The organism is Streptomyces coelicoflavus (assembly GCF_045041415.1).
In the GTDB taxonomy this organism is placed as follows: Bacteria; Actinomycetota; Actinomycetes; order Streptomycetales; family Streptomycetaceae; genus Streptomyces; species Streptomyces coelicoflavus.
Genome location: NZ_CP108218.1, coordinates 1824405 through 1939747, shown reverse-complemented (window position 1 = coordinate 1939747; position 115343 = coordinate 1824405). Strand labels below are relative to the sequence as shown.

72 protein-coding genes and 5 pseudogenes (2 of these 77 cut by a window edge) are annotated in these 115343 nt (G+C 71.6%); 48 read left to right on the top strand and 29 right to left on the bottom strand.

Annotation, left to right across the window (positions count from 1 at the left end; translation table 11 throughout):
* The 3 genes from OHA99_RS08340 to OHA99_RS08330 form a co-directional block, all read left to right on the top strand.
* Positions 1-1486 carry the 3' portion of a S8 family serine peptidase gene (locus OHA99_RS08340; protein ID WP_405695040.1) on the top strand. The gene continues 377 nt to the left of window position 1, outside the view, so only the last 1486 of its 1863 coding nucleotides appear in the window; the start codon falls outside the window, past its left edge; it ends in the stop codon at positions 1484-1486.
* 228 nt (positions 1487-1714) lie between these two features.
* A complete protein-coding gene (locus OHA99_RS08335; RefSeq protein ID WP_405695038.1) occupies positions 1715-3652 on the top strand; it encodes a M14 family zinc carboxypeptidase in 1938 nt (645 codons plus the stop codon).
* Between the two features lie 157 nt (positions 3653-3809).
* Positions 3810-5180 carry a multiprotein-bridging factor 1 family protein gene (locus OHA99_RS08330; RefSeq protein WP_405695036.1) on the top strand — a complete coding sequence of 457 codons (1371 nt, stop codon included), beginning with the start codon at positions 3810-3812 and terminating at the stop codon, positions 5178-5180.
* Positions 5181-5291: 111 nt separating this feature from the next.
* Here the strand turns inward: OHA99_RS08330 and OHA99_RS08325 are convergent, their stop codons facing one another.
* The 5 genes from OHA99_RS08325 to OHA99_RS08305 all read right to left on the bottom strand — a co-directional run bounded on the left by OHA99_RS08325 (position 5292) and on the right by OHA99_RS08305 (position 10308).
* Positions 5292-6089, bottom strand: coding sequence for an SDR family NAD(P)-dependent oxidoreductase (locus tag OHA99_RS08325; RefSeq protein ID WP_405695034.1), 798 nt, complete (start codon positions 6087-6089; stop codon positions 5292-5294).
* A gap of 42 nt (positions 6090-6131) precedes the next feature.
* Positions 6132-7523 carry an MFS transporter gene (locus OHA99_RS08320; protein WP_405698922.1) on the bottom strand — a complete coding sequence of 464 codons (1392 nt, stop codon included), beginning with the start codon at positions 7521-7523 and terminating at the stop codon, positions 6132-6134.
* 138 nt (positions 7524-7661) lie between these two features.
* Positions 7662-8879, bottom strand: a complete 1218-nt coding sequence (locus OHA99_RS08315) for an NAD(P)/FAD-dependent oxidoreductase (protein ID WP_405695032.1) — start codon at positions 8877-8879, stop codon at positions 7662-7664.
* The gene (locus tag OHA99_RS08310) at positions 8876-9073 is read right to left on the bottom strand and encodes a ferredoxin (RefSeq protein WP_405695030.1); all 198 of its coding nucleotides are present in this window, start codon (positions 9071-9073) and stop codon (positions 8876-8878) included. The genes OHA99_RS08315 and OHA99_RS08310 overlap by 4 nt, the downstream gene beginning before the upstream one ends.
* Positions 9074-9084: 11 nt before the next feature.
* Positions 9085-10308: a cytochrome P450 gene (locus OHA99_RS08305; RefSeq protein WP_405695028.1), complete on the bottom strand. Its 1224-nt coding sequence runs from the start codon at positions 10306-10308 to the stop codon at positions 9085-9087.
* Positions 10309-10496: 188 nt separating this feature from the next.
* Between OHA99_RS08305 and OHA99_RS08300 the strand changes: the two genes are divergently transcribed.
* Both OHA99_RS08300 and OHA99_RS08295 read left to right on the top strand, forming a co-directional pair.
* The gene (locus tag OHA99_RS08300; protein WP_397637240.1) at positions 10497-10991 is read left to right on the top strand and encodes a MarR family winged helix-turn-helix transcriptional regulator; all 495 of its coding nucleotides are present in this window, start codon (positions 10497-10499) and stop codon (positions 10989-10991) included.
* Positions 10992-11059: 68 nt separating this feature from the next.
* Entirely contained in the window at positions 11060-11581 is a 522-nt protein-coding gene (locus OHA99_RS08295; RefSeq protein WP_405695026.1) for a hypothetical protein, read from the top strand.
* Between the two features lie 88 nt (positions 11582-11669).
* On the opposite strand, the gene OHA99_RS08290 is transcribed toward OHA99_RS08295, so the two are convergent.
* The gene (locus tag OHA99_RS08290) at positions 11670-13235 is read right to left on the bottom strand and encodes an ABC transporter substrate-binding protein (RefSeq protein ID WP_405698920.1); all 1566 of its coding nucleotides are present in this window, start codon (positions 13233-13235) and stop codon (positions 11670-11672) included.
* Positions 13236-13681: 446 nt separating this feature from the next.
* On the opposite strand from OHA99_RS08290, the gene OHA99_RS08285 reads away from it, so the two are divergent.
* A complete protein-coding gene (locus tag OHA99_RS08285; protein ID WP_164382783.1) occupies positions 13682-16279 on the top strand; it encodes a collagenase in 2598 nt (865 codons plus the stop codon).
* A 165-nt stretch (positions 16280-16444) separates the two neighbouring features.
* Positions 16445-17680, top strand: coding sequence for a protease (locus OHA99_RS08280; protein WP_125628450.1), 1236 nt, complete (start codon positions 16445-16447; stop codon positions 17678-17680).
* 174 nt (positions 17681-17854) lie between these two features.
* On the opposite strand, the gene OHA99_RS08275 is transcribed toward OHA99_RS08280, so the two are convergent.
* Positions 17855-18847, bottom strand: coding sequence for a LysR family transcriptional regulator (locus OHA99_RS08275; RefSeq protein ID WP_405695023.1), 993 nt, complete (start codon positions 18845-18847; stop codon positions 17855-17857).
* 242 nt (positions 18848-19089) lie between these two features.
* Here OHA99_RS08275 and OHA99_RS08270 point away from each other — a divergent pair, with 242 nt between their 5' ends.
* From OHA99_RS08270 to OHA99_RS08260, 3 genes and pseudogenes are all read left to right on the top strand, one after another.
* Positions 19090-19605 carry an ATP-binding protein gene (locus OHA99_RS08270; protein ID WP_405695021.1) on the top strand — a complete coding sequence of 172 codons (516 nt, stop codon included), beginning with the start codon at positions 19090-19092 and terminating at the stop codon, positions 19603-19605.
* A gap of 227 nt (positions 19606-19832) precedes the next feature.
* Positions 19833-20373, top strand: a pseudogene (locus OHA99_RS08265) (transcriptional regulator); the annotation flags it as partial.
* Between the two features lie 180 nt (positions 20374-20553).
* A complete protein-coding gene (locus OHA99_RS08260) occupies positions 20554-21804 on the top strand; it encodes an NAD(P)/FAD-dependent oxidoreductase (RefSeq protein ID WP_405698918.1) in 1251 nt (416 codons plus the stop codon).
* A gap of 100 nt (positions 21805-21904) precedes the next feature.
* Here the strand turns inward: OHA99_RS08260 and OHA99_RS08255 are convergent, their stop codons facing one another.
* Both OHA99_RS08255 and OHA99_RS08250 read right to left on the bottom strand, forming a co-directional pair.
* Positions 21905-22204, bottom strand: a complete 300-nt coding sequence (locus OHA99_RS08255; RefSeq protein ID WP_405695019.1) for a MarR family transcriptional regulator — start codon at positions 22202-22204, stop codon at positions 21905-21907.
* A gap of 162 nt (positions 22205-22366) precedes the next feature.
* Positions 22367-23431: an alpha/beta hydrolase family protein gene (locus OHA99_RS08250; RefSeq protein WP_405695017.1), complete on the bottom strand. Its 1065-nt coding sequence runs from the start codon at positions 23429-23431 to the stop codon at positions 22367-22369.
* Between the two features lie 116 nt (positions 23432-23547).
* Here OHA99_RS08250 and OHA99_RS08245 point away from each other — a divergent pair, with 116 nt between their 5' ends.
* The 7 genes and pseudogenes from OHA99_RS08245 to OHA99_RS08215 all read left to right on the top strand — a co-directional run bounded on the left by OHA99_RS08245 (position 23548) and on the right by OHA99_RS08215 (position 29457).
* Complete coding sequence (locus OHA99_RS08245) at positions 23548-24183, top strand: GNAT family N-acetyltransferase (protein WP_405695015.1); 636 nt, start codon at positions 23548-23550, stop codon at positions 24181-24183.
* A gap of 35 nt (positions 24184-24218) precedes the next feature.
* Positions 24219-25064 carry a PaaX family transcriptional regulator C-terminal domain-containing protein gene (locus tag OHA99_RS08240; protein WP_405698917.1) on the top strand — a complete coding sequence of 282 codons (846 nt, stop codon included), beginning with the start codon at positions 24219-24221 and terminating at the stop codon, positions 25062-25064.
* 156 nt (positions 25065-25220) lie between these two features.
* Positions 25221-25437: pseudogene (locus OHA99_RS08235) on the top strand (transposase); the annotation flags it as partial.
* An 87-nt stretch (positions 25438-25524) separates the two neighbouring features.
* Positions 25525-25914: an SDR family NAD(P)-dependent oxidoreductase gene (locus tag OHA99_RS08230; RefSeq protein WP_405695013.1), complete on the top strand. Its 390-nt coding sequence runs from the start codon at positions 25525-25527 to the stop codon at positions 25912-25914.
* The gene (locus OHA99_RS08225) at positions 25911-27128 is read left to right on the top strand and encodes a lycopene cyclase family protein (RefSeq protein ID WP_405695011.1); all 1218 of its coding nucleotides are present in this window, start codon (positions 25911-25913) and stop codon (positions 27126-27128) included. Before OHA99_RS08230 ends, OHA99_RS08225 begins: the two co-directional genes overlap by 4 nt.
* Entirely contained in the window at positions 27125-27892 is a 768-nt protein-coding gene (locus OHA99_RS08220) for a class I SAM-dependent methyltransferase (RefSeq protein ID WP_405695009.1), read from the top strand. The genes OHA99_RS08225 and OHA99_RS08220 overlap by 4 nt, the downstream gene beginning before the upstream one ends.
* Positions 27889-29457: an FAD-dependent oxidoreductase gene (locus tag OHA99_RS08215; RefSeq protein WP_405695007.1), complete on the top strand. Its 1569-nt coding sequence runs from the start codon at positions 27889-27891 to the stop codon at positions 29455-29457. The genes OHA99_RS08220 and OHA99_RS08215 overlap by 4 nt, the downstream gene beginning before the upstream one ends.
* A gap of 22 nt (positions 29458-29479) precedes the next feature.
* On the opposite strand, the gene OHA99_RS08210 is transcribed toward OHA99_RS08215, so the two are convergent.
* The 7 genes and pseudogenes from OHA99_RS08210 to OHA99_RS08180 all read right to left on the bottom strand — a co-directional run bounded on the left by OHA99_RS08210 (position 29480) and on the right by OHA99_RS08180 (position 38062).
* Complete coding sequence (locus OHA99_RS08210) at positions 29480-30490, bottom strand: DUF5914 domain-containing protein (RefSeq protein ID WP_405695005.1); 1011 nt, start codon at positions 30488-30490, stop codon at positions 29480-29482.
* A complete protein-coding gene (locus OHA99_RS08205) occupies positions 30487-31482 on the bottom strand; it encodes a phytoene/squalene synthase family protein (protein WP_405695003.1) in 996 nt (331 codons plus the stop codon). Before OHA99_RS08205 ends, OHA99_RS08210 begins: the two co-directional genes overlap by 4 nt.
* Positions 31469-33040 carry a phytoene desaturase gene (locus tag OHA99_RS08200; protein WP_405695001.1) on the bottom strand — a complete coding sequence of 524 codons (1572 nt, stop codon included), beginning with the start codon at positions 33038-33040 and terminating at the stop codon, positions 31469-31471. The genes OHA99_RS08205 and OHA99_RS08200 overlap by 14 nt, the downstream gene beginning before the upstream one ends.
* Complete coding sequence (locus OHA99_RS08195) at positions 33037-34179, bottom strand: polyprenyl synthetase family protein (protein ID WP_405694999.1); 1143 nt, start codon at positions 34177-34179, stop codon at positions 33037-33039. The genes OHA99_RS08200 and OHA99_RS08195 overlap by 4 nt, the downstream gene beginning before the upstream one ends.
* 133 nt (positions 34180-34312) lie before the next feature.
* On the bottom strand, positions 34313-35809 hold the full coding sequence (locus OHA99_RS08190) for a cryptochrome/photolyase family protein (RefSeq protein ID WP_405694997.1): 1497 nt from the start codon (positions 35807-35809) through the stop codon (positions 34313-34315).
* A gap of 13 nt (positions 35810-35822) precedes the next feature.
* Positions 35823-37197, bottom strand: a pseudogene (locus OHA99_RS08185) (cryptochrome/photolyase family protein).
* Between the two features lie 601 nt (positions 37198-37798).
* Positions 37799-38062 carry an HU family DNA-binding protein gene (locus OHA99_RS08180; protein WP_405694995.1) on the bottom strand — a complete coding sequence of 88 codons (264 nt, stop codon included), beginning with the start codon at positions 38060-38062 and terminating at the stop codon, positions 37799-37801.
* 202 nt (positions 38063-38264) lie between these two features.
* Between OHA99_RS08180 and OHA99_RS08175 the strand changes: the two genes are divergently transcribed.
* Together OHA99_RS08175 and OHA99_RS08170 are read left to right on the top strand one after the other, a co-directional pair.
* A complete protein-coding gene (locus OHA99_RS08175; protein WP_186780167.1) occupies positions 38265-38480 on the top strand; it encodes a hypothetical protein in 216 nt (71 codons plus the stop codon).
* A 541-nt stretch (positions 38481-39021) separates the two neighbouring features.
* A complete protein-coding gene (locus OHA99_RS08170; protein ID WP_405694993.1) occupies positions 39022-39258 on the top strand; it encodes an oxidoreductase in 237 nt (78 codons plus the stop codon).
* 724 nt (positions 39259-39982) lie between these two features.
* On the opposite strand, the pseudogene OHA99_RS08165 reads toward OHA99_RS08170, so the two are convergent.
* From OHA99_RS08165 to OHA99_RS08140, 6 genes and pseudogenes are all read right to left on the bottom strand, one after another.
* Positions 39983-40282 (bottom strand): annotated as a pseudogene (locus OHA99_RS08165) (transposase family protein); the annotation flags it as partial.
* 593 nt (positions 40283-40875) lie between these two features.
* On the bottom strand, positions 40876-43023 hold the full coding sequence (locus OHA99_RS08160) for a DEAD/DEAH box helicase (RefSeq protein WP_405694991.1): 2148 nt from the start codon (positions 43021-43023) through the stop codon (positions 40876-40878).
* 53 nt (positions 43024-43076) lie between these two features.
* Entirely contained in the window at positions 43077-44438 is a 1362-nt protein-coding gene (brxD, locus tag OHA99_RS08155; protein WP_405694989.1) for a BREX system ATP-binding protein BrxD, read from the bottom strand.
* Positions 44439-44508: 70 nt separating this feature from the next.
* Positions 44509-47457: a BREX-2 system phosphatase PglZ gene (pglZ, locus tag OHA99_RS08150; protein ID WP_405694987.1), complete on the bottom strand. Its 2949-nt coding sequence runs from the start codon at positions 47455-47457 to the stop codon at positions 44509-44511.
* On the bottom strand, positions 47457-51359 hold the full coding sequence (locus OHA99_RS08145) for a phage resistance protein (protein ID WP_405694985.1): 3903 nt from the start codon (positions 51357-51359) through the stop codon (positions 47457-47459). The genes pglZ and OHA99_RS08145 overlap by 1 nt, the downstream gene beginning before the upstream one ends.
* Positions 51347-51940, bottom strand: a complete 594-nt coding sequence (locus OHA99_RS08140) for an ATP-binding protein (RefSeq protein WP_405694983.1) — start codon at positions 51938-51940, stop codon at positions 51347-51349. The genes OHA99_RS08145 and OHA99_RS08140 overlap by 13 nt, the downstream gene beginning before the upstream one ends.
* A 170-nt stretch (positions 51941-52110) precedes the next feature.
* Here OHA99_RS08140 and OHA99_RS08135 point away from each other — a divergent pair, with 170 nt between their 5' ends.
* Positions 52111-52965, top strand: a complete 855-nt coding sequence (locus tag OHA99_RS08135) for a helix-turn-helix domain-containing protein (RefSeq protein WP_405694981.1) — start codon at positions 52111-52113, stop codon at positions 52963-52965.
* Positions 52962-53150, top strand: a complete 189-nt coding sequence (locus OHA99_RS08130) for a DUF397 domain-containing protein (protein WP_405694979.1) — start codon at positions 52962-52964, stop codon at positions 53148-53150. The genes OHA99_RS08135 and OHA99_RS08130 overlap by 4 nt, the downstream gene beginning before the upstream one ends.
* 46 nt (positions 53151-53196) lie before the next feature.
* On the opposite strand, the gene pglX is transcribed toward OHA99_RS08130, so the two are convergent.
* Positions 53197-56874: a BREX-2 system adenine-specific DNA-methyltransferase PglX gene (gene pglX, locus OHA99_RS08125; protein ID WP_405694977.1), complete on the bottom strand. Its 3678-nt coding sequence runs from the start codon at positions 56872-56874 to the stop codon at positions 53197-53199.
* Positions 56875-56970: 96 nt separating this feature from the next.
* Complete coding sequence (pglW, locus tag OHA99_RS08120; protein ID WP_405694974.1) at positions 56971-61644, bottom strand: BREX system serine/threonine kinase PglW; 4674 nt, start codon at positions 61642-61644, stop codon at positions 56971-56973.
* A gap of 568 nt (positions 61645-62212) precedes the next feature.
* Between pglW and OHA99_RS08115 the strand changes: the two genes are divergently transcribed.
* The 8 genes and pseudogenes from OHA99_RS08115 (at position 62213) to OHA99_RS08080 (ending at position 71836) form a co-directional block, all read left to right on the top strand.
* Complete coding sequence (locus tag OHA99_RS08115; RefSeq protein WP_405694972.1) at positions 62213-62833, top strand: restriction endonuclease; 621 nt, start codon at positions 62213-62215, stop codon at positions 62831-62833.
* Positions 62834-62898: 65 nt separating this feature from the next.
* Positions 62899-63297 carry an effector-associated constant component EACC1 gene (locus OHA99_RS08110; RefSeq protein WP_405694969.1) on the top strand — a complete coding sequence of 133 codons (399 nt, stop codon included), beginning with the start codon at positions 62899-62901 and terminating at the stop codon, positions 63295-63297.
* A complete protein-coding gene (locus OHA99_RS08105; RefSeq protein WP_405694967.1) occupies positions 63294-66983 on the top strand; it encodes a caspase, EACC1-associated type in 3690 nt (1229 codons plus the stop codon). The genes OHA99_RS08110 and OHA99_RS08105 overlap by 4 nt, the downstream gene beginning before the upstream one ends.
* A 201-nt stretch (positions 66984-67184) precedes the next feature.
* Complete coding sequence (locus tag OHA99_RS08100; RefSeq protein WP_366473384.1) at positions 67185-68021, top strand: vWA domain-containing protein; 837 nt, start codon at positions 67185-67187, stop codon at positions 68019-68021.
* 17 nt (positions 68022-68038) lie between these two features.
* Positions 68039-68866, top strand: a complete 828-nt coding sequence (locus tag OHA99_RS08095; protein ID WP_405694965.1) for a hypothetical protein — start codon at positions 68039-68041, stop codon at positions 68864-68866.
* Positions 68867-68868: 2 nt separating this feature from the next.
* On the top strand, positions 68869-71049 hold the full coding sequence (locus tag OHA99_RS08090) for a hypothetical protein (protein ID WP_405694963.1): 2181 nt from the start codon (positions 68869-68871) through the stop codon (positions 71047-71049).
* Positions 71050-71143: 94 nt separating this feature from the next.
* Positions 71144-71396 (top strand): annotated as a pseudogene (locus tag OHA99_RS08085) (CopG family transcriptional regulator).
* Positions 71393-71836 (top strand): PIN domain-containing protein, encoded by a 444-nt coding sequence (locus OHA99_RS08080; RefSeq protein ID WP_282880739.1) that lies wholly within the window; start codon positions 71393-71395, stop codon positions 71834-71836. The pseudogene OHA99_RS08085 and the gene OHA99_RS08080 overlap by 4 nt, the downstream one beginning before the upstream one ends.
* 528 nt (positions 71837-72364) lie before the next feature.
* Here the strand turns inward: OHA99_RS08080 and OHA99_RS08075 are convergent.
* Positions 72365-76876 carry a DUF6531 domain-containing protein gene (locus OHA99_RS08075; RefSeq protein WP_405694960.1) on the bottom strand — a complete coding sequence of 1504 codons (4512 nt, stop codon included), beginning with the start codon at positions 76874-76876 and terminating at the stop codon, positions 72365-72367.
* Positions 76877-76957: 81 nt separating this feature from the next.
* On the opposite strand from OHA99_RS08075, the gene OHA99_RS08070 reads away from it, so the two are divergent.
* Positions 76958-78130 (top strand): DUF6183 family protein, encoded by a 1173-nt coding sequence (locus OHA99_RS08070; RefSeq protein WP_366472432.1) that lies wholly within the window; start codon positions 76958-76960, stop codon positions 78128-78130.
* A gap of 110 nt (positions 78131-78240) precedes the next feature.
* Here the strand turns inward: OHA99_RS08070 and OHA99_RS08065 are convergent, their stop codons facing one another.
* From OHA99_RS08065 to aztA, 3 genes are all read right to left on the bottom strand, one after another.
* A complete protein-coding gene (locus tag OHA99_RS08065; protein ID WP_266570079.1) occupies positions 78241-79425 on the bottom strand; it encodes a PP2C family protein-serine/threonine phosphatase in 1185 nt (394 codons plus the stop codon).
* 262 nt (positions 79426-79687) lie between these two features.
* Complete coding sequence (locus tag OHA99_RS08060) at positions 79688-80218, bottom strand: GNAT family N-acetyltransferase (protein ID WP_405694958.1); 531 nt, start codon at positions 80216-80218, stop codon at positions 79688-79690.
* Between the two features lie 85 nt (positions 80219-80303).
* On the bottom strand, positions 80304-81047 hold the full coding sequence (aztA, locus tag OHA99_RS08055; protein WP_366472435.1) for a zinc ABC transporter ATP-binding protein AztA: 744 nt from the start codon (positions 81045-81047) through the stop codon (positions 80304-80306).
* Between the two features lie 14 nt (positions 81048-81061).
* Between aztA and aztB the strand changes: the two genes are divergently transcribed.
* From aztB to OHA99_RS08015, 8 genes are all read left to right on the top strand, one after another.
* On the top strand, positions 81062-81958 hold the full coding sequence (gene aztB / locus OHA99_RS08050; protein WP_164382742.1) for a zinc ABC transporter permease AztB: 897 nt from the start codon (positions 81062-81064) through the stop codon (positions 81956-81958).
* Between the two features lie 10 nt (positions 81959-81968).
* Positions 81969-83216 carry a hypothetical protein gene (locus tag OHA99_RS08045; protein ID WP_153177513.1) on the top strand — a complete coding sequence of 416 codons (1248 nt, stop codon included), beginning with the start codon at positions 81969-81971 and terminating at the stop codon, positions 83214-83216.
* Entirely contained in the window at positions 83213-84172 is a 960-nt protein-coding gene (aztC, locus tag OHA99_RS08040) for a zinc ABC transporter substrate-binding protein AztC (protein ID WP_153177512.1), read from the top strand. The genes OHA99_RS08045 and aztC overlap by 4 nt, the downstream gene beginning before the upstream one ends.
* A 90-nt stretch (positions 84173-84262) precedes the next feature.
* Positions 84263-85465: a zinc metallochaperone AztD gene (gene aztD / locus OHA99_RS08035; protein ID WP_405694955.1), complete on the top strand. Its 1203-nt coding sequence runs from the start codon at positions 84263-84265 to the stop codon at positions 85463-85465.
* Positions 85466-85752: 287 nt separating this feature from the next.
* Entirely contained in the window at positions 85753-87339 is a 1587-nt protein-coding gene (locus OHA99_RS08030; RefSeq protein ID WP_405694953.1) for an ABC transporter substrate-binding protein, read from the top strand.
* Positions 87336-88286, top strand: a complete 951-nt coding sequence (locus OHA99_RS08025) for an ABC transporter permease (protein WP_405694952.1) — start codon at positions 87336-87338, stop codon at positions 88284-88286. Before OHA99_RS08030 ends, OHA99_RS08025 begins: the two co-directional genes overlap by 4 nt.
* Positions 88283-89143 carry an ABC transporter permease gene (locus OHA99_RS08020; protein ID WP_405694950.1) on the top strand — a complete coding sequence of 287 codons (861 nt, stop codon included), beginning with the start codon at positions 88283-88285 and terminating at the stop codon, positions 89141-89143. Before OHA99_RS08025 ends, OHA99_RS08020 begins: the two co-directional genes overlap by 4 nt.
* Positions 89140-90822: an ABC transporter ATP-binding protein gene (locus OHA99_RS08015; RefSeq protein ID WP_405694949.1), complete on the top strand. Its 1683-nt coding sequence runs from the start codon at positions 89140-89142 to the stop codon at positions 90820-90822. The genes OHA99_RS08020 and OHA99_RS08015 overlap by 4 nt, the downstream gene beginning before the upstream one ends.
* 62 nt (positions 90823-90884) lie before the next feature.
* On the opposite strand, the gene OHA99_RS08010 is transcribed toward OHA99_RS08015, so the two are convergent.
* The gene (locus tag OHA99_RS08010) at positions 90885-92549 is read right to left on the bottom strand and encodes a (2,3-dihydroxybenzoyl)adenylate synthase (RefSeq protein WP_405694948.1); all 1665 of its coding nucleotides are present in this window, start codon (positions 92547-92549) and stop codon (positions 90885-90887) included.
* A 184-nt stretch (positions 92550-92733) separates the two neighbouring features.
* Here OHA99_RS08010 and OHA99_RS08005 point away from each other — a divergent pair, with 184 nt between their 5' ends.
* The 10 genes from OHA99_RS08005 to OHA99_RS07960 all read left to right on the top strand — a co-directional run.
* Positions 92734-99531 carry an amino acid adenylation domain-containing protein gene (locus tag OHA99_RS08005; RefSeq protein WP_405694946.1) on the top strand — a complete coding sequence of 2266 codons (6798 nt, stop codon included), beginning with the start codon at positions 92734-92736 and terminating at the stop codon, positions 99529-99531.
* Entirely contained in the window at positions 99528-105101 is a 5574-nt protein-coding gene (locus OHA99_RS08000) for an amino acid adenylation domain-containing protein (RefSeq protein WP_405694943.1), read from the top strand. Before OHA99_RS08005 ends, OHA99_RS08000 begins: the two co-directional genes overlap by 4 nt.
* Complete coding sequence (locus OHA99_RS07995; RefSeq protein WP_405694941.1) at positions 105098-106249, top strand: saccharopine dehydrogenase NADP-binding domain-containing protein; 1152 nt, start codon at positions 105098-105100, stop codon at positions 106247-106249. The genes OHA99_RS08000 and OHA99_RS07995 overlap by 4 nt, the downstream gene beginning before the upstream one ends.
* Positions 106246-108312 carry a Gfo/Idh/MocA family oxidoreductase gene (locus OHA99_RS07990; RefSeq protein ID WP_405694940.1) on the top strand — a complete coding sequence of 689 codons (2067 nt, stop codon included), beginning with the start codon at positions 106246-106248 and terminating at the stop codon, positions 108310-108312. The genes OHA99_RS07995 and OHA99_RS07990 overlap by 4 nt, the downstream gene beginning before the upstream one ends.
* 57 nt (positions 108313-108369) lie before the next feature.
* Positions 108370-109635: a cytochrome P450 gene (locus OHA99_RS07985; RefSeq protein WP_405694938.1), complete on the top strand. Its 1266-nt coding sequence runs from the start codon at positions 108370-108372 to the stop codon at positions 109633-109635.
* Complete coding sequence (locus OHA99_RS07980; RefSeq protein WP_153177500.1) at positions 109632-110471, top strand: thioesterase II family protein; 840 nt, start codon at positions 109632-109634, stop codon at positions 110469-110471. The genes OHA99_RS07985 and OHA99_RS07980 overlap by 4 nt, the downstream gene beginning before the upstream one ends.
* Positions 110472-110556: 85 nt before the next feature.
* Positions 110557-111285, top strand: coding sequence for a trans-aconitate 2-methyltransferase (locus tag OHA99_RS07975; protein WP_153181713.1), 729 nt, complete (start codon positions 110557-110559; stop codon positions 111283-111285).
* Positions 111282-113168 (top strand): ABC transporter ATP-binding protein, encoded by a 1887-nt coding sequence (locus OHA99_RS07970; RefSeq protein WP_405694937.1) that lies wholly within the window; start codon positions 111282-111284, stop codon positions 113166-113168. The genes OHA99_RS07975 and OHA99_RS07970 overlap by 4 nt, the downstream gene beginning before the upstream one ends.
* The gene (locus tag OHA99_RS07965) at positions 113165-114922 is read left to right on the top strand and encodes an ABC transporter ATP-binding protein (protein WP_381499993.1); all 1758 of its coding nucleotides are present in this window, start codon (positions 113165-113167) and stop codon (positions 114920-114922) included. Before OHA99_RS07970 ends, OHA99_RS07965 begins: the two co-directional genes overlap by 4 nt.
* A gap of 112 nt (positions 114923-115034) precedes the next feature.
* Positions 115035-115343 carry the 5' end (the start) of a salicylate synthase gene (locus tag OHA99_RS07960; RefSeq protein WP_405694934.1) on the top strand. 1119 nt of this gene lie beyond the right edge of the window, so the window shows 309 of its 1428 coding nt (coding positions 1-309); the start codon lies at positions 115035-115037; the stop codon falls past the right edge of the window.

Sequence of the window (115343 nt, the reverse complement as noted above, 5' to 3'; positions counted from 1 at the left end):
GACCCAGTCGCCGACGCCGTCGTGGGGCCTGGACCGCGTCGACCAGCGCGCTCTCCCGCTCGACAACTCGTACACGTACCCGAACTCCGGTGACGGGGTGCGCGCCTACATCCTGGACACCGGCGTCCGTGCGAGCCACACCGACTTCGGGGGCAGGGCCGCCGGCGGCCGGGACATCGTCGACGGCGACAACGAGCCCGGCGACTGCAACGGCCACGGCACCCATGTGGCCGGCACGGTCGCGGGAGCGGCCTACGGCATCGCCAAGAACGCCACCGTCGTGCCGGTCCGCATCCTGGGCTGCGGAGGCTCCGGTTCGTGGAGCGACGTCGTCGCGGGCATCGACTGGGTGGCTGCCGACCACGATCCGGGCGAGCCGGCCGTGGCGAACATGAGCATCGGCGGTGAGAAGATCCAGTCGGTCAATGACGCCGTCTCTGCGGCGGTCGCCGACGGCGTGACCTTCGTGGTGGCGGCGGGCAACGAGGACACGGACGCCTGCCGCAAGTCACCGGCCAGTACCCCCGAGGCGATCACGGTGGGCGCCACCGACAAGGCGGACAAGCGGGCCTCCTTCTCCAACTACGGTTCGTGCCTGGACCTGTTCGCGCCGGGCGTCGGAATCACCTCTGCCTGGTGGACCAACGACAACGCCACGAACACCATCAGCGGCACGTCCATGGCCTCGCCCCACGCGGCCGGGGTGGCGGCACTGGTGACTGCCGCCAACCCCTCGCTCACGCCGCAGCAGGTGCGCGACGCCATGGTCGCCGACGCCACGAACGGCGTCGTCACCGACCCCGGCCCCGGCTCGCCGAACAAGCTGCTGCACGTCGGCAACGAGGCCCCGGCCCAGGACGACTTCTCCGTGTCACTCTCGCCGACGGGCGGAACCGTCGACCCGGGCGGTTCCGTGCAGGGCACGCTGAAGACGTCCCTCGTCAAGGGCGACCCGGGAAGCATCGCCCTCAAGGCGACCGGCCTGCCCACCGGAGCCGCCGCGACGTTCAGCCCGGAGACCGTGACCGCGGGTGAGTCCTCCACCCTCACCCTCGCCACCACCGCCGACACGGCCCCCGGCACCTACCCGGTCACCGTCTCCGCCACCGGCGCGGGCGGCGACGTCACCCGCACCGCGGCCTTCACCCTCACGGTGAAGGGTTCGGCTCCGCAGGGTTGCGAGGACGCGGAGACGGTGAAGTCGGGTTCGCTGACCTCAGGTTCGAGTGCGTACCAGCCGGACGGGGGTTACTTCCGTACGACGGTGACGGGTCGGTTCGAGGCGTGTCTGGACGGTCCGGACAACGCGGACTACGACCTGTACCTGCAGAAGTGGAGCGGGGCGGGCTGGACGACGGTGGCGCGGGGGACCACGCCGGCGGCCGACGAGAAGCTGACGTACACGGGCGGTGCGGGCTACTACCGCTACCGGGTCCACGCCTACAGCGGCAACGGCGCCTACACCCTCGGCTACGACACCCCCTGAGTGCCCCGTCCTCAGGTCTGTCCCGAGCCGTCGGGGGCCGACGTGCCATGCGTGTCTCCCCGGGCACGGCACAGCCCCCGGTACGCCGGCCGGCCCAGGTGAGCCGGCCGGCCGGGTGAGTGTGCCCTGACGGGGGCGCTCACCCGAAGCGGGCGGGACCGTCGCGGTTCTGTGGGGGCCACGGTCCCGCCCGCCCTCCTCACCCATCCCACTTCGCAGGAGGAACCGATGCGATGGCGCATCGCACTACTGTCCACCCTGGTCCTGGGGGCGACCGCCCTCGTCGGACCAGTCGGCTCGGCGTCGGCCGGTCCCTCGCCGGACCCCGCGGCGAGCGCACAGGAGCAGTCCGTCCAGTACCGGGTCACGGGCGCCAAGTCCCGTGAGGACCGGTCCAGGATCGCCGCCACCGGCGCGGCCGTCGACCTCGTCGAGCACGGCACGATCTACGTCACCGCGACCACGGCCGAAGTCAGGAGCATCCGCCGGCTCGGATTCACCGCGGACCGCCTGCCGCCCGCCCCGTCGGACAGGGCGGGCGGCGCGGCGGGCTTCCCGCCGGCCGACTCGGGCTACCACGACTACGCCGAGACGGTGGCCGAAATCGACCGCATCGCCGACGCCTATCCGGACCTCGCACAGAAGTCGGTGGTCGGCAAGTCCCACGAGGGCCGTGACATCGTGGCCCTGAAGATCTCCGACAACGTCGGCACCGACGAGGACGAACCCGAGGTCCTCTTCAACGCGAACATCCACGCCCGGGAGCACCTCACCACGGAGCAGGCGCTCTACCTGGCCGACCTGTTCACCTCGCGGCACGGCAGCGACACGCGCGTCACGAACGTGGTCGACTCCCGGGAGATCTGGATCATCCCGATGCTCAACCCGGACGGCAGCGAGTACGACCACGCCAACGGCTCCTACCGATCGTGGCGCAAGAACCGCCAGCCCAACACAGGCACGTCAAGCATGGGCACAGACCTGAACCGCAACTTCGGCTACAAGTGGGGCTGCTGCAACGGCTCCAGCGGTTCCCCCTCCAGCGACACCTACCGGGGCTCCGACCCCTTCTCGGCCACCGAGACCCGGGTGCTGCGCGACTTCGTCCTGTCCCGGCGGATCGGCGGCGAACAGCAGATCAAGACGCACATCGACCTCCACACCTACTCCGAGCTCATCCTCTGGCCGTTCGGCTACACCTACTCCGACACCGACCAAGGGATGACGGCCGACCAGGAGGCGACCTTCCGCACCATCGGGCAGCAGATGGCCGCCACCAACGGGTACACGCCGCAGCAGAGCAGCGACCTGTACATCACCGACGGCGACTCCATCGACTGGATGTGGGGCGACCAGGGCATCTGGTCCTACGTCTTCGAGATGTACCCCGCCTCCGCCTACCCCGGCTTCTACCCCCCGGACGAGGTCATCCCCGAACAGACCGCACGCAACAAGGAGTCGGTCCTCACCCTCGCCGAATACGCCGACTGCCCCTACCGGGCCATCGGCAAGCAGGAGCAGTACTGTGCCGACGCCCCTGCTCAGGACTTCTCGGTGTCGGTGGATCCGTCGGCGGGTTCGACGGATCCGGGTGGGAGTACGACGGCGACGGTCGGGACGGCGACGACGGCGGGTGACGCGCAGCGGGTGACTCTGACCGCGGGCGGGCTGCCGGAGGGTGCCACGGCCTCGTTCGAGCCGGAGTCGTTGACCTCGGGGGAGAGCAGCGTGCTGACGGTCGCGACGACGGCCGGTACGCCGCCGGGTACGTATCCGGTGACGGTGACGGCCACCGGTGAGCACGTGACGCGTTCGACGACGTACACGCTCACGGTGCGGGGGTCGGCTCCGAAGGGTTGTGAGGATGCGGAGACGGTGAAGTCGGGTTCGCTGACGTCGGGTTCGAGTGCGTACCAGCCGGACGGGGGTTACTTCCGTACGACGGTGACGGGTCGGTTCGAGGCGTGTCTGGACGGTCCGGACAACGCGGACTACGACCTGTATCTGCAGAAGTGGAGCGGGGCGGGCTGGACGACGGTGGCGCGGGGGACGACTCCGGCGGCCGACGAGAAGCTGACGTACACGGGCGGTGCGGGCTACTACCGCTACCGGGTCCACGCCTACAGCGGCAACGGCGCCTACACCCTCGGCTACGACACCCCCTGATTCACACAGCCAACCGACCGGCGGTCAAGTCAGCGCCCCGAGGCGCCCGGACGGCTCAATCGCGCCGTCCGGGCGCCTCACATGCGCTCGTTGTGCGGCCGACGATCGTGCGGCACACTCGCGTCCGTCCCCACCCGCCTCACGGCAGGAGTGAACGGTGAACGACACGGCCGCACCGCCGGACCGTCCGACGCACCCCGAGCTGGGATCCACACTGCGGCGGCTGCGCCTCTTGGCGGGCTACTCCCAGGTCAGACTCGCCGCCGAACTGGGTTACCACCACAGCGTGATCAGCCGCTGGGAGACCGGCGACCGCAACCCGCCGCAAGATCAGCTGAGTCGGCTCGACGACCTCCTGCGCACCGGGGGCCGCCTCACCCGTCTGTGCGCGGAAACCGAGGCGGACCGTGACTTCGACCCGTGGCCGCACGACCTGGCCACTCGCGCCCACCCCGCTCAGGGCCACGCGGACCTGACCGTGCGGGACGTCACGACCTGGCCCTCCCGCCTGCCCCATCACGGTGTGCCGTGCCCCCTCCACGCAGCCGCGGGTTGTTCCTTACCTCCGCCCGGGACGGCGAACGACATCTGGCACACCTTCACGGCCGACCCGTTGCGGACCGTCGGCGAGGACGTCGTCCACGTGCTGGCCGCGCACCTCTCCGTGGGCGTGCGCGGCACCGAGGCGACGGACTCCTCCTCCGAGGGCGAGGCGGTGGAGGCGGCCCTCGGCCTGATCGTCCGCCTGCGGCGGGAGCCGGACTGTCCCTTCGGTCCGGCCCTGACCCGGCTCGCCGCGGGATACGCCTCTCTGGCGGGCCAGTTGAGGATGCTGCGTGGTCAGCTCGGTGCCGCGATGTCCTTCTACGACAGGGGACTGCGGTGGGCCGCGCTCTGCGCCGACACCGCGCTCACGCTCACCGTGCTGTGCGACATGAACGCACTGGCCAGACTGGAGAACGACGGAGCGGGGGCGGTCGGCCACGCCCGGGCGATGCTGTCGGCCGCCCGCGGACGGAGCTGGGCCGTGTCCCTCGCCCACCTCCACCTGGCCCGCGGGTTCGCCCTGCTCGGCGAGACCGGGGAGACCCTCGCCAGCGTCACCAGGTGCCGCACCGCGCTCGCGGAGGCGGCCCGGGACGCCTCGGACGGACCGGACTGGATCAAGGGCGCCCAGGGTGCCGTGCTCGTCGAGGCGGGCATCGGCGGCGCGCTGCGGGACGCCGCCGTGGCCACGGGCGACCGGGGACTGGCCCGGGACGCCCTCGACGTCACGCAGCGAGCGATGACGCGCGTGCCCGAACCGCCCAGGCCGGCGGCGGTGCTCCTCGGGCTGCGGCTGGCCGACTGCCACGCCTGCGCCGGCCGGCCGGAGACCGCGGCGTCCGTCGCCTCCCCGCTGCTGGCCGAGGCCCTGGCGGCCACGAGGGTGACCGTGGGGCACGAGCTGCGCGGACTGCTCGGCAGGCTCGCCCCGCGCTGGCCCCACCTGGGGCCGGCTCTCCCGATGACAGCGGCGGTCCGGTGACGACCGCACCGTCTCACTCCCGCGTGCCCGGCGCTCCCGGTGGCGGCCCCGACACGGGACGCCCCTGGTACCGAGTGCCGACTCGGGAACCAGGGGGGGGAGGGACGAGCGCTACGCCGGAAGCATGGCCCGGCGTCCCGGTGCGGCCGAGGACTGCATGGTCATGCCGCCGTCCACGACCAGGAGCTGGCCGGTGAGGTAGCGGGACTCGTCCGAGGCGAGGAAGACCATGGTGTGGGCGATGTCCTCGGGGGATCCGAGGTAGGGGAGGGCGTTGCCCGCCTTAAGGCTGTCGACGACCTCCTGGGGGAGGTTGTTCTCCAGGGACGGGGTCATCACGGCGCCGGGGGCGATCGCGTTGCAGCGGATGTTCTTCGGCCCGTACTGGGTGGCCACCGACTTGGTGATGTTGACGACGGCAGCCTTGACAGCGCCGTAGGAGGTCTGGAGGACGTCTCCGACGAGCGCGGCGACGGAGGCCGTGTTAATGATCGAGCCGCCGCCGGACTCGATCATGTGCGGAATGGCGAGCCGGGAGCCCACGAGCGTGCTGCGCATGTTGAGGCCGACGGCGCGGTCGAACTCGGCCATGTCCATGCGGAGCAGGTCCAGGTCGGTGCGGGGGTTCGTGCCGCCGACGTGGTTGCACAGGACGTGCAGGGCCCCGTACTCCTCGACGGTGCTGTTGATCATGGCGGCGATGGAGTCCTCCTCGAGGACGTTCACCGTCAGCGGCAAGGCGGTGCCGCCGGCCGCGGTGACCAAGTCCGCGGTCTCCCGGGCCGCCCCGGTGTCGTAGTCGGCGACGACGACGCGGGCGCCCTGCCTGCTCATCAGCTCCGCGGCGGCGCGGCCGATGCCGCTTCCGGCTCCGGTGATGACGGCGACCTTGTCCTGCAGTCGGTTCATGGTGGTGCTCCTTGCTGGTGGGCGGTTGCCCGTGGGGGGTGTTCAGTGCTTCCCGGCGGTGGCCGGGACGTCGGCCGGCAGCGACTGCTCGCTGCCGGAGGTGTGGGCGGCGTGCCGTGCCGTCGCGCGGGCTCGGGGGATGGCCAGGGTGAGCAGGAGGCCGGCCACCGTGGCGCCGATGGCGACCAGGTAGGTCATGCGGAACCCGCTCTCGGTGGGGATCTGAGCCGGTCCCAGCTTCATGGTCATGTTGGCCAGGATGGCCGCCATGACCGCGCTGGCGGTGGAGGTGCCGATGGAGCGCATGAGCGCGTTGACCCCGTTGGCGGACGCGGTCTCGGTGACCGGTACGGAGTCCATGATCAGGGCGGGCATGGCGGCGTAGGCGATGCCGACTCCGGCGCTGATGATCATCGAGGTGACGACGATCTGCCAGACCTGGGACATCAGCAGCATCCCCGCCCCGTAGCCGACGCCGATGACCGCGACGCCCGCGAGCAGCGAGGTACGGGGGCCGTACCGGGCGGAGACGCGGGCGGACACGGGGGAGAGGGCCATCATGACCAGGCCGCCCGGAGCGAGCGCGAGGCCCGCGGCGAGGACGGACTGCCCCAGGCCGTAGCCGGTCGCCGTCGGAGACTGCAGGAGCTGGGGGAGCGTCAGCGACATGGCGTACATGGCGAAGCCGACCATGATGGACGCCAGGTTGGTGAAGAGCACCGGGCGGCGCACGGTGACCCGGAGGTCGACCAGCGGCTCGGACACGCGGGTCTCGTACCAGCCCCACAGCGCGAGGACCACGACGCCGGCCGCGAACAGACCCAGGGTCGTCCCGCTCGTCCAGCCCCAGTCGCCGCCCTTCGTGACGGGCAGCAGCAGGAGCACGAGCCCGCCGGCCAGCCCGGCCGCGCCCGGCGCGTCGAACCGGCCGGGGGAGAGGTTGGGCGACTCGGACAGCAGCAGGGTCACCAGCAGCACGCAGACGGCGCCGAGGGCGGCCGCGAGCCAGAACAGCACGTGCCAGTTCGCGTTCTGGACGATGGCGGCCGACACCGGCAGGCCGATCGCGCCGCCGACCCCGAGGGTGGCGCTGACCAGCGACACGGCCCCGCCGACCTTGGCGGCGGGCAGTTCGTCGCGCAGGACGCTGATGCCGACGGGTATGACACCGGTGGCCAGCCCTTGCAGGGCCCGGCCGACGATCACCGGGACCAGGCTGTCGGAGACGGCGCAGACGACGGAGCCCCCGACGAGCAGGAGCAGCGACACGATCAGCACGCGGCGCTTGCCGAACATGTCCCCGAGGCGTCCGGCGATGGGGGTGACCACGGCCGCGGCGAGGAGCGTGGCCGTGATCACCCAGGAGGCGTCGGAGGCGGAGGCGTTCAGCAGGTCCGGCAGCTGGGGGATGATCGGCACGACGAGCGTCTGCATGAGCGACACGACGATGCCGCTCAGGGCGATCACGGCGGTGATCGCGCCCGGCCCCCGGGTGCGGATGGCGGTGGATGGCAAGAGGGTACTCCTTGAGGGGTTCCGCGGTGTGCGGGGGTGGGGGGTCGTGGGCCGCCGTCAGCCGGAGGCCGCGGCCACCTGTCGAACGCCGCCGGGAGCCGGGGCCGTCGGGTCGGTGAGCAGCTCCCGGCGCAGGCGCATGGCTCCGCGCGGGTCGTTCCAGCCGAGGACGGCGCGCACGCGCCCGTCCACGCGGTAGATCCCGGTGAAGCGGTCGTGCTCCGTGTCGGTCTCATGCGTCTCGAACTCCGCATCGGGCGTGACGAGCCCGTGTACGACGATCTTGTTCGGTCCCTGGTCCGTCCAGAAGAACGGCACCTGGTCGAGTTCCCGGTGCCCGCCCATCAGGTCGGCGGCGACGGCACGGGCCTGGTCGCCCGCGTGCATGCGGTGCTCCAGGCGCAGGTGCAGGCCGGTCGTGGGCCGGTACCAGGCGGCGGCGTCACCGCACGCGTGGACGCCGGGTGCGGCCCGCCCGGTGGCGTCGCAGCGGACGCCGTCGGTCAGGTCCAGGCCCGTGCCCAAGAGCCACTCCGTGTCCGGCCGCGAACCGATCGCGACCAGGACGGTCTCGGCCGGCAGCCGGGTCCCGTCGTCCAGCAGCACGTCGATCTCGCCGCCCCGGGGCAGCCCGTCGCCCTTGCGTACGGTGGCCACGGCCGTGTGGGTGAGCACGGTGGCACCCGCCGCGGCCAGCCGCTCCCCGGCGAGCGAGCCGACACGGCGGCCGAGTCCCGGCAGCACGGCAGGCGTCGGCGTCACCAGGGTGACCCGGCACCCCAGTGCCAGCGCGGTCCAGGCCGTCTCGGTACCGAGGAACCCGCCGCCGACCACGACCAGCCGCTGCCCGGGACGCAGCCGTGCGTTCAGGGCCCGCGCGTCGTCGAACGTCTTGAGGGTCAGCGCGCCGGGCAGACCCGCCGTGCCGGGCAGGGTGCGGGGTGTCACGCCGGTGGCCACGACCAGGTCGGAGTACGGCAGTACGGTACCGCCCTCCAGGGTGACGGTGCGTGCCGCGAGGTCCGCCGCTACGGCCCGGCGGCCCCGGTGCACGGTGGCGTCCAGGCGTTCCAGCTCGTCCGGGCCGGCGAGGTGGAGGTGTTCGGCCGTCGCCTCGCCCGCCAGGAACCGCTTGGACAGCGGCGGGCGGTCGTAGGGCGGGTGGTCCTCGCCGCCCACGAGGGTCAGTGCGTCCCCGTAGCCGAGGTGCCGCAGTTCCTGCGCCACGGTCAGGCCGGCGGCCCCTGCGCCGACGACGACGATGTGCCGGCTCACCGGCCGTCCGTCACGATCGCCGCGGCGGGGCAGACCCGGGCGGCCTCCCGGACGCGCCCGTGCTCGAACTCCGGGGTCCAGTCGGAGAGCAGGACGGCGACGCCGTCCTCGTCGCGCTGGTCGAAGACGTTCGGCGCGACCAGGACGCACTGCCCGGCTCCGACGCACTTGCCTTCGTCAATGGTGATCTTCATGGTGGGCGCTCCTACCAGGCGACGGTGAACGAGTTGAGTCCGTGGACGCGGCTGTGCCGCTTGACGTCGTAGGGGCCGGGTTCGTCGGCCGCCCGTAGCGTCGGCACCCGGGTGAACAGGGTGCGGAAGGTCAGCAGCAGTTCCAGGCGGGCGAGTGCCTGGCCGAGGCACTGGTGTGTGCCGTGGCTGAAGGCGAGATGCCCTCGGGCGGAACGCCGCACGTCGAAGACGTCCGGATTCTCGAAGGCCGCGGCGTCCCGGTTCGCGGAGGGCAGGGAGATCAGCACGCCGTCGCCGGGCCGGAGGGTGCAGCCGCCGACCGTCGTTTCCTCGCGCACCGCGAACTGTCGCGGGTGCTGGGCCACGGACAGGTACCGCAGCACCTCCTCGACCGCCTCCGCCTGAGCCGTCTCGTCGGCGGCCAGGAACAGTGCGCGCTGCTCCGGATGGCGCAGGAACAGGGCGGTGCCCAGGCCGATCATGTTGCCGGTGGTCTCGAAACCCGCGACCAGCAGGGTCATCGCGATGGTGACCAGCTCCGCGTGACCGATGGTGCCCGGCACCACCAGATCACGGGCCAGCTGGGACAGCACGTCCTCCCCGTCCCCGCGGCGCGTCTTCTCCGCCACGAGGGAGTCCAGGTACTCGGCCAGCTCGTCCAGCGCCACCCGCACCGCGTCCGGGTCGGTGTCACCGGCCAGGGCACGCGCGGCGGCGCCCTGGAAGAAGGCGTGGTCGGTGTAGGGCACGCCCAGCAGCAAGCAGATGACGCGGGAGGGGACCGGACGGGCCACCAGCTCGACCAGGTCGGCGGGCGAGCCCGCGCCGAGCAGGTCGTCGACGGCCTCGTCGACCGTCCGCTGGATGTCCTCGCGCAGCGCGTTCACGCGCTTGACCGTGAAGTGCCGGGTGAGCCGGCGGCGCTGGGTGAGGTGGTCGGGGTCGTCGGTGCGGATGAGGCTCTCGACCTTGTCGTCGCGCTGCTGGACGTCGCTGGGGCTGAACAGCGGGAACCCCGGACTGTCGAACCGGGCGGAAAGCGCCGGGCTCGACAGGAGGCTCTTGGCGTCGTCGTAACGGGTGACCAGCCGTGGCCGGGCTCCTTCCAGTGCCCGGACCCGCGGCAGCTCGGGCACGGCACGAAGCCGGCCGAACTCGGCGGGTGGGCTGAAGGGGCACGAGCGCGCCGTGGGGTAGGCGATCGCGGGTTCTTCCTCGGACGGGTGTGCGCTCACGCGGTAGTCCATTCCTCGGGTGGGGGGGGGAGCGCAGGGCTCGGCCTACGCTGATGTGCATCATGCACTTAATGTGCAGAGTACATATAATGTGCATGATGCACAACCTGAGTGGGTGGAGCCGTCACGCGGAAGGGAGTGGGCGATGATGGGGGCACGTGTCGGTACGGGGAGGGAAGGGGCAGGGCATGAGCGAGCGGGAGCGCCGGCTGGGTGAGCTGGAGAAGGAGCTGACCCTGTTGTCTCGTCACTTCTTCACGTCTCGCGGACCGCGCATCGGACAGACTCTGGAGCGCTCGGCGTACGTGCTGCTCACCCGGTTGGAGTCCGGCGATCCGCTCAGCCTCAAGGAACTCGCCCACACCTTCCAGGTCGACGTTTCCACCATCAACCGCCAGGTCAGCGCGATGCTGAAGCACGGCCTGGTCGAACGCATCCCCGACCCCGACGGGGGCATCGCCCGCAAGTTCCGGCCCACCGAGCTGGGTCTGGAACGCCTGCACGCCGACCGCGCCGTCGGCATCGAGGGAACCGGGCGGCTCATCGACGCGACCGGCTGGACGCCGGAGACGACGCAGACGTTCCTGACGCTGCTCGTCCAGCTCAACGGCGGCATCGCGCAGCTCGAAGGGCTGTCCTGGCCCGACGCCCGCCGTGCCGGAGACGTGTCCGGCACCTCTTGACCGGCGTGCCGCACCCGGCGTGTGGCACCGTGTCCGCGACGTCGTTCCACAGGGCCGGAGGGAGAAGCGTGGCCGGACATGTCACCGACGGGCAGCCGGACGAGGCGCACGCCGAGGTCCGCAGGGAGCGGCTGAAGGAACGCCTCTACGCCTCGCTGACCCTGCTGGCGGTCCTCGTCGGCCTGGCGCAGAGCGGACACCCGACGCACGTCGGCGCGGCCACCTCGGTCACCGCCACCGCGCTGGGACTGTGGCTGGCCACACTGGTGGCCGACCTCCAGGCCCGTCCCGTCGCGCACGGGCGTCGGCCCACCGGACCCGAGGTCCGCCACGCGCTGCTCACCAGCAGCCCCCTCCTCAGCAGCGCACTGGGGCCGGCGCTGCTGATCGCCCTGTCCGCCCTGGGGGTTCTCGCCCTGGACACGGCGTTGTGGGTCTCGGTGGCCAGTGAGGTGGCGGCGCTGGCCCTGTGGGGCTTCGTGGGCGGGCTGCGTGTCGGCGCCGGGCGTCTGGGGTCCCTGATCACCGGTGTACTCAACGCCGTGATCGGTGTCGGCGTGGTCGCCGTCAAACTCGTCGCTGGCCACTGAGAGAGCCCACCTCGCCGGTGTGCATCGCGGTCCCGGCACCCCGGCGAACAGGCGCACGTCTCCGTCCGGTCGGGTCAGGACCGGGCCGTCAGATCCAGGTCAGTCGCCACAGGCGCAGTAGCCCCGTGCCGTCCACCGCGTACTGGCCGCCGCCCACGTCCTCCCCGGACACCACGAAGTCCTTGGCCTGCCACAGCGGGACGACGGGCACGTCGCGGGCGACGATCCTCTGAAGGGCTTCGAGGTCGGCTTCGGCGTCGCTCCGGTCGGCGAAGCGCTGACTGTTCGTGATCAGCCGGTCGGCGGCCTTGCTGCCGTACCCCGTTGCCATGGTGCCGTCCGTGCCGACGAGAGGACCGCCGAAGGTGTCGGGATCGGGGTAGTCGGCGACCCAGCCGACGGCGTAGGCGTCGAGCTCTCCCTCGGCCCAGCTCTTCTGGAATGCATCCCACTCATATCCCTTGAGGGTCACCTTGAACAGCCCGTCGGCCTCCAGTTGCTTTTTCACCTCCGCAGCCTCCTCGTGGGCTGAGCCGCGTCCCGCCGCGTAACCGTAGGTGAAAGTCAGCGGGATTTCCTCACCGGCCTCGACGAGGAGGCGGCGTGCCTTTTCGGCGTCCTTGTGAGGGTAATTGTCGAAGAAGGAGGTGGTGTGGCCCGTGATGCTCGTCGGGATGAGGGAGTAGAGCGGGTCCACGGTTCCGTCGTAGACGTCGTAGGAAATGCGGTCCCTGTCTATCAGCCAGGCCGCCGCCTGCCGTGTGCGTCTGTCGTGGAACGGCTTGCCGCGGCGGTTGTTGAGATACAGGTTTCGAGTCTCCGCGCTCTGCGCCTCCGTCACGCGAAGCCCCGGATCGCTCGGGTTCAGGTCGGCGAGCATTTCGGGGGGAAGCTGTCTGAGGGCGACGTCGATGCGGTGGGATCTCCAGGCCCGGGCGAGTGAGTCGGGGGTGTCGTAGAAGTGGAGTTCGATCGGCCGGCCGGTGTTCTCGGCGGCGCCCTTGTACCGAGGGTTGGGCGAGAGGGAGAGCTCCTCGCCCTTCGCGTAGGAGACGACGCCGTACGGTCCGGTCCCGTCGATCCGGTCGTCCGAGCGCAGGGAGTCCGCCGGGTACGTGGTTGAGTCGACGATCGAGCCCGCCCCGGTCGTCAGCTTGAAGGGGAACGTGGCGTCCGGTGCGGTCAGTCGGAAAGTGATGGTCCGGTCGCGGGCGTCCATCGACTCGATGGTGTCCAGGAGGGACGACGGCCCCACGTCGGAATCTATCTTCTTGACCCGTTCGAACGAGAACCGGACGTCCTTGGCTGTCATTCTGCGTCCGCTGGAGAAGGTGATGTCATCCCGCAGCCGGCATCGATAGGTGCGTAGGCCGGAATCGGTGAAGGAGCAGCTTTCGGCCGCGTCGGGAACGGGCTCCGCCACTCCGGGCTCCAGGGTCAGCAGTGTTTGGAAGACATTGCTGTACAGAGCCGTCGAGCCGGAGTCGTAGCCGCCGGCCGGGTCGAGTGACGTCGGCGGTTCCGTCGTCCCGACCTTGATGGTGGCGCCCTCCTGGTCGCCCGTCGGGTAAAGCAGCAGACCGGCTGCCAGTGCCGTGGCGATCACCGTGGGTGTGACGACGGACGCACGGATGTGCGCACGAATATGCCTCATGAGGCTCGTCCTCGCAAGATCGAGACGAACAGGAATCCTCATACCCCTGGGGGGAGAGTGTCGGCCAAGTATGCGCAGGCGTCGCTTCCTTCGGAGCCTGACGGCATTTCCGGAACGAAGTCTTATGACTGACACGGTGGAACTGTTATGGCCCGTTCGGCGAGAGGACCGCCAGGGGTCTGCACCCCCTCTCAGCAGCCGTTCCGCATCGTCTCCGGTGGTCCTGCGGACCCGCTGGCGCGGGTCCCGCCCACGGTCTCACTCCTCGATGCCATTCCCTGTGCAATGTCACCTGTGCCATGTTCCCTGTAGCAGGGCGTGGCCATGCCAAGTCGGAGAGGACATCCGTCTTCCGTCAGGTGGCAGCGCGGTACTCCGTTTCCCACGCCCTCTCCCCCCTTCAATCGGCTGTGTTCCGCACGGCCGGATCCCTCATGGGAGGCGCAGTGAGAAAGTCACTGGTACGGCGAGGTCTGGGGGCGGCGCTGCCGCTGGCCCTGACCGTCGCCATGAGCGTGGGCCTGCTGTCACAGCCGGCCGGCGCAGCCGGGAACACCGGGTCTGTCGTGCACGTCGCGGCGGACGACCCGGAGCACGCAGGACCCCCACCCGTCGCGCAGTCCCCCACCGCCGAGACGGAGCACGTCGCGCAGGGACGCACGAAGGCGTCCGAGCTGCCGCCCCTGGCAGCGAGCAAGGACGCGCTCAAGGAGGTGTACGGCAAGACCGCGAAGGCGCCGGTCCGTCCGTCGAAGTCGACGGACAAGGCGGTCGCCGGCAAGGCCGGCAAGTCCCGTGCGCGTGCCGCCGCGTGCAACGTCTCCGACTTCACCAGCCGGAGTGGCGGTGCGCTGGTCCAGCAGATCAAGGCGTCCACGACCGACTGCGTCAACACTCTGTTCAACCTGACCGGGACGGACGCCTACTACGCCTTCCGCGAGTCGCAGATGGCCTCGGTCGCCTATGCCCTGCGTGACGGTTCGACGTCCTACCCGGGCAACGCCTCCACCGGTATGCCGCAGCTCGTGCTCTACCTGCGCGCCGGCTACTACGTGCACTATTACAACGCCGGTACGGTGGGCACCTACGGCAGCAGTCTGCAGACCGCGATACGCGCGGGGCTCGACGCCTTCTTCGCCAGCCCGCACTCGCGCGACGTCAACGACGCCAACGGCGAGACGCTCGCCGAGGCCGTCACCCTCATCGACAGCGCCGAGGAGAACGCCCGCTACATCCCCGTGCTCAAGCGGCTGCTGGCGGACTACGGCTCCACCTGGAACTCGTCGTGGTGGATGCTCAACGCGGTCAACAACGTGTACACGGTGACCTTCCGCGGCCACCAGGTGCCCGCGTTCGTGAGTGCCGTGCAGTCCGACCCGGGTCTGATCGACGCGCTCTACAACTTCGCGAGCGGTCATCTCGCGCTGCTGGGAACGGACCAGTCCTACCTTACGTCGAACGCGGGACGTGAACTCGGCCGTTTCCTGCAGCATTCCGCGCTGCGCTCCAAGGTCAGCCCCCTGGCCGCGGGCCTGCTCAACTCCAGCTCCATCAAGGGCCGGACGGCCCCGCTGTGGGTCGGTGTCGCCGAGATGACCGACTACTACGACAAGGCCAACTGCTCCTACTACGGCACCTGCGACCTCCAGGCTCAACTGGCCCGCTCCGTCCTGACGGTGACCTACCCGTGCAGCTCCAGCATCACCATCAAGGCGCAGCAGATGACCTCGGGGGAGCTGTCCTCCAGCTGCAGCAGCCTGCGCAACCAGGACGCCTACTTCCACAACGTGGTCCGTGACAACGGCCCCGTCGCGAACGACAACAACAGCACCATCGAGGTCGTGGTCTTCGACTCCAGCACCGACTACCAGACCTACGCCGGTGCGATGTACGGGATCGACACCAACAACGGCGGCATGTACCTGGAGGGGAATCCGTCGGCGGCCGGCAACCAGCCGCGGTTCATCGCCTACGAGGCCGAGTGGCTGCGCCCGGACTTCCAGATCTGGAACCTCAACCACGAGTACACCCACTACCTCGACGGCCGCTTCGACATGTACGGCGACTTCAACGCCAACATCACCACCCCGACCATCTGGTGGGTCGAAGGCTTCGCGGAGTACGTCTCCTACTCCTACCGCGGTGTCCCCTACACGGAGGCGACGACCGAGGCGGGGCGACGCACGTACGCGCTGAGCACCCTGTTCGACACCACGTACAGCCACGACACCACCCGCATATACCGCTGGGGCTACCTCGCTGTGCGGTACATGCTCGAGAACCACCGCGCCGACATGGACACCGTCCTCGGCTACTACCGGGCGGGGAACTGGAACGCAGCACGTTCCTACCTGACGAGCACCATCGGCACCCGCTACGACAGCGACTGGTACACCTGGCTGGCGGCCTGCGCGGCCGGCAACTGCGGTGGCGGGGGCACCAACCCGCCCGGCAACCAGGCGCCCACCGCCGCGTTCACCACCGCCGTCCAGGGCCTGGACGTCACCTTCACCGACCAGTCCACGGACGCCGACGGCACCATCGCCTCCCGGTCCTGGAGCTTCGGCGACGGCACCACCTCCACGGCCACCAACCCCGTCAAGACGTACGGGTCGGCCGGGTCCTACACGGTGAAGCTGACCGTCACCGACGACAAGGGAGCCACCGCCACCGCCACGAGGACGGTCACCGTCGGCAGCGGCGGAGGCGGCGGCACCGAGTGCACCGGGACCGACACCCGGGAACTGGGCCAGAACTGCCAACGCGGCAACCAGTCGGCCACCACCGGCAACTACGCCTACCTGTACCTCTACGTCCCGGCCGGCACCACCCAGCTGAAGATCACCACCTCCGGCGGGACGGGCGACGCGGACCTGTACTACAGCGCCGGCGGCTGGCCCGGCACCTCCAGCTACACGCAGCGGGCGACGGGAGCCGGCAACAGCCACACCCTGACCATCACCAACCCGCCGGCCGGCGCCAACTACATCAGCCTGCACGCCGTCAGCAGCTTCAGCGGCGTCACCGTGAGTTCCGCCTACTGACGCACGGCACCGCACCAAGGCACGACCCTCACGACGGCCCGGGGCGGCTCTCCCCGCTCCGGGCGGCGTCCGGGGCGGCGGCAGGAGGGGAGACCTCCGTCGCCCCGGACCGAGAACACATCGCCCGCCCGCACACGGGCATCCCTACCTCCCAGGAGGCAGAACGTGAAGGCATTACCCGCACGCAGGCCAGGCCGCGCCATGTGGTCCCTCATCGCGTCCGTCGGTCTCACCTGCGCACTCGCCACACCCGCCGCCGGCAGCGGCGACCAGGACACCCCACGGCTCAGCGCCTCGCAACAGGCCGCGGCCGGCCAACTCGCCGCGGACCAGCACATCTCCACTCAGGAGGCACAGCGACGCGTACTGCGGCAGGAGCGACTCACCGACGTCGCGACGGCGCTGCGCGAGCGCCTGGGTTCCCGCTTCGCAGGAGCCTGGATCGACCAGAAGCACGGCGGCAGGCTGACCGTCGCCGTCACCCGGTCGACGGCCACGGCGCTCGTCGAGGCCCGGTCCGCGCAGGCTCAGGCGCCCGACACGGCCACCGTCGTCGTCGACCGCAGCCTGCGGCAACTCAACCGCATGTCAGCGGAGTTGGCCCACCGTATCGCCGCAGCGAACAAGGACACCGCCCACGGTCTGCAGTCCGCGGTGGTGGTGCAGGACAACAAGGTTCGTCTGGACCTGCCACGGGGCAAGACCCTCACCCCCGCCCAGCGCGCAGTGGTGGAGTGGGCGAAGCGGACCCTCGGCGAGGGCCTCGAGGTCAGCACCTACGCGCACGCTTCCGAACCCTTCTACTGCGGCGGCCAGTACTCGTGCGACCCTCCGCTGCGCTCGGGCCTCGCCATCTACGGCACGAACGTGCGCTGCTCCAGCGCCTTCATGGCGTACAGCGGCAGCAGCTACTACATGATGACCGCCGGTCACTGTGCGGAAGACAGCTCGTACTGGGAGGTCCCCACCTACAGCTACGGCTACCGGGGGGTCGGTCACGTCGCCGACTACACCTTCGGCTACTACGGCGACTCCGCGATCGTCAGGGTCGACGACCCCGGCTTCTGGCAGCCGCGAGGCTGGGTCTACCCCTCGACCCGCATCACCAACTGGGACTACGACTACGTCGGCCAGTACGTGTGCAAGCAGGGCTCCACGACCGGCTACACCTGCGGGCAGATCACCGAGACCAACGCGACGGTGTCCTACCCGGGCCGCACCCTCACCGGCATGACCTGGTCCACCGCATGCGACGCTCCCGGTGACAGCGGCAGCGGCGTCTACGACGGCTCGACGGCCCACGGGATCCTCAGCGGGGGGCCGAACAGCGGATGTGGCATGATCCACGAACCGATCAGCCGAGCGCTGGCGGACCGCGGGGTCACGCTGCTGGCAGGCTAGGCAACCCCGGGCGGACCGCGAGCGTACCGCCCCGGTGCACATCAGGAGGGCGTCGACCGCCGCAGCCGCGGTCGGCGTCCTCCCTCGTACTCCGCTCCGTCCGCCACCCAGCGGACTGGGGGCGGGGGCGTGGCACACCGTGCATGCCGCAGCGCGGTGGAACGCGTCGGCCGGTCAGACCGTACCGGGGAGCGCCTTTCCGGCTCCGTTCGCGGGACGGGCGGGTGCGTATGCGCGCGTCACCCACTTCTGGAAGTGCGGAGCCTGTGACAGCAGTTGCCAGTGGGTGCGTACGGCGTGGTGGTGTACCACCTCGACGGTCGACGCCTCGACCGAGTCCCGCCGCCAGACGAGCAGATGCCGCTGCCACAGCGGATCCCCCGCGAGGGGTTTGACCAGTACTCCGCCCACCGGGCGCATGGTGGGCTGGACGGCGGCCACCCCCAGACCCTTGGCGATCATCGACTGCAGTTGGTCGAGCATGTGGAACTCGTGAGTGACGGCGGGCCTGAATCCCGCGGCCCCACACGCGTCGTAGAAGGCGCCGGGCCAGCCCACCCCGTCGTCCGCGGAGACGAACCACGCGTCCTCCGCCAGGTCGGCCAAGGACACCTCCAGCCGGTGTGCCAGTGGGTGGTCGGCGGGGGTGGCCACGAAGACAGGGACGGTTCTGATCGCTCGGTGGTCCAGTTTCGGAGAGTGGTGAAGCGGAAGCCCGGGGTAGTCGCATCCCAGGGCGATGTCGAGTTCGCCGGCCTCCAGGAGACCGATGAGTTCTCCGGTGGCGTACACACTGCTGACCGAGACGGTTATGTCGGGGCAGGCTTCGCGGAGGACGTCGAGCAAGGTGGGCACCACCGGTGTGTTGATGGCGCCGAGGCGAAGCCGACGTGTCGTCCCGGAGGAGCGGGGAGGCCGCAGACGCGTGAGATCGTCGGAGAGCGCCAGGATCTCCCGGGCCCGGCCGACGACCTGGGCGCCGTAGGCGGTCAGTTCCACACCCGCGCTGCTGCGCAGGAAGACGCCCTCGCCGAGCAGCCCCTCGATGCGGCGCAGTTGGGTGCTCATCGCCGGCTGGGTGTACCCGAGTGCCGCGGCGGCCCGGCCGACGCCCCCTGCGTCGGCTATCGCACACAGCACGCGCAAGTGGCGCAGCTCAAGTTCCACGGGGGCACCTCGCTCCGGGTGAACAGGGTTCCATTATGCGCCAGGAGGAAGGCGGTGGGGAATCCGAGACGGCCCGACGCCTTCGGTCGTCCAGTAGCCCGAGGGTTATGGGTGAGCCGGAGCCTCTGGTATGGCCTGGCTGGTTGTTCCCGGGTGACCGCCGTGGAAATCTCGGACCTGCGTGTTGGTCCGCAGAGGCGACTGCGGAAGCCTGAAGCGCACCGCCATCGAGGAGCGACATCATGCCTCACACCTGCATCAGTTTCACCGTCGAAGCGACCGGGGCCGCGGTTCACCGCGCCCGCCACCGCGTCTCCACCGCGCTGAGCTGGTGGGGAGGGCCAGTCGAGGAAGAGCTCCGTTTCAGCGTGGAACTCGTGACCTCCGAGCTCCTCACCAACGGGCTGCGGCACGCGGGCGGGCCCATGACCGTCGAGTTGACGCTGGTGCACGGCATGGTCGTCGTCGCGGTCCTCGACGACAGCCGGGAGCTCCCGCGGCCTCGGCAGACGGAGGCGGACGGGGAGTGCGGGAGGGGACTCACCCTGATCGAGGACCTCAGTCTGATACGGGGAGCCGAGACCACTTCCCGCGGCAAGCGCTGCTGGGCGGTGCTCCCGCTGCGGACGCCCCAGGAGCGGGTCGTCGAGTCGGCGTCCGCCGAGGAGGCGGACCGCGGCTTCGGGGCCGGCCGGGAGCGCTGGTCACTGACTCCCCGAGGAAGCGGACTACTGGCGAGTCTGTTTCCGGCGATGTGAGCTCGGATGATGTCGCATGTGGCGTCCGTCGCGATCCTCGAACCGGTCGGCAAGGGGTCCTGACCTGCGCTGACACCTTCGGGGCGGATTGCTCGACCGACCGGACCCGAGCGACGGGGATACCTTCACCGTCGCCGCATGACTCCTTCGTGATCTGCCGCAGACCGGGATCGCACAACCCGGCCTCGGCCTGCGCCGACGTGCGTACCGGCATGCCGAACAGGCGACTGGTCGCCGCCTGGGCCGAGGTGATCGTGCCGACGCTCCAGGCCGTCGGCCGCAAGTGGGAGACCTCGGGGGACAAGTGTGTCGAGGTCGAGCACTTCCTGTTGTGGCACGTCTTCGGTGCCCTGTGGCGAGCAACGCCCCATTCGGTCGCGGACGGTCCGGGCGCCGTCACGGTGCTCGCCTGTGTGCCGGGGAGAATCACACGCTGCCGTTGGAGGTGCTGTCCGCGGCGCTGGCGGAGCGAGGGGTTCCGGTGCGGATGTTCGGCGGTGCCCTGCCCGTCGAGTCGCTCGTCGCGGCGGTACGCAGGACCGGGCCGGCCGCGGTGGGGCTGTGGGCGCAGTCCCGCACCACCGCCAGTCGGCCGCTGGCCCAGCACGTGACCGCGATGGAGTGGGGAGTGGCGGAGCCCGTCGCAGGCCGGTCGTCCTGACCCTGGGACCCGGCTGGGCGGGGCAGGCGGTGGCCGGTCTCGCGCGTCCGTCGGGACTCGCCGAGGCGGTCGCCGCCCTGGAGTCGTCGGCGTCGTCGTCCTCGTGACGTGTTGTCGTCCGCCGGTACTCGGTCGTGGCGTCCGTGGAGCTCTCGCTCCATGCTCGGCACCGGCCTGTGTCCGCCGGTCACGGGTACTGGACGACACGGAGAGGTTGAGCGGACGGGCTCGGCTTCCGGGTGCCACGGGTACGGCGTCGATCGAGGGGACGTATGAGCGACGGACGTGTGAGCGACGAACACCGCCGGGCACCGGACTCGGTCGTCGTCGGTGCGGGCCTGGCCGGCCTGGCGTGCGCCTTGGACCTGTGCGCTGCCGGATGGCGGGTGGCCCTGCTGGAGGCGTCCGACGGCGTGGGCGGCCGGATGCGCACGGACCGGCGGGACGGCTTCCTGCTGGACCGGGGCTTCCAGGTGTTCAACACCTCGTACCCACAGGTGAAGCGACGCCTGGACCTGCGGAGCCTGCGACTGCGGCCGTTCACAGCGGGCTTTGTCGCCCACACACCGCACGGGCCTGTCCGTCTCGCCGATCCGACCAGGGAGCCCGGCGCGGCGGGGACGCTGCTGCCGGGGCGCGTCCTGTCGGCCCGCGACCTCGCCGCGCTGGCGGCACTCACCGCACGGAACGCCGTGCTGCCCGTGTCCACCATCCGACGGCGCCGCGACCGCACCACCTCGGCAGCCCTGTCCGGGGCGGGCCTGTCGGACGTCGTGATCGCCGAAGTCCTGCGGCCGTTCCTGGCGGGTGTGTTCCTGGAGGACCGGCTGGAGACCTCCGCGCGCTTCTTCGACCTGGTCTGGCGGAGCATGGTCCGTGGCTCCCTGTGCCTGCCGGCGGAGGGCATCGGCGCCGTGCCGGCACGGCTCGCCGACGGCCTGCCCGACGGCGTCCTGCGTCTCGGCACGCCCGTCGCGGAGGTCACCGACGCCGGAGTGCTGCTGGGGGACGGGAGCGAGGTACCGGCCCGGGCCGTCGTGGTCGCGACGGACCCGGCGACCGCCGCCGGCCTGCTGCCGGAGCTGACCGTGCCGGACACCCGCACCGTCACCACCTACCACCACGCCACCGACAGCCCGCCGACGGCCGCACCGACCCTGATGGCGGACAGCACCGGCACCCTCCTGAACACCTGCGTGATCAGCGCGGTCGCTCCCACCTACGCTCCCCCCGGCACCGCGCTGATCTCCACCTCCGTCCTGGGAACAGATCCTCCCGGCAGGGGACGGACGGTGCTCCGGCGTCTGGCCGAGCTGTACGGCACGGACACGAGCAACTGGCAGCAGGTCGCCGCCTGCACCGTCGAGGGCGCGCTGCCCGCGATGGTGCCGCCCTGGCCGTTGAGTCGCACCACCCGCCTCGGCCCGGGCAGGTACGTGTGCGGCGACTACCGGGCGACCGGCTCGGTGCAGGGCGCCCTGTCCTCTGGCGCGCGCGCCGCGCGAGAGGTGTCCGCCGACCTCCGGCCGCAGAGGTGACGCCGGCAGTGAGAGGTCGCTTCCAAGCCGGTCGCGACCTGACGAATACGCACTGTAGTCGTGTGCGTCCGGTGCCTTCGTCGTGCGGCGGGCTGCAGCTTCAGCGTTGGCTGTCGTGTGCGGTGAAGAGTTCGAGTAGCTCCCGGACCGGCACGTGTGCTTCTGCTGGACGGCGGAGGGTGCCGCCCCGGTTGAGGATGTAGCGCGTGCGCCGGCCGTCGCGTTCGCGTCGCAGGTAGCCGTCCTGTTCGAGGTCGGTGACGATGCTCAGCGCGGTGCGTTCGGTGATGTGGCAGGCCGCGGCGATGTCACGAAGGCGGCTCGCAGGCTCTTGCGCGATGACCAGCAGCACGCGTGCGTGGTTGGTGAGGAAGCCCCACTTCCCGGCCTGCTCGTCCACCTCTGCTCTGCCCCTTCAACTCGGCCCTGGTGGAGATACCCGGAACAAGTTTCCGGAAACAGGTCTCCCAGGTGTGAGGGTGCTGCGAAGTTTCCGGGGTAGCCGGGTTGGGTTTGCGCTTCGGAACGTGCACCGTGCGCCATGGCGGGGCTCGCGGGAGTGTCATGAAGTGGCGTGACTGCTTCGGCTGAGTTCTTTGAGGAACTGTCTTTGATCGTCCAGGAATCCGTCCGCGAAGAGCGAGCGGGGGTAGAAGAGCGCGGTGAGCGTGATCTTGAGGTCCGACTGCTCGATGGACTGCTTGAGCAGTGAATGGGTCGCGTCCGGGTAACGCCTGACCGTCAGTGCACCCCCTGCGTCCAGCTCCTTGTGGTACGTGCGCTCCGTGTCGGCGGTGTCCACGTTGATGTCATGACCCGCGAGGGTGAGGAGCACCGGTACGCCGAGCAGGGCGCGGAGGTCTCGCGTGGCGTCCGCGGTGTAGTTCCTGGAGACGAAGCCCCAGCGGTCGGCGGTCATGCCGTCCGCGTCGCCGCCCATCGTCCTGACGTACTCCTCGAAGGTCGCGTGGCGTCCCAACAGCCGGCGGGTGGTGTCGCTCTTGGCGACCTCCGCCTCGGTGCGGGCTGCTGATGCGCCATCGGCGCGCAGCTCGGCGAGGAGGTTGTAGCGCCCCTGCCGGAGCCAGTTGATCGCGGGCGAGACGGCGATGACGAAGCTCACGGGCGTCTTGGCGGCGATCTTCGGCAGGACCCAGCCCGCCTGGCTGGCGCCCCAGAGTCCGATCCGGCCGCCGTCGATGTCCGGGCGGGCGCGGGCCCAGGCGATGGCGGCGGCCGCCTCGTCGGCCCGGTCGTCCATGGACTGGTCGAGCCAGTTTCCGGGCGCACCCGCGACGCCGGGCTTGTCCCAGGACAATGAGGCGTACCCGGCTTTGGCGTTCGCCTCCCACATGGGCTTGTAACCGTCGTCGTGGGTGGCGTCGACGGGACCGTCGCCGTGGACGTACACGACCAGACCGTGGCGCCTGTGTCCGTCCCTGGGGACGGCCAGTACGCCGTTGAGGGTGTGGCCGCCGTGGCGGATCGAGACTCGCTGCTCGTCCATGTCGTAGTCGTTCTGCCACAGCACCACACCGACGAGGCCGACGGCCACGACCAGGACCGTGACGAGTGACCACACGGCGATGCGGAGCCCGCTTCGTCGGGGCCGGGTCTTCGGACACATGGGAGGGCCGCCTCTGTTCGGGAGTGAAGCAGACACCGAAACTATCATCACAGGCACGACCGTTTAGCATCTGATAGTTTTAAGTCTCGGTTTCCAGGAAGAGAGGAAGGCACGGCATGGGACTGGACGTGACAGGCCCCGGGGCCGGACCGGTGACGGTGCGGCGGGGCGTTCCGGCTGGAGCCGAGCGGCGGGTGGCCGAGCTGTACTGGGACGCGTTCGGCCGCAAACTCGGTCCCGCCCTGAACCCGGCGGACAAGGCCGTGGCCTTTATCTCCGCCCACCTGAACACCGACCGAGCGGTCTGCGCACTCCTCGACGGGCAGCTCGTCGGCCTCGCCGGCTACCACCACGACGGGCGGGCTCTCACCGGAGGATCGGCCCGCGCCGTGCTGCGCGCTTACGGACACCTGCGAGGACTGCACCGACTCCTGCTCCTCGCCCTGTTCGAACGTCACCCGGCCCCCGGACAACTCGTCATGGACGGCATCGCCGTGGACCCGGACATGCGCGGCCGCGGCGTCGGAAGCCTGCTCATCGAGGAAGTGGCCGCCGTCGCGGCGGAGCAGGGCTGCCGGGAGATCAGACTGGACGTGATCGACACCAACCCGCGGGCCCGGTCCCTGTACGAGCGGCGCGGCTTCACGGCCGTACGGACCGAGCACACGCCCTACCTGCGCGGGCTGCTAGGTTTCGGCGCCGTGACCACCATGCACCGCCCGGTCGGACCAGGAGGGGCGAGGGAACTGTGAGCGCCGACACCGACCACGTCGAGGTCCCCACCCGCATGCTCGTCCACGCGCTGATCCGTGAGGACGGCACCGTCGGCGCGGACGAGCTGTACACCGTCGCCAACACCCTGGGCATGAGCGACCAGCAGATACGGCTGTGCGTCAAACGCCTCGTGGCCGAAGGCCGGTTCACCCACGAAGGCCGGGGTCGCAAGGCGGAACTGCGCGCGACCACCGACACCATGCGTGCCCTTGTCCCCAACGCGGACTTCCTGCGGCACGCATTCCAGCAGGACGCCGGGCTCGCGCCCTGGGACGGTGTCTGGCACCTGGCCGCCTTCGCAGTGCCCGAATCGGCGCGCACCTCCCGGGACGCCCTGCGCGAGACGCTCCTCCACCTCGGCGGCGCTCCGCTCCAGGGCGGACTGTACGTCTGCGCCAACCCATGGGAACCGTACGTCGAAGAAACGGCCCACCGCATCGGCGCCCACACCGCGCTCACCCTCCTCACCACGACGGACCTGCGCAGGGGCGACACCCGGGAGCCTGCCGAGCTCGCCTGCCGACTGTGGCCTCTGCAACAAATCGCCGACCGCTACCACCACCTCAGCCGCATCACCCAGCCCCGTCTCGCCCGGCTCACCGGCCCTGTCGAACTCTCCGCGGCCGCACTTCTCACCATCGCTGTCGAGCTGGCCGCCGAACTCACCCGCGCCATGGAGCCCGACCCGCTGCTGCCGCCGCAGCTGCTGCCCCAGCCCTGGCCCGGCACCCAGGCCCGGAAGCTCGTCGCCCGGTGCTGGGCAGCCCTGCACGAACGCGACCACGGCAAGGCCCACCCGGCCCTCTTCCGCCTCTACGCCGACATCACCCGGGAACCAGCCGACCGGGTCACACGCTGAAGACGCAGCAGACGGCGCAGCTCATGCCGGTCGAGTGACGTCACCGCGAGGGCCGATGGCCCGGGTCCGGATCAGCGGCGGCCATCCTTTTCCGCGGCCAGGGCCCGCAGGGCGGCCGGCCCCCGTCTGACCTGGTGGGGGAGAGGTCGGTGGCCCGTGGATCGCACCGGCGTCAAGTGGCGCCACCTGCCGCATGATTTCCCGCACTGGAACACCGTCCACGGCTACTTCGCCAGTGGGCGGACGAGGGCGTGTTCGCCCGGCTCAACGGTCTGCTTCGGCAGCTGCTGCGGGAAAGCAGTGGCGTGAAGGCGAGCCTTCGGCGTGCGTGATCGACGCCCAGAGCGTGAAGACCTCGACCAGCGTCCCGGCCCAGAACGACCTCTGAGTCGCGTGGGGCGCATCCACACGGCGCCCCGCTGCCGAAGCAGGTACGAGCGGACGTGCTCGTCGGCCGTCCGTGTCCGTGTCAGGGGTGAACGTGGAACTGATTGATGCCCGAGCCCTGGTGGCTGGTGCGACTGGAGCACTCGGTGGTGCGATCATCGCCGAACCGGCCGGCCGAGGTGCGCGCGTGGCCCTTGCCGGACGTGATCCGAGCCGCCTGGCCCACGCCGCACGAGCGTATCCGGGCGCCCCGGCCGTCAGGTTCGACGCGTACGCCCCCGAGTCGTGTGCTCGTGCCGTGCGCGACGCGTCGGCCGCCCTCGGAGGGCTGGACGCTCTCGTCATCGCGTCCGGCGACCCGCGCCGGCCGGCCACCGTCGTCGCGGACGCGGTGGAGACCGGCGCCGAGCTGGTGCGCTCGGGTCCGGACGGAACACCGGTCGTCGAACGGCGGGCCCGGTGACACCGCACGCCACCGAAGTCTCCGACGTGGTGGTCGTCGGTGGCGGCGCGGCGGGTCTCGGCCTCGCGCACCGGCTGACGGAGACCGGCGCCGCCACCGTGACCGTGATCGAGCCGCCCGACGGTCCGCTCCGCCCGGCGGAGCGGACCTGGTGCTACTGGGGCGAGGGTGCCGACGGTCTCGACGAGGTCGTCAGTGCCTCCTGGCCCCTGCTGCGCCTGCACGGCGCCGACGGCCGGCCGGTCACCGTCGACCCGGCACCGTTCACCTACCGCATGGTGCGCTCGACCGACTTCGAGCGGCTGGTCCACGGCCGCCTGGCACGTGCGGACGGCGGACGTCTCCTGCGCGCCACGGTGGAATCCGTGCACGGAGTGCGCGGCGGCGCGGAAGTCCGCTGCACGCTGCCCGGAGGCTGGTACCTGACGCTGCGTGCCCGGCGCGTCTTCGACTCACGGCCGCCGCGCGCGCTGCCGCCGGCCCGGACGCAGCTGCTCCAGCACTTCCGCGGCTGGTTCGTCCGCACGGACACCGCACGGTTCGATCCCACCGTCGCCGATCTGATGGACTTCCGCGTGCCCCAGCCGGCACACGGGCTCGCCTTCGGCTACGTTCTGCCGCTCACGCCGGACCGGGCGCTCGTGGAGTACACCGAGTTCTCCCGCGACGCGCTGACCACCGAGGCGTACGAGTCGGCGCTCGGTCACTACTGCCACGATATCCTCGGGCTCGGCGCGCTCACCGTGGAGCGGCCCGAGCAGGGGGTCATCCCCATGACCGACGCGCGCTTTCCGCGGCGCTCCGGGTCTGCCGTGTTCCGCATCGGTGCCGCGGGCGGCGCCACCCGTCCCGCCACCGGCTACACCTTCGCCGCGACGCAGCGGCAGAGCAGGGCCGTCGCCGCCGCGCTGCGTGACGGGCACGGCACCGTCCTGCCCGCTCCCCACGGACCGCGGGCGCTGGCCATGGACGCGATACTGCTGCGCGCCCTGGACACCGGACGGATCGACGGCCCGGACTTCTTCACCGGGTTGTTCCGCCGCGTCCCGGCCGAGCGCCTGCTGCGCTTCCTCGACGGCGCCACCTCACTCCGCGAGGAGTGGGGTATCGGACCGCGCACCCCGGTCCGGCCGATGCTCCGCACGGCGGCCGAACTGCCCTTCCTGCGCCGCCGCTCCCGGCCCACCGCAAGAAACGGAGACAACCACCGATGAGCCTCCTTCGCGACAACGACCTGGCCCGCGCCTTCGACCACGCCTCCCATACCTACGACCGTCTCACCTCCCTCAACCCCGGCCACCGCACCGGCCTGCTGCGCTCGGCCCGCCGCCTGCGCCTGCCCGACGACGGAGCGGGCCTGCACGTCCTCGACCTCGGATGCGGCACCGGCGCCTCCACCCGGGCCCTGCTCAGGGCCGCGCCCCGGGCCCGGATCACCGCCGTGGACGCCTCCGCGGGCATGCTCCGCCGCGCACTGGCGAAGCCGTGGCCCGCACGCGTGCGCTTCCTGCACCTGACCGCCGAGGAGGTCGCGACGGCCGGCGAAGGCCCCTTCGACGCGGTCTTCGCCGCCTACCTGTTCCGCAACGTCACCGACCCGGACGCGGTTCTCGGCAGCGTCCGGGCCCTGCTGCGGCCGGGCGGGCGGCTCGCCGTCCACGAGTACAGTCTCAGCGGCGCGCGCAGGCACCGGGCCCTGTGGACGGCGGTGTGCCGGGGCGTCGTCGTCCCGGCGGGCACGCTGACCGGCGACCGCGCCCTCTACCGACACCTGCGGCACAGTGTCGCCGTCTTCGACACCGCGCCCTCCTTCGCCGGCCGGCTGACGCGAGCGGGCTTCACCGGGGTGCGCGTCGCGCCGGTCGCCGGATGGCAGACGGGCATCGTGCACACGTTCGTCGCCCGAGGCGACTCGGCCCCGGCGAGTACCGCCTCGGCCCCGGCCTTCTCACCCCTGGGAAGGGAGCACGCGCAGTGACCCGCCGCCGCACCGATCCCGCCCGAAGGGGCCGCGACCGCAAGGCAGAGGTTGTGCTGCCCACACCCGGCAGGAGCCGGTTCCAGCGCGGGGAAGAGCCGTCCGTCGCGGTGATCGGCGGCGGAATCGCCGGACTCGCCGCCGCCACCCTGCTCGCCGAACGCGGCGCCCGCGTGACCCTGTACGAGAAGGAGGCATCGCTCGGCGGACGGCTCGCCGGATGGCACACCCGGCTGGCGGACGGCTCCCCGGTCACCATGACCCGCGGTTTCCACGCCTTCTTCCGCCAGTACTACAACCTCCGCGGCCTGCTCCGTCGCACCGACCCCGCCCTCGCGCGGCTCACCCCGCTGCCCGACTACCCCCTGCGGCACAGCGGCGGCCTGACCGACGGCTTCGCCCGCGTCCCGAGGACCCCACCCCTCAGCGCGCTCGGATTCGTCGCCCTCAGCCCCACCTTCGGCTGGCGGGACCTGGCCGCCATGGACCCCCGGGCCGCCCTCCCGCTGCTCGACGTGCGGGTGCCCGAGGTCTACGAACGCTTCGACGAGGTCAGCGCCACCGGCTTCCTGGAGGGCGTCCGCTTCCCGGAAGCCGCGCACCATCTGGCCTTCGAGGTGTTCTCGCGCAGCTTCTTCGCCGACCCGCGCGAACTGTCCGCCGCCGAACTGCTGCTGATGTTCCACATCTACTTCCTCGGTTCGGCCGAGGGCCTGCTCTTCGACGTGCCGAGCGAACCCTTCCCCCAGGCGCTCTGGGACCCGCTCGCCGGCTACCTCCAGCGCCTCGGGGCGGACATCCGCACCGGTACGCCCGTGCACGGCGTGCTGCCCGCCGGCGACACGGGAGCGGACGTGCTGACCGACACCGGTACGGGACGCCACCAGGCGGTCGTGCTCGCCCTCGACCCTGGAGGACTGCGCCGGGTCGTCGGCGCGTCAACCGGCCTGGGCACCTCCGGCTGGCGCGAGGACATCGCCGCCCTGCGCACCGCACCGCCGTTCCTCGTCTCCCGGCTCTGGCTCGACCGGGCGGTGCGCGCCGACCGCCCGGGGTTTCTCGGCACCAGTGGCTACGGCGGTCTGGACAACATCAGCGTCCTTGAACGGTACGAGGGCGAGGCCGCCCGCTGGGCCGAGCGGACCGGCGGTTCGGTGGTGGAGCTGCACGCCTACGCCGTCGATCCCCCGGCGGAACCCAAAAAGGTGCAGGACCTGCTCGTGGACCGGCTGCACCAGGTGTACCCGGAGACCCGCGAGGCGCGCGTCGTCGACGCCCGGCACGAGTGGCGCTCCGACTGCCCGCTCTTCCCGGTCGGTTCCCACCACCGGCGCCCCACCGTACGCACCCCCCACCCCTGGCTGACCCTGGCCGGCGACGCCATCCGCTGCGACCTGCCCGTCGCCCTCATGGAACGGGCCGCCACCACCGGCTTCCTGGCGGCGAACGCGCTGCTCGCCGACCGGGGCGTACGCGGCCAGGTGCTGTGGACCGTCCCCCGCGCGGGACGTCCCCCCGTCCTCCGGGCGCTCGGAGCCGTCGCCGGTCGCCGCTCCTCCCCTTGACCGGCGACCGCCCGGCCCACGGTCAGCCGGGGAACCGCCCGGTGCTGCGCAGCGCCCACCGGCGCTCGGCGTAGGCCAGGTCGTCGCGCCACAGGCGCCCGGCCGTACGGCGCATCAACGGGCGCAGCACGGGGGCGGCGGCCCGCGCCAGGGCGAAGCCGGGCCGGTCCGAAGCGGCGATCGTCGCCTCCACCACGGCGGTGCGCGGGTGTGCGTGGCCCGCTCCTGTGAGCGGGGTCGCGTGCGTCTCCACCACGGACGTGGCCCCCTCACCGTCGGTGATGCGCATGACGACCGTGCGCGGCCCCGGCGCGGTGAACTCGGCCCGCACCGGGACCACCAGGCGCCCGGCCACCCGGAAGGAGACGTCGACGACGAAGGCGTCGTCCTCCTCGCCCTGCGGCTCCCGTGCCACCGTCAGGTCGACGAACGAGTACGGGTGGAACCACGAGCCGTGCCACGGATCCAGCCGGTTGGCCACCACGTCCTGCGGTTCGCACCGCCCCACCGCCGTGAACACCGCGTCCACCCCGATGCCCGTCGCGGGCCGCACGGGCACCGCAGGCCGGTCGGTCGGCTCCTCGCCGCCCACCTGGTCCAGCCGTACCCAGACCAGCACCCCGTCGTCGTGAACCGGGAACGGGTCCCAGCCCGCGGACGGAGAACCGTCCAGGGCGAGGCCGTGCCAGTGACAGACCAGCGTGCCGCAGGCGACCCGGCTGTCGCGCAGGGGAGCACCCAGGTGCGGGCAGACGCCCGGACCCGCGCGCAGGTCGCCGGTGTCCGAGCGCCACAGCACGATCTCCACGCCGCCGACCGTCCTGCCGTACGGGCGGCCGTCCGCGCGCACGTTCCGGGAGGCGTCGACCACGAACCAGTTCCCGGACGGACGGGAGGACGCCCGCTTGAGCGCGTCGGCGATCAGTGCCGGCCGAGCCTGGCGCCAGGTCGGCGCCTGCGCCGCCCAGTCCGGGCCGGAGCGCCGGAGCCGCAAGGGCGGTGTCCAGCGCCTCCCGCCTGTTCGCTCACTCACCGCGCCGGCTCCTTCCGTTCGACCGCTGGACCACTCGCCGTGGCGACTCGACGCGGGACGTGGGCTTGCCACCGGGCGCCGGCCACGCGCAGCACACCGGCCGCCGCGGTGGCCGCACGACGCCGGCGGGACACGACCGCACGGCGATGCAGCACGGTGTACTCCTGCTCCGCGATCGCGTCGAGAATGCCGCCGTAGAGGGTGAAAGCGGCGCGGATGCAGGGACGCACCCGTGGATCCAGCATGGCGATGCCCGGCTCCGCCGTCCGGTACGCCTCCCGCGTCATGGCCTCCGCGGCGACGAGGGCCGCGCGGATCCGCGGATCGGTGCGTCCGGTGTGCCGGCTCCACTCCAGCAGCGGCCTGTCCACACCGTGCGCGGCGAGCAGTTCGCCGGGCAGATAGACGCGGCCCCGGTCGAGGTCCTCGCCCACGTCGCGCAGGAAGTTGGTGAGCTGGAACGCCACACCGAGCGCCGCCGCGTGCGGTGCCGCCTCCTCCCGGGTCGCGACCGTACCGAGGACCGGCAGCATCTGCAGGCCGATGACCGCCGCCGAACCGTGCACGTACCCCTGCAGATCTGCGTAGGTCGGGTAGTCCGTGACGGTCAGGTCGGCGCGCATCGAGGACATGAAATCGGCGAAGAGGACGGGCTCGATGGCGTACCGGGTGGCGGTGTCGGCCACCGCCCGGACCACCGGCTCGTCGCCGCCGCCGGAGCGCAGCCCGTTCGTGAGGTCGCTCTCCAGACGGCGGAGCAGCCGATCGCGCTCCGCGGGGGCCAGGGTCCGGTCGAGGTCGTCGACGATGTCGTCCGCCCAGCGGGCGAAGCCGTACAGGGCGTGCACGGCGGAACGGCGTTCGAGCGGCAGCAGGCGGGTGGCCAGGAAGTAGGTCCGGCCGTGGCGGGCGTTGAGCCGTCGGCACCGGGTGTAGGCGGCGCGCAGCGCGGGATCGGTGATCCCGGCCGCGTCCAGCTCACGCCGCGTCATCGGCACCTGCCGACGCCGGGACGGAGGGTTCGCCGGCCGCGGCCGGAGGCGTACGCGCTCCCACGGAACGAGGGACGCCGCCGCCGGTTACGCGGGCGGCAGCGAGCTTGCCGCTGATGAGCACGGTCGGCACGCCGACGCCCGGAGTGGTTCCGCATCCCGCCAGTACCACGTTCTCCACCTCCCGTACGAGGTTGCGTGGACGGAACGGCCCGGTCTGGGCGAAGGTGTGGGCCACCGAGAAGGGACTGCCGGACGCATGGCCCTGCGCCGTCCAGTCGAGCGGGGTCACCAGGAGTTCCTCCTCGATGCTCTCCGCGAAGCCGTCCAGGCCCCGGCGTTCCAGTTCGCCGGCCAGACGGTCGCGGTAGCGCGGGCCGAGGTCCCGCCAGGTGGCGGCCGAGGGGCCGACCGTCGTGTTCGGGCAGGGGGCGAGGACGTAGTGGAGGTGGCGTCCCGGCGGTGCCAGGCCGGGATCGTGCGTCGTGGGGCGGGTGATCAGCAGGGACGGGTCGCTCATCAGCTCGCCCCTGCGAGTCAGCTCGTCGAAGGTGCGCTCCCAGGCGGCGCCGAAGGAGATGGTGTGGTGGGCGAGCTGCGGCCAGGTGCGGTCGGTGCCCGCGTGCAGGATCACGGCGGACGGTGAGTGGCGCAGCCGGGCCGGGCGCCGGGGCGTCCGTCCGAGCAGACGGTAGGCGGCGGGCAGTTCGCACGTGAGTACCACCGCGTCGCAGGGGACGCGCTCGCCGGAGGCCAGGCGGACGGCCCGCACGCGGCCCGCCGAACGTTCCAGCGCGTTCACCTCCGCCCCCCAGCGCAGGTCGGCACCGGCGTCCGCCGCCGCGTCGGCCATGGCGCGGGGCAGTGCGTGCATGCCGCCCCTGGGGAACCAGACGCCGGCCACGGTGTCCATGTACGCGATCACCGCGTAGGCCGCGAGGGCGTGGGCCGGAGCGACCCCGGCGTACAGCGCCTGGAAGGAGAAGACGCGGCGCAGGCGCTCGTCGGACAGGAAGCGGCCGATGCGCCCGTCCAGGCGCCCGAAACCGCCCAGCGCCGCCAGCCGCGCCAGGTCCGGGTGCAGCAGCTGGGCGGGCGAGTCGAAGTTCGTGTCGATGAAACGGCGCATCTGCGCCCGGTACAGACGCTCCAGCCACCGCCGCAGATCGCGGTAGCCGGCCGCCTCGGCCGGTCCGGCGAAGCGGCGTACCTCCGCCTCCATCGCCTCGCCGTCGGTGTGCACGTCGAGTGCGGAACCGTCCGCGAAGCAAGCCCGGTAGGCAGGGTGCAGAGCCATCAGCTCGACGCGGCGGTGGAGGCTGTCCCCGACGGCGGCGAACGCCTCGTCCGCCAGGTGCGGCATGGTCAGCACCGTGGGCCCGGTGTCCAGCTCGTATCCGTCCAGCCGCACCCGGCCGGCCCGGCCGCCCGGAGCAGCGTCCCGTTCGACCAGGGTGACCCTGCGGCCCGCGCCCAGCAGGTGCAGTGCGCAGGCGAGTCCGGACAGTCCGGCACCCACCACGACGACATGATCGGTCGGACCCGGCACCCTTCTCACGCGACCTCCTCCGTACGGCGCGGGGCCGCGCCGGTGGCGCGTCGGACGAGTGAAACGAACTCGTGGCGTGCGGCGGGGTCCGCGCCCGTGGCCTCGAAGTGCCCGATGCCCATGTCCGTCAGCTCCGCGATCTTCGTCTCCACCAGGTCCCGGGCGCCGGTGCGCGTCAGTGCCGCCCGCATCTGCTCGACGGCATGCGCGGACCTGGGGTTCGCCCCCGGAGCCAGTCGCGCGGCGGCCAGGTGATCGTCGGCGGCGTCGGCGAGTTGCAGGGCGACGGCCAGGAGATAGGTGAGCTTGCGGGACCGCAGGTCGTCGTCGGCCGGTTTGCCGGTGTGCGACGGGTCGCCGAAGGCGCCGAGGAGGTCGTCGCGGAGCTGGAAGGCGAGTCCGGCGCACCGGCCGGCCGCCCGCAGTGCGCCCAGCACGTGATCGTCGGCTCCCGCCAGGGTCGCGCCCAGGGCCAGGGGCCGGGCGACCGTGTACAGGGCGCTCTTCAGAGTGGCGATGGCCAGGGCCTCGTCGACGGCGGACGAACGCCTGGCCTGGGCGCGCAGATCGAGGTACTGGCCGGCGACCATCTCGGTGCGCATCACCCGCCACTCTTCGTGCAGACGCCGGCCGTGCGGCGTACCGAGTGCCGTCTCCGTCAGCAGGTCGTCCGCCCAGGCCAGCGCCAGATCACCGGCGAGCACGGCGGCCGACGTCCCGAACGACTCCGCGGAGCCGTGCAGGCCCGCCGCCCAGTGTTCGCGGGCGAGTTGCACGTGCACGGCCGGCGCACCCCTGCGCTGCACGGATCCGTCCATCACGTCGTCGTGCACGAGGGCGCACGCCTGCAGCAGCTCCAGGGCGGCTCCCGTGTGCAGGACGGCGCTGGTGTCGCCCGAGCCGCCCGCGGCGCGCCAGCCGCAGCGCGTGAACGCCGTACGCAGCCGTTTGCCGCCCCGCTCGACCAATGCGGTCAGACGGGCGGCCAGCTTCCGGGCGAAGACGGGATCGACGGCGCGGCACTGTCGTAGTCGTTCGTCGAGGACCTGCTTGAGCGCGGTGCCGACGGCGTCCGTGGCGTCGGGCGCGGGGAGCGGGGCGTCGACGAGTTCGGCCGGTGGGGCCACCATCGGCGGCAGTCCAGGCATGCACAACCCCTTATCGCTCGGTCATCCGCACGTCAGTGCTTCGGCCGGGTGCCCTCGTACGGATGCGCTGATTCCTGCCCGGCTACGTGCCGGTGCCGGACGGACTTCACCTGAGTGGCCCACCGGGTGGCGCTCAGGGCGCGGTGTCACCTCGCGCGTCTTCCTGCTCCCGCACGTCCGCGAGGTCGGTGAGCCGGTCGAGTTGCCGCACCGGCCGGGCGATGCGCTGGTTGCCGGCCAGCCGTTTCCGGTGCCGGTCGAGGAAGGCCCAGTAGCCGGCGGTGTAGGGGCAGGCGTGCTCGCCGGTCCGGTCGCCCGGCCGGTGGACGCAGGGACCGCACAGGTCGCTCATGCGGTTGATGTAGGCGCCGCCCGACGTGTAGGGCTTGGTCGTCATCCGGCCGCCGTCGGCGTACTGGGACATGCCGACGACGTTGGGCAGCATCACCCAGTCGTAGCCGTCCACGAAGCAGCGGTGGAACCAGTCCGTGACGGCGGCGGGGTCCCAGCCGCGCTGGAGTGCGTGACTGCCGAGGATCATCAGCCGGGGGATGTGGTGGGTCCACCCGGTGTCGCGCACCTGGGCGAGGACGGTGTGCAGGCAGTTGGCCCGGACGGCGTCCGCGTCCAGGTCGTTCCACCAGTCGGGCAGCGGGGCGGTGTGCCGCAGCTCGTTGGAGCGCCGGTACTCCTCGCCGAAGTACCAGTACAACTGCCAGACGTACTCGCGCCAGCCCGCGACCTGCCGCACGAAGCCCTCCACGCTGTTCAGCGGCGCCCGGCCCTCGCGCCACGCCCGCTCGGCCTGCTCGACGCACTCGGCGGGGTCGAGCAGGCCGAGGTTCAGGGACGAGGAGAGCAGGCTGTGGCTCATGACGGGGTCGGCGGCGAGGATGGCGTCCTCGTAGGGACCGAAGGTGGCGAGCCGGTGTTCGACGAAGCGCCGCAGGGCCCGCCGCGCCTCCGCCCGGCTCGCGGGGAACAGGCGGGGCCCGTCCCGCCCGACGAAGGAGACGTCCCCGTCGCGCTCCCACCGGTCGAGATCGTGGCGGACTTCGTCGTCGATGGCGTCCTCGTGGGGCCGGTAGGGGCGGCCGACCTGGAGCGTTGTGGTGTCGCGGGGCGGGGGTTCGCGGTTGTCGTGGTCCAGGTTCCACTGGTCTCCCGCGGGTTGATCGCCGTCCATGAGCAGGTCGTGTGCGCGACGGACCCAGTGGTAGAAGTCCTCCTGCCGCAGGCGCTTGTCGCCGTGGCCGTCCGCCCACGCGGTGAAGTCGGCCATCGGCACCAGGAAGCCCCGCGCGGGACCCACCGACACCCCGGGGAGGGCGCGCACCAGGCGGAGCGCGGCGTGGGAAGTGGGGTGGTGGACGCCGATCCGGCGCCCGCGTGCCGCCCGGTCGAGGCCCTCGCGGTAGGTGTCGGCCCGTACGTAGGTGACGCGGTCGCCGAGTTCGGCCGCGCGGTGGCGCATCGCGGACACCACGAGATGGGCCTTGGCGCGGTGGAAGCGGCGCCGCCGGAACACGGAGCGCGCCTCGATCATGAGGAGGGGCGTGTTGCTCCCGGGTCCCTCTTCGCCCGGGGTGAGGAAGTGGGGTCCGAGTTGGTCGCCGAAGAGCCAGTGCACGAGGGGTGTCTCCTCAGTCGCGGCCGCGGGCGTGCTTGAAGCGCGCGAGCCCGTCGGCGAGGTCGATGAGCGGATCCGGGTAGTCGAGCTCCTCGCGTTCCGCTGCCGGGAGACGCCAGGGTTCGCGCACCTTCCCGCCGTCCACGCTCGCCAGTTCCGGAACCCAGCGGCGTACGTGGGCGCCGTCCGGGTCGAACCGCTTGCCCTGGACGAGCGGATTGAGGACGCGGTGGGGGCGGGTGTCGGTGCCGGTGCCCGCGACCCACTGCCAATTGAGCTGGTTGTTGACGACGTCGCCGTCCACGAGGAGGTCCACAAAGTGCCGGGCGCCGATCCGCCAGTCCACGTACAGGGGCTTGGTGAGGAAACTGGGGGCCAGCAGTCGCGCCCGGTTGTGCATCCAGCCTTCGTGGCGCAGCTGGCGCATGGCGGCGTCGACGATCGGATATCCGGTCCGTCCGTCCCGCCAGGCGGCGAGGTCCTGGGCGGCGTCGTCCTCCTGACGCCACCGGTCGTGGCGGGTGCGGTAGTCCTTCCGGGATGCCTCGGGCCGAGCGGCCAGCACCTGGTGGTGGAAGTCCCGCCAGCACACCTGGCGTACGAACGCCTCCGCGCCGGGCCCGCCCCGCTCGCGGGAACGGTGGACGAGCTCGCTCGGGGACAGCGCACCGAAGTGGAGGTACGGCGACAGCCTGGACGTGGCGTCGCCCGCGAGGTCGTCGTGCCGGTCCTCGTAAACGGGACAGTCCGGAACGGGCCCAGCGCGAGAAGCGCTCACGTCCGGCGGTTTCCCCACCGGCCGGCAGACCGGGCGAGGTGCCGGCCACGTCCGCACGGTCGGGCAGCGGCTCGCCGCGTACTCCGTCGGGGACGCGCACGGTGCGCGGCGCGGCGAGAGGCTTGCGCAGCGTCTCCTCGGACCAGCGGCGGAAGTAGGGAGTGAACACGGCGAAGTGGTCGCCGCCGGAGGGTGTCACCGTTCCCGGCGCGACGGCGGTGATCACCGCCTCGTGCACATGCAGCGCCACGTCGTTGTCGCCGAGCTCCTCGCGCAGCCGCTCCTCACGGTGCTGGGCGTACGCTGTGACGCCCGCGGCCAGGTGAACTTCGCCCGCCCCGCACTCGGCGGCGACGGCGCGGACCTCCCGGGCGACCGGTCCCGCGCGGACCACGAGCCGGCCACCGCGGCGGCGCAGCGAGGAGTCGAGGTCGTTCAGGCAGTCCGCGAGGAAGGCACGCCGGTTGGGTGCGTCGAAGCCCGCCGCGTGGATCCCGGGATCGAGCACGAACAACGGGACGACCTCGTCCGCCGCCTTCAGCGCGGCGTGCAACGGCGGATGGTCGTGCAGACGCAGGTCCGAGGTGAACAGGACGACCGCGACGGTCATGGCCTCACTCCTGGCGCAGTGGTGCGTGAACGGGTGCCTGGTGCTTCGTGCTTCGTCGGGGACGGCGATGTCGGATGCGTCTGAAGCGCCGAGAACCAGTGTGGGCGGTCAGGCCCTTGGCGGTGGCCTGGGTGATGTTGCGGGCCATGCCGCCGAAGATGACGGGGTGGAAGGGGTGACGGACCACCAGGAGGCGTGACCCGGGACCGCGTGGGTGGAACAACGGCGGCGTTGCCGCCCGCAGCCGCCCGCGCCACCTGACTTGTCAGGGTCTCGCGCGGCTCGTCCTCGCCGACCGGCCGGCCCACACCCGGCACCGCCGACCTTGCGCGCGTGGAAGCCGCCGACCTGCTCCGCAGGAAACAGCCTCCGGACCTCTGTGCCGCCGCCCAGTGGTACGAAAGGCTCGCCCCACGTCGACGGTGAGGAGGCCGCCGGCCGACGTGCAGTCGGAGGGGGCGGAGGACGTCGCGCGCGCCATGAAGTCACGTTCGGACTGCCGACCTCGACGCCCCGTCCGTCTTGCCCGCTGCGGGTCTCGAGCCGCTGGCCGTGGTGCCGATCTGGCCGACTACCACCGGGCCCGGTCCCGGTGTGCCGGTCACCTCGTCGTCTTCCCGAGGTACTCGGCCAGGGCCTTGCCCGGTCGGAACGTGGCGGTGTTTCCCTCGGTGTGAAAGCTGCCGAAGGTGCCCGCGGTGACCGTCTCTCCACGCCGCAGTGCCTCGGCGATCGAGCCCGGATGCTCCACGGTGCCGAAGACCGCGTCGAGGACCGCGCCCACGGCCTCGGAGTCGAGCGTTCGGTCACCGCCGTCGCCGGCCGCCTTGCTAGCGGTGGCCTCGGTCAACTGGGTCTTGTCCATATCTCTTGCCTCCTCCTCGGGCCGACGGAGGGCCGACGCCCGCAACGACACGATCGGTGCACCGGCCGGTCGGCGCATCTCCTGGTGACCGTGTGGGTGGGGAGGGCGGATGCCGACGCCCCGTTCGGCGCGCACCGCTGGCCGAGTGCTCCGGCAGGGCATGTCATGGGTGCAAGGTCCCCGGCAAGAAGGCGAGTAGTCCATGTTGGTCAAGAAGCTGCACGAGTCCGGAATCCGCGCCGAGCACGCCTACGCGGCGGGTTTCGTCTCCATCGGCCTGTCCGTCGTCACCTGGTGCACGTCACTGCGAGTGGAGAAGAAGGGAGAGGAGCGTGCCGACCGCTGGGGAATCTTCGTCGGCGAATGGGCCCCTACCTTCTTCGCCGTCGGCCTGGCCCTGTCGACCTACGAGAAGTAGCCTGCCGCACCCGGGCGAGAGGCCGAGTCAACCACCCGACACGTCCCCAGGTGAGATGGGGAACCGCCTGTCGGCGGCCTCCCCGGGAGGGGGGGGACGTGTCGCGCAGCCGGATCCCCCTCGGTGGTGAGCCCGACGGTACTCCCGGCGCGCTGGTCCGTGAACGGACCTGCCACCGAGCGATCGGACGTGCGGGGGGCCATTGAGCACCACGGCATGCTGATATGGCCGCTGCGGGGCCTGGAGCTCTTCCAGTAGTTGGTCTGCGCCCACCTCGAGTTGAGTCGGCGGCGGGCACGGCACGCGTGACGTCACCACAGAGACCGCACTCGCCGATCAGGCCCGCGACCATCCCTGACCGCGAGCGGAGAACAGCCTGTCACCCGCCGGCCCGCGTCCCCTGCGTGGCACTGGTCGGTCACCGCGGCCGGGTCCCGGCCCCGCCGGAGCGCGGTAACAGCCGAAAGAATCATCAACCGGAGGGTGTGCTGGGGCCACCCGGTGTCGCGTACCTGGTCCAGGACGGACGGTCCGTGCCGGTGTGCAACCGGACGACGACGTCGACCGGGCGGTGCAGCTGATGCGCTCCAAGGCGCTGCGGCGACTTCCAGCCGTCGAGGTGGGCGTGGCCGTCGGTGCCGCGGCCCTGGGTGACCTTGCCGTGGAACGCGACCCCGACTCCGCGTTGGGCAACATCAGCGCCGCCGACCCCAACGCATGGAGACCGAAGAAGACGCACGCCGGGGCCGCACACCGGCCCGGTGGGGTAGGCGAGTGACTCCGGCTGCGACGCCTTGGCACGCCGGAGCCGACGCGGACCGGACCGAGTAGGAACACCCGCTCGGATGGCCGCACAATAGGAGCAGCCGAGCGCCGAGAACGCACAGCTGCATCAGGCCCCGCAGTCTCGGCGACTGATCGACCAAGCGCGCGGCACGATCATGGCGGTCGCTCGCCGCACACCGGGTCTGGAAGCGTCCGTCTCCAGGAGCATCGCTCCGGAGCGACAGACCGACCGGAGACGACGGCGGAGAGCACGGGAGGACAAGGGCACCCCGGTGATGCTGACGGGTTGAGCTCATGGACCCGCGAAGTCTCTTCAGCGGGCTACTCGGCGCCCGTGAGGTCGGGCTGCGGATTCACCGAGCTCGAAGCGGTCGCGGGCGGGCCGGCGACCGCATGCCTGAGGTCGGTGGTTGCAGCCTCCACTCCGAGAAGCAAAAGGCTGGAGTGCCTGCCATGACGCTCGTTTGACGCTCCGGGCGGCCGCAGGAAGGATCAGCGAGCCAAAAGGGCACTCTGACCTGGCCTTTTCCCCGGACCGCTCAGGCCGACATCTTTCCGATGACGTCGCATGTGGAGTGCGTGGCGATATTAGGAGCCTACTGCAAAGGGGCTCTGACCTGCGGCTTTCTTGTGTTTTCCAGGTGTGGTCGGCGGTGCTCGACCTGTTTCCCGAAGTTCACCGCGTGGAGCATGTGGTAGGTAGCCGCCACGTGGCTCACGAAGGCTTGCGCCCGTACGGTCTTCATCGCCTCGGTCAGGGTCGGCGCGACGGCGGCCAGGACGTCGATCACCTCGCGTACATACCGGTACACGGTCGCGACGCCGATGCCGAATCCGGCGGCAAGCCGCGCGTAGGTGTCCCCGCACCGCAGGTGGGCGAGGGCCAGCAGGGCCTGACGGCCGACAGGCAGCCGTCGCCACCGGGTCCCGATCTCTCGCCGCCGGGCACGGAGCCGCGTGGTCAGGTAGCGCAGGGTGTCGCTGGACAGATCGATCGACGAGGGGTAGACAAGCACGCGAAGCTCCTGGCGGACACGGGTGATCTTGGTCGAGAACCCGTCTACCAGGAGCTTCGTCGTTCCGTACAGCTGGCAACCTCCAACACCTCACCACCACGGTCAGGTTGGAAAAGGCTCCTTGTACGACAGCGACGCGCTCCCCACGGACGACCCTCTGGCCTCCGCGCTGCGTGATGCGAAGGTACGAGACTTGGCGATGCGGTCCGCCGGCTTGTCCTCAGTATCTGATGGTCGCCTGCTCCGCGGACGGGTCGTCCAGGAAGTCCTGACGCTGAAACGACGCTCGTCCTGACGGTCTTGCACGTGTGGTTGTACGTGGGCACGGGTGGCTTTCAGCGGGTGTCGGCCTCCCCGTACTGCGGATGGTGAACCCGATGCTCCGTCCGCCTACGACGACGGGGACACATTCGACGACCTGCTGCCCGTCACCGCCCGGGAGGAGCAGCCGGCCCCCATGCTCGAACTCGCCCCTTGCGGAACGGGCCACCCGGACCCCACCGTCCGAAGCCCGGCTGACGTGGCAGCGATGCCTGGAGGAGAGGCGAAGCGAGCTGGAGTGGTAGGGGAACTCACGCTGCCAGGGGCGGAGTTCACATCCCCCATTCGAGTCGTACCGGCTCTCGCGCCGTGGTCAGCGCCCCGTCGAAGTCCGCGAGGCGTTCGGCCAGTGTGGCGGTGGCCACGCGCGGCGGGAGGGCGGCCGAGAACTTCAGGCCGCGGACGGCGCGCGGGTCGACGGTGGGCAGGGTGAGGGCGCTCGGGAGTTCGGCGCGGGCGGACTTCCAGTCGGCGGGGGAGAGGTCCTGGCGCAGTCGGAGGTGGGTGTCGAAGGGCCGCTGGACGGGATCGGCGAGGTTGCCGAGGGAGGCGACGAGGGTCGCATTGGCGCGGTAGCCGGCCCAGGTCCACCAGCGTGTGGCATCGGCGTCGCGGATCACGAGAGTGCCGGCCGGGTGGACCTCGTGGGGGGCGCGATCGGTGCGCAGCTCGGCGAGGGCGGCGGTGGCGCGGCGGGTGAGCCGGACGTCGGGGTCGGTGCCGAGGAGGACGTCGCGCATGGCGCGGGTCAGGGTGAACGACAGACCGCGCGCCTCGCCGCCCTGCCACTTGGCCACACCGCCGTCCTCTACGGGTTCGACGAAGGCACGGCGGCGGGCCCAGTCGATGAACGTGACCTGCCAGCTGCGCCCGGCAAGCAGGAGACGGCGCGGGCCGGGGCGTTCCTCGGTGAGCACGGTGGGGTCGGTGGTGCCGATCTCGGTGCGCCCGGCGAGGACGGTGAACTCGGGCGGCGCGGTGAAGGAGGCGGTGAGTTCCATGAAGTGGCGGCGGCCGAAGTGCTTCTCGGCCTCGGAGCCGATGAAGAGCATGCCGTCGTCGCTGTCCAGGAAGCCCTCGTCGATCAGGTGCTTCAGGAGCGGGGCGGCCGATCGGTCGAAGGGCGCGAGGCCGTTCCACCGGTCCGGCCAGAGCCGGTCGCCGATGCGGTGCTCCTGGAGGGTGAGCGCGAGCAGTTGCTGGGCGACGAGGTGACGGGGCGACGGTGGCGGGGTGACGGGCTCGACCCAGCCCCGGGCCCAGAGGGTGAGCAGCCCGGCGGCCTGCAGCAGCGACTCGGGGCGGGTGGCGAGGAAGAGACAGTTGCGGGAGGTGTCGGCGCGACGGCCGGTGCGGCCGATCCGTTGCAGGAACGAGGCGACGCTGCCGGGGGAGTCGATCTGGATGACGCGGTCGAGGTTGCCGACGTCGATGCCGAGCTCCAGGGTGGAGGTGGACACGATGACGCAGTCGCGCGCCTCGGCGAACGCCTGCTCGGAGCGGGCCCGTTCACCGGTGGAGAGTGAGGCGTGCGAGAGGAACACGGTGACGTCGCGGGCCCGGAGCGCCGCACCGAGTTCCTCGACCTGTTTGCGGGAGTCGCAGAAGACCAGTCGCTTCTCGCCGCGGTGCAGGGCGGAGATCACCTTGGCGGCGTTGGCGAGCGAGCCGACGTAGTCGAGTTCGACGTCTCCCGCGGGCCTCGGCAGCGGGGTGTCCCCGGCGGTGTCCGGCAGGGTGAGGCCGGGCGCGACGACCCGCCCCGGGCGTTCGGCGGGGCGCGCTCCCTGCAGCCACGTGAGCAGTGCGTCCGGGTTGCCGACGGTGGCGGAGAGCCCGATCCGCTGGATCCGGTGACCGGCCAGCCGCTCCAGCCGTTCGAGCACGGCAAGCAGGTGCCAGCCCCGGTCGTCACCCGCGAAAGCGTGCACCTCGTCGATGATCACGGCACGGACCCGGCCGAGCATGTGCGTGTGGTCGGTTTTGACACTGATCAGCATCGCTTCGAGCGACTCGGGTGTGGTGAGCAGGAAGTCGGGCGACTCGGTGCGGATACGGCGGCGTACCGACTCCTGGGTGTCGCCGTGCCAGAGCGCGGCGCGGCGACCGAGCCACTGGGCGTAGGTGTCGACGCGGTGGACGAGGTTGTTGAGGAGGGCTTTGAGTGGGGCCAGGTAGAGGACGGAGGTGCCCGTCCAGTGCTGCTCCCGCATGGCGGACAGGACGGGGAAGGTGGCGGCTTCCGTCTTCCCGCCCGCGGTCGGCGCGAGCAGGATCGCGTCCTCGCCGTCCATCAGTGGTTCCACGGCGGCCTTCTGCAGCGGGCGCAGATCGGGCCATCCGAGAGTGTTGACGATGTGGTGCAGGACGACCGGATCGAGTCGATCGAGCGGGTCGGGACCGGGCGGCTGGTCCTGCACGTGGGTGGCTCCCTGCGCTTGGTCTTCCGGGAAAGGGAGGGGAAGGCGACAGATCAGAGGTCGAGATCGAGGTCGTCGGCCGACGCGGCAGCCGGGGGCGCGGCGAGGTTGCGTTCGGTGGCGGTGAGATCGCCGCTGCCGAGGGTCAATCTGTAGTGCGCACGCGGATCGAAGTCGTCGAACTGATCGATCCGGTCGAGTACGTCCCCGACCAGCTTCTTCAGGTACAGGCGCGGTGCCACTCCGACTTTCCCGCCCAGCGCCCCGCCCACGGCCCTTGCCAGGTCCGCAAGGTACGCGTCGTCGGCGAGTCGCTTGATCCGCTCGGCGGAGCCGGAGGAGGAGGCGCCGTCCGCGTACAGATCCCGGATGGTGGCACCCAGGCCGGTCAAGGACTCCTCGGTGAATCCGGGGAGCCGGATCTGCACCGCACGCGGGTTGTCGAAGCGCGGGTCGGTGGTGAAGTCGGTGGCCAGACGCTGGGCGAGCGGGGCGAGGCGCTGGACGCCCTGCTGCCCGTCGTAGAAGGCGGGTGTGCCGGTGATGACGAGGTAGAGGCCGGGGAAGCGGCCGGAGTGGACCTCGTCGATGAGCTGGCGCAGGGCGTTGAGGGCCTTGTCACGGGCGTCGGAGCGGACCCGCTGCAGTGTCTCCACTTCGTCCAGGACGAGAACGAGCCCGGCGTGCCCCGCATCCTTGAGCATGGTCAGCAGGCCTTGGAGGAAGCCGAAGGCGCCGAAGTGGTCGAGGTCGCCGCGGACGCCCGCGCTGCGCCGGGCGGCAGCGGCGACGTGCGGCTGGCCGCCGAGCCAGGCCATCACCGCGGCGGCGGTCGCCTCGTCGCCGGCGTCCAGGGACTGCTTGTACCCGCGCAGGGCGGTGGCGAAGGCGGGGGCCTGGCGGGACACCTCGGCCAGGCGGGCGGTGAGCAGCCGTTCCACGGCCTGCGGCAGTTCGCTCTCGGCCGCTCCGTCGGCGAGCGCGTCCTCCTCGAGGGCGTAGAACCAGGCGTCGGCGACGGGCCGCAGGGCGCTGGGCGGGAAGCTCGCGGTGGTCAGGCGTTCGGTGAGCCGTCGGTAGACCGTCTCCAGCTTGTGCAGCGGGGTCTCGGTCTCCGACACCTGTACCTCGGCCACGGCGAAGGTGCGCCGCTTGGCGCGCTCGCCGAGCCAGCGGGTGAAGAAGGTCTTGCCGGAGCCGTACTCACCGCGCACCGCCTTGAACACCGAGCCGCCGGCGGCGACGGTGTCCAGTTCCTCGTCGACCGCCTGCTCGAAGCGGCCGAGGCCGGTGGCGAGCAGGTCGAGGCCGCTCTCGGGGACGGCGCCGCGCCGCAACGCGTCCACGACGGCGCGGCGGCGTACGGCGCCGACGGGTGCACCGGCACGAGGGGTCGAGGATCGAGACGAGTTCACCCGGACAGTCTCCCATCAGGGGCGTGGCCGGACGGCCGGAGTGCCGGCAGACGGATCCGGTTCGTCGTGCTCACGGGGTGCGCAGTCCGAACTGTTCGATCAGTTGGGCCCGGTGCAGGCGCAGGGTGCGGTTGTCGGGGAGGATCTCCAGGATCTGGGCGCCGTCGTAGTTGAGGAGCTGGGCCAGGGTCGCGGCGAAGCCGGGGGCGCGGCCGGCGGGCTGGCCCGCGCGTTCGGCCAGGGCGGTCATGGGCAGGGTGCCCGCTTCGACGAGGGCGACCAGCGCCTTGGGCAGGACGGACGGCTCCCGGGGCTTGCGGGCGAGCAGGTCCAGCTGCGCCGCGTACAGCTCGGTGGCGACGAGACGTTCCACGAGCGCGACGGCAGGTGGCCGGGCCTGGGTGGAGGGGGCTTCGGGCTCCGGTGCGGGGTCGGCGGGCTTCTGGGACGCGAGAGGGGTGAGTTCCTCCTCACCGAAGAGACCGATGACGCCCTCCGCCAGGGGCGGGACGGCCTTCTTGGACTGCTTGGCGCCCGGACGCGACGGCGTGGCGGCGGGAGCGGCGGCGCCGGACGAGGTGACGGCCTCGGCGCCGGATTCCGTCTCGATGCCCGTCTCGTCGGACCACCACAGCGGAGTCGGATCGCCCAACTCCCGCCACCCTCTCGGTGGTTCGGCACCGAAGGGCAGCAGGGCGAGCAGCGGGACGGTGAATTCCGCGAGGGTCGCACCGCCGTGGTAACCCGCCCTGAGGGAGGTGTACCGGGCGTCGTGGTCGCGCAGAGCGACGATACGTGAGCCGGGCTCCGGCCAGACCACCCGCGGCCCGGCCAGTGCGATCTCGGCGGGGGTGACCGGATCGCCGGGGTCGCGGTGACGGGCCGAACCGATAACGTCGGCGGGTGCGTCGAGCCTGCTGCTCCGCCGTTCGACGACATGGCCGTGGTCGGAGGTCAGGAGCACGGTCATGCCGTTCGCACGCGCGGCCCGCAACAGTGGTTCGAGACCGCTGACTTCGCCTGCCTGCCAGGCTCCGTCCCCGAGCTTCTGCTCCTTGCCCAGCCGGTCGTCGACGGTGTTGAGGACGACGGCGACATGCATGCGCTCGTCGGCGAGGGCCTCGCCGAGGGCGGTGGAGAAGGGCGAGCCGGTGTCGGGGCCGCGCAGGTCGTCCTTGTGGAAGACGGCCGCCGGGGCGCCCTGCCAGCAGGAGTGCCGAGGGAAGAGCCGCTTCTCGTCGTTCTGGTCGCCCTTCATCAGGGTTCCGGTGAAGAGGGAGGTGCGCGAGACGGCGGTGAGTGTGGGCAGCGCTGCTGCCACGGCACGGCGCACCGGTGCGCCGTGCGCCCCGGGGAGCGGGTCGAACTCGGCCCACTGCCGGCGCAGTTCCTGCCCCAGCTCGGCCGCTATGGCCGCGCTCATCCCGTCCAGGAGCAGCAGCAGGACCCGGCGCCCCGGCTCGGCGACGACCGGCGCCACGACTCGGGTCAGGAGGGACTCGACGGTGAGCAGGGAACCGGGGGAGCTGCCGTCCGCCGTCCACGCCGCGAGCCGTTCGCTGAAGGCGTGGTCGAGCGCGCGGCGGGTCCGCCGCACCTGGTCGCCGATCCGGTTGTACGCGGCGGCGAGTACGGTGTCGGGGTCGCCGCCCGCCTCCAGGTGTTCCAGGGCGCGGTCGGCCCAACCGAGTTCGCGGATCTGGCGGTTTGTCCCGTCGGTCACCGACTCGATTCCTTCCGACGGGTTCCCGGCCAGCCATCGCCGCAGCCGTACGGCCATCCGGACCCGCTCGATCCGGGCCCGGGTCTCGCCGTCGCCGGTGGCGAGGGCGTGCGCGCGGAGCGCGGTGACGGAGTCCGTGACCACCTCGGTGGAGCCGTCGGTCAGTGCGTGACCGGCGGCGGTGAACCGGGCGTCGAGTCCGGCGGGCAGGAGCGGACTGGCGGTGGCGGCTGCCTGCGCCCCGAACTGGGCGACCAGCTGTGCGGCCCGGGTCAGGACCGGGTCGGCGAGACGGTGCTCACCCCGGTCGATGAGATCGCGTACGTACGCCTCACCGCTGCGGGCGAAGGAGGCCAGGAGACGGTCGAGTTCGTCGCCCTGGGCGGGCGGCTGCTCGCCGAGCCACCGTTCGGCCCGGCCGCGTGCGCGGTACAGGTCGTGGTCGGCCTCCGCGTGCCCCCACAGGGCGGCGCAGACCACCGCGTACGCGGCCGCGTCGGGGCCGTGGTCGGCGTCGACCAGAGCGGTGATCACCCTGCCGGTGGAGCCGCCCTGCTCGGGTGCGGCGAGGAAGCGGGCGAGGCCGGCCTTCTCCGGTCCGCGCAGCTCGCGCAGGAGGTCCGGGCCGCCGGGGGTGAGGGTCCACCGGAACAGGGCGACGGGGTCGACCCGGTCCGCTTCACCCGGCAGGCCGCGCACCGCGGGTGTGTCGCCGCTGTCGCCGCTGTCGTCGTCGAGGCGGAGCCGACGACGGGTCAGCCGGGTGAGGGCCTCGTCGCGGGAGAGCACGCCCCTGCCGATCGAGCGCCAGGCCCGGCTGCCCGCCGCGTCCAGGAGCGCCTCGGCCGCCCAGGTCTCGCCGCGCAGGCGGGTGTCGAGGCCGCTCGCGCCGAATGCCTCCTGCACCACCTCCCAGTTGTCGACGGACCTGATGCGGCGACCGTAGACACGGGCGAGCAGACCGGGGTCGAGCTCGGTGTTCTCCCGGTCGGTGAGGACGACGAGGACGCGCGGTTCCGGCGGTACCCGCGCCTCCAGGTGGTCCAGGATCTGCTCGTGCACCGCGAGGACGGACGGCGCGACAGCCACCCGCACCCGCGTCCCGCCCACCGTCGGCTGCTCGGCGGCCCCGTCCCACTGCGGGGCGGCCCGCAGCAGCATGACGCGGACCGCGCCGTCGCAGAGCTTGCTGCGCGCGGCGACGAACTGGCGGACCGTGCTCACCGAAAGGCGGGCGGGACCCGCGGCGGAGGGTCCCGGCCCGGCGGCGGGCGCGCTGGTGATCGGGCCGGACATCAGTCGACGACCTTCCAGGTGACCTCGACGGTGGCGTCGGGGCGTGCCGCGGCGAGTGCCGCGATCTCGGCCTGCAACTCCGCGGCCGCCCGGGCGGCCGTCGTCCGGCCGCCGCCGGAGCGGGCCACCGGGAGGGCCGGATCACGCGGCGCGGGCGGCGGCGGCGGCGTCGGCAGCACCTGCGGATGGGCGGAGCCGCCGTCCAGGGGCACCGTGCCGGCGCTGGGTTCCGGAGCGGCGGGCTGCTGCGGAGGCGGCGGCGGGCTCTGCCTGGACCGCAGCAGCGCCATCACCTCCCGGCTGCCCTTCTTCAGTACGGCCGGCAGGTCGGGGTAGTCGCCGGGGTCGCCGGCCGCGGCGTCGCGCACCCGCTCCAGGATCGCCGCACCGTCCCGGCCGAGCGTGTCGGCCAGCTCCAGCTGCTCACCCCAGCTGGTGTTCTGCAGCGCGTCGGCCACGGTCCGGGCACTGGTCAGCGACATGCCGTACCGGTGCGCGGTGAAGTCGCCGAGGTCGAAGCCCGCGAGCCGGTCCACCACGGCCTTGGCGCCGAGGTTCTCCTCGCGCAGCGCGTCCACCAGCTCCTGGGCCCGCCGGGCGAGCACGAGGCGGGGCGAGGCGTCGTCCAGGTGCAGGAATCCCCGGTGCTTCTCCAGCTCCGTGACGAGTCGTCCCGCATCGGGCGCGAACGCGTTCGCGGCCTTGCGGATCTGCCCGGCGAACTGGTTCACGATCCGCCCGCGCCGCAGCTGCGGCGCGGGCGTGCCGAACACCGTCTCGTACCGCTTGCGTGCCTCGGCCCAGTCCGCCTCGGTGGGCAGCGGCTGCTCCCGCAGCGCGTAGTCACGCTTCAGGTCGCTCGGCAGCGGCGCGGGCTCGACCGCGACTGAGCCGCGCACCCACACGCGGTCGGACATTTCCGCGTACGCGGCGGCGAGCAGCCGACGCAGCGGTTCGGGCAGGCCGCGCGGGTCGGGCTGGTCGGTCCAGTCGGCGAGCCTGACCAGGGTCGGCTCGGCGACCCCGTCCCGGCGGGCCTGCGCGTTGAAGTGGTCGAGCCAGGCGGTGGACTGCCGGTAGTACGCCTCCTGCATCACACCGAGCCCCAGGCCGCCCGCGATCCGCGCCATGACCTTGCGGTCCTTCGCCTCGACCTCCACCTGCCCGTCACGGTCCTCGGCGGCCTTGCGCACGTACTCGAAGACGGTCCTGATCTCGGCGGCCCGCAGCGGCTTCCCGGTGCCCTCCGGGTCCAGGTCGGGGTGGGCGGGGAACTGGTGGGCGAGCAGCTTCCCGGAGAGCTGCCGTGCGGCGTCGTCCAGCTGCGCGCCGATCGGCAGCTGCAGGTCCGCCACCTGCTGCTGGGCCTCCAGGTGGTTGCCGAAGCCGAGGTCGACGACGCCTTCCTGCTTCTGCGCGAGTCCGTACGCCTGCTTCAGCGCGCCCAGGACCCGCTCGGTGAGGACCTCCCGCTGCGACTGCAGCATGCCCTTGGCACGGGCCTTGTCGTCGGCGCCCAGACTGCGCGCGAACTCGGAGTCGAAGCGGGCCTCGTCGGACAGTGCCTTGTCGATGACGACGAGACGCTCGAAGTCGCCGCGGGTCGCGTCGGTGAGATGAGTGGGCAGCCAGGCCAGGGTCCGCGAGTCGCCGCCCGTCCTCTCCCGCAGCGTGCGCAGCCGCTGAAGGTCGTCCATCGGCCCGAACTCGCCCTCATCGTACGGGAAGTCGACGACGAGCCGCCAGGCGTCCTCCTGGCTGGGCCGCAGCGCCGCATCGGACAGCGAGTCGACGTCGGCGACGTTTCCGAAGACCACCTCGACCTGCCGCTCGGTGCCCTTCCACACCAGGTCGAGGGTGTCGTACGGGTCGAACCCGCCGGTCCCGTCGGTGACGCCGAGCGCCTCCTTGAGCAGGGTGCGCATCTTGGTGCGGCGGTTGCCCAGGTTGTTGTGGACCTGGGCGTTGGCGAGCACCGCGTCGAGGTCGACACCGGTCAGTTCGAGGCGGACGACCGCGCCGGGGCCGGTGCCGGCGACCTTGATCTCGGGGAAGGTCGCCGCCCATTCCTTCGCCTTCTGCTCCAGGCGGCCGATCTCGGTCCCGGCGATCCGGGTGGTGATGGACCCGTGGTTGAGCGCGTTGAGCCGGGCCAGGGTCAGGTCGGACAGGGCGGGGACGCTCGGCGCGAGCGCGGACAGGAGCAGCGTCTGGACCAGTCGGCCGTCACCGGTGAAGTCCCGGCAACGGGCCTTCAGCTGCGGGTCGCCGACCGTTTCCGGACGGCGCCGGTACGTCTCCACGTCGTCCTCGGTGACCTGGTTGGCCTTCAGCAGGTACGGGCGCAGCTTCTCGCGGTACAGCTTGTCCGCCGCCTCGAAGTGGACGCTGGTCTCGCCGCTGAACGCCTTGTCGCCGCCGCCGACGATCGCCGGGTACAGATCGCCGAGCGGTACGAGCTGGCCGAGCCGCCAGTCGTCCCGGTGGTCGACCAACAGCTGGCTCATCAGCTTGAGGCCGGTGCGGGAGCGCTGCAGTGCCCCGGAAATGTGCACCAGGGTGTCCATGAACGCCGGCGGGAAGGGGTAGGTGCGCCGGAAGGCGTCCTCGTCCGCGCCGGTGGTGGAGTCCTTGTGGCCGAGCAGGGTCTGCCAGACGTCCGGACCGAGCTTCTTGGCCTCGTCGAAGGCTGCCGCGACTTTGGCCTCGGCCTCGTCGTCGACGGGATCCAGCAGACGGGCCCGCGCGATCGTCGGCAGGTTGCGGTCCTCCAGGACGATCGAGTCGTACCGGCCGCCGTTGAGCTTCAGCGTGTCCTGCACGGCGATTTCGGCGGCGCCGGCCATCTCCTCGCCGACCAGCTCGCGCAGGTCACGCTGACGGGCGATGAACGAGACGACGGGGATGGCGCGGCGCTCGTCGGCGCCCTCCACGAAGTTGGTGACCTTGCCGGCCTCGCGGCCGAGAACCTTCGGGTCGTGGATGAGGGTGGCCAGCCACAGGATCAGCTCGTCCATGAAGAGGACGAGGCCGTCGTAGCCGAGGGACTTGGCGTGCGCGGCGATGATGCCGAGGCCCTTGTCCAGGGAGACGAAACCGTCGGCGTTCTCCGAGGCGCCTCGGGCGAAGGACGGGAAGAGGGTCTTGGTCAGGTCCTGGACCAGCCGGGCCCGCAGCTCCTGCGGGGTGGTGGGGTTGTCCAGGTCGAATCCCTTGGTGTTCTCGTGCTCCTCCTGGGCGGCGACGGCCTCGTCGAGCAGCTCGCTGGTCCAGGCGAACGCCTCGCCCCACGCGTCGCCCTCACCGCTGTCCGCCTCGGCGAGCTGCGCGATCACACGGTCGTCGCCGCTGCCCCGGCGATGGGCGGCGAAGTCCTCGAAGAGGCCGTCGGTCAGATAGACCTGCGGCAGATCGCAGCCGGGGTGCACCTTGCGCACGTGCTCCACGTACTTGCCGAGAATGCGCTGCTCAAGGGACTTGGCGCCGAGCATGTGGTACGGGACGAGGAGGAACTTGCGGTCTCCCTCGTCCAGCCAGGAGTGGTTGCCGCGGACGGGGTCGAGGCCCGTCTTGGAGCGGGCGGCCTGGTGGCCGGAGAGCAGGGCGTAGAGCACCGCCATGAAGTGCGACTTACCGGAACCGAACGAGCCGTGCAGGTAGGCGGCCTTGGAGGAGTGGCTGTCGAGCGCCGACTTGATCAGGTCGAGGGCCTCGTCGAAGTTGCCGCGCAGTCGGTCGGTGACGACGTAGTCCCGCAGGGCCGCCTCGGCGCCTTCGGGCGTGACGGCCTCGCCGAGTTTCAGCACGAAGTCGGACGTCGACACGCGCTCCGGGATGCGGATCAGCTCGCGCAGGAGGGGGCGGTCCTCGGGTCGGGGGGTGTTCCTGCTCATGAACGCCATGGTGTCTGTGATGCTCCTCGCCCGGCCGGTCCTTCAGCTCGATCAGAAACTGAGCTGCCCGAGCAATCGTAAGGGGCGGCCCTGACACCAGAAGGGCCAGATTCCGTCCGGCTCTCCCGTTCCTCCCGCTGCGTCTCGGCCGACCCGGTCTGAGCCCATACGGTCTTGCCGGGGCCGTTGCGGTCCTCGACGCCCCAGTCGTCGGCGACGGCCGCCACGAGGGCGAGTCCCCGTCCGCCGTCGGCGTCCGGGTCGGCCATGGTGACCGTTGTGGGGTCGGGCCGTCGCGGGTGCGTGTCGGACACCTCCACGCGTACGGCCGCGGTCGTACGCGCCTGCTGGTGGAGGAGGCGTAGCTCGAAGTTCCGTCCCGGTACGCGGCCGTGGCGGGCCGCGTTGGCCGCGAGCTCGGCGACGAGGAGAGCGACGGTGTCGGAGAGCGGGCTGCCGGGCGGGACGCCCCAGTCGTCGAGCCGGGCCACGGCCGTCCGGCGGGCGAGGCTCGCGCCGAGGCGGGTGGCGGGGAAGGTGTGCGTGGACTCCTGGACGGCCAGGGGTGGTCCGACCTGCGATGTCGTCATGGGCCCAGCCTTCCGGCCGCGCCCGCCGTGCCTACAGGAACGGCACCCATACAGATCAATCTGTACTTGTTCACACTCTGGACTGGGTTGGTGACTTACCGTGATTATTGGCAAGTTGACCGACGCGGCGTACGGGGCGCAAGGCACAGAGCACGGAAAGCGGGGCGGCGATGACGGCGGACCAGGCCGGCAGCGGTACGGCGGCGTGTGGTGAACCCGAACTGTCGGACAGTCTCAAGACGTTCGGGGCCGTCTTGAAGGCGCTGCGGGAGGCGGGAGGGCTCACGCAGGAGGAGTTCGCGGTCCCGGTGCGGTATTCGGCGGCGTACGTCGCGAAGATCGAGCAGGGCAAGCGGTTCCCGCCGGAGGCGCTGCCCGGGAGGGCGGAGGAGACGCTGGGGCCCGTCGCGGGCAAGGTCCTCGCGGCAGCGGCGAAGAGCCTGCGGAGGAAGGCGGGGCTGGCGTCCTGGTTCCTGCAGTGGGCGGGGATCGAGGAAGAGGCGATCACGCTGTACGCGTATGAGTGCCGGGGGGTGCCGGGGTTGTTGCAGCCGGAGGGGTATATCCGGGCACTGTTCGAGCGGCAGTTGCCGCCGCTCACGGCGGACCAGATCGGACGGCAGGTGGCGGCTCGCACCGAACGGCAGCGTCTGTTGTCTGAACGTCCGAACACTGCCTTCAGTTTCATCATCGAGCAGTGCATCTTTGAGCGCCACGTGGGCGGGACGGCTGTCACCAAGGCCGTCATCGATCACCTGCTTGAGCTTGGGCGACGCACGAACATCGAGATCCAGATCATGCCGACCCGGCAGGAGGACCACACGGGGGTCGACGGTCAGATGTACCTGGCAGAGAGCCCTGGGAACCAGTGGTTCGGCTACGTCGAGGGACACCGGTCGAGCGCCCTGATCGCCGCTTCGAGCGAAGTCAGTATCCTCCTCCAGCGCTATGGCAAGCTGCGTTCCCAGGCCCTGGATTGCCGGGCTACGGTGGGCCTGCTGGAACAGATGCGAGGAGCGCTATGAGCACCACGGAAGACCTGAGCTGGTTCAAGAGCAGCTACAGCGGTGGCGACGGTGACAACTGCATCGAGGTCGCGCTGGACGCCGAAACGGTCCACGTCCGGGATTCCAAGGACCTCGGCCGCGACTCGTTCGCCGTGGTCCCCGGTGCCTGGGCGGCTTTCACCGCGCACGTGTCGGGTTCCTGACTGTCGTCTGTGAGGCGGCGGATCAGCCGCCTCACAGACGCGCTGCTCAGTCGGACTCCGCGGAGGCCGCCGCCTTCTTCTTCGGGGCGGCGGCTTTCTTCGCGCGGGTGGCGGGTGCGGGACGCCAGGCGCGCAAGGCGTCGTCGGTCAGGCCGAGTTCGCCCTGCTTCTGCTGTCGGAAGGCGAGGATCTCGGCGGCGGGGGAGGCACCGAACTCGGCGTCGTACTCGCCGTACCACTGGTCCAGCCAGGGCTGAAGCTCAAGCAGCCCGGCCAGGAACGGCACGATCTCTTCGCTGCCGAGGCCGGCGGTCTGGATGTACGAGGCGAGCGCGAGCGCCTGCTCCAGGTGGTCCCAGCCGGCCCACCCGTACAGCTCGGGCGACTGCGCGTTCACCGTGCCGTACGAGACGAACCGTTCCTTGGGCACGTCGAGCTTGCCCCGGGCACGCCAGTAGCTGGGCTTGAGGAAGTCCGCGGAGGTGTACTTCGGCGGTACGGGCGTCCGCTCCCGGATCTTCCGCTTGGCGGGCTCGTCCGGCGCGGCGTCCTCCTCCCGCTGGAGGTCCCAGACATGCTCCCAGTCGGCCCGCTTCTTGAGCGCGGCGGGCTTGTACCGGAGGGCCGACACGAAGGGGACGTGCTCCTCGGAGAGCAGGTCGCGGACGGTCTTGGCGAAGTCCTGCCGGGGGGCGTAGAGGTCGGCGACGGAGGTGAAGTCCTCGTCGGCGGACAGGGCTTCGGTGAGCCGGGCGAGGGTGGTGACGGTGGGGTTGCCGTTCGCGTCGAACCAGTAGGAGCGGTCCTCGATCCGGTCGAGCAGCCAGGACTTCAGCGCCTTCTGCCGCATGGAGTCCCACCCTTCGGTGGCCCAGCGGCGCTTGTACTCGGGGCGCTCGATCATGCCGATGGCACGGTTCGATTCGATGACGTCAATGCGCTTCTGGACGAGGGCGCGGTAGTCGTCGGGCCAGTGGGCGGGGATCTCGGTGATGGGCGTGGAGCCGTGCCGCTTGAACCACTCGCCGCTGGCCTCGCTAGCGACGACCCGGCGCGCGAGCACGATCTCGAAGGCGCGCTCACCGAGGGCGAGTTCGGGGACGGTGGAGGAGTCGGGCAGGCGGAGGTCCTCGGAGTGCAGGTTGTAGAGGAAGTAGACCTGCCAGTCGAGTTCCTCTTGGAGGGCGATCATGCGGGCACGGGTGGAGGCGTAGTCGGCCTCAGCTTCGCGGAGGGTGGGGGCGGTGGGAGTTGCTGTGGCGGCGAGGGCGGCGGGGGTGGTGGCGGAGAGGCGTCGGGCGAGGGCGTCGAGTTCGGTGGCGAGGAGGGTAGGGAATTCGTTGGGGAGGGGGAACTCCTGGAGCTTGGTACCGGTGAACTCGTAGAAGCGCTCCCAAACCTGGGACTTGTACCCCTCGTTCACGCCTTGGCTTCCCTTGTCGTGACTCACCATCTTGAGCCAGAACCCAGCCGTGGAGCTATTGAGGAGCCCAAGCAGCTGCACGTGTTCCTCTTCCGTCGCCTCCTTCCGCAACTTAATCACAGGTGCTGTGCTGCCGAAGAGAGTTCCGTCACGATCAAAAGCGAAGTGATTGTGAGTTGCCACGAAGGGGAAGGCGATCCCCTTGGGATTCCTGAGCTTCTCTGAGTAGCTCTCTAGATGGGCATGCCAAGCCTTTCCGTGCTCAACGACGGTCTTGCCGAATAGGAGACGCTGACTCAGAACCTGACGGTGCGGCCACAGATAGCGCGCTACGAGATGAGTGTTGTCGGCGACGGATTTTGAATTGGCTGAATCCTCGTAAGGGTTTACCACTGTTACGAGATCCCGAATCCTGTAGTCTCTTACCGCGTTGCCTGTGGCGAGAGGTCGAACGTTCTCCAGGAGTCCCAGTCGAGCGGCTGCAGTGTTATCGGGCAAGAAGTAGACGTCGTCTCCACCCGACTTAGTTGTGCGACCTACTGATTGGATTGCCTGAGTCAGGGCCAGTGCGGCACTTCTTCCCAGCTGCTCAACCATTTCCAGGCCGCCATCGGCCAGGATCCACGGCTGCTTCCCGAAGTACCGCCCCCGCTCCAGGTCGTCCACCGAAATCCACTGCCCGGAGTTTCCTGGCCGGTCGATCTGCTCCTCGATCGCCTGCCAGACCAGCCCCTCTTCCGGGTTGTCCGGTGCCGATGGCTCCCCCTGTACGCTCCGCACGGTTCGGATCGATGGCTGACGCTTCGAGCCCTCCCTGGAGCGGCCCACCAGGATGACCGTCGGTGTCCCATGCCCCGGGATGTAAGCCCCTGACGTGTCGATGACTTCTGTCAGCTCGACCCGGTCCCGAAAGAAGCCCTCGATCAGCTTCGTCCCGAACTCCCGCTTCATGAACGAGTTCGCCGTAATCTGGCCGACCATGCCGTAGCCGTGCCCGTCACCCCCACCCCGCTTGGCCAGCTCGAAGAACCGCTGGGCGAACGGTACGGACAGCGCATACGTCCCCGCGCACGCGTCGTACAGCTCCCGATAAAGCTGGTTGAGCTTCTTGTCCTTGACCGTGATGTAAGGCGGGTTCCCCACCACCACGTGGTACCGCCCCTGCTGCAGAATCCCCGGGTACTCGTGCACGTCCTCCGTCGCGTACGAGAACTCCGCCAGTGGGTCACCCGCGGCCCCCTCCTCCCCGAGCCCCAGCTGAAGCTCCAACTGCCGGTCCTTGATGAGCGAGTCACCCACCGCCAGCTGAATCGGCCACTCGTACTCCCGAGCCGCCCCGAACGTCCGCAGCCCACTCGCCGCCATCGCCGCAACGAGCAGCCGGAACCGCGCCACCGCCACCGCGAACGGATTCAGGTCCACCCCGTGCACCGACTCCAGCGCGGCCCGCACCCGCTCGTACGCCCCGACCTCCGGCCGCTCCTCACCCCACATCCGCGCCAGCCGCCGGAACGCCCCCAGCACGAAGTGCCCCGACCCGCACGTCGGGTCGATCATCTTCAGCTCTTCGAAGCCGAACTCCCGCACCGCAGGCGTCATCGTCCGGTCGAGGATGAACTCCTCCACGAACTCCGGGGTCTGGAGCAACGCGTACGTCTTCCGCGCCGCCTCACTCAGGTCCTGGTACAGGTCGCCCAGGAACCGGGTGTCCCAGCCCTCCGTGCCGTCCTCGCTCAACGGGTCGGTGAAGTCGTGCACCAGCACCGACCCACCGCCGATTTCACCCTCCCCATCCGCCGCCACCGACTTCTGCTGCCGCCAGAACGCCAGCAGCGCTCCCGCCCCGTCGTGCGACAGCGGAATCTGGTACAGCGGATTGTGGTCCCGGTCGAACAGCAGCCGCCCCGCCTGCCCCGCCCCCAGCTCCGCGAACGCCGTCTCCAGCCAGCCGCGATACGTCGGGTCGGCGTCCTTCGCCATGTACTCCTCGTACCGCGCCTGGGCGACCTCGCGCCCCGCCACGTCCGGCGCCGTGATGTACGGCTCCGCGATCAGCCGGTTGTCCTCGCTGAACCGGACGAAGACCGTGCCGAGCACCCAGGCCACCGCGACCTGCGTGACCCGCTCCCCGAGCCAGCTGTTCCAGGTCGCCGCCGTGCGCCCCAGCTTCTTCGCCTGGTCGTACTCGCCGCGCAGCCGTGCCCCTACCTCGGAAACGGCCTTGACCTGTGCGTCCAGGTCGGTCTCTGCCGCCTTGACCTGCTTCTGCAGGTCGCTGAGGAGGCTCTTGCGGTCGATCACGGACTGCTCCCGATGTTGTGACTGAAAAGCGAGACGAGAAGGAGACGAGGACGAGAAGGCGGAGACAGGAGGCGACGATCCGCCGTACGTCAGCCGTCAGACGGCGTCCGGCGCCAGATGTTTCCGCGCCACCCACGCGTCCGGCACGACGATCCACTCGTCGAACCCGGCCTGGTACGGCACGCTCTGCCCGGCCAGCCTCGGCGCGCGCGCCGGGTCGGACTGGGCGACGAGCAGCCACAGCGGGCTGCCGCCCTGCCGGGACTCCTCGGCGAGCCGGCCCAGGAGGTCGAACGCGTCGTAGCGGGCGAGTGCCGCCGTGTCGGTGAGGAGCAGCGGACCGCCGCCCTGCGCCAGACGCTCCCGAAGGAGGGGCTCCACGCGCCCCCACGCCTTGTCCGTACGGACCCGCAACTGCTGGTGGGGCCGCGTGCCCGCCTCGGCGGCGTCGGCCTTGAGGACGGTCTCCCAGGTCGGCTTGGCCGCCTCGGCGATCACGCCGCGCAGCTCGGCCAGGAACAGCCCGGTCAGCGAGACGACCGCCGCCCCGTACGGCTGGCCGGCCAGCCGTCGTACCGCCGTCTCCGCGCCCAGGTGCGGCACGGTCAGGACCCGGAAACCGTCCTGCCCCGCCGAGTGCACGAGCCGCTGCTCGGCCTTCACCGCCGCCGCGACCGCCGCGTCCGCGTCGTACTGCGTCGGCGCGGACCGCCGCGCCGACGAGGCCGCGACACCCCAGCTCGCGGACGTCAGCCCGCTGGTGAACTCCCCGGCGGGCCGGTCCGGGACGAGCCGGAGGGTCTTGTCGTAGCGGGTCGCCAGCTTCAGCTCGAAGCCGGCCTGCTTCAGCAACCGCACCAGCGCGCTGCCGACGGGCAGTTCGCGCGGGACGAGGGGATCGTCGCCCAGGTCGGGGAAGCGGGTCGCGACCCGCTTGTGCAGAGCGTCGACGGTGAGCCCCGGCTGGCGCTCCTCCTCGACACCCGGCTGCACGGCGACCACACCGGCCTGGGTGATCCGCAGTGCGCGTACGAGGTCGAGATCGCGTGGATAGATCTCCAGGCGGGGTGTGAGCGCGGCTCCCGGGGAAGCCGCGACCGCGATCTCGGCCGTCCGCCGCTCGTCCCAGCCGAGCGCCCCCGGCGGCTGCCGGATCGCGGCCAGCTTGGTGAGGACCGTGCTCGCCGTCGGCAGGGACTCCAGGCCCGCCAGCTCGTCCGCCTGCGCGCCCAGCTTGAGCGCGTACTCCCGGAGGGCCGGCAGGGTCGGGGTGTCCGCCCCGTCGGCAGTGTCCTCACTGGCCGCTCCGTCGCGGACGTCGATGACGATCAGTCCGAGCACCGGGTCGGTGCCCTTGGGCAGCCGGGCGTGGAAGTAGCGGAACCGCGGCGGCGTCTCCTCGTACTGCTCCAGGAACTGCTCCCGCTCCACCACCGCACGCAGCAGCGACAGCGCCAGCGCACGCCGGTCGCGCCGCTTCGCCACCTTGCTGCCGCGCTGGGCGAGCAGCGCGTCGGCGAGTTCGAGCACCGGCACGACCCGGCCGCGTTCGGCGACCAGCTCGATCACCTGCTCGCTCAGCAGCTTCAGCGCGGGATCGTTGTACCAGCGCTCGCGCGCCTTCTTCACGATCTGCGGGATGCGGCCCACGGTGAGGCCAAGGGCCTTGGCGACGTCCGCCTGCCGGACCCAGGGCAGCCCCTCGGGCAGGTCACCGTTCTCGTCGGGAAGCCGGAGCAGCAGCCGGACGGCCTCACGCTCCTTCGCGTTGGAACGGGCGTTGCCGCCCGACGGACGCGGTACCAGGCGGGACGCGAGGGCGTCCAGACTCAGCCCGCGCAGCACCTCCAGGCCGGTGTCGCCGCCGTCCGCCGCGACCGATTCGGCGGCTGCCCGCTCCAGCTCGGTGGCCTCCTCACGGGCGGCCTTGAGCGCCTCCTTGCTCATCGGCGCCGGTGTCCTGCCGAGGCGCAGGTTCCACTGCTTCTGCCGGTTCTGGATCTCCGTGCGGGTCCGGGCGCCCATGCCCGGCGCCGTCAGGAACTTCCGCACCGAGTAGTCGAGGACGTCCCCCACGCTGTTCAGGCCCAGGTCGAACAGCTGGGACTGCGCCGCAAGCGTCAGGCCCGCCACCGACAGCGGTGTGGAACGGTCGGCCCGCTCCGCCTGCTCGTCGCGGATCTCCTCGGCCGAACTCTCGTCGTCGCCCTGGCCGATCCGCGGCGCAGCGCTCTCTACCGCCACCGCCTTGTTGCCGTGCCCGGAGCTCGGCGCGGTCGTCCGCTGGGCGTCCAGGAAGATCGCGTTCCAGGCGCGCTCCATCGGCTTCAGGTCCGGGAAGCGGTCCTTCACGTCCCGGGCCAGGGCCTTGCGGAAGAAGGCCACCAGGCCGTCCCGTACGGGGTCGTCGAAGGCGTCGGCAGCCAGCTGCGGGTACGGCCACTGCTTCGGATCGGTCTGCCGGGGCGTGACCGAGCCGTCGCCCCAGCGGGGCAGCTCGCGGGACGCCATCTCGTGCAGCGTGACAGCCAGCGCGTACCGCTCGGCGTGGCCGTCGTACGAACCGCGCGTGATGATTCCGACGAAGGGGTCGAGGTAGCCCTCGGTGCCCGCCTCGATCTCCTTCGCGGGGTATCCGGCCAGCGAGAAGTCGATCATCACGAGCTGGCGGGTGCCGTTGGGACGGATCCGGATCGCGATGTTGTCCGGCTTCAGGTCCCGGTGCCAGATGCCCTCCGCCTCCAGGTGCTCCACCGCGCCGAACAGGTACTTTCCGTACGTCTCCAGCTGGTCCATGCGGAGGCGGCCGTAGTCCCGCAGCTGACGGGCGACGGTGTCCTCGCGTCTGCGTGCGGCCTTGCCCGTACCGTCCGTGTCCAGTGCGCGGCTGTCGCCCACGTACTCCAGGGCGAGCACCCTGCGGCCCGCGAGGGTCAGCGGCTCCCGCTCGTACAGCGCGATGATGCTGGAATCCCGGTGGATCCGGCCGAGGACATCGGCCTCCCGGTCGAGCACCACGTGCTTCGCCTCGCTGAGCGCGACCTTGAGCACCGCTACCGGCAGGCTTCCGCTGCGACGGGGCTCGCCGGCCAGGTCACGGACCAGGAACGCCCGCGACGTCGAGCCCGTGCCGAGACGGCGCACGATCTCCCAGCGCCCGGCGAACACCTCACCGGCCACCGCTTCCAGCGGGTCCTTCTCCGGCTCGGTCTGCTCTCCACCGGCCCCCGGAGCCGGGGAAGCGCCGACAGCCGACTCCCCACCTGCGGCGTCCTTGTCGGCGAACGCCTCCTCGACGCATTCCAGCATCTCCAGGAAGTCGTCGACCGTGGAGAGACGGCGGCTCGGCTCGTACGCGGTGGACGCCTCCACCAGGTCGTCGACGTCGGGATCGAGGCCGTCCACCAGCGCGCTCGGGGCGAGCGTCTCACCCGCCTCCAGGCGGGACAGGACCTCACTCTGGGTCGCACCCGGCGCCTGCCCGGTGACCAGGAGATACGTGAGAACGCCGAGCCCGTACACATCGAGCCGGACCGGGTCCGCCTTCGGGATCCGCAGCTCGGGCGCCAGATACGGGTCGGCCTGCTGGGAGACGTGCAGACCGGACACATGGGAGGTGGCCAGCGTCAGCGGCCTGCCCTGGCTGGCGCTGTGCCCGGAGGCGATCTGCCAGTCCGCGATCTGCAGCCGGGGGCTCAGCCAGCGCTGCTCCTCGCCCAGTTCGCGCCCGCGCGGACCGCGGTTGCGCGGGATCACGTGCACCGCGTGCGCCGACAGCGTGCGGTGATGGAGCCGGTTGGAGTGCGCGGAACGGAGCGTCTCGGCGAGCTGGCGGACCAGCGCGAGACGGCCGCGCAGGCCGAGGAGCTTTCCGTGCTCCACCAGGTAGTCGTCGAGCCTGAGGGTCTCCGGATGGTAGTCGAAGAGGATCGTCGGGCCTGCGGGATGCCCCGACGGCAGGTAGCTCTTCAGCTGGACGACGCCCGGGTGCCGGAACCGGCTGAGTACCGCGGCCTCACGCGCGGCGGCCTTCTCCACCGAGGCGCGCTCGGTGTCCGAAGCGCCCCGCTCGCTGAGGAAGACCCGCACCCGCGCCAGATCGTGCAGCTGGGTGTGACTCCCCCGGTAGTCGGCCCAGGTCGGACCGGAGTCGAACGACTTCGTCTCCAGGAGGTACGACCCCACCTCGCGCCGACGGCGGACGGACGCGATGCCGAGCTGCTTGAGGGCCGCGTCGACCTGGCGCGAGACCCCGGCGGTCACCTGCCCCCGGGCGCCCTCCGGCGGAACGGCGAGCATCTCCACCAGCTGTCTGATCTTGAAGACGCCGTTCAGGTCGGCGCCCGTCAGATTCACCCGGAACCTGTCGTCGGTGAAACAGACCGCCTCACCCACCCAGATCCTCGGCCGTCCGGGGCCACGCCCCACGACGTTCCCGATCAGGCCCGCCAGCTCCTTGGCCTTCTGATTGGTCAGATGCAGCGGATTGCCGTGCCGGCGCTGCGTACCGCCGGGTGTCGTCTGCACCCAGCTGTTGCCGCCGCCACTCACCGACCCGTGCCAGTCCTTCAGCTCGACCAGGAACACTCCGGCCGGCGCGGTGACCATGAGATCGATCTCGCGGACGTGCCCGCTGTTCGCCGTGAAGGTGAAGTTCGACCAGGCACGCCAGGGCTCCTCGTTCGGCAGGAGCCTGCGGACGGCCTCAAGACCGCGGCGCTCGTGCTCGAACTCGGACTCGGTGACCGTCGTCCACCGGCCATCCTCCATGCGGCTCCCGCCCCGTGTCAGCTCATGTCCGTGCGTGCCGGTCGCGTTCCTGCTGGTGCGGCCCGGGCAGCCCGGCTGAATTCCCGGAAGAAATCCTAGACGGTGGCACCGACACCGAGCGGTCCGGAAGTGACAGCGGCCATACAACGGCAGGCCGGAGGGCGGACGCCGTGGGCGAGTGACCGGAACACGCGCCCTGGGATTCGTCCGAAGATGTACTGGTCGGAACGCGCGACTCTTCGATACATATGAAGGATTGTGCGGGGGGATCAGGGGGTTCAGTGCTACTTGTCATGGGATTGCTCGGCATAGGCGGATGTGTGCTGGTGTCCCGTTGCGGTGGACCGACGCGGTACCACCGGCCGTGCCGCCGCAGACGCAGAGGACTGTTCGCCCGTTGCCAGGATCACGGCTTCACCCCTGTTACGGTCACCGACCTTGCGGGACTCGCGCTGTTCGGTCTGGCCTTCGGAGTGTGGACGCTCTTCGGGGCAGCCGGCTGATGCGGCGCAGTCGCAGCCAGGGCGGGTGGACCGCGATTCCCTGGTGGGCGTGGGGGCTCGGAAGCATGGCAGGGCTCGTCGTGCTGTGGCAGGTGGCCCAGCAGTGGCCGGTGTGGACCGGGTTCGGGCTGGCTTCCGCAGCTGCCGGGCTGGCGCTGAAGCCGGGGAGGTCGGCCTTGACGGGGCGGGCCGGCCGCTCGGCGCTTGCCGCAGGGCCCGTGCGCTATTCGCTGGCACATCTCGATTCCCTGGACCCCACGGCATTCGAACTGGCGATCTGCTCCCTACTGCGCAGGGACGGGCTGGCCGCGCAGCATGTCGGCCGAGCAGGGGACAAGGGAGCCGACGTACTGGTCGTCGACGGGTCCCGACGGCGGGTGGTCGTCCAGTGCAAGCGGCTGCGACCGGACCGAAGGGTCGGGGACCAGGACGTCCAGCGGGTCAACGGAACCTACCGCCACGACCACGGTGCCGAATTCGCTGTGATCGTCACCACCGGAGGGTTCACGACGGCCGCGAGAGCCAGTGGCCCGCGCTACGGGATCCACCTGGTCGACCGGGACGCGCTGGAGCGGTGGGCCGACCTGGGAGAGCCGTTGTACCGGATTCTCCGGATCCCCGATGCGCGGCCACGGAGCGGGAGGCGGAGTCCCGGATCTTGGCGTGCAAGAAGGTCGCCGGGGTGACATCACGTAAGCAAGCGTGATAACCCGCTATATGTCAAGATAAGTTGGAAACCTTGAGGGGGAGTATGACCGGCCAGACCGAGTCCGTACGGATTCAGGTGTCCGGGGCGGACCCGCATCACGCGGAAGTGGAGGCGCGAGAACTCCGCGACGTTCTGCGCCGGTTGGACGACACCGAAGTGCGCTTCGCCCCACCGGAAACAGCACACGACGCGGATGGCTCGAAGGGGCCCGCGCTGCTGACTCCGGAGGTCGTGCTCGTTCTCACGGGAGGGTCCTTCACGCTGGCCGGGACCGCCATCAAGGCTTGGGTCGCCGTCCGGAAGAGCCGCAAGGTGCGTGTCCAGCACCCGGACGGCACGGTCACCGAGTTCCAGGGCGGCGTCTCCGGGCGTGAGATCAGGAAGCTGCGGGACGGTGACAGCAACGGCAGTTCGGGCGCCGGCCCCGGAGCCGGGCGGTGAGCCGAAAGCATGCTCTGCTCGTGGGCACCGCCACCCATCAGGACGTGAGCTACCCCGCCCTGCCCTCGGTGCGCGCCGACATCCACTTCCTCGGCCAGGTGTTCGAGATGCCCGCCGTCGGAGGGTACGAGAAGTGCTCCCGGGTCGAGGACTCGCCGAAAGCGGCGGTCAAGCAGGCCATCGAGGGATTCCTGAGTGCGCGGGAACCCGATGAACTGGTGGTGGTCTACCTCAGCGGCCACGGGGCGTACGACCGCGAGGACGGTCAGCTGTACTTCGTCACCACGGACACCCAGGCCGGGCGGGAGCAGCAGACAGCCCTCGAAGCAGCCTTTGTCATCGACCAGTTGGAGAAGTGCGCGGCCCGCCGCAAGGTGCTGCTGCTCGACTGCTGTTTCAGCGGCAGCGCGGTGCAGGGCTTCCGCAGCAAGGGAGCACCCGCGACGGCCGCGATGCCGGTGGTCGAAGCCGGAGGGGTACATGTCATCACCGCCTCTCAACACTGGGAAAAGGCGTTCACCACGGATGCCGACCAGCCTTCGCAGTTCACCCGGGCGATCGTGGAGGGCCTGCATTCGGGACGAGCGGACCTGCACGGCAACGGGTGGATCTCCGCGAACGACCTGTTCCGTTACATCAGCCAGGAACTGCGGAAGGCACCGGACGGCCGTCGGCAAACGCCGACCCAGTCCACCCTGTCCGTGACCGGGGAGATCTATCTCGCTCACGCCCCCACCGGCCGCCAGATCCCCGCACTCAAGCCACTGCCCGCCGGGCGCACCGCAGTGACGGACGCCGCGGGGGACAAGTCGCCGGCACCGGTCGAGCCCACCAAAGCGGCATACGACGACTCCGCCTTCACCGAGGCCGAATGGTCCGGGCTGCTGGCCTACTACCAGCAATGCCTGGAGGTGGAGGGCCGTGCCGGTGAACTGCTGCCGTTGGCGGGCAGCGACCCGCCGCGAATGGTCTGGCCGGCCGGGGAGGAGGTCCTTCTCTCCGGCACGGAATCCAGTGTGCAGGCACCACAACGGGTAGTGGACCTCGCCGATCAGGCGCAGAAAGACGGTGCTGACCTTTGGTACGGGTACCCCGTCGCCGTGCTGTACGACGGCACGCGACAGGTGTGCGCCCCGCTCGCCATGCGCCGGATCGAAGTCGAACGCGAACCACAGGGGCGCAGCGTCGTCACGCCGTCCGGACCGATCGTCCTCCACCCCGAACTCGTCCTGAACCGGCTGGGCAAGGACGAGGGCCGGGAACTGCTCGCCGCCTACCAGCCCAACTGGCGGCCGGGATTCCGCGAGGACATGATCCGCGACCTGCGCAGCCTGCTGCAGGAACTCGGACTGCCCGACACCGAACACCTCGATCCCGGGGCCCTCGGCGACGGCAGCTCGCTGCGTGCGGCACACGAGGGTGCCCGCAACGTGGCGGTCGTCTACGCCACCCGGTCGGACAGCGCGGCCACAGCGCAGCTGATGAAGGACTACACGACGCTGCAACGGAGCATCGGGCAGTTCCCGGACACGGCACTCGGAGCGTTGAGTACACCGAGCGCAAGGGAGCCGAGCGCCGAGCAGGACGTACAGATCGTCGCGCCACTGGAACTCAACGAAGGACAGGAAGCCGTCATCCGGGCCGCCATGGTCCGCAGGCTCACGGTCGCCACCGGACCACCCGGCACAGGCAAGAGCCAGCTCATCGTCAACACGGTCGCCACCGCCAGGGCCGCCGGACAGACCGTGCTCGTCGCCTCCACCAACAACAAGGCGGTGGACGAGGTCTGGCAGCGGTGCGAGGAACTCGCCCCGGGGCTTCTCGTGCGGACAGGGGCGCAGTCGGTAGTCGACAAGGAGGTGCGCACGCTGGAGGAGCTGACCCGCAGCCACCAACCCCGGCAGTCCTCCCGGACGTTCCGGGGTGAACTGCGCAACCACCTCCGCACACAGGAGTCGCTGCGGCACCGGCTCGCAGAGATCGCGAGCCGGGAGAGCGACCTCGCAGACCTCGGTCGGCTGCGTTTTGCCTACGCGGAGAAGCACCACCAGGACCCCGGGACACTCGCCACCTTGCTGGGCGACGACGTCTCCCTGGGACGGTGGCTGCGCCGGGCCCGTACGGCGGCCCGTCTCGGAATCTTCGGGGGATGGCTGCGCGCCCGGTGCGTGCGCGGGCTCGGTCCGGTGCCTGTCCAGGCCGAGGACCGTAAGGACTTCGCCGAACTGCTGATGTTCGCCGAAGCGGAAGCCGACTGGCGGCGCAGGCGCACCGCCGCCGAAGCGGCGCCCGACGACGCCCAGCTCCACGCCACGCTCCAGGATGCCGACCGGCGAGTGCGTGAGGCAGCGACAGCATTGCTGCAGTCGTCGGTGGCGGAGCAGGCGATGACCGCCCGCGCTGCCATCCACGAGCGCATTGAGGCGGTGCGGGCACGATCGCCGAGGCAGTGGTCGACCCTGGACCGCATCCTGCCGCAGGTCCCGGGCTGGGCAGTCACCACGCGGTCCGCACGGCGGTTCCGGGACCGAGCCGCCCTCTTCGACCTGGTCATCGTGGACGAAGCGAGTCAGTGCTCCGCACCGGATGTGCTGCCGTTGTTGTTCCGCGCCCGGCGTGCCCTGGTGATCGGCGACCCCATGCAGCTGCAGCACATCACCACACTGCAGCCACGCCAGGAGGCGGAGGCGCACCGGGGAGCGGGACTGCGGGCGAGCTGGCTCGACGAGCACCGGCTCGAGCATCGCCGCTACTCCTCCTTCCATGCGGCTGCCCACGCGGCAGGGGAGACGCTGCTGCTCGACGAGCACTTCCGCTGCCACCCGGACATCGTCGGCATCGCGAACCGGCACTGCTACGGCGGCCGGCTGACCGTCCTCACCGACCCCCGGTCGCTGCGACGCATCGACGGAGTCGACGCCGTGCAGTGGCTCGACGTGACGGGGACGGCACGCAGGGGTCACAACGGGTCGTGGCTGAACCAGGACGAGGCCGACCGCGTTCATCTCTCGGTGGAGCGCCTGCTCAAGCGGCTCCCGCACGGTTCGACCGTAGGCGTCGTCACTCCCTTCCGGGCCCAGAAGGACCTGATCGCCGGCCGCTGGCAGCACGAACCACGGGTCAGGGTCGGGACGGTGCACACCTTCCAGGGAGGACAGCAGGATGTGATCCTGCTGTCCCTCGTCGCGTCCGACCGGATGCGTCCGAGCGCGGTCAACTGGCTGTCCCGCGAGGTCAACCTCTGGAACGTGGCCATCACACGGGCCCGTTCGCATCTCATCGTGTTCGGCGACCGCGACTTCTGGGCGGTCCGGCCCGGCATGCCGCACGCACTCCTCGACGCGGCAGAGGCCAAGGACGGCCTTCCTCCGCACAGCGTTCACTCGGAACATTCCGACGAAGACGTCGGCGACAGGCTGCAGTTTCTGCTGACGGACGAGATTCCGGGAGTCCTGATCGACCGGAACGCCGTGGTGGACGGCTATCCCTACGACTTCGACGTCCGCCACGGCTCGAAGAACGTTCGGATCCGACTCGACCACGGTGCGTCCACCGGCGCAGAGGCCGCACGTCACCTGAGACTCGCACTCGGTCGAACAGCCCTGCTGCCCAACGGCGTGCGGGTGCCTGCCTGGCAGGTGTGGGACGGGCATACGGAACGGGTGGTGGGCCGGCTCGACAACTGAAATGCGCAGGGAGGGGCGGCAGCGCTGAAAGACGCATTGGGATGAGCGCGAAGCGCGATACGACTGCGGCAGCCGAAGCCTGTCCCTATCATCGGACCGGGGGATCTCGGTGTCCCGGCCCGCACGCCGGAAACCGCTGCGTCGGCATGCGTACGAGCTTCTCCGACGACCGGTTTCCCCGCAATGCGTCAGGAGTTCACCGTGCCGTACACGGCAGAGATCAGCCGTTCCAACCCGACGAGCATCATCTTCCTCGTCGACCAGTCGACCTCCATGAGCGATCCCATTGGTGGTGAAGTACCGCAGCAGAAGGCGGACGTCGTCGCCGACGCCATCAACCGCCTGCTCACCGAGCTCTCCGTCAAGTGCGCGAAGGAAGAGGGCGTACGCGACTACTTCCACGTCGCGGTCATCGGCTACGGAGCCACCGTGGGCTCGGCGCTCGCCGGGCCGCTCGAAGGACGGGACCTCGTCCCGCTGAGCGAGGTGGCGGACAACCCGGCCCGCATCGACGAGCGGAGCAAGAAGGTCCCTGACGGTGCCGGCGGACTGGTGGAGACCGCCGTCAACTTCCCTCTGTGGATGGATCCGGTCGCCCACGGGGGGACCCCGATGAACCGTGCGTTGCAGTACGCGGAGGGACTCGTCGCCGGCTGGACCGAGCGGTATCCGGCCGGATTCCCGCCCATCGTCATCAACCTGACGGACGGCGAGTCGACCGACGGCGACCCCACCGCGGCCGCCGAGGCCGTCACCTCCCACGCCACAGCGGACGGAGCGGCACTGCTGTTCAACCTGCATGTGTCCGCGGCGGGCGGTACACCGACCGCGTTCCCCGACTCGGCCGACACCCTTCCCGACAGCTACGCCCGGACCCTGTTCGGCATGTCCAGCCCGCTGCCGAGCCACATGCGCTCGTACGCGGCCTCGCAGGGGCAGCGGGTCAGCGAGACCACTCGCGGTTTCGTCTACAACGCAGACATCACCACGGTCGTCCAGTTCCTCGACATCGGTACCCGGGCCACCGAACTGCGGTGACGACCTCCACTTCCTGCGTGTACATCACGCACCTGGTGGCTCCCAAGAAAGGAAGCACGGCAGCGGAATGCGAGGACGCCGTCGCCGTGCTTCCCGGGCATCCGCACGATCACATGTTGCGGGAGCCATTCGCGGCAGGCGTCTGCGACGGAGCCACGGAAAGCGCACTGGCCAAGGACTGGGCCAGGCTGCTGTCCCGCGCCGCGGCCGAACACGCCATGGCGTCGCCGGACGCACTGGCGGGCGGACCGGCCTTCGAGCGGTTCGCAGCGACCGTGGTGGCCCGGTGGGATCCCTGGCTGGCCGACTACACACTGGCTCGCCAGGCAGACGGCCGTCCACTGAAGTGGTACGAGCACACCAAGCTCGAGGAGGGTGCTTACGCGACGCTGCTCACGGTGCGCGTCGACCCGGAGAGCGGTGCCCACGACGGTGAAGCGGCACCGTCCTGGCGGTGGCGTGCTGCTGCGCTCGGGGACAGCTGCCTGTTCCACCTGCGTGACAACCAGCTGATACAGACGTTCCCGGTGTCGGCCGTCGAGGAATTCGGCACCACTCCCGATCTCTTCAGCAGCCGCAACCGTGACGCCGCGCTCCTTGCCGACCGCACGAGATTCACCGGAGGGAACTGTCGGCCGGGAGACCGCCTGCTTCTGATGACGGACGCCCTGGCCGCTTGGCTTATGTCGGCTCCGGACCAGGCCGACGCAGTCGGCCAGCTCCTCGAATACGCCGGACCCGACGACCTGGACGACTTCAACAACTGGCTGAACGGGCTACGGGACAGCCGGCAGTTGCGCAACGACGACGTGGCATTGGTACGGATCGATTTCGAGGGACGGTGAACATGGGCCCGGCCACCGGTTCGCAGCGCCGGTTCCCCAGCGGCGCCGAGTACGCGGAAGCTCTGCAGCACACCCAGCTGTGCTTCCATCACCCGGAACTCAAGGGCGCCCGGCCCGAGCTGACCGGACTCGGCCTGCCGCGCCCCATCTCCGGCGCCTTCGCCAGTGTCTTCTCTCTGACCTCGCCGACGTCGGGCCGCCGGTACGCGGTCAAGTGCTTCACCCGTCACGTCCCGGACCAGGAACGCCGGTACGAGGCCATCAGCTCCCGGCTCGCCCTGCTCGATCCGACGGAACTCTCCCAGCCGTGGAACCTCGGCTTCGAGTACCTTCCCGACGCCATCAGCGTCGGCCGGGAACGCTACCCGGTCCTCAAGATGGAGTGGGCCGAGGCCGTCACTCTGTCCTCCTGGCTCGACGCCAACCATGCGGACCGGATCGCCGTCGATCGTCTGGCCGACCGGTTCGAGGAACTGACGCGGGACCTGGCGGACCATCAGATCGCGCACGGCGACCTGCAGCACGGCAACCTGCTCGTGGCGAGCGACGACACGTTGCGGCTGGTCGACTACGACGGCATGTACGTCACGGCACTGGCCGGCCTGGGCGGGACCGAGCGAGGGCACCGGAACTATCAGTCACCCCTGCGCGGGAACGACGACTTCGGCGTGGAACTCGACCGGTTTTCCGCCTGGGTCATCTTCCTCTCGTTGAAGGCGATCGCCTCCGAACCGGCCCTGTGGTCCCGATTGCACGAACCCAGCGGCGAGTTCCTCCTGCTCACCGAGGACGACTTCACGAGCCCGGCCGGGTCCGCACGACTGCAGACACTGCTCACCCATCCCGACCGTATGGTGAGCGGACTCGCCGACCAGGTGCGGACCCTGGCCTGCCAGCCCCTGGACATGCTGCCGCCGCTCACCCTGACCGTGCCCGGGCAGCGCCCGGCCGCAACGGTGATCACGGACAACACTGCTCACCGTGGGGCCGCCGCCCCGGGCACCGGCGGCCTGCCCGGCTGGATGGCGGGACACCTTACCTCCGCGGCGTCGCCCTCGCAGCCCGCGCCCTCGGTCGCCCCACCGGACAGATTCCAGATCAGGACGCCACTCGATGTCGCTGTAGCCGTCGTCTGGCCCCTGATGTCGGCGGTGACCGTACTGGCTCTTTTCGTGGGCCTCGCGACAGCTCCGTTCGTTCCGGCAGTTCCGGTGCTCGCCGCCGCCACATTCTCGGTGTTCGGGTGGGCCCGCCGTGCGGAGCGGGCTCAGGCACGGGCCGTTCTCTCCGTGCTCACAGCGGAACGGGACCGGCTCGACGACCCGGTCAAGGCCGAGGGGAAGCTGCGCAAGGACCGGGCGAAGTTCGACGCCGCCGAGACGAAGCGCATCGCGGACCACCCACGAGCACAGAGCAGGCTCACCGCGAGCCACCACGGCGAGCTCCAACAGATCGAGAAGCGTCGGGTCCGTAAGCGGAAGGAGCTGGACAAGAAGATCGCTGGGCTTTCGGAGAAGCGAAGGAAGGAACTGAGAACGGCGCTTGCCTCCCGGCAGTCCGACTACGTGCGGGAGCGTCTCGGGCGACGGCTGATCGCCCAGAATCCGCCGCACGGCATCGGGCCGAAACTGGCCGCGCGGCTTGCGGCAGCGGGAGTCCGTACCGCAGCCGACTTCACCGGATACCGAACCGTGCACAACGCGCACTACAACAGCGTCGGTGCCGAACTGGTGCTCAGCAATGGCCGCCGCATCGACGTCCAGGGCATCGGTGAGGCCAAGGCCATCGCACTCGATGCCTGGCGCAGGCAACTGGTCGCCGCTGCCGAAGCCGATCAGCCCACCGCGCTCACCGCACAGGAGCGACAGTCGATCGACCAGGGCATCGAGGTCCGGCGCACCCGCCTCACCGCTGAGCTGCGCTCCGTGGACGCGGCAGCTGAAGCCTCACGGACGAAGGCACAGCAGGAGTTGGAGGACGGCCGGGCGCGGCTCACGCGGGAGAACACCCTGGCCGGCGAGCGGGCCCGCCGACAGCGGCAGGAGTTCAGCCGGCGCGCGGTTACGCTCCAGCAGGACAGTGCGCGCCATGCGGCGCTGAGCTCTGCTGCCGGGACAGCTGAGGCTCACCGGCGCAGGCTGTCCCTGGTGCGATACCTGCGATTCCTCTACACCGGTCGCTGAACCGCGCCCCTGGAATGCACGATGTCGCAACCACGGTCGCCCTCGTGCTCCCCGCGATGGGCGGCCGCCGGTAGCGCGCGAGACTTCGTATGCAGTGAGGACGAATGTCTATGCGGGCCCCGAGGACCTCGCCATCATCAAGGAGGCCGCCAAGCGGCGCGGCATAAGCGAGGCAGAGATCATCCGGCAGGGCATCCACCTCGCGGCCATGGCGAACCGTGTCTGGGACGATCCCCCTCTTCTCCCGTACTTTCGAGGGCGCCGGTCGTACCCTCGGCAAGAGCGAGGGGCGCAACACTGTGGCCGACGCCGTACGCCGCGAGACCTGGGCCGATACTGCCGCGTGATCATCGTCATCGCGGACACCTCCGGGCTCCTCGCGGCCCTCGACTCCACCCACCTCGAGCATCAAGCGTCCAATGAAGCGATCATGGCCGCCGGCCCGCTGGTGATGTCGCCTCTGCTGCTCGCGGAGATCGATCACGTAGCCACCCGGGAACTCGGCCGTGAAGCCGCGCTCAGCGCGGTCGACGACATTCGGGCCTGGATGCGGCGCGGGCGCATCGCTGTCCCCGAGATCACAGAGGACCACCTGGGCGTCGTCCAGTCCGTGCGTGCCCGCTACCGGGGCCTCGACCTGGATCTGGCGGACGCTGTGAATGTGGCCCTCGCGGCCGATTACGACACCGATGCCGTCCTCACTCTCGACCGCCGCGACGTCCGTGCGGTGCGCCCGCTCGGCCGCCACAAGGCGTTCCGGGTGCTCCCGGACGATCATCTTCTGTGAAGCTTGCGGCTTACGCCTGAGGCGTCGTCTTCGTCAGCTGTGACCCTCAATTGACGCTCAGGGCGCCCTCAGAAAGGGGTGTGGGTCAGAAAGCGCTACTGACGTGCGGTTTTCTAGATCCCGTTCGGGCCGACATCCCTCCGATGACCCGCTATGTGGAGTGCGTGGCAATCCTCGAGCCTATGGGCAAGGGGTCCTGACCTGCGGTTTTGTAGCCCGGGTCGGTTCCTCGACCTGTGCTTCTTTGGGTGGCGGTTCGAGCGGGCGGATCGATCCTCACAACCCGCCGACATGCGGATTCGTGAGCGAGGTGCTTGCATGGGCGACGCCTTCAGAGGGGCTTCCGGAGAGGCTTGACGCTCAAATGAGGGGACGCGACTCGCGCGCCGCTTGATACCGGACAGGGATCATCTCTGCATGGCGACACTCCGACTCCCGACGACCTTGACGCGAAGCTCACCGAGCGGCGCAGGTCAACATCGATGTACGGGTCATCGCCAGGCGCCTGTCGTCCACGCCGACCGATCCTCAGACCGGATACGCCGTGTGAATATGGCCGTCGCGGATGACGACTTCGACGTCTCTCGTCTCCCGGCCGCTGCCGTTGATGCCCACGGGCTCGCCATGTTCGAAGCGGTGCAGATGGCTGTCCTGCCCTGCCCTGGCTCGAGGGTTGGGCAGGGCAGGCGTTCCGTCGACTCCCTCCCGGAGCCGTCTGCCCAGTACGAAGTCGTCGCCCTCCCAGAAGAAGTCCTCGTAGAACTCGCCGGGAATTCGGGGCTCCGGCCCGGTGGGGTCGGCATTCTCCCGCACGCGGTCCTGGGCGCCGGGGCCGTGCTGGCCCTCGATGTGGGTCTCGCGTCGCTCCGTGATGCCGTGCCTGCTGCTTTCGCAACTGACCAGCCCCCATGGGTCGGTCCAGCGAAGCGGGTCGGAAACGTAGGCGTGGTGGTTCGGCGCGGGGGCGAGGCCCAGCGGGTCCGGGCTGATGTAGCGGGCGTTTTCGGGGTCGTAGTAGCGGCGGAAGTTGTAGTGGAGGCCGGTCTCGAGGTCGTGGTACTGGCCCGGGAAGCGGAGGGGACAGTCGACCGGGCCCGCAGAACCGCCCACCGGTGTGCCCCACAGTGCGGTGCGCGCCCGCCAGGCGATCTGGCCCTCCTCGTCAACCAGTTCCGTGGGGGTACCGACCAGATCGGTGACGATGGCGTAGAAACGACGGTCGACCTCGTCCTGGTCGACCTGCAGCAACGCACGATTGGTACCGGGAGCCCACTCCCAGCTTCTGGTGGGACCGCCGACGGCGCTGCTCTCTTCGACGAGGTGGGAACCGTCCCAGGTGAAGTGGGTCTCCTCGGTCGGTCGGCCCGCGTCGGACAACAGGCGTTTGGCGACACGGCGACCCAGACCGTCATAGACGTACGCCCAGCGATGCCCGTCGGGGGTCGTGACCTGCGTGAGCCGGTCCTCGGCGTCCCAGGTGTACGTCCACTCCCGCGTTCCACCGGACAGCAGTTTGCGCGCCTGTCGGACGAGGCGCCCCTGAGCGTCGTGAACGTAGGTGATGTGGCCGGACCTGCGAATGAGTGTGCCGTCGTGAACCCGCTTGCCTTGGGGGCCTTCCGGAACGTCGACCCGACTGACGTTGCCCGCCGCGTCGTAGGCGTAGCGCTCGGACCACCCGGTGGCGGAGACCGTCTCCACTCGGCCGAGACCATCACGGCTGAATCGGCGGGAGCCGTAAGCCTGGTCGTCGATGGCGGTCAGGCTGCCGTCCTGTCCGTACGTGTACGCACGGTGCAACAGCGCCTCGTCCGACGCGTTTGCGTCCGAGGCGGCTCGCCCGAGGACCGTCTGTCCGGTCAGGCGGTGGCCCGCATCCCACTCCTGGGACAGTACCGCTGTCTCTCCCAGCTGTCGCTCGATCTCGTGGCCCGAGGCGCCGTACGCGAATGACAAGGCGCTGTCGGCGAGCCGGACCCGGGTGGGTCGGTTGTTCGCGTCCCACTCCCAGTGACTGACGGCGCCCGACGGAGTTCGGCGTTCGACTCGCCGGCCGAGTGTGTCGTAGGCGGTGTGAACCGCGCGGCCGTTGCACTCCTCGACGACGACATGGCCCACTGCGTCGCGTGCGAGCGTGAGCCTCGTGTCGGGGGTGACGGCTGCGACCAGCTGGCCGGCGGAGTCGTAGCTGAAGGCTGCGATCACATCGTCGGATCGCCGTTCCACGACCCGTCCGCGCGCGTCGCGCACATACGTGGTGGTCTCGCCGGCACCGTTGGTTCGCTGGGCAAGGCGTCCCGCGGCATCGTAGGTGTAGGCAACGGCGCGGTCGTTGAAGTCCACTTCGCGTACGAGACGGCCCGCCGGGTCGTACGCGTACGACCACACCGCACCGGACGCGCTCGTCACGGATGTGAGCCGCAGTTCGGTGTCGTACGCGAACCACGTCGTCGAGCCGTCCGCCTCCGTCCGGGCGTGGAGCCGGTCGAAGTGAGTGAAGGAGTGGGTCGTGCGACGGCCGTCGAGACCGGTGTAGCGGACGATGTTGCCCTCGCCGTCGTAGGACCAGCTCTCGCGGGCGCCGTCGGCCATGGTCCGTTCGGCGGGGTAGCCCTCCACTGTCCAGGTGGTACGTGTTGTCGCGCCGGTGGCGTCGACGGTACCGACGATGCGGCCGAAGGCGTCTCGGGTGACTCGACTCGTACCGCCCAGTGGCGCGGTGACGGAGTCTGGCAGACCCAGGGGCCCCGGCTGCACACGGTGGGTCGCTCCCAGGGCGTTGGTGACGCCGAGCAGCCCGCCGGAGGCGTCATAGGCGTAGGTGGTGACGGCCCCGTTGGCGTCGACGGTCGCTGCCGGGTGGCCCTGCTCGTCGTATGCGTAGCCTCGTCGGCGGCCGGTTGGCAAGGTGATCCACAACGGACGGTCCGAGGCGTCGTACTCGCATGTGGTGGCCGTACCGTCGGGCCGGGTGACGGATGTGAGGTTGCCGCGCTCGTCGTACGCGAAGCGGGACGTGTGGCCCAGCGGATCCGTGCGTGACAGCAGCCGATTGTACCTGTCCCACTCGGCGTAGGTGGTGTTGCCGAGTGGGTCGGTCTGGGCGATCACCTGTCGGCGCTCGTTGTACCGGTAGGTCGTGGTGTGGCCCAGAGAGTCGGTGTAGCGCGTCTCCCGGCCTTCCGGGTCGTAGGCGATGGAACAGGACAGGAACCCGTCCGCGCCGTCGCCTCGGATGCACCGGTCCTGATCGTCGTAGGTGAAGCGGTACCAGGTGCCGTTGCGGTCGGTCCAGGAAGTGATGCGCCCCTGGACGTCGTAAGTGAACCTGAGCGGAAGGCCACTGGAGTTGTAGACCTCGGTGAGGTGCCCGTCGGAGCTGTAGCCGTAGCGCAGCAGCGTTGTGCCGCCCGGCCCGGCCTCCTCGTTTCGCAACCGTAGACCAACGATCCGGTCGTCTTCGGTATCGACGTGCAGGTGGCGACCACCGGAGTCGCGGACGGCGGTGGGGGCCCCGGTTCCGTCCCGGTCGACGTCGATACGCCGCCCGTCGCGGTCGGTCATGGCGGCGAGGGGAAGGGTGAATGCCTCCTGCGCGGCCACAGCTCCGGTGAGCGGTGCGAAGTGGCGAGTGCGTCCTGTTGCCGGGTCGGTGATGCGGATGGGGGCGTCGGGCGTGCCGTCCCAGTCCAGTGGCCAGCGGGGGCCCTCTGTCGGCATGACCGAGACACCGGGAGCGGGCACGGGATACAGGAGGATCATGCCGTCGTCGGCGGCGAAGACGACGCCTTCCCCGTCCAGTTCGAGACGCTCGTCGAGGGTCGATGCCCAGGAGGGTCCGAACCAATGGCCCCATTGGTACGTCGAGAGATGTGTGCGCCGCAGCACGAGGGGGAGGAGCCCGGGGAGATCCACGTCGGTCTCCTCCACGAGCATCTCGCCGGAGACCATGTCGACGGGATCGCCGTTCTTGCACCGCCCCTTCGCCGGCTTGCTCTTGCCGACGGCGTTGTCGGCTCCCTTGCGTAGGCCCTTTCCGAGCCCTTTGGCCATCGCCTTGAGGCCACCCTTGCCCAGGGCCTTCATCCCCGCAGCGAGTTTGCCCAGCGTGGTAAGCCCCTTGACGCCCGGTATGCAGTCCAGCGCCGCGAATCCGACATCCCACAGGGACGCTTGGCCTTTGGAGTACTTATTGAGCGTGTCTGCGAGGACGACGAGGGCGGCTACGATGACGATCGCGGCGAGGATCGGCCCGCCGATGATCATCGCGATGACTCCCACAACCGCGACGACGACCTTGCAGACGGCGACGATCGAGTCCCAGTTGTCGGAGACCCAGTCCCCCACCTCTTCCCACCAGGACCGGTTCTGGATGCCGGCGTCGGACGCCTCGTCGATCTTGTTCTTGGCCTCCCGGGCCGCGTCGTCACGCATCTTGCGCGCGTCCGCCGCCATCTTCTTCGCCGCGTCCAGCGCACCCTGCGCGGAGTCGACCGACGACTGCGCGTTGATCTGCGCGGTCTTGGCGTGCTGGACGTCACGGGTGGCGGCGCGGACCTTCGCCTCGTCCGGCTTGTCCGCGTCGGACTTGCTGCCCGTCGGGTCGTCCTTGTACTTGTCCGCCTCCTTCGACGCCCGCGTCACCCACGAGTCCGCCGAGGACAGCTTCGACTGCGCGGACGTGAGGTCGTCACGGGCCTCCCGCGCCTTGATGAGCGCCTTGTCCGCCAGCGCCTGCGCCCGCTCCAGCTTCGGCCAGAAGTCCGCGAGCGCGTCGCCGCACATCCCGTACGACTTCTCCAGCTTCTTCAAGTTCTTCGGCACACCCGAGAACTCGTCCTTGAAGACCGTCGCCGACTTCCCCGCCCACTCCGCCAGCGTCGACTCCCCCGCCATCCCCTTCACCAGACGCAACGCCTCCGAGACGTCGTCGGCAAAGTCGTGCAGCGTCTTCGCGAGCGTCCGCACCCGCTGCGGATCCCCCGGCGTCGGGTCCTTGTCCAGGTCCAGGACATGCCAATCCGTCGGCCGGTATCCCACGCTCGCCCCCGTTGGTTGCATCATCCAAGACACCTACACCTGAGCAAAGTTACTTGACTTCCTTGCTCGTAGACTCGGAGTGTGAGCCACAACCAACCGACGCACGGTGACGACGCTTCCGATCGACCCCTTTGGGAGCGTCCTGGACCCGAGTTGCAGTGTCTGGCCGAGGTGAGGCCGGAAGGGCTGTATGAAGCGGCGCGGCAGTTGGGTCAGCGGGTGTCTGCTGAGAGGACGGGCGGCGCTTCCGTGGCGCGGGCCCTCGGGCGGATCGCCGAAGCCCTCGCCGACGTGCGCTCGCGAGAGGGTACGACATTCGCCGTGGACATCGTGGATCGGCTGATGCCTGTCGAGGAGTCGGATCGGGGCGAGACCGATCCGTTGCTGCGTTCGGTGGCCGCGAGGCTGGTCAAGACCCGGCATCTACGGGATCTTGAGCCCCTGTTCGGAGAGTTGCCGGAAGAAACCTGGAGTCCAGCTGTCGAACTGCGGGCGTGTCTGCTCGGAGAGTTGTCACTCATGAGTTCGGGGGGCGGTCGGCGATCTCTGGACGCCTACGCCGACAGGCTTCGTGAGTTGGGGCACCCGCTGGCTCGGCTGCCCAGGACGCGACTGGACATCGAGCATCGCTTCACGATCCGAGTACGCGGACTGGGGTCGATCAAGACCCCGAAGCAACTACGGTCGCGCTTCCCGGAGATTCCTTCGACCGGCACCGGTGCGGCCGCGGGCCAGGCAGCCGGTGAAACACGTGACGACGAGCGGGCGAACATGGCTAAACGGCCCTTCCTGTCCGGTGGATGGAGCCGTGAGGCTGAGGCACGATTCTTCACGACGCCGAGTGCGCTTGCTCCGCACGACTTCGGTATGTCGTTCATCGAGGAGCTGCCTCTGCACTGCCTGGAAGGCGAAGGCAGGCGCCGAGGCAGCGCACTCGCCTGCGCGACGACAACTGACGATGTGCTCAATGAACTCTTCGCGGCTGCGTACATCGGGGGTGTGAACGGCCAGGGCCAGGGCGGGGCTTACGCGCGGCTGTATGCCTGGGACAGTCTGTACGCACTTATGGGGGTGCCCGTCGGCGTACCGCACCTGGAAGCCGTGCGGCGCGCGGCGGAATACCGGTGGCTGCGGTTCATGGCGTTCACGGACTGGTTCCACCACGACACGTCAGACGTGGCTTTTGCCGTGCTCGACCCCAACCGAACCCGGGTCACGGTGCTGGCGGCGACCGATACCGACGAGGAGCCGTGACGTGTTCGGGTAGCCGCAGCGAGCGATGGAGTGCGGGCCGGACATGACGCTCCGAGGGTTGGACGAGGTTCCCAAAGCGCCGACTCATGGTCACCCGCGCCGACGCCGGCTCACCGTGCCGGCGCCGTTGCGAGGGGCGAGGACGCCGACGTACTGCTGATCCGGTGTGGTGAGCGGCGTACGGCGAGTACGGCCAGGTCGTCCTGCTGCGGTCCCTCGGCGAAGGCGTGGACGTCGTCGACGAGTGCGTGGGTGAGGTGGCCCGCGGTGATGTCGACGCGGCCGGCGAGGCGTTCCTCGAGCGGGTAGAAGGTGCCGGCGGGGGAGCGGGCCTCGGTGAGACCGTCGGTGCACAGCAGCAGCGTCGCCCCGGCGGGGAAGGGGAACCAGGACACCGTGCGCGGCTCGTCGACGAGGTCTGCCAGGCCGAGTGGCGCGTGCTCCGTCCCGCCGTCCACGGCGGTGACGGTCCCGTCGTGCAGCAGGTAGGGCGGGATGTGTCCGCAGGTCACCAACTGGGTCTCGGTACCGGCGTCCACGCCCAGGACGACGGCGGTGACGAACCGTTCCGGCTCACCGCGCTGTTCCGCGTAGCCGTTGTGGCGGACCACCGCTGCCTCGAGCGAGTCCACGAGCGCGGTCACCGTCGGTTCGCGGTGGGCGGCCTCGCGGAAGGCACCGACCACGTCGATCGCCATGCCGATGGCGGCCAGTCCCTTTCCCTGGACGTCGCCGATCAGGACCCGGGTGCCCCAGGGGGTGGCCGCCACGTCGTAGATGTCGCCCCCGACGAGTTTGTCCTGCTGCACCGGCTCGTACACGCCGTCCACGAGTACGTCGTCGGTGAGCAGCGGCAGTGGACGCAGGATCTGCCGCTGCATCGCAGCGGCGGTGGACCGCAGACTCACCAGCGCACCCTCGCGAGTGATGCGCAGCGAGGCTCCGTAGACGGCCAACGCGCCGAAGCCGAGGGCGAACAGCGCCAGGGTCACCCGGTCGGCGAGCTGCTCCGTGGACAGGGCCACGGGCACGATGACGAGGACGCTCACCCAGGCGGAGACGAACGCCGTCTGACGCGGTGTGCACAGCGCGGAGGCGAACGCGGGGAGAAACACCAGCAGCCCGATCAGCAGCACGGCGGTCCCGGTCAGCGCGCCGAGGACGACCGTCACCACCGTCACCGCGACCGTCACCAGTGCGACAGCACGTGTGGGAGGCGTGCGGATCGAGGTGCTGCCGTCCCGGTCCGCACGGCTTCCCGCAGGAACCGGCGCCGCACGCAACGAGCGGAACATGCGAGCATCCTCCAGTGGCGGTGTGATCGGATGGGCCCATGCCGCACTGGGGCGACAGGCGGACGGCCTCGATCATCCAATCTGCTGGACATGCCGGAGGGAGGCTGGCCGCACCGCCCCGAAGTGCGTCCACCCGGGTGATACTCCCGACGGTGCTGCGCGACGGCTGGCTGCGCACCGGCGGCCTGGCCCGCGTGGACAAAGACCGCTTCCGCCAAACGGCCACGCAGCCATGGTGTCCCCGCCCGCAGCGGAGCAATTGTCAAGAATTGTGGAGTGGCTTGGATGCGGATGCGTTCCTGCGTTCCAGCAGCGTGACCGCGACGCCGGGTGCGATCCGGCGCTCTCCGACGGGTACGAATCCGCGCCGGCGATAGAGCTCGACCGCGGGCAGGTTGGCGGTTCCGGTCGAGACGACGGTCAGTTCCGCGGGCTCGATCGAGTCCAGAGCGTTGAGCAGCGCCGTTGCGACGCCGCGGCGATGCGCGACGGGATGGACCACGAGGCGGCAGATGTCCAGAACGCCATTCCCGGAGCGGGTCCAGGCGACGGCTCCGACAAGTCTCGACTCGTCGCGAACTCCGATGAATGACTCCTCGCATGTGCGCAACTGCTCAAGGGACTCGTGCAGGGGCGGGATGCCGTCGAAGCCGATGAGCCGGGCTTCGACCGCGTAGGAGGCCCGCTGAAGGTCCCACAGATGACGCAGGGTGTCGGGGTCGGACAGGTCGAGCCGGACCGGTTCAGCGAAGGACCGGTGGGATTCGGTGGCGGCGTGTCGTTGGCCGGTCATGCTGTGATCCTCTCAGAACGCTCGGCCAGGACGCCGTTCTCGAACCGGGCGCCCGCACGACCAGGCGGCGGCCGACCTCGTCGCATCACGCCGACTGCCAGACCCGGGACAGGACCGCCGGGGTGAGTACGTGCTCGGGTGGGCCCTGTCCGGCAAGTCGTCCGTCGCTGAGGAGCAGGCAGGCGTCGGCCGCGCGGGCGGCCGCCAGATCGTGCGTGGCCTGGACGACGGTCGTGCCGTCGGCGACCAGTTCCGTCAGCAGGGCCGTGATGCGTTCCCGGGCCTCGGGGTCGAGCCCGGTGGTCGGCTCGTCCAGGAGCAGGAGGTCGGACTGCTGGGCGAGGCCCTGGGCGATGAGGACGCGCTGGCGTTGCCCACCGGACAACTCGCCGAGCTGGCGGTCGGCGAGGCCGGCGACGCCCAGTCGTTCCATGGCGGAGTCGACCACGGTCCGGTCCTGCCGGGTCGGCCGCCGCCACAGCCCCCGCTCTCCCCAGCGGCCCATCTCCACGGTCTGCCGTGCCGTGAGGGGGAGTGCGTCCCCGACGGCGCCGCGCTGCGGGACGAAGGCGGGCGGTCGGCCCTCCGCGTACTGGAGCCGTCCGGATGTGGGGACGGTCACTCCGGCGAGGACGCCGAGCAGCGTGGACTTACCGCTGCCGTTCGGTCCGACGAGCGCGGTCATGGCCAAGGCCGGTATGCGCGCGCCTAGTTGGTGCAGCACGGGACGGCCCGGGTAGCCCGCGTCGAGGTCGCTGAACCGGACGCGCTCATCGCCCGGTTCGTCGTACGGCGGCGCCGGGCGGTGTTTATTGAACATGATTGTCATTGTAGGGTCTTCGTATGGAGTGGTTGACGGCCCCCTTCGAGGTGGCCTTCGTGCAGCGGGCCCTGTGGGCCGGGATCCTGGTGTCGGCGATATGCGCCCTCGCGGGGACGTGGGTGGTGCTGAGGGGGATGGCCTTCCTCGGTGACGCCATGTCCCACGGCCTTCTGCCGGGCGTCGCGGTCGCCGCGCTGCTCGGGGGCAACCTGCTGGTGGGCGCGGTGGTGAGTGCGGTCGTCATGACGGCCGGTGTCACCGCCCTCGGCCGTACGCCGAGGCTGTCCCAGGACACCGGTATCGGGCTGCTCTTCGTCGGCATGCTGTCGCTGGGTGTCATCATCGTGTCGCGCTCGCAGTCGTTCGCCGTGGACCTCACCGGGTTCCTCTTCGGCGACGTCCTCGCCGTACGCGAGAGCGACCTGGTCCTCCTCGGGGTGGCGCTGCTGCTGGCGCTGGCCGTCTCGGGGCTCGGTCACCGTGCCTTCCTGGCCCTCGCGTTCGACGAGCGCAAGGCCCGGACGCTCGGCCTGCGCCCCCGGCTGGCGCACGCCGTGCTGCTCGGCCTGCTCGCGCTGGCCATCGTCGCCTCCTTCCACATCGTGGGCACGCTGCTCGTCCTCGGCCTGCTCATCGCCCCGCCGGCGGCGGCCCTGCCCTGGGCGCGCGGCGTCCGCGGCGTCATGGTCCTCGCCGCGGTCCTCGGCGCGGCCGCCACCTTCGGCGGCCTGCTGCTCTCCTGGCACCTGAGCACCGCGGCCGGCGCGACCGTCTCAGCCCTCGCGGTCAGCCTCTTCTTCCTGTCCCACCTGGTGTCCGGGGTCCGGCACCGGCGTCGTGCGCGCCGCGCCGCTCTCCCCGTCCGTGCCGCCACGGTCACCGCTCACGCCCCCACGACCCGACCGAACGAAACCTGAGGCGATCTCCTTGTTCGTCCGAAGAAATGTCACCCCCCTGGTGCCGGCGCTCCTGTCCGTGGCCCTGCTGTCCGCGGCTTGCGCCGGCCAGGACGACGCCAAGTCCAGCCCGAACAGCGCTTCTTCTCCCGCCACCCCCCACGGCTACGTCGAGGGCGCCACCGAGGCCGCCGAGCAGCAGTCCCGGCTCCTGCTCAGCGACCCCGGCACCGGCGACACCCGAGTGCTGGACCTGATCACCGGAAAGGTCCACGACACCGCGCGCAGGGCCGGCGTCACCGCACTCACCACCGACGGCCGTTTCGGCTACTTCCACGGCGCGGACGGCACCCACGTGCTCGACAGCGGCGCCTGGACGGTCGACCACGGAGACCACGTGCACTACTACAGCGCGAAGATCAAGGAGGTGGGCGAGCTTCCGGGCGGCCCCGGCACAAGCGTCCGCGGCGACGCGGGGGTGACGGTGGTCACGACAGCGGACGGCAGGGCGGGCGTCCACTCCCGTGCCGATCCGGAGAAGAGCGCCCCCGGCGCCCTCGGTGCCCCCGACCGGCTCCCGGGCACCTACGCCGGGCCCGTCGTGCCGTACGCGGAACACCTGATCGGCCTCACGCGCGACGGTGACGCCCCCGCGAAGGTCGTGGTGCTCGACCGGTCCGGCAACCGCGTCGCCACCCCGGAGGCGGAGTGCGAGGACCCCGAGGGTGACGCGGTCACCCGGCGCGGGGTCGTCCTCGGCTGCGCCGACGGAGCCCTGCTCGTCCACGAGGACGACGGCACCTTCACCGCCGAGAAGATCCCGTTCGGCGAGGACGTGCCGAAGACGGCGCGGGCCACGGAGTTCCGGCACCGTCCGGGCAGCACCACGCTCACCGCACCCGCGGGAACGGACGCCGTCCACGTCCTGGACGTCACCGAGCGCGCCTGGAAACGGATCGAGACCGGCCCCGTGGTCGCCGCCAACACCGCCGGTGAGGGCTCCCCGCTCGTCGTCCTGGAGACCGACGGAGCCCTGCACGGCTACGACCTGTCCACCGGCAAGGAGACCACGGTCACCGAACGCCTGCTGAAGGACGTCCCCGAGGGCGCCACCGGCGAAGCCGCGGCACCGGTGATCGAGGTCGACCGGAGCCGGGCCTACCTCAACGACCCGGCGGGCAGGCGCGTGTACGAGATCGACTACAACGACGGCCTCCGTGTCGCCCGCACCTTCGACCTCGACATCCGGCCGTCCCTGATGGTGGAGACGGGCCGATGAGCGTACGGGTGGGGGCCGCGCGGGTGCGCGCCCTGCTGCTGTCCCTGGTCACCTTCTTCGTCGTCGCCGGTACGGCGACCGGCTGCTCCGGCGGCGACGAGCAGCCCAGCGTGGTCGTGACGACCAACATCCTCGGTGACATCACCCGGGAGATCGTCGGCGACGAGGCGGACGTCAGTGTCCTGATGAAGCCCAACGCCGATCCGCACTCCTTCGGGCTGTCGGCCGTACAGGCCGCCGAACTGGAGAACGCGGACCTGATCGTCTACAACGGCCTGGGCCTGGAGGAGAACGTCCTTCGGCACGTGGAGGCGGCCCGTGCGTCGGGAGTGGCCACCTTCGCCGCCGGCGAGGCTGCCGATCCCCTGACCTTCCACACCGGCGAGGAGGGCGGTCCCGACGACGAGGCGGGCGAGCCCGACCCGCACTTCTGGACCGACCCCGACCGGGTGCGCAAGGCGGCCGGCCTGATCGCCGACCAGGTCGTGGAACACGTCGACGGCGTGAACGAGAAGGCCCTCCGTGAGAACGCCGCCCACTACGACGGGCAACTCGCCGACCTGACCACGTGGATGGAGGGGTCCTTCGCGACCATCCCCGAGGGCCGCCGCGCCCTGGTGACCAACCACCACGTCTTCGGGTACCTCGCCGACCGCTTCGGCTTCCGCGTGATCGGCGCGGTCGTCCCCAGCGGCACGACCCTCGCCTCACCCAGCTCCTCCGATCTGCGCTCGCTCACCCGGGCCATGGAGAAGGCCGAGGTGCGCACCGTCTTCGCGGACTCCTCCCAGCCCACCCGGCTCGCCGAGGTCCTGCGCCAGGAAATGGGCGGTGACGTGGACGTCGTCCCGCTGTACTCCGAGTCGCTGACCGAGAAGGGCAAGGGCGCCGGCACCTACCTGGACATGATGCGCGCCAACACCTCGGCCATGACCGACGGCCTCACCGGCGACTGAACGCGCTTCCCCGCGGCCCGGCGAACCGAACACGCCGGCCGTTCCACCCCACAACCCCGTGCCCTGAGGGCCGGAGAGGACAGACACACCATGAACAGGTCTCCACGCGCCGGCATGCTCACGGGCACCGCCCTCGTCGTGACGGCGTCCCTGGCGCTGACCGCATGCGGCGGCAGCGACGACGCCTCGTCCGACGCCGAGCCGGAGAAGCGGACACAGAGCAGTACGGCCACCGCGGTCGAGAACCCGCTGGTCGCCTCCTACGACGGGGGACTGTACGTCCTCGACGGCGAGACCCTGAAGCCGGCGACGACCGTCGAGCTGCCCGGCTTCAACCGGGTCAACCCGGCCGGTGACGAGGACCACGTCATCGTCTCCACCGACAGCGGCTTCCGCGTGTTCGACGCGGCCCGGCAGGCGTTCACGGACGCCGAGTTCAAGGGCGCGAAGCCGGGGCACGTGGTGCGGCACGGCGGCAGGACGGTGCTGTTCACCGACGGTACGGGCGAGGTGAACGTCTTCGACCCCGCCGACCTGGCCGGCGGGAAGCAGCCGGAGGCCCGCACCTACACCTCCGCCGAGGCCCACCACGGTGTCGCCATCGAACTGGCGGGCGGCGAACTCGTCACCACCCTGGGCACCGAGGAGAAGCGCACCGGTGCCCTCGTCCTCGACAAGAACAACAAGGAGATCGCCCGCGCCGAGAACTGCCCGGGCGTGCACGGCGAGGCCGCCGCCCAGGGCGACGTCGTCGGCCTCGGCTGCGAGGACGGCGTACTCCTCTACAAGGACGGCGAGTTCACCAAGGTCGACGCCCCCGACGACTACGCCCGCACCGGCAACCAGGCCGGCAGCGACGCCTCACCGATCCTCCTGGGCGACTACAAGACCGACCCCGACGCGGAACTGGAACGGCCCACGCGCATATCGCTGATCGACACCCGCACGGCGAAGATGAAGCTCGTCGACCTCGGCACCAGCTACTCCTTCCGCTCGCTCGCCCGCGGCCCGCACGGCGAGGCACTCGTACTCGGCACCAACGGCGTCCTCCACGTCATCGACCCGGAGACCGGCAAGGTGGAGAAGAGGATCGAAGCGGTCGGCGACTGGACCGAGCCCCTGGACTGGCAGCAGCCCAGGCCCACCCTCTTCGTCCGCGACCACACGGCGTACGTCTCGGAACCGGGCAAGCGCCAACTGCATGCCTTCGACCTGGACTCGGGCGAGAAGCTGACGTCCGTGACGCTGCCGAAGGCCACCAACGAACTCTCCGGAACGGTGGACGGTCACTGACCGGTCGTCTTCGACCAGGACGAGGAGGAGGGCCTCGTCCTGGTCCTGGACGGAGAGCCTTCCGCGTCCCGGTCGGACGAGGTGCGTGAGTCCGTGCGGGCCTGCCCGTCCGGCGCCCTGGCCCTGCGGTAGTCCGCAGGCATCGCGGTGGTCCACGAGCGCTGCCGACCTGCGGACCTGCCGACCTGCGGACCTGCCGGTCCCAGGCGCTTCCGTCGGGCCCCGCTTCACCCGCCGTGCGAGTGCCACGGCTTCCTGATCAGCTCAGCAGAACGTCAAGGAGAAGCATGTCCAGACAGATCGATCGCCGTGCCTTCCTGCGCCGCGGTGCGGCGGGGGCCGCGGCTCTGACGGTGGGCCCCGGCCTGCTGGCGGCCTGCTCCACCGACGAGCCCGCATCGGACCGCGAGTCCGGTCCGGGTTCCTCGCCCCGCTCGGGCGGCACGCTGCGGGCCGCCTTCGTCGGAGGCGGCGCCTCGGAGACGCTCGACTTCTTCAACGGCCCGTCCGCCCTCGACCTGGTGCGTGCCCGCGCCTGGCACGGCACGCTGGGCAACCTGGACCCCAGCGGCCCCGACGGGGTGCGCTACGGCGTGCTCAAGGGCATCGACATCGCCGACGACCTGTCGGCCTACACCCTGCACGTGCGGCCCGGCGTCCGCTTCACCGACGGCTCCCGGCTGACCGCCGCCGATGTCCTGCACTCGCTCAGCACCCTCGCGGCCCACAGCAAACTGCCCGTCTACCGGCTCGCGGCCGCCAACTTCGACCTGGCGCACGCCAAGGCCGACGGTGACCTGAAGGTCGTACTGCCGACCCTGCGGCCCATCGCCGACGGCCGCATGATCCTCTGTCAGGGCAACTTCCTCGTCGTCAAGGACGGCACCAGGAACTTCCGCAAGGGCATGCCCAGTTGCGGCCCCTTCCGGCTGACAGAGTTCACGGCCGGCCAGGGCGCGGCGTTCGAGCGCTACGACGACCACTACGGCCACGTCCCCCACCTGGACGGACTGGAGCTGCGGTCGATCGCCGACTCGACCGCCAGGTCCGGAGCGCTCACCGGCGGTGAGATCGACTTCGCACACGACCTCTCACCCGTCACCGCGCGCACCCTCGGGGACAACGGGAACGTCGAACTCGTTCCCACGCAGAGCCCGTACCTGGTCGGCCTGTCCTTCCAGATGAACATGAAGGTCAAGCCCTTCGACGACCCCCGGGTGCGCGAGGCGTTCAAGCTCGCGGTCGACCGGCAGGCCATGGTGAGGACGGTGTTCTACGGCAAGGCCGAGATCGGCAACGACCTGCCCTCCATCGGCTTCCCCGACTACGCGGAGGGCCTGCCCCAGCGGGCCCACGACCCGGAGCGGGCCCGGGCGCTGCTCAAGGAGGCCGGGGCCGAGGGGATGAAGGTCACGCTGACGACCGGCCCGGAGACGCCGGGCATGGTCGAGACGGCCACCCTCTTCGTCGAGGACCTGAAGAAGGCCGGTGTCGGGGCGTCGGTGCGTGAGCTGCCGGCGGGACAGCTCTACGCGGACTTCCCCGCCTACGCGGCGCTGCCGCTGGCGGGCTCGTACCAGATGCCCATTCCCGCGCTGTCGACCTACCAGATGAGCACGGCGGGTGGCTCGCCGTCGGCGTTCGGCTGGCAGGAGTCCGCGACCGACACCCTCGTGGCGAAGGCCCGCGCCGAGCGCGACCCGGCCGAGGCCGGGAAGCTGGGAACGCGGGCGCAGCGCACGCGTTGGGAGGACGGCAACCAGGTGCTGCCGGTCTTCAAACCGAACCTGAACGCCCGGGCCAAGGGCGTCCGTGGGATACGTGACGATCTCTTCGAGCAGTTCCCCGGCTTCTCGCAGGCGTCGCTGGCGTGAGCCTGGCCGCGTTCGCCGGTCGTCGCCTCGTGGGGGCGGCCGTCCTGCTCGTCGTGCTGTCGGCCGTCGTCTTCGCGGCCACGGCGGTCCTTCCGGGCGACGCGGTCAGCGCGGTCGCCGGGGTGGACGCCTCGGCGGTGCAGCGCGCCGAGGTCCGCGCCGAACTCGGGCTGGACCGGCCGGCCGCCGAACGGTACGCGCACTGGGCGGCAGGCGCCGTCCGGGGGGATCTGGGCCACGGCTTCGTGGGGGACCGGCAGGTCACCGACGTCCTCGCCACCCGCCTGCCCAACAGCCTGCTCCTCGCCGGACTGACGCTCGCGGTCACCGCGCCACTGGCCGCGCTGCTGGGCCTGTGGACCGGGCTGCGCGGGGGCGGCGCCGACCGCTTCGTCTCGACGGCCGCCCAGGTCCTGGCCGCCGTACCGGAGTTCGTCGTCGCCGCGCTGCTCGTCGCGGTACTGGCGGTGTGGCTGGAGCTCCTGCCGCGTGTCTCCGTCATCCCCCTGGGCGGTACGCCGCTCGATGTGCCGCACGCGCTGATCCTGCCCGTCCTCACGCTCAGCGCGGTCGGACTCGCGGTGGCCACCAGGCTGCTGCGGGTCTCCGTCGCGGACGCTGCGGCCACTCCCTACTGCGAAGCCGCACGGCTCAACGGAGTGCGCGGGGTGCGGCTCGCCGTCCGCCACATCCTGCCCAACGCCGCGGGGCCCGCCGTCCACGCGCTCACCCTCACCACGGGCGCCCTGGTCGGCTCGGCGGTGGTGGTGGAGAACGTCTTCGACTACCCGGGCATCGGCCGGGAACTGCAACTGGCCGTCGCGGCACGGGACATACCCATGGTGCAGGGCATCGCCACCATACTCGCCGGGGTGATGCTCGCGGTGCTGCTGACCGGCGACATCTGCGCACGCCTGCTGGGCGCGCGGGAAGGACACGGCCGATGACGACCGTCCTCACACCACCGGGGAGGCGGTCACGCGCCGCCCGGACGGGCGTCCTCCGGCGCCGCAGGCCACCACTGCTCACCGGAGCGGGCACCCTGCTCGTCCTCCTGCTCGCCCTGCTGGGGCCGCTGGTCGCGCCGCACAGTCCCACCGCGCAGCTCGCCGCGCCCTTCCAGCAGCCCGACGGCCGGTTCCTCCTCGGTACCGACGTGCTGGGCCGGGACGTACTGAGCCGGGTGCTCGGCGGCGGCCGCACCATCGTGCTCACCGCGCTGGCGGGTACGGCCGTGGCCGGAGCCGTCGGGACGGCCGTCGGAGTCCTCGCGGCCATGGTGTCCCGCCGGCTGGGCGACCTGCTGCTCCGCTGCGTCGACGCCCTGGCCGTCCTCCCCGCTCTCCTCGTCGTCCTCGTCCTCGCCGCGGGGTTCCCCGGCAGCGCGACGGCCCTGGTGGCAGCCGTCGCCCTCGCCACCGCCCCGTTCTCGGCCCGCGTGCTGCGCGCCGCGGCGGACACGGTGCTCGGCAGCGGGTACGTCGAGGCCGCCCTGGCCCGGGGCGACACGCGACGGGCCGTACTGCGCCACGACGTGCTGCCGAACATCGCCGGACCGGCGCTGATGGACACCGCGCTGCGCCTGGTCGCCTCCCTCCACCTCACCGCCACCGCGGGGTTCCTCGGTCTCGGACCGGTCGGGGCGACGCCGGACTGGGGCCGCATGGTGAGTGAGAACGTTCCCGGCGCGACGCTGGCCGCCACGCCGTTCCTCGCCCCGGCACTGCTGCTGGTGCTGCTGTCCGTCTGCGTCGGACTGCTGGCCGGGCGGCTGGCGGACACCGTGGGGAGGGGAGCCGCATGACCGGCCGTGCCCCCGCGCCCCTCTCCGCTCCCCCTTCCGGGACCGGTGCGCTCGCGGAGATCGACGCCCTGACGCTGGGTCCCGCGGCCGGTGGGCCGCCCGTCGTGCACGACGTCGGATTCCCGGTGGCGCACGGGCAGGTGCTGGGGATCGTCGGCAGGTCGGGATCGGGCAAGAGCAGCCTGGCGCACAGTCTGCTCGGCCACGTCCGCCCCGGCCTGCGACTCCGCGGCGGGACCGTCCGGGTGGCGGGCCTCGATCCCTTCGACCGGGCGGACGCCCGCCGGCTGCGCGGCCGGGTGGTGTCGTTCCTCGGGCAGGACCCGGCCTCGTCACTCAACCCCGCACTCCGGATCGGCACACAGCTCGCCGAGGCGGTGCGGCTGCGCCGCTCCTCCGTGACGGGGAGAGCCGAAGTCGCCGAGCAGGTGGGGGAGTTGCTGTCGTCCGTGCGACTGCCGGCCGACCGGGCGTTCCGGCGGCGGCTGCCCCGGCAGCTGTCCGGGGGAGAGGCCCAGCGGGTCGCCCTCGCCCTGGCGCTGGCGGGCCGCCCCGCCCTGCTGGTCCTCGACGAGCCCACCAGCGGCCTGGACCCGGTCCTGGCGGACGGTATGCGCGGACTGCTGGCCGAGGCCCTCTCCGCCGGGGACCGCGCCGCGTTGCTGGTCAGCCACGACCCGGCGTGGATCGCGTCCGTGGCGGACGACGTCATACGGCTGGAGCAGGGCCGGATCACCGCGCGCGGGAAACCCGGGCCGGCGCCGGCCGTCCGGCCTTCCGGGGTCCCCCGGGCCACCGGCCCCCGCTCCGAGGCTCCCCGCGACGCCGCCGCGGACCTCACCGCCTCCGGCGGGCTCACCGCACGGGGCCTGCACGGAACCGCCTCCGGCGGGCTCACCGCCCGGGGCCTGCACGAAACCGCCTCCGGCGGGCTCACCGCACGAGGCCTGCACGCCGTCCATGGGCGGGTCCCCGTGCTGCACGACGTCTCCCTCACCGTTCCGGCGGGGTCCTGCACCGCCGTCGTGGGTGCGTCGGGGTCGGGGAAGACCACCCTCGCCCGGTGTCTCGCGGGACTGCACCCGCCGGTACGAGGGAGCGTCGAGTGGCGTGCGGGCAGCGCGCCGCGCGGACGCGGGGCCGCGGTGCACCTCGTCGCGCAGGACTCCCGCGGGGCCCTCAACCCGCGCGAGTCCGTGGCCGACGCGCTCACGCGCCCACTCAGGGGGCTGCGCGGCCGGTTGGCCCGGGAGGCGTCCGAGGAAGCCGTACGGCTGCTGGGACTGGTCGGGCTGCCGACCGACGTACTGACGCGCCGGCCCGGGGAGTTGTCCGGTGGGCAGCGTCAACGCGTCGCGCTGGCTCGGACGCTGGCCGCCGAGCCGCGCGCCCTCGTCTGTGACGAGGTCACCTCGGCGCTCGATCCGGAGACCGCGGACCGGGTCCTGGAGCTGCTGGACTCGCTGCGGCGCACGCTGGGCCTGACGGTCGTCATGGTGACGCACGACCTGACGGCCGTCGCCGCCCGCGCGGATCAGGTCGTCGTCCTGGACGGGGGACGGGTCGTCGAAGCCGGACCTGCGGACCGCGTGCTGATGGACCCCAGGCACCCCGTCACCCGAGGACTGCTCCTCCGCGAGGACGGTCCCGTCCTCGCGGTGCCGGAGCAGCCGGGGTGAAGGGCGTCTTACGGTCGTCGGGAGGAGCGCCCCGCCCCGTGGGCGCTCCTCCGCGACCCGTCTCACGGCCGGAGCGACGTCCGCGCCAGCGCTGCCTTGTCGATCTTTCCGACCGCGGTCAGCGGGAGGCCGGCCACCCGGACGACCTCGTCCGGGCTCTTGTGTCCGGCCAGCCCGCGCTCCCTCAGGTGCGCGGCCACCTCCCGCACGCCGGGAGCCTCGCCGTCGCACACCACGAAGGCGACGGTCCGCTCGCCCCAGCGTTCGTCCGGCACACCCACCAGCGCCGCGGCCGTGATCGCCGGATGCGTGAGCAACTGCTCCTCCACCTCGACGGCGGCGACCTTCTCACCGCCGCGGTTGATCTGGTCCTTGATCCGGCCCACCACGACGAGGTGTCCGGTCGGCAGCCGGCGCACCACGTCGCCGGTCCGGTAGTAGCCGTCCGGGGTGAACGCCGTGCGGTTGTGCTCGTCGGCCCGGTAGTAGCCACGCAGCGTGTACGGGCCCCGGGTGAGCAGTTCGCCCGCCGTACCGTCCGCCACGGGCCGGCCGTCGGTGTCCACCACCAGGATCTCGTCGTCGGGGGAGACGGGCCGGCCCTGGGTGGCGCAGACGAGGTCCTCGGGGTCGTCGAGGCGGGTGAGGTTGATCAGTCCCTCCGCCATGCCGAAGACCTGCTGCACGGTCGCCCCGAGCGCCGGACCGAGCCTGCGGGCGTGCTCCTCCGGCAGCCGCGCCCCGCCGACCTGCACCACCGAGAGGCTGCCGAGGTCCCACGCCCCGGAGTCGGCCTCGTCCACCCAGTGGGTGACGAGCGGCGGGGTCAGCGAGGTCAGGGTCACGCCCTCCCGCTCGACGAGCGCGAAGGCCGTCTGCGGGCTGGGATCCGGGGCGATCACGACGGTCCCCCCGGCCATGAGGGTGCCCAGCACACCGGGGCAGGCGAAGGTGAAGTTGAATCCGACCGGCAGCACCGCCAAGTAGACGGTCCGCTCGTCGAGGGCACAGACCCCGGCACAGGCGCGGGCGTTGTAGGCGTAGTCGTCGTGCGTCCGCGGGATGAGCTTGGGCAGGCCGGTGGTGCCGCCGGACAGCAACAGAAGGGCGACGTCCTCGGAGCCCGCTCCGCCGTCGTCGGCTCCCGGCGCTGGCCGGGCGTCCGGCGCGGTACGACCGGGCACGGAAGGCGGGGCCGCCCGCAGTGCCTCGAACGGGACGAAGCCGCTCTCCGGACCGGGATCACCGACCACGACGACCGTCCGGAGCGAACCGCCCGGCCCCTGCTCAGCCCGTACCTCGCGCATCAGCTCCCGGTGGTCGAACCTGGCGTGCCGGTCGGGCACCACACAGGCCACCGCACCCGACACGCGCACCAGATGACCGATCTCCCGGCGCCGGTGCCCGGGCATGGCGTGCACCGGGACCGCCCCGAGGCGTTGCAGTCCGAACCAGACGAGGACGAACTCGGCGCAGTTGGGGAGCTGGACGACGACGCGGTCGCCCCGCTCGACACCGAGCCCCCGCAGTCCGTGGGCGACGCGGTCGGCCTCGGTGTCCAGATCCGCATAGGTCCACCGCCGGTCCCCGTCGACCAGGGCGGCACGGTCTCCACGGGCGGTGCCCGCTCGACGCAGGCGGGCACCGAAGGTGACCCCCTCCCAGTGGCCGACGGCCCGGTAGCGCGCCGACTCCGCGTCCGACCAGCCGTTCTGCTTCTCGGTCATGTGGTTCCGCCCTCTCTCCTTCGCTCTCGGGCCCTGGTACCGCGGCCCGTTGTGTGACTACGATGTGAAGTCTAGAAATGATAATCATTTCAACCTAGAGTGGCGCTACGGCCCGGCGGACGAGAGTCCCGTTTCGGACGCCGGCCCTCAACTGGCCACCCCATCCGACCGGAAGGTCCCCTCAGTGAGCGATGAAGCAGCCGTCCAGGCGCGGACGGCGGAAGGCGACGGAACCCTTCACGCGCCGGCCACAGTGCGCGAAGCGGTCGCACGCGCACTGCGGACGGCGCCCCACGAGCTGGACGACGACCGGGACCTCTTCGAACTCGGTCTCGACTCACTGATGCTGATGTCCCTGGTCGGCACCTGGCGGCGCGAAGGCAGCACGGTCACCTTCCAGGACCTCACCCGCACCCCGACCCTGGCCGCCTGGACCGCCCTGCTGGGACGGGGAGAACCCGCCGAGGCAGCCGCCACCGCACCACCCACGCCGCTCGACGCGGTGACGGGCGAAGGGCGGACGGAGACGTTCCCCCTGGCGGCGATGCAGCACGCCTACTGGATCGGCCGCCAGGACGGACAGCCCCTCGGTGGCGTCGCCGCGCACTTCTACGTCGAACTCGACGGCCACGACGTCGACCCCGTCCGGCTCGACACCGCCGTGCGTGCGCTCGTGCTGCGGCACGGCATGCTGAGGGCGGTCTTCGACGAGGAGGGACGGCAGCGCTTCGGCGCGCCGGGTACCTCCCTCACCGTCCACGACCTGCGTGAGTACACCGCCGCCGACGCCGCGGCCGAGCTGGAGCTGCTGCGCGAGCGCAACACCCACGCCCGCCCGGACATCACCTCCGGCGACGTCTTCCGCGTGGCCCTCTGCCTGCTCCCCGACGGCGGGACCCGGTTGCAGATCGACCTGGACATGATGGCCGGTGACGCGCTGAGCCTGCGGGTCCTCCTGGCCGACCTGCGCCGCTTCTACGAGTCTCCCGACGACCGGCCCCGTGAACTCGCCCTCGACTACCGCCGGTACCTGGCGGAGCACGACGCCCGACGACGGGCGGAACGCGAGCGGCACGCGGCCTGGTGGCGGGAGCGGCTGCCTGACCTGCCCCGCGCTCCGCGCCTGCCGACGGCCGTCGACCCGCTGACGCCGGTGAGCGCCGACGACACCGCGCTCACCCACTCCCGCCGCCTGCACCACTGGCTGGGCCCCTCCGACAAGGCGGCGCTGATCAGATCGGCGCGCCGGCACGGCATCACCCCCGCCGCCGCGCTCGCCACCGCCTTCGCCGAGGTCATCGCCACCTGGAGCGACAGCCGACGCTTCCTGCTCAACCTCCCGCTGTTCGACCGGGAGACGTTCACCCCGGACGTCGCGGGTCTGGTCGGCGACTTCAGCGGCTCGGTCCTGCTGGACGCGGACCTGAGCGCGTCCCTTCCCTTCTCCCGGCAGGCCCGTGGCGTGCAGGAACGGCTCCAGGAAGGCATCTCCCACGGCGCGTACGGCGGGGTGGAGGTGCTGCGCGACCTCGCGCGCGCCGAGGGGGCCCCGGTGCTGGCCCCGGTCGTGTACACCAGTGCCATCGGGCTGGGGGAGATCTTCGAGCAGGACGTGCAGAAGTCCTTCGGCCGCCCGTCCTGGATCATCTCCCAGGGCCCCCAGGTCTACCTGGACGCCCAGGTCACCGAACTCGACGGCGGCCTGCTCCTCAACTGGGACGTGCGGGACGGTGTGTTCGAGGCCGGTGTGCCGGACGCCGCGTTCGACGCCTACCGCCGCCTCGTCACCCGCCTGATCACGGACCCCGACGCGTGGGCCCGGCCGGTGGACGGCCTGCTCGCCCCCGACGTCCTGCCCCGGCGCGCGGTGGCGGCCCTGCCTCCCACGCCGGTCCCGGACCGCGCCCTGCACACCCGCTTCTTCCGGCTCGCCGAGACCGAGCCGGGCCGCACCGCGGTGGTCCGTACCACCGGCGACACCCTCACCTACCGCGAACTCGCCCACGCGGCCCGGCGGATCGCCGCGCTGCTGCACGCCCACGGCGTGCGGGAGGGCGACACCGTCGCCGTGACCCTGCCCAAGGGCGCCGACCAGATCACCGCGGTCCTCGGCATCCTGGCCGCGGGCGCGGCGTACGCTCCCGTCGGCGTGGAACAGCCCGCCGTACGCCGGGAACGCATCCACTCCGTGGCCGGCGCGTCCGCCGTACTCACCGACCGGGACCACGCCCCCCTCTGCGCGGACGCCCCGGCCCCGGTGCTGCTCCTGGAGGACGCGACGGGGCTCCGGCCCGCACAGGTCGTGCGGCCCGACCCCGCCCTGCCCGCCTACGTGCTGTTCACGTCGGGCTCCACGGGACTGTCCAAGGGCGTCGAGGTGTCGCACCGGGCGGTCGTCAACACCGTCGAGGCGATGGAGGAGCACCTCGGGCTCGGACCCGCCGACCGCACCCTCGCGATCTCCGCGCTCGACTTCGACCTGGCCGCGTGGGACGTCTTCACCCCGCTGTCCCTCGGCGGCCAGGTGGTCACCGTCGGACAGGACCACCGCCGGGACGCCCACCACTGGGCGCGGCTGATCCGTGAGCACGGGGTGACGCTGGTGCAGTGCGTGCCCGCCCTGCTCGACCTGCTGATGGCCGCGGGCGAGGACGAGGGCCTCGGGGACTCCGTGCGCATGGTGCTGCTCGGCGGGGACTGGGTCGGGCTCGACCAGCCCCGCAGGCTCCGCGCGCTCGTGCCCGGCTGCCGCTTCGTGGCGCTCGGCGGCATGACGGAGGCCGCGGTCCACTCCACGGTGTTCGAGGTGCGGGAGACCGACCCGGCCTGGAAGTCCGTCCCCTACGGCGTCCCCCTGCGCAACATGCGGGCCCGGGTCGTGGACGGACGGGGACGCGACTGCCCCGATCTCGTCCCCGGCGAGCTGTGGATCGGCGGCCCCGGTGTGGCCAACGGCTACCGTGCGGACCCCGGGCGTACGGCGGAACGCTTCGTCGAGTACGACGGCGAGCGCTGGTACCGCAGCGGCGATCTGGCCCGGTACCGGTCCGACGGCGTACTGGAGTTCCTCGGGCGCGCCGACCACCAGGTGAAGGTCGGCGGCCACCGCATCGAACTGGGCGAGGTCGAGTCCGCGCTGGAGGACGACCCCGCGGTCCTGCACGCGGTCGCCACCGTCCTCGACACACCCGGACGGCACCTGGCCGCGGCCGTGTCCGCACGCGGCGAGGCACCCGGCCCGGACGAGGTCCGTCTCCGGGCGGCCCGACGGCTTCCCGCCTACATGGTGCCCGAGCGCGTCCTCGTCCTGGCCGACCTGCCGCTGACCGCCAACGGCAAGCTCGACCGGACGGCGGTCCACCGGGCGCTGACCGGGGCCGCCGGGCAGGAGGGGCCGCGCACGTCGGCGCCGGACGGCCCGGTGGAGAGCGCCGTGGCGGCCGAGTGGGCCGAACTCCTCGACGTGCCCGAAGTGGGCCGGGAGAGCAGCTTCTTCCTGCTGGGCGGCGACTCGCTCGTCGCGACCCGGATGATCGGCCGGCTGCGCGCCGCCGGATTCCCCCACGCCCGCGTGGCCGACCTGTTCGCCCACCCCGTGCTCCGGCACTTCTGCGAGACCCTGCGCCCCACGACGGCCACCGGAGCGGCGGCGTCGCCCGTCGCCGCGCCCGCTCTGGTGCCCGACCCGGACCACGCCCACGAGCCCTTCCCGCTCACGGACGTCCAGACCGCCTACCACACCGGTCGCGACCCCCGCTTCACCCTCGGCGGCGTCGGCACCTGGCACTACACGGAGTTCGACGGCACGGACGTCGACCTGGAGCGGCTGGAGCGCGCCTGGAACACCCTCGTCCGGCGGCACGGGATGCTCCGCGCGGTCGTGGAGGACGGGCACCAGCGTGTCCTGCCCGACGTGCCGCCGGTGCGCGTACCGGTGGAGGACGCCCGCCCCGGCGAAGCGGCCGAGACCCTGGCCGGTCTGCGCGCCCGCCTGTCCCAGCAGGTCCGCGACCCCGCCCGGTGGCCGCTCTTCGCCCTCGAGGCGGTGCGCTACCGCGAGGACGCGAACGCCGGGAAGAGCGACGACGGGGACGCCGGGATGAGCGACGACGGGACACGGACCCGTATCGGCGTCGGCCTGGACTACCTCGTGCTCGACGCGCTCTCCATCACCACGCTCTACGCCGAACTGAGCACGCTCTACGCCGACCCGGATCACGAACTGCCGCCCGTGGACGTGTCGTTCCGCGACTACCTGACCCGCCTCCCCGCCGACCCGGAGGCGACCGCCCGGGCCCGCGCCCACTGGCAGGCCCGCCTGTCCGAACTGCCGCCCCCGCCCGCCCTGCCCTTCGCCCGGGACCCGGCGGCACTCGACGCGCCCGTCTTCACGCGGCGCCGGCTGAGCCTGCCCGCCGAGGACTGGCGGGCGGTCAAGCGCGAGGCGGCACGGCACGGCCTGACCCCCTCCACCGTCCTGCTGGCCCTGTACGCGGAGGTCCTGGAGACCTGGAGCGGGACCGACGCCGTGACCGTCACCCTCACCCTCTTCAACCGGCGGGACGTCCACCCCCATGTCCAGCGGGTGCTGGGGGACTTCACGTCCCTGTCACTCGCGGGCCACCGGCGCGAAGGCACGTCCTGGCCGGCCGCGGCAGCCGCCCTCCAGCGGCGTCAGGCGGCGGACCTGGACCACGCGGACGTGCCGATCGACTGGCTGCTGCGGGAGTTCGGCCGCCGCACGGGCACGGTGGACGCCGCCGCCCCCGTGGTGTTCACCAGCGCCATCGGCGTCGGGGACGCGACGCTGGCCGGACCGGGTACCGGCTTCCCCGCGAAGGTCTGGGGCATCTCCCAGTCCCCGCAGGTCTGCCTGGACAACCAGGTCACCGAGGAGTCCGGAGACCTGGTCGTCACCTGGGACGCCGTCGACGAGCTGTTCCCCGAAGGAGTGCTGGACGCGATGTTCGGCGCCTACGACCGGCTGCTGCGGTACGCCGTCGCCGGCGACTGGGACGCACCGCTGCCCGGCCTGCTGCCCGCCTCCCAGTACGAACGGCGGGCCGCGGCGGCACGCGAGGCCGCCCTGGACCCGGTGACGCCGCGCCCCCTGCACCAGACGTTCTTCACCCGCGCGACGACCACCCCCGACCGCACCGCCCTGGTCACGACCGCGGGGGAGGAGACGACGTACGGAACACTCGCCGACCGGTCGCTGCGGACGGCTGCCGCGCTCGTGGACGCCGGCGTGCGACCGGGAGACCTGGTCGCGGTCACCCTTCCCAAGGGACCGGAGCAGATCGCGGCGGTCCTCGGTGTGCTCGCGGCCGGTGCCGCCTACGTGCCGCTGAGCCTGGAACAGCCCGTCGCGCGGCTGGCACGGGTGCTAGCCACCGCCGCCTTCCCCGTGGTCGTGGGCGACTGGCCCGCTCCGGGAGGAACGGCCCCCCGCGCCCTGTCCTTCACGGACACGCAGGACCACGAGCCGCTGCCCGCACCGTGGACGACGCCTCCCCGCTCCCTCGCCTACGTGATCTTCACTTCGGGTTCCACGGGGGAGCCCAAGGGCGTCGAGATCACCCACGCCGCCGCCTGGAACACGATCGCGGACATCAACGCCCGGCACGGCATCCGCGGGGACGACCGCGTCTTCGCCCTGTCGGCACTGGACTTCGACCTCTCCGTGTACGACATCTTCGGCCCGCTCGCCGCGGGCGGCTCCCTCCTGCTGCCCACCGAGGACCAGCGGCGTGAACCGGCTCGCTGGCCCGGCCTGCTGGAGCGGTACGGCGTCACCGTGTGGAACACCGTCCCGGCCCTGCTCGACCTGCTGCTCGACGCCGACGAACAGGGCGGCGGGGAAGGCGGCCGGATCGCCGGGCTGCGGACCGCACTGGTCTCCGGCGACTGGATCGGCCTCGACCTGCCCGCCCGGCTGCGGGCCCGGACCGCGCGGCCCTGCGCCTTCGTCGCCATGGGCGGCGCCACCGAAGCCGCCATCTGGTCCAACACCCTCACCGTCACCGAACCGGACCCCCGCTGGGTCTCCATCCCCTACGGCCGCCCCCTGACCGGGCAGCACTACCGCGTGGTCGGCCGGGACGGCCGGGACTGCCCCGACTGGACGCCCGGCGAACTGTGGATCGGCGGCGCGGGGCTGGCCCGCGGCTACCTGGCCGACCCGGCCCGCACCGCCGAGAAGTTCGTCGAACAGGACGGGCGCCGCTGGTACCGGACGGGTGACCTGGGCCGGTACCGGGGCGACGGACTGCTGGAGTTCCTCGGCCGGCTCGACAGCCAGCTGAAGATCGCCGGCCACCGGATCGAGGCCGGCGAGATCGAGGCCGCCCTGGAAGCACACCCGGCCGTGCTGCGCGCCGCCGTCGTGGCCGTGGGGGAGCGCACCGACAAGCGCCTGGCCGCCTTCGCGGTACCGCAGGACCCCACCGCGGGCACCGCACCGGCCCAGGAGCGGACTCCCCACGGGCCGGTCCAGAACCCCGAACCGGCCCAGGAGCAGGCTCCCCACGGGCCGGTCGAGGACCCCGAGCTCACCGAGAGCCTCTTCGCCCTGCTGGCCGAACGGGTCCCCGCCCACGCCGTTCCGTCCCGCATCCGGCTCCTGTCCGCCCTGCCCCTCACGGCGAACGGAAAGGTCGACCGGGCGGCCCTGGCCGCTCTGGCGGGACCGGAGACGGTGTCCGAGGGAGCCGAGCCGCCACGCGGCCGGACCGAGGCGGCCCTCGCCGGACTCTGGAGCGCGTACCTGCCGCACTGGGTGCCCGACCGCAACGCCAACTTCTTCACCACCGGCGGCGACAGCCTCACCGCACTGCGCCTGCTGACCGCGATCGAGCGCCGTCTCGGGGCCGCCGTGCCCGTCCGCCGCTTCTTCGCCGCACCGACCGTCGCCGCGCTCGCCGCGGACGTCAACCGAACGCTCGCGGCCCACGAGACCGCCTACGAGACCGGAGAGCTGTGAACATCGCTGAACTGCTGGCCCGCTACGCCGACGACGGCGTGGTGCTGTGGGCCCAGGACGGACAACTGCGTTTCCGGGCCCCGCAGGGCCGGCTCACCGACGCGCACCGGGCCGAACTGCGCACGCACAAGGAAGCCCTCCTGCGCCACCTGGAGGCCGGGGAACCGGCCCTGCGCGCCGACCCGGACAACCGCCACGAACCGTTCCCGCTGACCGACATCCAGGCCGCCTACCTCATCGGCCGCACCGACGCCTACGCCTACGGCGGCGTCGGCTGCCACGCCTACGTCGAACTGGAATACCCCGACCTGGACGTCGACCGCGTCACCTCCGTGTGGCGGGAACTGGTCCAACGGCACGACATGCTCCGCGCCGTCGTCCCCCCCGACGGCTACCAGCGGGTCCTGCCCGACGTGCCCGCCCTCGTGGTCGGCGCCGACGACCTGACCGCGCTCCCGGCCGCCACCGCCGAGGCGGAGGCGGAGCGCACCCGTACGCGGCTGGCCACCCGCGAGGCACCCACCGACCGGTGGCCGCTCTTCGACGTGCACGTGACCCGCACCGCCGAGCGTGCCGTCCTCCACCTCTCCTTCGACATGCTCGTCGTCGACCACGCCGGCCTGCGCGTCCTGCTGGCCGAGTTCCAGCAGAGCTACGGAGGCGCCGCCCTCTCCGACGCCCCGCGGATCACCTTCCGCGACTACGTCCTGGCCCGCCGCGCCCTCACCGACGGCGACGCGCACACCCGCGACCGCGCCTACTGGCACGAACGCCTCGACACCCTGCCACCCGCTCCCGAACTGCCCCTCGCCGAAGCCTGGGAAGCCGCGGTCACCGATCCCGGAGAGCCGGACCGCGCTCCGGCCCCCGACGGCCCGGTGACGTTCCGGCGGCTGGAGATCCTGCTGCCCGCGGCCGACCGGGACCGCCTCGCCGAGCGGGCCGCGCGGCGCGGACTGACCGTGTCGACGGCCCTGCTCACCGCGTACGCCGAGACGGTCGGCGCCTGGTCGCGCACCAGCCGCTTCACGCTCAACGTACCCACCGTCGACCGGCCCGACCTGCACGAGGACATCGGCCGCCTCGTCGGGGACTTCACCTCGCTCGAACTCCTCACCGTCGACCTCGACGCCCCGGCCACCTTCGCCGAACGGACCAGGGCGGTGGGAGAGCAGCTCCTGGAAGACCTGGCGCATCCCCTGTTCACCGGCTCCGAGGTGCTGGCCGAGCTCTCCCGCACAGCCGGCGCCCCGGTACTCATGCCGGTCGTCTTCACCAGCGCCCTGGGCACCGGCGCCACCTCCGAGGGCGTACCCCCCGAGGTGAGGTACGCCGTGACCCGGACGCCGCAGGTATGGCTCGACTGCCAGGTCATGCACCGCGGCGACACCCTGAGCCTGTCCTGGGACATCCGGGAGGGTGCGCTCGCCCACGGGGTGGCCGACGCCATGTTCGAGGCGTACACGGCACTCGTACGGTCGCTGGCGGCCGAGCGGGAAGCCGGCGACGCCGCCTGGGACGCCCCGGCCCGCATCCCCCTGCCCGCGGCACAGGCGGTACGCCGACGCGCGGTCAACGCGACCGAGGGGCCCCTGCCGGACGCCCTGCTCCACGAACCCGTACTCGCCCAGGCACGGGCCACACCGGAGGCGATCGCCGTCCGGGCCCCCGGACTCGCCCTCACCTACCGACAGCTCGTGGCCCGCGCGAGCGCTCTGGCCGAGGCCCTGACGGCAGCCGGGCTGCGTCCCGGGGAGCCCGTGGCGATCTGGGCGGACAAGGGCTGGGAGCAGGTCGTCGCGGTCTTCGGCACCCTCATGGCGGGCGGCGCCTACCTGCCCGTCGACACCGCTCAGCCACCGGCCCGCCGGGACACGATCATCGCGGACGCGGGCGTCCGCACGGTCCTCACCCAGTCCTGGCTCGCCGAACTCGACGACCTCCCGGAGAACGTCACGGCCGTCGCCGTCGACCTCCTCCCCGAAGACCCGGCGGCCACAGCGGACACGGGCGGAGCCCGGCGCGACCCCGACGACCTCGCCTACATCATCTACACCTCGGGCTCCACCGGTACGCCCAAGGGCGTGATGATCAGTCACCGCGCCGCCCTCAACACCGTGGAGGACATCAACCGCCGCCACGCCGTCACCGGACGCGACCGTGTCCTCGGCATCGCGGGCCTCGGCTTCGACCTGTCCGTCTACGACCTGTTCGGACCGCTCGCGGTGGGCGCCGCCCTCGTCCTGCCCGCGGCCGACCGGCGCGGCGACCCCTCCCACTGGGCCGAGCTGGTCCGCGACCACGGGGTGACCGTCTGGAACTCGGTCCCCGGCCAGCTCCACATGCTGTGCGACTGGCTGCGCTCCGAGCCCCCTGCCGACGGCGTCTCGCTGCGGCTCGCGCTGATATCCGGTGACTGGATACCGGTCGCCCTGCCCGACCAGGCCCGCGCACTCCTGCCGGGGCTGGAGATCGTCTCGCTCGGCGGCGCCACCGAGGGCTCCATCTGGTCCATCGCCCACCCGATCGGCGACGTGGACACGGCCCGCCCGAGCATCCCGTACGGCAAGCCCCTGACCAACCAGACGTTCGCCGTGCTAGACCGGTACCTGCGGCCCCGCCCCGAATGGGTGCCGGGCGAGCTGTACATCGGCGGCGACGGCGTCGCCCTGGGCTACTTCGGCGACGAGGAGCGCACGGCGCAGAGGTTCCTCACCGACCCCGTCACCGGAGGACGGCTGTACCGCACGGGTGACCTCGGGCGGTACCTCCCCGACGGGACCATCGAGTTCCTGGGCCGCGAGGACGCCCAGGTCAAGATCCGCGGCTACCGGGTCGAACTCGCCGAGGTGGAGGCCGCCGTACAGGCCCACCCTGCGGTCGCGGCGGGCGCCGTGGTCGTCGACGACTCGGCGGCGGGGGGACGGCGCCTGGCCGCGTTCGTGGAGACGGCCCGCAAGGACGGTGGGACGACCGGTCCTTCCGGGGTGCCCCCCAGGGACGGCGACGCGTCCGTCGTGGCGGGACGGGCCCAGGCGCGCAGGGCGGCGGCCGACGCCGTGAGCGAAGCCTCCGCGGCCGTCGACGCCGCGCGGCTCACCGACTTCCTGGCCGCCCTCGACGAGATGGCGCTCGCCGAGATGACGCACGTCCTCGCCGCCTCCGGAGTGTTCGACGGGGGAGCGGCACGCACGGCGGAGGAAGTGGGCACGGCCCTGCGCGCCACGCCACGTCACCGGCACATCGTGCGGCGCTGGCTGCGCGCCCTGGCCGCCCGCGACCGGCTCACCCACCGGGCCCCGGACGGCACCTACACCGGCCTCGTCCCCGTCTCCGACACCGAGCGGGAGCGCCGCCGGCACCGAGCCGCGGCACTGGAGCGGGAGATCGGCTGGAGCACGGAGCTGCTCACCGTCATGCACACCTGTGCCGAGCGGCTGCCCGAACTGGTCTCCGGCGAGACGGGCATCCAGGAGCTGCTCTTCCCCGGCGCCGCCACGGAGGCCGCGGACGCCGCCTACCGCGACAACCTCGCCATCCGGCACCTCAACCGCGCGGTGGTCGCCGCGCTGCGCGAGATCGCCGCCGGTCACACCGGCGAGGAGCGGCTGCGCGTCCTCGAAGTGGGCGGCGGTGTCGGCGGCACCACCGGCGAACTGGTGCCCGTCCTGGCCGAGTACGGCGTCGACTACCTGTTCACCGACGCCTCCGCGTTCTTCCTGAACGAGGCCCGCGAGCGCTTCGCCGACCACTCCTGGGTCCGCTACCAGCGCTTCGACGTCGACGAGGACCCCCGCGCCCAGCAGCTGCCGCCGAACACCTTCGACGTCGTGATCTGCGCCAACACGCTGCACGCCGCCGCCGACGCGGACGCCGCCGTGGGCCGGCTGCGGGAACTGCTGGTACCGGGCGGACAGCTCGTGTTCGTGGAGAACACCCGCGACGAGAACCTCCCGCTGCTCGTCTCCATGGAGTTCCTGGAGGTCGCCGGCCGGACCTGGACCGACGTGCGCGAGCACACCGGGCAGTCCTTCCTCACCCACGCCCAGTGGCGTGAACTCCTCGCCGCGCACGGGGCGTCCGAGATCACCTCACTGCCCGACGCCCGGGACGCCCTGGCACTCACCGGCCAGGAGGTCTTCCTCGCCACGCTGAAGGACGACCGCTACCACGTCCCCGTGGGCGAGCTGGCCCGCACGGCGGCCACCCGGCTCCCCGAGTACATGCTCCCCTCGGTGTGGCAGGTCGTCGACACCCTGCCCCGCACGGCCAACGGCAAGACCGACCGCTCCCGGCTGCGGACCTGGCTGCCTCGCGAGAGCGCCCCCGTCGTCGTGGACGAGCAGCCGAAGGACGAGCTGGAGAACAGCCTCGCCGAGCTGTGGACGGAACTCCTCGCGGTCGACCGCGTCACCCGCAACGACGACTTCTTCGACCTCGGCGGAGACTCGCTCCTCGTCGCACGCATGGTGGGCCGGCTGCGCGAACGCGTACCGCGGGCGGCCGACCTGGAGTGGGAGGTCGTCCTGCGCCATATGCTGCGCCGCCCCACGGTCGCCGGTCTCGCCGGGTTCCTGCGCGGCCTGGCCGGTGCCGAGGACACGCCCGTGGCGGACGCCGTGCGCACGAACCCGGTGATCCACCTGCACGGCTCGCGCTCCGAGGACGAGCCGACGACCGTGCTGGTGCACGCGGGGACCGCGACGATCATGCCGTACCGGGCGCTGATCACCGAGATCAGGCGCCGCTCACCGGGCCTCGCCGAGGTCGTCGGCGTCGAGGTCCCGGACCTGAACGGGTTCCTGGCCGCGCCGCCGGAGGGACTCATCGAGCAGATGGCGGCCGACTACGCACGGGCCCTGACGGCAGAGGGCCGCAGCCGCTTCCACGTCGTCGGCTACTGCCTGGGCGGCCTGATCGCCACCGAAGTGGCCCGCAACCTGGCCGAGTCGGGGGCGGAGGTGGAGAGCCTCACCGTCGTCAGCAGCCACAGCCCCCGCTTCCGGCTCGACGACGAACTCCTCGCCGAGTACTCCTTCGCCGTCATGATGGGCATCGACCCGGCCGACCTCGGCTTCCCGGACGACCAGTACCGGGTGGCCGCGGCCGCCGACGCCGTCCTGGCCGCCAGCCCCGGTGTGCTGCCGGACGGCGGACTCGCGGCGCTGCCCGAGGAGTTCGAGGACGTCGCGAGCCCGTTCCGGCACCTCGCCGACGTGCCCCGGGCCACCCGAATCGCCCGGATGTGCGAGGCGGTGCCCGCCTCGGCCGGCACCTACGAGCCCGACCACATGACCCGGCTCTTCCTCGCCTTCCGGCAGAGCGTCTTCGCCATCACCCGTTACGACGCCGAGCCCTACGCGGGCGACATCACCTTCCTGCGCCACGACGGCGCCTACCCCTTCCCCGGCAGCAAGGACGCCGTCACCACCTACTGGGAGGAACTGACCTTGGGCGACCTGGACATCCTCGACATCGGCGGCGACCACTACAGCTGCCTGTCCGTCGAGCACGCGCCCGGGATCCTCAAGACCCTCGGCGAGCTGACCCGGGGGGCGATCACCCGATGACCAGGACCGTGATCGGGGTCCTGGGCGCCACCGGGGCGGTCGGCCGGGCCGCCGTACGGGAGCTGCGCGCCCTCGGCCACACCGGGCTCCGCCTGGGCGGGCGGACCCAGGCCGCCCTGCGCGCGGTCGCCGAAGAGGACCCCGGCGGCCACGACGGGACGGCCCGGGCCGACGCCACCGCACCGGACGGCCTGCGCGCCTTCACCGAGGGCTGCGACATCGTCCTCAACTGCGTCGGCCCCACCTACCGGCTCCGCGCCACGGTGGCCTCCGCGGCACTCGCCGCCGGCGCCCACTGCGTCGACGTGGCCGGGGACGACCCGGCCGCCGAGGACCTCCTCGCGGACGGCGACCCCGCCCGCGACGGCCGCGCCGTCGTCCTGTCGGCGGGAGCACTGCCCGGACTGTCGAGCCTGCTGCCGCGCTGGCTGGCCGGGCGGGGACTGGACGACGCCACCGCACTGACCGCGTACTGCGGTGGCCTGGAAACCTGTTCGCCGACGGTGGCGCACGACCTCATGCTGTCCCTCACCTCCGGCGGCGCGGACGGTGCGGCCTACGGCGAGGCGCTGGCGGCCGTCCGCGGCGGGCGCCGGGTGCCGCGCGTCCTGCGCACGGCCGAGGACACGGAACACGAGGCGTTCTCCGGACGGGTCGCGGTGCAGCCCTACCTCAGCGGGGAGAGCGAACGCCTCGCCACCGTCCTGGGCCTGGACCGCCTCGACTGGTACAACGTGCACCCCGGCCCCGCCGTACGCGCGCTGCTCAACCTCCTGCCCGGACGGCTCGCGGCCGGTGACGACCCGGACCGGCTCGCGGAGCGGCTGATCCTCGCTGCCGATCTCGACCTGGCCGGACGCAAGCCCTACTACGTCATGGACTTCGCACTGGCGGGCACGGCGTCGGGCCGGCCGGCGACCGCGGGAGCGACCCTGCGCGCGGCCAGCAGCTACCGCCTCACGGCGGCCGTGGGCGCGCTCGCGGTGGACGCGGTACTGCGGGGCGGCATCCCGGCGGGCGTGCACTTCGCCTGCGACGTGCTGGACCCGGACACCGTGGTCGGGCACCTGCGGTCGCACGGGGCGGCCGACCTCCGGCTCACCGGCGCGGCGGCCGGCGCCGACCGGGTGGAAGAAGGTGTGCTGTGAGCGCGTCGTCGCCGCTGAGCGTACTGGTCTGCGGCACCAACTTCGGCCGCTTCTACGCCGAGGCGGTACGCCGGCGCCCCGGCTACGTCCTGGCCGGCATTCTGAGCCGGGGCTCGGCAGCCTCCCGTGCGTACGCCCAGAGCCTCGGCGTCCCGTTCCTCACGGATGTCGACGACCTCCCGGCGGGCATCGACGCCGCCTGCGTCGCGGTGAGTTCGTCCATATCGGGCGGTGGGGGAACCGAGCTGGCCCGGACACTCATGGACCGGGGCATCCACGTCCTCCAGGAACACCCCGTCCACCTCACCGAGTTGACGGGCAACCTCAGACACGCCCGCGAGCGGGGAGTGCAGTACCGCCTCAACACCCACTACCCGCACGTCGCCCCCGTCCGCGCCTTCGTCGAGGCGGCCCGTCGGCTCGTCGCACAACAGCGGCCGCTCTTCGTGGACGCCGCCACCCCCGTCCACCTGATGCACCCCCTGGTGGACATCCTCGGCCGGGCGACGGGCACGCTGCGGCCCTGGCGGTTCGCGGACCCGGCGCCACTGCCCGCCGAGATCGGGCCGCAGCCGTTCCGCTCCCTGCACGGCGTGTTCGCAGGCGTGCCCCTCACCCTGCGGGTGCACCACCAGCTCGACCCCGCCGACCGGGACAACCACGCCCTGCACTGGCACCGGATCTCCCTGGGAACCGAGGGCGGCGTGCTCACCCTGGCCGACACCCACGGCCCCGTGCTGTGGAGCCCCCGGCTGCACATCGGGCGGGACGCGGACCGGCGGTTCGTCCTGGACGGTCCGGGCACCGGCCGGCTCGGGCTCGGGACCACGGCCGTGGTCGGCACCACGGGGTCCTTCCGTACGGTCTTCTCCGATCTGTGGCCCGAAGCGATCGGCACGGCCCTCGACGGACTCCGCGAGGCGGTCGCGCGGGGCGGCGACGCCTTGCGCGCGGGCCAGTACGACCTGGCGGTGTGCCGCATCTGGACCGACCTCGCCGCCCGGCTGGGACCACCCGAGATCGTCCGCCCGGCCGTGCCCCGGCCCCTGGCGGTCAGTGACGTCTTCCCCGTCCCGGAGGGATTCCCGCCCGGGACGACGTCCCGTCCGGGACCGGCCTCCCCGCCCGGCGGCCGGGCGGCCCCCGCCGGGGAGCCGGACGGTCCTTCACCGCGGACCACTGCGCCCCGGCCCGCGGACACCGCCGCGTACTCTCCGTCGGCCGAGTTCTTCGACCTAGTCGCTGCCGAGCACACCGCGACCTCCAGCGCCCCCGCGATCGCCGCCCTCCTCGCCGACGCCGATCTGAGCACCGGTCCGGTCGTCGACATCGGCGCGGGCACCGGTCTGGTGACCGAGGCCGTCGCCCGGGCCCGGTCGGACGCGGAGATCATCGCCTGCGAACCGTCGGTCGGCATGCGCGCCGTGCTGACCAGCCGGGTCTTCAGCGACGAGGACCTGCGTGCCCGGGTGACCGTCACCGCGGACTCCGCCCCGGACCTGGAACTCCCGGACCGGATCGGCGTCGTCCTGCTCTGCGGGGTCCTCGGCCACCTCGACGCCGGAGAACGGGCCCGGCTGTGGCGGCGGCTGACCCGGCGGCTGGCTCCCGGCGGGCTCGTGGTTGTCGAACTCATGCAGTTCGAAAGCCCGTTGACCCTTCCCGAAACCCGGCTCGCCACCGCCGTAGCCGGACACCACCGCTACGAGTGGTCGTTCGGCGGAGCACCGGACGAGACGGACGCCGCGGTGATGCGCCTGCACTCCACCTGGCGGGTCTACCGGGACGGCGCCGCCCGACCGGAACGCGAGGTGCGCGACTCCTACCGCTGGGCGCCCTTCGGGCTGAAGGACGTGGCGACCGAGTCCGGCCTGACGGCACGTGCCCTGCCCACCCGCCCCGGAGCACCCCCGCTGGCCGTGCTCACCCGGGCACCGGGCAGCCCCGGCCCGGCCGACCGACCGCAACTGCCGCACGCGCGGCCCTCGTCCGGCGGCCCGGCCGCCTCGCACACCGCCCCTTCACTCGTCTTCTCCTCCACCGACGGACAGGACACCGCATGAACAGCCAGGACACCGCATGAACAGCCAGGACACCGCATGAACAGCCAGGACACCCCCATGAACAGCCCAGAGACCTCCACGGCGTCCCACGCCCCCGGCCCCCTCGGCACGGATGCCGCGCCGGAATCCGCCGCCCCGCCCCGGGACTTCCCGGTCCAGCGCGGCTGCCCCTTCGCCGCGCCCGCCGAGTACGCCGCCCTGCGCACCCACGACCCGGTCGCCCGTGTCACCCTGCCGACCAAGAAGGAAGCCTGGGTGGTCACCCGTTACGACGACGTACGCGAACTGCTCTCCGACCCCCGTGCCAGCGCCGACATCCGACGCCCCGGCTTTCCCGCCCTCGGAGAGGGCGAACAGGAGGCCGGGGCCAGGTTCCGTCCCTTCATCCGCACCGACGCCCCCGAGCACACCAAGTACCGGCGGATGCTCCTGCCGGTGTTCACGGTGCGCCGGGTCCGGGCGATGCGCCCCGCCGTACAGGCACGCGTGGACGAGATCCTGGACGACATGCTCGCCGCCGGCGGCCCCGCGGACCTCGTCCCCGCCTACGCCAACGCCGTCTCCACCTCGGTGATCTGCGAACTGCTCGGTGTCCCCCGCGAGAACCTGGAGTACTTCCGGGACGTCACCCGGATCTCCGGCTCCCGCAACAGCACCGCCGAGCAGGTCTCCGAGGCCCTCGGCGGCCTCTTCGGCCTGCTCGCCGAACTGGTCGGCAAGCGGCGGGAGGAGCCCCGCGACGACCTGATCTCCAAGCTCGTCACCGAGCAGCTCGTCCCCGGCCACGTGACCACGGACCAGTTGCTGTCCACCCTCGGCATCACCATCAACGCCGGGCGCGAGACCACGACCAGCATGATCGCCCTGAGCACGCTGCTCCTCCTGGACCGGCCGGAGCTGAGGGAGGAACTGCGCCGGGACTCCTCCCTGATGCCCGCCGCCGTCGACGAACTCCTGCGCGTCCTGTCCGTCGCCGACTCCATTCCCCTGCGCGTGGCCGCCGAGGACATCGACCTGTCCGGCCGGACGATCCCCGCAGACGACGGCGTCATCGCCCTCCTGGCCGGGGCCAACCACGATCCCGAGCAGTTCGAGGAGCCGGAGCGCGTCGACTTCCACCGCACCGACAACCACCACGTCGCGTTCGGCCACGGCGTCCACCAGTGCGTCGGACAGCACCTGGCCCGGCTGGAGCTGGAGGTCGCCCTGGAGACCCTCATCCGCCGCGTCCCCACCCTCCGGCTCGCCGGGGACCGGGACGACGTCGTCGTCAAGCACGACTCGGCCACCTTCGGCCTCGAGGAACTGAGGGTGACCTGGTGACCGTCCCGCACAAGGCGTCCACGCGGCCCTCTCCCCGCGCGGCCCGGGCCGACAGCCCCTGGATCAGGCGGTGGAGCGGCGGGTCCGCCCCCCGGTACACGCTCGTCTGCCTGCCCCACGCGGGCGGCACCGCCGGCTTCTACCGGTCCTGGGCGGCGCTGACGCCCCCCGAGGTGGAACTCCTCGCCATCCAGTACCCCGGCCGCGAGGACCGCTTCGAGGACCCCGAGGCGGCTGACATGCGCGAGCTGGTGAGCGCGGTGGCGGACGCCCTCGGACCGCTGCTCGACCGGCCGTACGCCCTCTTCGGGCACAGCATGGGATCCGCCGTCGCCTGGGAGCTGGCCCACGAGCTCACCGGCCGCGGAGTCCCCGGCCCACGCCGGCTGTTCGCGTCCGGCCGGGCCGCCCCCGGCACCGCCGTGACCGGAGACCTGCACCGCCAGGACGACGAGACACTGAGCGCCGAACTGGCCCGCCTCGGCGGCACCGATCGCGAGGTCCTGGACGACCCCGGGCTGCGCTCCCTCGTGCTCAGGGCCGTACGCCACGACTACCGGATCATCGAGACCCACCGGCCCGCGGACCGGCCGCCACTGTCCTGCCCCCTGCACGTCCTGACCGGCAGCGCGGACCCCGAACTCGGCGAGGAACGCAGCCGCGACCGGGCAGGCGGCTGGGCGGACCTCACCACCGCCCGCACCGAGGTGCGGGTCTTCCCCGGCGACCACTTCTACCTCACACCCCGGCGCCGCGAGGTCGTCGCCGCCGTCCTGCGCAGGCTGGACCCCTCGCTGACCACCGGCGGCGCACACACCTGGCCGAGCACCCCGTGAACCGTGACCACGCGGCGGGCCCGGCCCCGTGCCGCACGCCCACCCGCACCCGACCCGCCACGCCCGCCCCCACCCGGAGCACGTCGTGATCGACTACTACTCGACCTCGGCCGAGTTCTACGAGCTGGTGGCCACCCGGCACACCGCCAGCAGCGGCCCCCCGCTGACCCGCGTCCTCACCGGACTGGACGTGTCCCACGGGCCCGTTCTCGAAATCGGCGCGGGCACCGGACGCGTCACCGAGGTGATCGCCTCCGCCCTGCCCGGGGCGGAGATCCTCGCGGCCGAGCCGTCGGCCACCATGCGCGCCATGCTCACCTCCCGGGTCGCCCGCGACCCGGATCTGCGCCGGCGCGTGACCGTCGTCGACGGAGCCGCCCAGGACCTCGTCCTGCCCGAACGGCTCTCCGCCGTCGTCATCTTCGGCGTGGCCGGCCATCTCACCGCCCCCGAACGCGTCGCCCTGTGGAAACGGCTCGCGGACCGCCTTCCGGACGGCGCGCCCATCGTCGTGGAGCTGATGGGGGTGTCCTCGCCCCGCGTCGTCCCACCCGTGATGTCCCTCAGGGAGACCATCGGGCGCCAGACCTACGAGTGGTGGATCGGCGGAGAGCCCACCGAGGGCGACGCCATGCGCTTCACCACCACCTGGAAGGTGCTGCGCGACGGCCGCACCGTGCGCGAGGTCTGTGACACCTACGACTGGCACACCTTCGACGTCGCCCGGCTGGCCCGCGAGGCCGGTATGACCAGCCGCCGCATCACCGAGGCGGGCGGCAGGCCCATCCCCGAAATCGGAGTACTCGTCAAGTGAAGTCACAACCGCCCGAGCCCGGCCCGGACCCGGCAGCCCCGGACACCGCCGCCGGCGGCACCGGCACCCGCGTCACCCCGCCGCCGCTGCGCGCACTCGCCGAACCCGTTCGCGGGCGACTCGCGATCGCCGTCGGCCTCCAAGCCGTGGCCGCCCTCGCCGGAGTGGTCCCCTTCATCGCCGTCTCCCGCATCGCCGAGCGGCTCACCGGCGCGTCCCCGGCCGACGGCGACGCCCTGTGGCCGCTAGTGGTGCTGGCCTGCTCGTCGGGCCTCGTCGCCCTGGTGTGCGGCACGGCGGCCGGCGCCCTCGCCCACATCGCCGACAACGACCTCCAGCTCACCCTCCGCCGGCGGCTCGCCCGGCACATCGGGCGGCTGCCGCTCGGCCGGCTCACCGACCGGGGCACCGGCGAGGTCAAACAGGCGGTGCAGGAGGACGTGAGCGCGCTGCACACCCTGTTCGCCCACACGCTGCTCGACGTCGTGGCGGTTCTCACCGCCCCCGTCCTGGCACTGGCCTACCTGCTCACGGTCGAGTGGCGTCTCGCCCTCGTCAGTGTGGTGCCCCTGCTGCTGGGCGTGTTCCTGTTCAGCCGGGCCATGGCCGGCGCGGCGGCACAGATGGCCGAGTTCGGTGCCGCGGTGGGCCGGATCTCCGTCGCCGCCGTGGAGTTCGCGTCCGGCATCGCCGTCTTCAAGAGCTTCGGGCGCGGGCACAGGGCCCACGAGCGTTTCGTCCGCGCGACCGAGGGCTTCGCCGGCTTCTTCTCCGGCTGGGTCCGCTCCACCCTGGTCAGCTCCACCGCCGCGATCCTGGTCGTCGCACCGGCCGTGGTCCTGCTGCTCCTGACCGTGCTCGGCGCCCTGCTCGTCACCCGGGACCGGATGACCGGCGCCGAACTCGTCCCCTTCCTGCTGCTCGGCCCCGCCGTCGCCGCACCCATGGGTGTCGTGGGCCCCCGCATCCAGCAGATCCGGGCCGGTCAGGCCGCCGCCGTACGCATCACGGAACTGCTGCACGCCCCCACCCTCCCCGAGCCCACCGACCCCGCCGTGCCCGACGGCCACCACATCTCGATGCGCGGGGTGTCCTTCACCTACGACGGGCGGACCGACGTCCTCAGCGGCGTCGACCTCGACCTCGCCCCCGGCACGGTCACCGCACTGGTGGGCCCGTCCGGTTCCGGCAAGTCCACCCTGGCGTCACTGCTGCCCCGCTTCCACGACGTCACGGCCGGCACGGTGACCCTCGGCGGCGTCGACCTCCGCGACATCCCCGCGACCGAGCTGTACCGCCGGGTCGGCTTCGTCCTCCAGGACGTACGGCTGCTGCGGGCGAGCGTCGCCGACAACATCCGCCTGGGCCGCCCCGACGCCACCGACGAGGAGGTCGAGCGGTGCGCCCGCGCCGCCCGCGTACACGAGCGGATCACGGAGCTGCCCGACGGCTACGCGACCGAACTCGGCGGGACCGTCACCCTCTCCGGCGGCGAGGCGCAACGCCTGTCCATCGCAAGGGCGTTGCTCGCCGACGCCCCCGTCCTCGTCCTCGACGAGGCGACCGCGTACGCCGACCCGCACTCCGAGGCACTGATCCAGGACGCGCTGTCCGCGCTCGCGGCCGGCCGCACCCTCCTCGTCATCGCCCACCGCCTGTCGACCGTCCGCTCCGCCGACCGGATCGTGGTCCTGGAGGACGGACGCGTCACCGAACAGGGCAGGCACGACGACCTGCTGGCCGCCCGGGGGCGCTACGCCGCGCTCTGGGAGGCCCAGCACACCGCGGGCCCGTTCGAGAGCGACGGCACACCGCACCACCGGCCCGCGACGACGGGGACCGGCCGCGCGGCGGACGACATCCGAGAAGGAAGTGCACGATGATCCGTCAGCTCTACCGCGTCCTGGGACCCGAAGGCTCCCGTCCACTGAATCGGCTGCTGATCCTCCAGTCGGGCGCGGCCGTCCTCCAGGGCGTCGCCTTCGCCCTCCTCGTGCCCGTCCTCGAGACCCTGCTCGGCACGGACCCCGACGACGTGTGGCCCTGGTTGTCGGCGTTCGCCGGCTGCGTACTCGCCCACGCGGTGCTCCAGGGTGCCGCCCTGAGCGGCGGGTTCACCGTCGGCTCCACGCTCTCCCGGGTGCTGCACCGCCGACTGGCCGACCAGGCGCTGCGGCTGCCGCTGGGGTGGTTCACCGCCGGCCGCACCGCCGAGTTCAGCAGGCTGGCCGGCCAGAACGTCATCCAGGTGATGAGCACACCGGCCCACCTGCTGCGCCCGTTCATCACCTCCCTTCTCACCCCGGCGACGCTGGTCGTCGCCACCTTCTTCCTCGACGTCCGCACGGCCTCGGTGCTCCTGGTCTGCGCGCCCGTGCTGTTCGCCGTCCAGCAGGGCAGCGGTGCGCTGATGCGCCGACTCGACCTCGGCCGCGACGCCGCGATCGGTGAATCCGCCGACCGGGTGCTGGAGTACACCCGCAACCAGCCGGTCCTGCGGGCGTTCGGCCGGACCGCGGAGGGGTACGGAGCGCTGGACGACGCCCTGGTGGGCGAGGCGCGCGCCGACCGGCGCCTCATCGTGCGCGGCCTGCCCGGCCTGGTCTCCTTCACCTTCGCCACCCGGCTCGTGTTCGCCCTGCTGCTCGCACTCGGGGTGTCCTGGCAGCTCGGCGGGTCACTGACGGTGCCCACCCTCCTGGCGCTGCTGGTCCTGCTGGTCCGCCTCATCGACAGCGTGTCGTCCGCCGCCGAGGCCGGCGCGGGCCTGCGCATCGCCCGCAACACCCTGGAACGGCTCGGCGCGGTCCTCGACGAACCGCCGTTCCCGCGGCCCGCCGAGCCGAAGACCCCCCGCGACGCGAGCGTGGAGCTCACCGGGGTCGGCTTCCGCTACGACGACGGGACGGCCGACGGAGCTTCGGGGCGCCCGGTCCTCAACGACGTGACCTTCCGTCTGCCCGAGCGCGGCATGACCGCCCTCGTGGGGCCCTCCGGCGCCGGCAAGTCCACGGTCGCCGCACTGATCGCCCGCTTCCGGGACACCACGGAGGGCACCGTCCGCATCGGCGGCGTCGACGTGCGCGAGATCGCGGCCGACGACCTGGCCGCACACGTCTCCCTCGTCTTCCAGGACGTCTACCTCTTCGACGGAAGCATCGAGGACAACGTCAGGATCGCGGCCCCGGACGCCGCCCCGGAGGAACTGGCCACGGCCGCGGCCCTGTCCGGGCTCGACCGCGTGATCGCGGAGCTGCCCGACGGCTGGGACACCAGGGTGGGGGAGGGAGGCGCGCGGCTGTCCGGCGGACAGCGCCAGCGCGTGTCCATCGCCCGCGCACTGCTGAAGGACGCTCCGATCCTCGTCCTCGACGAGGCCACCGCCGCACTCGACCAGGAGAACGAGGCGCTCTTCGCCGAGGCCGTGCGCACCCTGGCCGACCGCAAGACGCTGCTGGTCATCGCGCACCGGCTGAGCACCGTCGTGCACGCGGACCAGATCCTGGTCCTGGAGGACGGCGAGATCACCGAGCGAGGCACGCACGACGACCTGGTCACGGCAGGCGGAACCTACGCGTCCTTCTGGCAGCGGCGGGCACGGGCCCACGGCTGGCGACTGGAGGCGGCACGGACATGACCCCACACCCCGCACCAGCGACCCACCGGACACCGCCGCAGCGTCAGAGGGAAGGCACGACAGGATGAGCACCGACCTGAGGAACACGGGGAACACGGGGAACACGAGAGACATGAGGAACATGTGGGACTCGTGGGCGAGTTCCGTTCCAGCACTCGTACACGCGAGCACCCTGGAGCCCTGCCCCGACCTCGCGGCCGCCGCCACCCGCCTGGCCCAAGCCGCCCTCGCCGACCAGTACATGGTCTACGAGGCGGCGGGCGGCGTCTGGCACTTCGCGGCGGGCTCCGCCGTGCACCTCACCGCGCACCCGGCCACCATCACCGCGCGGGCGGCGGGGCGCACCTGGACCTCCCCCACCGACGGCAGGCCACTGACGGCGTTCGCCGACGCACTGACCGCCCTGTCCGCGGCGCACGGC

What these genes read in the sequence shown, in the direction of transcription:
- OHA99_RS08335 (WP_405695038.1), top strand. Translation starts at nt 1,715, where the DNA reads ATGCGATGGCGCATCGCACTACTGTCCACCCTGGTCCTGGGGGCGACC.
- OHA99_RS08325 (WP_405695034.1), bottom strand. Translation starts at nt 6,089, where the DNA reads ATGAACCGACTGCAGGACAAGGTCGCCGTCATCACCGGAGCCGGAAGC.
- OHA99_RS08320 (WP_405698922.1), bottom strand. Translation starts at nt 7,523, where the DNA reads ATGCAGACGCTCGTCGTGCCGATCATCCCCCAGCTGCCGGACCTGCTG.
- OHA99_RS08310 (WP_405695030.1), bottom strand. Translation starts at nt 9,073, where the DNA reads ATGAAGATCACCATTGACGAAGGCAAGTGCGTCGGAGCCGGGCAGTGC.
- OHA99_RS08300 (WP_397637240.1), top strand. Translation starts at nt 10,497, where the DNA reads ATGAGCGAGCGGGAGCGCCGGCTGGGTGAGCTGGAGAAGGAGCTGACC.
- OHA99_RS08290 (WP_405698920.1), bottom strand. Translation starts at nt 13,235, where the DNA reads ATGAGGCATATTCGTGCGCACATCCGTGCGTCCGTCGTCACACCCACG.
- OHA99_RS08270 (WP_405695021.1), top strand. Translation starts at nt 19,090, where the DNA reads ATGCCTCACACCTGCATCAGTTTCACCGTCGAAGCGACCGGGGCCGCG.
- OHA99_RS08250 (WP_405695017.1), bottom strand. Translation starts at nt 23,431, where the DNA reads ATGTGTCCGAAGACCCGGCCCCGACGAAGCGGGCTCCGCATCGCCGTG.
- OHA99_RS08245 (WP_405695015.1), top strand. Translation starts at nt 23,548, where the DNA reads ATGGGACTGGACGTGACAGGCCCCGGGGCCGGACCGGTGACGGTGCGG.
- OHA99_RS08240 (WP_405698917.1), top strand. Translation starts at nt 24,219, where the DNA reads ATGCTCGTCCACGCGCTGATCCGTGAGGACGGCACCGTCGGCGCGGAC.
- OHA99_RS08220 (WP_405695009.1), top strand. Translation starts at nt 27,125, where the DNA reads ATGAGCCTCCTTCGCGACAACGACCTGGCCCGCGCCTTCGACCACGCC.
- OHA99_RS08205 (WP_405695003.1), bottom strand. Translation starts at nt 31,482, where the DNA reads ATGACGCGGCGTGAGCTGGACGCGGCCGGGATCACCGATCCCGCGCTG.
- OHA99_RS08195 (WP_405694999.1), bottom strand. Translation starts at nt 34,179, where the DNA reads ATGCCTGGACTGCCGCCGATGGTGGCCCCACCGGCCGAACTCGTCGAC.
- OHA99_RS08180 (WP_405694995.1), bottom strand. Translation starts at nt 38,062, where the DNA reads ATGGACAAGACCCAGTTGACCGAGGCCACCGCTAGCAAGGCGGCCGGC.
- OHA99_RS08175 (WP_186780167.1), top strand. Translation starts at nt 38,265, where the DNA reads ATGTTGGTCAAGAAGCTGCACGAGTCCGGAATCCGCGCCGAGCACGCC.
- pglZ (WP_405694987.1), bottom strand. Translation starts at nt 47,457, where the DNA reads ATGTCCGGCCCGATCACCAGCGCGCCCGCCGCCGGGCCGGGACCCTCC.
- OHA99_RS08145 (WP_405694985.1), bottom strand. Translation starts at nt 51,359, where the DNA reads ATGGCGTTCATGAGCAGGAACACCCCCCGACCCGAGGACCGCCCCCTC.
- OHA99_RS08140 (WP_405694983.1), bottom strand. Translation starts at nt 51,940, where the DNA reads ATGACGACATCGCAGGTCGGACCACCCCTGGCCGTCCAGGAGTCCACG.
- OHA99_RS08135 (WP_405694981.1), top strand. Translation starts at nt 52,111, where the DNA reads ATGACGGCGGACCAGGCCGGCAGCGGTACGGCGGCGTGTGGTGAACCC.
- OHA99_RS08130 (WP_405694979.1), top strand. Translation starts at nt 52,962, where the DNA reads ATGAGCACCACGGAAGACCTGAGCTGGTTCAAGAGCAGCTACAGCGGT.
- pglW (WP_405694974.1), bottom strand. Translation starts at nt 61,644, where the DNA reads ATGGAGGATGGCCGGTGGACGACGGTCACCGAGTCCGAGTTCGAGCAC.
- OHA99_RS08115 (WP_405694972.1), top strand. Translation starts at nt 62,213, where the DNA reads ATGGCAGGGCTCGTCGTGCTGTGGCAGGTGGCCCAGCAGTGGCCGGTG.
- OHA99_RS08110 (WP_405694969.1), top strand. Translation starts at nt 62,899, where the DNA reads ATGACCGGCCAGACCGAGTCCGTACGGATTCAGGTGTCCGGGGCGGAC.
- OHA99_RS08090 (WP_405694963.1), top strand. Translation starts at nt 68,869, where the DNA reads ATGGGCCCGGCCACCGGTTCGCAGCGCCGGTTCCCCAGCGGCGCCGAG.
- OHA99_RS08065 (WP_266570079.1), bottom strand. Translation starts at nt 79,425, where the DNA reads ATGTTCCGCTCGTTGCGTGCGGCGCCGGTTCCTGCGGGAAGCCGTGCG.
- OHA99_RS08060 (WP_405694958.1), bottom strand. Translation starts at nt 80,218, where the DNA reads ATGACCGGCCAACGACACGCCGCCACCGAATCCCACCGGTCCTTCGCT.
- aztA (WP_366472435.1), bottom strand. Translation starts at nt 81,047, where the DNA reads ATGACAATCATGTTCAATAAACACCGCCCGGCGCCGCCGTACGACGAA.
- aztB (WP_164382742.1), top strand. Translation starts at nt 81,062, where the DNA reads ATGGAGTGGTTGACGGCCCCCTTCGAGGTGGCCTTCGTGCAGCGGGCC.
- aztC (WP_153177512.1), top strand. Translation starts at nt 83,213, where the DNA reads ATGAGCGTACGGGTGGGGGCCGCGCGGGTGCGCGCCCTGCTGCTGTCC.
- aztD (WP_405694955.1), top strand. Translation starts at nt 84,263, where the DNA reads ATGAACAGGTCTCCACGCGCCGGCATGCTCACGGGCACCGCCCTCGTC.
- OHA99_RS08030 (WP_405694953.1), top strand. Translation starts at nt 85,753, where the DNA reads ATGTCCAGACAGATCGATCGCCGTGCCTTCCTGCGCCGCGGTGCGGCG.
- OHA99_RS08020 (WP_405694950.1), top strand. Translation starts at nt 88,283, where the DNA reads ATGACGACCGTCCTCACACCACCGGGGAGGCGGTCACGCGCCGCCCGG.
- OHA99_RS08015 (WP_405694949.1), top strand. Translation starts at nt 89,140, where the DNA reads ATGACCGGCCGTGCCCCCGCGCCCCTCTCCGCTCCCCCTTCCGGGACC.
- OHA99_RS08010 (WP_405694948.1), bottom strand. Translation starts at nt 92,549, where the DNA reads ATGACCGAGAAGCAGAACGGCTGGTCGGACGCGGAGTCGGCGCGCTAC.
- OHA99_RS07995 (WP_405694941.1), top strand. Translation starts at nt 105,098, where the DNA reads ATGACCAGGACCGTGATCGGGGTCCTGGGCGCCACCGGGGCGGTCGGC.
- OHA99_RS07985 (WP_405694938.1), top strand. Translation starts at nt 108,370, where the DNA reads ATGAACAGCCCAGAGACCTCCACGGCGTCCCACGCCCCCGGCCCCCTC.
- OHA99_RS07965 (WP_381499993.1), top strand. Translation starts at nt 113,165, where the DNA reads ATGATCCGTCAGCTCTACCGCGTCCTGGGACCCGAAGGCTCCCGTCCA.